Source organism: Streptomyces sp. NPDC086777 (genome assembly GCF_040702065.1).
GTDB lineage: Bacteria > Actinomycetota > Actinomycetes > Streptomycetales > Streptomycetaceae > Streptomyces.
The window spans coordinates 1-113550 of the sequence record NZ_JBFBJI010000002.1 but is presented as its reverse complement, the minus strand read 5'-3'; the positions used below and the strand labels follow the sequence as shown (position 1 = coordinate 113550).

The window sequence follows — 113550 nt, the reverse complement described above, 5'->3', positions numbered from 1 at the left end:
CGGCGGGGCTCATGCCGGCCCGGCCCGCGATGTCGCGGGTGGTGGTGGCGTGGTAGCCGCGCTCGGCGAAGGCCTCGACGGCGGCGACCAGCAGGCGCCGGGCCGCGTCAGGGGTGACCTCTTCCCACGGCTCGACCTCGCCGCCGGTCGTCTCCTCCGCCGTACTCATCGCTCGCTCGCCCCTCTCGGTACCGGAGCTCCACCATACCGCCCCGGCTGAGCGAGCGCTTAGTGTGCCCGCTCAGAGCTTTCCCCGGGCGGCAGCGGGCCTGAAGCTCCTCTCCGGGTCGCCCCGGTCCCCCTCAGAGCTTCTCGAAGGGGTCGTGCTCGGCGAGCAGCTTCTCCAGCCTGGCCTGGTCGACGCGGCTGACGATCTGCCCGGCCTCCTGGCGGTCACGGACGACCTTCGCGAGGGTGAAGGCGGAGGTGACGAGGTAGAGCACGGCGATGCCGAGGAAGCCGCGCACCCAGGCGTCGGCCTGGAGCCGGAAGATGCCGATGGCGGTGGCCGTGATGGCGAGGGCGAAGGAGGCGACGGCCTGACCGTAGAAGGCGGCCGTGCTCTGGTGTCTGACCGGTGTGTCACTCATGGTCAGAGCATCGCCGGACGTGGCCCGCGCCACATCCGTCCGGATACTCCCCGGACACTCCGCAGATACTCAGACCGGATACTCAGACCGGGCGCCCGGGCCCACGCCGAGGCCGGACGCCCCGGGACGCGCTCAGAACGCCGAGACGCCCGTCAGTGCCCGCCCGATGAGCAGCTTCTGGATCTGGCTGGTGCCCTCGTAGAGGGTCATCACGCGGGCGTCACGCAGGAGCTTGCCCGCCGGGTACTCGTCGATGTAGCCGTAGCCGCCGAAGACCTGGAGGGCGTTGTTGGCGGCGCGCACGGCGGCCTCGGAGGCGAAGAGCTTGGCCTTGGAGGACTCGGTGGCGAACGGCAGCCCCCGGTCGATCAGATCGGCGACCCGCCAGGTCAGCAGACGGGCCGCGTCCACGTCGACGGCGATGTCGCTGATGAGTTCCTGGACGAGCTGGTGCCCGGCGATCGGCGTGCCGAACTGCTCGCGCTCCCCCGCGTACCGCACGGCCGCGTCGAGCGCGGCCTGCGCTATCCCGACGCAGCCGGCGGCGACCGACATCCGCCCCTTGGCGAGCGCCGACATGGCGACCGAGAAGCCCTTGCCCTCGGGACCGAGCATCGCCGAGGCGGGAACCCGGACGTCCTCCAGGACGAGTTCGGCGGTGGCCTGGCCGCGCAGGCCGAGCTTGCCGTGCAGGGGACGGCGGGTGAGGCCGGGGGTGTCGGCCGGCACCAGGAAGGCGGAGACACCCTTGTGCCCCGGGGCGTCGGTGGAGCGGGCGAAGAGGAGGACGACGTCGGCCCAGGTCCCGTTGGTGATGAACGTCTTGGTGCCGCTGACGACGTAGTGGTCGCCGTCGCGAACGGCACGGGTGGTGAGGTTGCCTGCGTCGGAGCCGGTGCCGGGTTCGGTGAGGCCGAAGCAGCCGACGTACGAGCCGGAGGTGAGCCCGGGCAGCCAGCGCCGCTTCTGCTCCTCGGTGCCCCAGGAGGCGACGGTCTTGGCGACCAGCCCCAGGGAGACGGACACGATCCCGCGGACCGAGGAGTCCCCGCGGCCGAGTTCCTCCGTCACCAGGCAGTACGCGAGGTGGTCGCCGCCCGAGCCGCCGTACTCCTCGTCGACGGTCAGGCCCAGGAAGCCGACCTCGCCGAGTCGCTTCACGATGCCCCGGTCGACCTCCTCGGCGCGGTCCCAGGCGATCACGTTCGGGGCGATCTCGCGGTCGACGAAGTCCCGGGCGAGCTGCCGTACGGCGGTCTGCTCCTCGCTGAGCCCCAGGTTCACCATGCGATCACCCTTTAAATTAGCACTGCTAGTTTCTTTTCCCGGCCCTACTATGTGCGCCATGGCCCGACCGCGCAAGCCCCTGCTCAGCACCGACCGGATCGTCCGGGCGGCCCGGGAACTCGTGGACACGGAGGGTCTGGCGGCCGTCTCCACCCGGCGGCTCGCGGCCGAACTGGGGGTGAGCGGGCCCTCGCTCTACAACCACTTCCGCACCAAGGACGAGATCCTGGAGGCGGTCGCCGACTCGGTCAGCGCGCAGGTCGACCTGTCGATGTTCGACGACGTCGGGCACCCTGCCGGGCGGGACTGGCGGACCGCGCTGCACGACTGGGCGGTGTCCTACCGGGCCGCGCTCCGCGACCACCCGAACATCGTCCCGGTGCTGGCCCGGGGCCCCGGCCGGCGCCCGGCAGGGCTGCGGCTCGCCGACGCGGTCTACGGCGCGATGGTGGGCGCGGGGTGGCCGCCGGCGCAGGCGACGTCGATCGGGGCGCTGATGCGCTACTTCATCATGGGGTCGGCGCTGGGGTCGTTCGCCGGGGGGTTCGTGGACGACGCGAGCGCGTACGATCCGGCCGACTACCCGCATCTGGGGCAGGCGCATCTCCTCTCGGAGCGCCAGGAGAAGATCGACGAGCGGGCGTTCGAGACCGGGTTGCGGGCGCTGCTGGACGGATTGCAGGAGCAATTTTCCAGGGTGGGGCAGACGATGTGAGGTGCGGGGTGCGGCGGCCGGACGTCGGGTGCGGGTGAGTGGGGGCCGGTCGCGCAGTTCCTCCCCCAGCCTTCGGCCGGGGGGACCCCCAGCGCCCCTTGCGGGGCGCTGCGCAGCCGTGTCTTTCAACCTTGCCCGGCTGCCACCCACCCGTCCGAAATCCGCCAGCCCCGACCCGCTCCCACTCCCTACCCTCGACCCTATGAAGAAGCCCGACCACCGCCTCCTCCCCGTCGCCGCAGCCGCCGTCACCGTGGTGCTGTGGGCGTCGGCCTTCGTGTCGATCCGCAGTGCGGGCGGCTCCTACTCCCCCGGCGCACTCGCCCTCGGCAGGCTGCTGTCCGGGTCGCTCGTGCTCGGGCTGCTGTGCGTCGTACGGCGCGAAGGGCTGCCGCCCAGGTCCGCCTGGCGCGGGATCGCGATCTCCGGGCTCCTCTGGTTCGGTTTCTACAGCGTCGTGCTGAACTGGGGCGAGCAGCAGGTGGACGCCGGCACCGCCGCCCTCGTCGTGAACATCGGCCCGATCCTGATAGCCCTGCTCGGCGCCCGGCTGCTCGGCGACCCGATGCCGCCGCGGCTGCTCGCGGGGATGGCCGTGTCGTTCGCGGGCGCGGTGACCGTCGGCCTGTCCATGTCGGGCGAGGGCGGCTCCTCGGTGCTCGGTGTGGTGCTGTGCCTGCTGGCGGCCGTCGCGTACGCCGGCGGGGTGGTCGCGCAGAAACCGGCGCTCGGACGGGCGAGCGCACTCCAGGTGACGACGTTCGGGTGCCTGATCGGCGCCGCCCTGTGCCTGCCGTTCTCCGGGCAGCTCGCCCGCGAGGCGGCCGACGCCCCGCTCTCCGCGACCCTCAACATGCTGTACCTGGGCGTGTTCCCGCTCGCCCTGGCCTTCACCACCTGGGCGTACGCGCTCGCCCGTACGACGGCCAGCCGGATGGGCGCGACCACCTACGCGGTGCCGGCGCTGGTCGTCCTGATGTCGTGGCTGGCGCTCGGGGAGGTGCCGGGTGCGCTGACGCTCGCGGGCGGCGTGCTGTGCCTGGCCGGTGTCGCGGTGTCCCGGTCGCGGGCGCGGACCTCCCGGGTCGTGGCCGCCGCGCAGGAGTCCCGGTCCGAGGAGACCCGGAGGCCTGCGTGACGGCACCCGCCCGCGGCCCGACCGCTCAGAACACCACCAGCGCCCGGCCGCCCTTGCCCGCCAGCATGTTCTCGAAGGCGACCGGGATGTCCTCCAGCGCGATCCGCTCCGTCACCAGCATGGACAGGTCCAGGCGCCCCGCCCGGACGTGTTCGGCGAGCAGCGGCAGGTCGCGGGCCGGGTCCGAGTTGCCGTAGACACAGCCGGAGAGGGTGCGGCCCCAGTGGAAGAGCTCCAGGGCGTTGAAGGTGACCTGTTCGGTCCTGGCGCCGATGCCGACCACCGTCGTACGGCCGCCCCGGCGGGTGGACTCCCAGGCCGCGCGGATGCTGACCGCGCGGCCGACGCACTCCACGGCGACGTCGACGCCCTGCTTGCCGGTGAGGGCGCGGATCGCGCGGGGCGTGGTGTCGGAGGCGACGACGTAGTCCGTGGCGCCGGCGGCGCGCGCGAGCGCTTCCTTCTCCGCCGAGACGTCCACCGCGACGATCCGGGAGGCGCCCGCGATCCGGGCCGCCTGCACGGTGGCCAGACCCACCCCGCCGACGCCGAACACCGCCACCGTCTCGCCCGCGCGGACCCGTGCCGAATGGTGGACGGCCCCGTAACCGGTGAGGACCGCGCAGCCGAGGAGGGCCGCGTCGGTGAGCGGGATGCCGGCGGGGAGCGGGAGGACGCAGGACTCGGCGACCACGGTCTCCTCGGCGAAGGCCGCCACGTTCAGGCCGGGGTACAGGTCGGTGCCGTCCGCGGTACGGGCGTACACGTCGGCGGAGCCGTTCAGGGCGTTGGCGCAGAGCCAGACCTCGCCGAGCGCACAGGCGTGGCAGTTGCCGCAGGAGGGCGCCCAGTTGAGGACCACCGGGTCGCCCGGGGCGAGGCGGGTGACGCCCTCGCCGACGGCCACCACCGTGCCCGCGCCCTCGTGGCCGAGGACCGCGGGGACCGGTACCCGCATGGTGCCGTCGGAGAGGGAGAGGTCGGAGTGGCAGACACCGGCGGCGGCGAGCCGGACCCGGACCTGGCCGGGGCCGGGGTCCGGGAGTTCGATCCCGGTGACCGACAGCGGGGCGCCCACGGCGGGCAGTACGGCGGCTCGGACCGTGAATGTCATCGCAGCGGCCTCCTCAGAACTGCAGGGACTTGGTCTGGAGGTACTCGGCGAGACCGTGCGCGCCCAGCTCGCGGCCGACGCCCGACTGCTTGTAACCGCCGAACGGGGCAAGGGGGTTGAAGCGTCCGCCGTTGATGTCAACCTGCCCGGTGTCCATGCGCCGGGCGAAGGCCACCGCCTCCGCCTCGTCCCCGGCCCAGACGGCGCCCGCGAGCCCGTAGACCGTCCCGTTGGCGATGCGCAGGGCGTCGTCCTCATCGGCGTAGCGCAGGATCGACAGAACCGGGCCGAAGATCTCCTCCTGCGCGATCGTCATCTCGGGGGTGACGTCGGCGAAGACGGTCGGGCTGACGAAGTAGCCGCGCTCGTGCGGGGATTCGGGACCGCCGGCGACCAGCCGGGCGCCCTCCGCGACACCCTTCTCGATGTAACCCCGCACCCGGGCCCGCTGCCTGGCGCTGACGACCGGTCCGATCCGGTCGCCGTACTTGGCCGCCGCCGCGGCCGCGAGTTCCACGGCCTCCTCGTACCGGTCGGCGTGCACCAGCATCCGGGTCCAGGCGCTGCATGTCTGGCCGGAGTTGGACATCACGTTGGCCACGCCGACGTTGACGGCCCTGGCGAGGTCGGCGCTCGGGAGGATGACGTTCGCGGACTTGCCGCCCAGTTCGAGGGCGACCTTCTTCACGGCGGCGCCTGCCAGCGCGCCGATCTGCCTGCCGACGGCGGTGGAGCCGGTGAAGGAGACCAGGTCGACGCCCGGGTGCTCGGCGAGGGCCTGCCCGGCGACCGGGCCGAGGCCGGTGACCAGGTTGAACACGCCTGCCGGGAAGCCGGCCTCGTGCACGGTCTCCGCGAACAGCTGGGCGGTGAGCGGGGTGTTCTCGGCGGGCTTCAGCACGACCGAGCAGCCCGCGGCGAGCGCCGGGGCGACCTTGGCGACGATCTGGTGCAGGGGGTAGTTCCAGGGTGTGATCGCGCCGACCACGCCCACCGGCTCCTGGTAGACGGTGGAGTTGCCGACCTTCTCCTCGAAGGGGTGGGTGGCTGCCAGTTCGGCGTACGAGCCGGCGACCGCGATCGGCACGCCCGCGTGGACCGCCTGGGAGAACGGGAGCGGTGCGCCCAGTTCGGCGGTGACCGTCTCGGCGATCTCGTCCTTCCGGGCCGCGAGCGCGTCGCGCAGCGCGCCGAGCCGGGCGGCCCGGTCGGCGGGCGGGGTCGCGGCCCAGACCGGGAGGGCGGCACGGGCGGCGCGTACGGCGGTGTCGACGTCCAGCGCGCCGGCCGCCGGGACCCGGCCGACGACCTGCTCGTCGACCGGGTTCACGACCTCGATCACGTCCCGGCTCTCGGCGGCGCGCCAGGCGCCGTCGATGTACAGGCCGTCGTGTGCCTTCATGCTGCTTCCTCCCGGCGGGGCTGCGTCGTCCGAGTCACAAACTAGCGGCGATAGTTTTAGCGCGCCAGACGTGCCCCGGACCCGCTTCGGGACCATCAGAAGTCGACCTGGGCCCGTTCGTCCACCCTGCCCACGCTCTCCTGCGCGAAGGCCTTCTCGTAGGCCCGCCGGATCTCCTCGATCTTCCGGTCGCTGTTCTTCGCCGACGCCTGCGGATACAGCAGGACCAGCACGTACGAGCGCTCCCTCTCGATCGTCCCGCGCGCGTCCCGCCACTGGCCGCGCCCGCTCTGCACGGTGAGCCCGGCGGGGAAGTCCGGGGTGACCTCCTTGTCGACGAACGCCGTGAACTGCCGGTCGGTGACGGCGGGTCCGCCGTCCGGGCGGGCGGTGCCGAAGAGCAGCCGGGTCTCGATGTACGGCTTGCCACGCGCCAGTAGGGCGGAGGGGTGGCCGGCGGCCAGTGCCGTGTACGCGGCCGGAGCGCCGGCGAGCAGGATCCCGGCCACCGCGAGGGCCGACCGGTTGCGGAGGGAACGAGTGCTCATGCCCCCTTCCTAGAGGGACCGCCCCGCCCGGGTCCGTGCTTCCGGCCGGAGTTCACTCGTCCAGGTCGAACCGCGGCCCCACCCGGTCACTTCGTCGCGGTCAGGTGCGCGAAGACCACCACGTTGCTGGTGTAGCCGGTCCGCCGGCTGAAGAGGCCACCACAGGTGATCACCCGGAGTTCGGGACGCCGGGTCGGGCCGTACACCTCCTTGTCGGGGAAGCCGGCCTTGTCGTAGACCTTCACCCGGTCCACGGTGTAGACGGCGGTGTGCCCGTCCACGCGCCCGGCCTCGATCCGTTTGCCGGGCTTGACCTGGGCGAGCGCCGCGAAGACGGCGGGCCCCGTCCTGGTGTCACGGTGGCCGACGGCGATCGCGAGGCCGGACTCGCCCGGCGTGGCGCCCCCCTGGAACCAGCCGATCAGCTTCGGGTCGTCGACCGGTGGGGTCTCCAGCTGCCGGCCCCGGTCGAGCCGGACCCCGATGACCGGCGCGTCGACACCCAGGAAGGGGATGCGCATCGACGTCGGCCGGGACCGGGGCAGCGGGCGGGGCGGGGGTCCGGCCGCGTCCGGGCCGGCCGCCGCCAGGGCGTCCGACCCGTCCGACGCGGCCGACCCGTCGTGCCCCCACCACCGGACCACTGTCACCAGGAGGACGGCCAGCAGGGCCGTCCTGGCGAGGCGGTAGGCGCGGGTCCGGTACCAGGGCCTGCGTCGGCGCCTACGCGGCGCCATGCGGACGGCGGCGGATCAGCCGGACGTACACCACACCGCTGGCCGCGACCAGCGTGACGGCCGTGGCCGCGGCCACGGGCGAGAACGCGGCGGTCGTGTCGGCGATGCCGCCGCCGCCCGCGTGCACACCGCCCTGCGGGCCGTTGTGGTCACCGCCCTGTCCCCAGGACGAGTCGTTCCGCTGGTTGTCCTGGATCTGCCCGTTCGGACCGTCCTGACCGCCCTGGCCGCCCTGGCCGTTCGGGCCGTTCGGGCCGCCCTGGTCGTTGGGGCCGTTGGGGCCGTTCTGGCCGTTCTGGTCCTGCGGACCGTCCTGCCTGCCGTCGTGGCAGTTGACCCGGAAGACCTTCTCCTTCCGGGCGCCGTCCACGGTCCACGCGAGCCGGTACTGCCCGTCCGCCAGCCCCAGCGGGTCGGTGTGGCCGGCGCCCCCGGCGAGCTGGATGGTGCCGGCGACGGTGGCGGCGGTGGGCAGCGGCGGCTGTGGCGTGATGGTGTAGGCGATCTGGGCGAGGATGTCGAAGTTGACGGCGTCGAGGTAGAACTTGCAGACCAGCGGGTCGTCCTTCGAGACGCCGAAGGGCACGCCCACACGGTGGAGCCTGATGTCGCCGTTCTCTCCCTGGGCCACCGCGTTCGGCGCCGCCACCCACGACGCACCCGCCGCGGCGAGGGCGGAGAGGAGGACGGTGGCGGCCGCGCGGGAGCCGGCGGCGCGTGGAAGTGTGAGCGTTGGCATGCAAGCTCCTCCGAGTTAGATGATTTTCATACAAATCGGCCTTTCGTCTGGACTGTCACTCATGCACTCCACGACCCGCGGCATCCACGTCCGACGCGCCGTCAGATATCGCTCGTGCGGCGCAATGCCGGGCGCTTCCGCCGCGCCGAGGCCACCCGGCCGGCGCCCCCGCCCCGTCCCGCCGACCCCGGCGAGCGCACCGCCACCCCCGCCGAGACCAGCAACAACGCGCCCAGCATCACGAACGGCGCGGCCACCCCGGCCACTCCCGCCAGCAGCCCCGCCCCGGCCGGCGCGGCCACCTGGCCCAGCCGGTTGCCGGTCAGCCGCAGGGCGAGCGCCGTGGAGCGGGCCCCCTCGGGTGCGGCCTGGACGACCGTCGTCATCGACAGCGGCTGCCCGACCCCCAGGCAGAAGCCGAGTACGGCGAGCATCAGGGCCAGCACCCACACCGGCACCGGCACCGCGATCGCCGCGCACAGCACCGCCGCCAGGAAGCAGGTCACCGTCAGCAGCACCGGCCGCCCGAGCAGCCGCAGCAACGGTGTGAGAACGAGCCGGCAGGCGATCGTCGCCCCCGCCCGCACACTGAGCAGCACGCCGATCACGGCCGGGGAGATGTCCCGGTGTTCGCCGACCACGGGGAGGTACGCGGTCAGGATGTCGGTCGCGGACAGCACCGAGAGGCTGATCAGCATGCCGGCGGGAACCCCCCGGGCGCCCAGGATGCGGCCCACCGGCACCCGCTCCCCCTCCGCCGCACGGGACTTGACCGCCGTACGGTCCTCGATGCGCCACAGCGACGTGAACGCGACCGCCGCGCCCGCGCCCGCCACCACCAGGGCGAGCGCACTCGTACCCGCCATGTCCGGCCCGCCGATGACCGCGCCCGCGGCGATCGGCCCGACCAGCTGACCCAGCGACGCGCCGATGGTGAAGTGGCCGAAGTTCCGGTCCTGTTCGTGCGGCGCCGACTGCCGGGCCACCAGCGACTGCGCGCCGATCACGAAGCAGAGGTGGCCGAGGCCCATCACCCCGCTCCACAGGGCCATCGTCCAGAGCGAGCCGGCGACTCCGCTGAGCACGCAGCCGCCGGATATCAGCACGACGCCGACGGGCAGCAGGGGCGCGCAGCGGCCGTGGTCGGTGCGGCGGCCCAGCGGTACGGCGGCGAAGAGCGGGAGCAGGGCGTAGACACCCGCGAGGACGCCGACGGCGCGTTCGTCGGCGCCGAGGGCGAGCGCCAGGTAGGAGACGGCGGGTCGGGCCATCGACACGGCGCCCTGGGCGAAGCCGAAGGCGATGACGAGACGGAGCAGCCAGCGGCGGTTCGTGCCGGGCGCCATGGTGAAACCTCCCAGTGGTATGTCACATACTCCCCCGCGGTGCCATGTGACACAGCACTGTGAGTGCCAGGTCACACGGTCCCGAACAGGATCCCGGCCCCGAGCACCACCGCCGACGTCAGCGCGGCCCACTTCACGACGAACCGCGTGTGGTCGCCGAACTCGACCTTGGCCATGCCGACCAGGACGTAGGCGGCGGGCACCAGCGGGCTGGACATGTGCAGCGGCTGGCCGACGATCGAGGCGCGGGCGATCTCCACCGCGGAGACGCCGTGCGCCTGGCCGGCCTCGGCGAGCACCGGGAGGATGCCGAAGTAGAAGCCGTCGTTGGACATGAAGTACGTGAGCGGGATACTCAGCACGCCCGTGACGAGGGCCATGTGCGGGCCCATGCCGTCGGGGATGTTGCCGACCAGCCAGTCCGCCATGTGGTCGACCATGCCGGTCCCCTGGAGGACACCGGTGAAGACGGCGGCGGCGAAGACCATGCCGGAGACGTTGAGGACGTTCTCGGCGTGCGCGCCGATCCGGGCCTTCTGGTCGGGCATCCGGGGGTAGTTGACGGTCAGGGCCAGGGCCGCGCCGAGCAGGAACAGCACCGGGATCGGCAGCCACTCCATGATCATGGCGGTGAGCAGGGCGACCGTGAGCAGCGCGTTGAACCAGTACAGCCCGGGCCGCAGGGTCTCCCGGTGCGGGTCGAGACCCCGGAAGCCGTCGTCCCCGGGCTCGCCGGGGAGCTCCGCGCCCGCGCCCGAGCCCTGGTCGCCGCCTGCGGAAGGAGCCCCGCCCGCGCCCACGAGAACCGGCTGCGGCTCCTCGACCAGCACCTCGTCCAGCGTCAGTACGCCGAGCCGTCTGCGTTCGCGGCGGCCGAGGACGTAGGCGAGCGCGAGGACGGACAGCAGGCCCGTGGCCAGCGCGGGGATCATCGGCACGAAGATGTCGCTCGCGTCCAGCTTGAGCGCGGTGGCTGCGCGGGCGGTGGGACCGCCCCAGGGCAGCGTGTTCATCACGCCGTTGGCCGTCGCGGCGACACCGGTCATCACGACCATGCTCATCTTCAGGCGCTTGTACAGCGGGTACATCGCCGAGACGGTGATCATGAAGGTGGTGGAGCCGTCACCGTCGAGCGAGACGATCGCGGCGAGTACGGCCGTGCCGACGACGATCCGCAGCGGGTCGGCCCTGCAGAACCTCAGGATCCCCTTGACGACCGGGTCGAAGAGGCCGACGTCGATCATCACGCCGAAGTAGACGATCGCGAACATCAGCATCGCCGCGGTGGGCGCGAGGCCGGTGACGCCGTCGATGACGTAGTCGCCGAGGTGGGCGCCCTTGCCGACGGCCACGCAGAACAGCGCGGGGATCAGCACGAGCGCCGCGATCGGCGACATCTTCTTCAGCATGATCAGGACCAGGAAGGTCGCGATCATGGCGAAGCCGAGGATGGTCAGCATGGGTGGATCACCTAACGTTCGCCCTTGAACTCCCACCAGGGCCGGCGGTGCGGACGACGTTAGGTCGCGTCAAACGTCGTTAACAAGACGTTGACGCGCGAGCAATAAGCGCGAAAGTCCAGGTCACGGGGTTGCGGTCGGCTCGGCGGTCACTTCGGCGGTCACTTCGGCCGTCACTTCGGCGCTGACGTCGACGGGGATGCCGTTGAGCACGGCGTTGCCGGACAACGGGTCGAGCAGGCTGCCGTCGAGGAGCTGGTTGACGTTGACGCCGGGGGCGGTGGCGGCGTGGCTGAGGCGGGTGCCGGGGCGGTCGTGGCCCCAGCCGTGCGGGAGGCTGACGACGCCGGGGCGAACGCCGTCGGTGACCTCGGCGGGGGTGACCACCTCGCCGCCGGCGCCCCTGACCCGGACGTCGGCGCCGTCGCGGACACCGAGGCGTCGGGCGTCCTCGGGGTGGATGTGCAGGGTGCAGCGGTTGGTGCCGCCGGTGAGGGCGGGCACGTTGTGCATCCAGCTGTTGTTGGAGCGCAGGTGGCGGCGGCCGACGAGGACGAGCGCCGCGGGGCTGGCGTCCAGGGCCGCGCGCAGCCGGGGCAGGTCGTCGGCGATCGGCCGCGGCAGCAGTTCGACCTTGCCGCTCCGGGTCTTCAGCGGCTGCGGGAGGCGGGGCTGGAGCGGCCCGAGGTCGATGCCGTGCGGGTGGGCGAGCAGCTGCTCCAGGGTGAGGCCGTCGGGGCGGGCGCCGAAGCCGTCCCCGTAGGGGCCGAGGCGCAGCATCAGGTCGAGCCGGCGCTCGGGGCCGGTGTCCCCGGTGAGCAGCGCGGCGAGTTCCTGCGGGTCCCGGCCGTGCACGGGCGAGTGGGGGTCCCCGACCGCCTTCCCGAGGGTCTGACCGATGACCATGTCGTCCACGGCGGAGGGTTCGGCGCCGTGCCTGCCGCCGGCCGCGAGGACCAGGCGGGCCAGGATCTCGGTCTCGGCCATCCGGCCGGGCTCCAGCGGGACGGCGGGGCGGCAGTAGCGGACCTGGTTGCGCACGGCGAGGGTGTTGAAGGCGAAGTCGTGGTGCGGGCTCTGCGAGGGCGGCGGCGGGGGCAGTACGACGTCGGCGTGGCGGGCGGTCTCGTTGAGGTAGGGGTCGACGCTGACCATGAAGTCGAGGGAGTCCAGGGCCTTGTCGAGACGGTCGCCGTCCGGGGCGGAGAGGACGGGGTTGGTGGCGATGGCGATCAGGGCCCGGATCGGTGCGCCCTCGGCCGTCGCGGTGTCGATCTCCTCGGCGAGCGCGGAGAGCGGCAACTCACCCTTCGCCTCCGGGTGTTGGCTGACCCGGGAGTGCCAGCGGCCGAGCGCGAAGCCCCGGCCGGGGCCGGCCGGGCGCGGGGTCCGGTCGGTGGCGGCCTGCGGGAAGAGCGCGCCGCCGGGCCGGTCGAGGTTGCCGGTGAGGATGTTGAGGACGTCGACGAGCCAGCTGGCGAGGGTGCCGTGCGGGACGGTGCAGCTGCCGATCCGGCCGTATACGGCGGCGGTGCGGGCGGCGGCGAGCTCGCGGGCGAGGACGCGGATGGTGCCGGCGTCGACGTCGGTCGCGTGGGCGACCGCGTCCGGGGTGAAGTCGCCCAACTCGGCGCGGAGTTCGTCGAGGCCCTCGATGTGCGGGGCGAGGTGTCCCGGATCCACCAGGTCCTCCTCGAAGAGGACTTGGGCCATCGCGGCGAGCAACAGGGCGTCGGTGCCGGGCCGGACGGCGATGTGCCGGTCGGCGAGCTTGGCGGTGCGGGTGCGGCGCGGGTCGATGACGGTGAGGGTGCCGCCGCGGGCCCTGAGCGCCTTGAGCTTGCCGGGGAAGTCGGGGGCGGTGCACAGACTCCCGTTGGACTCCAGGGGGTTGGCGCCGATGAGCAGGAGGTGGTCGGTGTGGTCGAGGTCGGGCACCGGTATCGCGTTGGCGTCGCCGAAGAGCAGTCCGCTGGAGACGTGCTTGGGCATCTGGTCGACCGTGGACGCGGTGAAGACGCTGCGGGTGCCGAGGGCACCGACGAGGAGCTGCGGGTAGAGCCCGCCGGCCACGGTGTGGACGTTCGGGTTGCCGAGGACGATGCCGACGGAGTCCGGTCCGTGGCGCTCGACGATGCCCCGCACCCCGGCGGCGACCGCGTCGAAGGCCTCCGTCCAGGTGGCCTCGCGCAGCTCGCCGTCCCTGCGCACGAGGGGGGTGCGCAGCCGGTCGGGGTCGCCGTCGACGGCGCCGAAGGAGGCGCCTTTCGGGCAGATGAACCCGTTGCTGAAGACGTCCTCGCGGTCACCGCGGGCGCCGGTGACGCGGGTGCCTTCGATGGTGAGGGTCAGGCCGCAGGTGGCCTCGCACAGAGGGCAGATGCGAAGGGCGGTGCGGGGCATGGGGGCCTCCGGGGGGGGTGCGGCGATGGAGGGGGTGGCCGGACTCGGGGTGAGCATACCGGGCGGTATGTGGGGAGGGGAGTCCTGTTGTCGTCTGAGAGCGGGCCGGTGGTCGCTGGTCGCGCCGTTCCCCGCGCCCCTTCGGGGGCGCTCCGTCGGGCGCTTTCCGGAAACCGTCAGTCCAGCGCCCGTGCCAGGTACGCCCGGAGCAGTTCCCGTGTCTCCGCGATGATCTTCTCGTCGCCTTCCGGGGCCATCCGGAAGGACAGGTGGACCAGGGCGTCGGCCGTCTCCACCGCCACCAGGAAGGTGCGGCGCAGCGGCTCGTCGGGGGCGCGGCCGATATACGCCGCCAGCAGCTCGGTCAGCCGGTCGGCCACCCGGTGGTTGGGCTCCGCGTCGCGGGTGCCGACCGGGATCTGGTTGCCGAAGTCGACGAGGGAGAAGCCGGGGGCGGTGCGCTTCATGGCCAGGTACTCGTCGAGCACCGCGTCCATCGCGGTCCGCCAGTCCCCCATCGGGGCGTCCTTCAGCCGCTCGGTGACGCGCTCGGAGTAGTGCTCCAGGTTGCGCTGGGCGAGGGCGTCGGCCATCTGCCGCTTGTTGCCGAAGAAGCGGTAGACCGATCCGATGGGCACCCCCGCGCGCATCGCGACGGCCCGGGTGCTCAGTTCGTCGTAACCGACCTCGTCGAGGAGGTCGGCACAGGCGTCGAGGATCCGGGTCAGCCGTTCGGCGCTGCGGCGCTGTACGGGCGCTTTGCGAAGCGGTGTCGCTGGGGGCACGGGCTTCATGATGCCTTTCCGCCGGGAGCAGGTGAACCTCGCCCCCCAGTACGCGAACGGATGGCCCATGCACTCATCCGGCGTCCGTGCTGCTCGTGCCGGTGACCGAGGGCGTGGCGGGCGTGGCACCCGAGGCCGACGGCGAGGCGGTCTCCGCGCCCGACGCCGTGACGTCCGCGGTGCTCTCCACCGGTTTGCCGTGCACGGCCCAGACCGTGCCGTCGTCCGCGTAGAGCCGGGCGGTGACGTGGTGGGTGCCGTGCGGGACGAGGCCGGCGGGCAGGTGGTACGAGGGGGTGCGCAGCCGGGTCACCAGGCCGCCGTCCACGAAGAGGTAGGCGAGCCCGCGGCCGGCCACCGCCTTCGCCGCGGTGCCCACCCGGGAGAACCGGAAGCGGTGCACGTCGAGCCGTACGTCCCAGCCGCCGGACGCGTCCGGGGTGACCACCGTGCCCACCTCGGGCGCCTGCTTCCTGTCCACCTCGCGGTAGTGGCGTCCGCTCTCGTCCGTGTCGTCGAGGATCTTGCCCACCGGTGCCGGGGACTCCGCCCCGCGCTGCCCGTGCGCGTTGCCGGTCCCGCACCCGGCCGCGGCGACCAGGAGCAGCAGGCAGACCGCGAGCGCACCCGGCAGTCCACGCGTCCACGACATGCCCGGGAGCGTAGAACAGCGCGCCGCGGACCGGATCCCCCTGAAGTCGGGTTCTCGCCATCCACCGCCGGGATGATCCCGGCCCTCTTGCACCCGCCTCCGCGCAATCCTACGGTGATGCATAGGAATCGATGGCACGCAGGTTCAGGGAGCGATCATGGGCGATGGGGGCACCTCCCGCGCGAGCGCGTTCGAGCAGGAGCGCGGGGAAGCGCGGAAGACCGCTGAGGGGCTGGCGTACCTCTCCGGGTTCGGCAACGAGCACTCCTCGGAGGCGGTGCCCGGCGCCCTGCCCGAGGGCCGCAACTCCCCGCAGCGCGCCCCTCTCGGCCTGTACGCGGAGCAGCTCAGCGGTACGGCCTTCACCGAGCCGCGGGCCCACAACCGCCGCTCCTGGCTGTACCGGATCCGCCCCTCGGCCGCGCACCCGGCGTTCACCCGGGCCGCCGGCGACGGCGGGCTGCGCACCGCTCCCTTCACGGAGACGGCCCCGGACCCGAACCGGCTGCGCTGGAACCCGCTCCCGCAGCCCTCGCCCGGCACGGACTTCCTCGCCGGCCTGTGGACCCTGGGCGGGAACGGCGACGCGACCCAGCGGACCGGCATGGCCGTGCACCTCTACCACGCCGACGCCTCCATGGAGCGGGTCTTCTCCGACGCCGACGGCGAGCTGCTGATCGTCCCGGAGCGCGGCGGGCTGCTGCTGCACACGGAGTTCGGCCTGCTGCATGTGGAGCCGGGACATGTGGCGTTGATCCCCCGCGGCGTCCGCTTCCGTGTGGAGCTGCTGGACGGCACGGCCCGGGGTTATGTGTGCGAGAACTACGGCTCGCCGTTCCGCCTCCCCGACCTCGGCCCGATCGGTGCCAACGGCCTGGCCAACGCCCGGGATTTCCTGGCCCCCGTCGCCGCCTACGAGGATGTCGAGGGCCCGGTGGAGGTGGTCAACAAGTTCTGCGGCAACCTGTGGACCGCCACATATGACCACTCCCCACTGGACGTGGTCGCCTGGCACGGCACCCATGTGCCCTACGCCTACGATCTGCGCCGTTTCAATGTGATCGGCAGCGTCTCCTACGACCACCCCGACCCGTCGATCTTCACCGTGCTGACGTCCCCGTCCGACACCCCGGGCCTCGCCGGCGTCGACTTCGTCGTCTTCGCGCCGCGCTGGCTGGTGGGCGAGAACACCTTCCGGCCGCCGTACTTCCACCGGAACGTGATGAGCGAGTACATGGGTCTGATCGAGGGCGCCTACGACGCGAAGGCGGAGGGCTTCGTGCCGGGCGGCGGGTCGCTGCACAACATGATGTCGGCGCACGGCCCGGACCGGGAGACGTTCGACCGGGCGAGCGCGGCCGAGCTGAAGCCCCAGAAGGTGGACGACGGCCTGGCGTTCATGTTCGAGACCCGCTGGCCGGTGACGCTCACCCCGCAGGCGGCGACCGCCGGACACCTCCAGCAGCGCTACGACGACGTGTGGCAGGGCCTGGAACGGCACTTCCGCCCCTTGCACTGAAGATCCCCCACCGGTACGGATGGCCCGTGACCTCCTTCGCCCCGGACTCGATCGTCCTCAACCGCAAGCTGCCGCTCTGGTACCAGGTGTCGCAGTCGCTGCGTGCCTCGATACTCGGCCGCTCGCCCCGGGACCCGCTCCGGCTGCCCACCGAGGAACAGCTCGCGGAGCACTACGGCGTGAGCGTGCTGACCATGCGGCAGGCGCTGAAGGAGCTGGAGGAAGAGGGCCTGATCAGCCGGCACCGCCGCCGCGGCACCTTCATCGAGCCGGACGCCCGGCGCGGCACCCCGGTACGGCTGCTCGGTTCGGTGGACGCGATCGTGGCCCAGCAGTCGGGGATGACGGCGGAGCTGCTGGAGCACGGCACGGTGCCCGTCACCGGCGAACTCACCGAGTACTTCCCGGACCTCGCCGAGGTCGCGGCCTATCACCGGCTCCGCAGCGACGAGCAGACCGGTGAGCCCACCAACCACGCCCGCAACCACGTCCGCCCCGAACTGGCCGAGCGCATCGACCCGGAGGACCTGGCCCGGCAGCCGATGACCAAGGTGCTCCGGGACGTCGTCGGCGCCGACATCAGCCGGATCACGGACACGGTGGCGGCCCGGCTGGCCGACCCGGAGACCGCCCGGCTGCTCCAGGTCCCCCTGCTCAGCCCGATCCTGCACTACACGGGCGTCACCTACGACACCGCCGGCCGGGTCCTGGACCTGGCGGTCATCCACTACCGCGGCGACCGGTTCTCCTTCACGGTCACGCTCGACGCCACCTGAAGTCGTCGTACGATGCCGGGCGTGACGCACGACGACGCTCCGCTGCTGGCGGACCTCATGCCGTGGTCCGTCGCACCACTACGGCTCGGCCGGGGGTGGCCGACGGCCCCCGACCCGGCGACCCTGAAGACCCGGTGGGACGCCCTGCTCAAGGCCGAGGGCCCCGACCGCGCGACCCTGTTCGAGCCGACGCGCGCCCGCACGGTCCACTCCGCGGTCGCCCAGCTCCCCGGCCAGCCCAGCGGCACCGACCCGCTCGCCGACGCGTCGGGCCCCTGCCCGGCCCCGGTCCGCGTCCTGGCCGCCCCGTTCGACGAGCAGTGGCTGATCCCGGACCACCGCCTGATCGACACGGCCCGCCCCGAGTTGTGGCGGGTCGCGGACGGCCACCAGGTCTTCGCCGTCGAGTCGCCGGAGGGCATGCCCCTGCTGGCGACCTCCCTCCTTCCCACCCTGCGCGGGGGCCGCATCCGCCCGCTGTACCGCCGGCCGGGCGGCACGGAACCGAACCTGGCGCCGGGGCTGCCGGCGTTCCTGGCCGACCGGCTGGGCCGCGGCGTCACCCCGCCGGACGTCCTCGCCTGGGCCCTGACCGCGATCCGCCCGGACCGCACCGTCCCGCTCACCGACGACCCCGGCCTCTGGGCGCGGGGCGTGGAACTCGGCCACCGGGCCCTGTGGCTGCTGCGCCGCGACGGCGACCGCCCGAAACTCCCGGGCGGCCGCCGCCCGTACGTCCGGGCTCCGCTGCCCGGCCGTCCCCTGACGATCCTCTACGACAGGGAGGAGGAAGCCCTCCACCTCGACGACGGCCGCGTCTCCCCGGTGCCGCCGGAGGCATGGGACTTCAGGACGGGCGAGGCGCGGGTCCTGGAGGCTTGGTTCACCGCCCGCACCCAGCAGGGGGAACCGGGGACCCTGTCCGCGATCGCCCCCACGACGTGGCCGCAACGGCTGACCTCGGAACTGCTGGAACTGATCACCGTCCTGTCCCTGCTGGCGGACGTCCGCGCCCAGCAGGCCGCCCTGGACATCAGGACGCGGATCACGGCGACCGACCTCACGACAGCGGGCGTCCTGCCGCCCTCGGAGACGTCCCGCAAACCGGCTTCGATCCTGGAGCACACGGAAGAAGGCCCGGCAGGTCAGCTGACGCTGCTGTGACCACCCTGCCCGGGGGCGCAGGGAACCGCGCGACAGACCTCCGCCCACCCGCGGCCTACGACGGCGCGAACCCGTCCAGAACCCTCTCCAACGCCCGCCTGAAAACGGCCTCCAGATCGATCGGCCCCGCATCCTCCGCGAACGCCGCCGCCATCCGCGGATACGCCCCCGAGGCGATCTGCCCGCCGAGATAGGCGATGCGCGCCGCGTTCTCCCGCTCCTCGGACCAGGGCAGGTTCCGCACCCGTTCGGCCGTGTCGATCTCGTTCCGCACATAGGTCGTGACCACACCGTTCACCATGGCGATCAGCTCGAACTTGGTGCCGTTCGACACGTCCAGCTGATCCAGGCAGGCCAGACAGTGCTCCAGATAGCGCAGGGCGTGCGGGCTGAACCCGTAGACCGGTGACATCAGACGTGGCAACCAGGGATGCCGGTGCATCAGCTCCCGCGTCTGTCGGGCGACCCGCATCATGTCGGCCCGCCAGTCCCCCGTCGGCTCCCACAGCTGGTGTTCCGCGCTGACCGCGTCAACCATCAGCTCGTACAGGTCCTCCTTGCGGGGGACGTAGTTGTACAGGGACATGGTCCCGCACCCCACACCGGCCGCCACATGGCGCATCGAGACGGCGTCCAGCCCTTCCGCGTCGGCGATCCGCACCGCGACGGCGGCGATGTCGGCGCGGGTGAACGTCGGCTTCGGCCCCCGCCCGGCGCGCTCCGGACGGGCCCAGATCACCTCGGGTTCGGCCCCTCGGACTGCCATCGATCATCACCTCGCCCACCATGCTAGTTACGTACACCGTACGTAGTGCGCTATGGTCGCCCCATGACTACTACGTACGCCGTACTTAGTGAAGGTCTGGAGAAACGCTTCGGCGCCGTGTCCGCGCTGCACGGTCTCGATCTGGCCGTGCGCGAGGGCACGGTCTGCGGACTGCTCGGGCCGAACGGGGCGGGCAAGACGACGGTCGTACGGCTGCTGGCCACGCTCCTCCGGCCCGACGCCGGCTCCGCCCGCGTCGCGGGGCACGACGTGGTCCGGGACCCGGCGGCGGTGCGCCGCAGCATCGGCGTCACCGGCCAGTACGCCTCGGTCGACGGCGATCTCACCGGCCGTGAGAACCTCCGCCTGTTCGCCCGGCTGCTCCGGGTGCCGAGGCCGGACGACCGAGCGGCCGAGCTCCTTGCCCGCTTCGGCCTCACCGAGGCCGCCGACCGCAGGGCGGCCACCTACTCCGGCGGTATGCGCCGCCGCCTCGACCTCGCCGCGAGTCTGGTCCGCCGGCCGGCCGTGCTCTTCCTCGACGAGCCCACCACCGGCCTCGACCCGGCCGGCCGCAACGGCATCTGGTCAGCGGTGCGCGAGCTGACGGCCGAGGGCACGACGGTGCTGCTCACCACCCAGTACCTGGAGGAGGCCGATCAACTCGCCGACGACATCGTGCTGATCGACCGCGGCCGGGTGGCCCGGACCGGCTCTCCCGCCGAGCTGAAGGCGCTGATCGGCTGGTACGTGCAGGCGGTGGTCGCCGACCGGGACGCGCTCGCCAAGGCGGCCGCGGTGCTCGACCGGCTCACCGGCAGGGAGCCGCAGTTCGACCACGACCGGCACACCGTCGGCGCCGTCACCACGGACCCGACCCTCACCCTCCCCCGCCTGGTGCGCGAACTCGACGCGGCGGGCGTCCCGTTGCTCGACGCGAGCCTCAGACCACCGACCCTCGACGACGTTTTCCTCCGACTGACGGGAAGTCCCGCATGAGTGCGCTCGTGCACGACGGTGCCGCGATGACGGGCCGGCAGCTCCGCCGGGTCCGCAACAGCCCCGGCCTCGCGGTCCTCACCCAGCTGATGCCGGTCAACATGCTGCTGTTCTTCGGCTACGTCTTCGGCAGCGCGCTGGCGATGCCGGGCGCCGAGTACCGCTCCTTCCTCGTCCCGGGGCTGCTGGTCGCGACCGCGGCCGGCGGGGTCATGACCGGGATGTTCCAGGCCGCCCAGGACACCCACCGAGGGGTGGCGGACCGCTTCAGGGCCATGCCGGTGAGCCGGGCCGCCGTACCGCTGGGGCAGGCGGTGGCCGACCTCGTCGTCACCACGGCGGGAACCGTGCCCCTGCTCCTGGTCGGTCTCGCCGTGGGCTGGCGCGTGACGGGATCGCCGGCCGCGGCGGCCGGCGCGGTGGGCCTCCTGCTCCTGTTCCGGTTCGCCTGCACGGCCGTCGGCATCTACCTCGGCCTGCTCACCCGCAGCGAGGAGGCGGCCGGTCAGCTCGGCGCGTCCACGTTCGTGCTGCCGCTGCTGTCCGACGCCTACATTCCCACCGGCAATCTCCCGGGCTGGCTGCGCACACTCGCCGAGTGGAACCCGATCAGCGCGGTGACCACCGCCCTGCGCGACCTCTTCGGCAACGCTCCCGTACCCGACGGCGCGGCCTGGCCGGTGGCACACCCCGTCGCGGGGTCGCTCGCCTGGAGCCTGGTCCTCGTCGGCGTCTTCCTGCCGCTCGCCGTCCGCCGGTACGGGCGCTGCTGACAGAGCCGCCGGTCACCGGCCATGATCCAGCGCATGGACCGTCTCCCGCTCCCCCTCGAAGGCATCACCGTGGTCGCCGTCGAGCAGGCCGTCGCCGCCCCGTTCGCCACCCGGCAGCTCGCGGACCTCGGCGCGCGCGTCATCAAGATCGAACGCCCCGACGGCGGTGACTTCGCCCGCGGCTACGACACCGCCGCGGGCGGACTCGCCTCGCACTTCGTGTGGTGCAACCGGGGCAAGGAGTCCATCGCGCTGGATCTGAAGGACCCACGCGGCCTGGACGTCGCCCGACGGCTCGTCGCCGGCGCGGACGTCTTCGTGCAGAACCTGGCCCACGGAGCCGCGTCCCGGCTCGGCCTCGACGCGGCCACGCTGTGCGCGGCGCACCCCCGGCTGGTCGCCGTCGACATCTCCGGGTACGGGGCGTCGGGGCCGTACGCCGGCAAACGCGCGTACGACATGCTCGTGCAGTGCGAGGCGGGACTGGTGTCGGTCACCGGGACGCCGGAGCAGCCCGTGAAGGCGGGGATCCCGGCGGCCGACATCGCGGCGGCCATGTACGCCTTCTCGGGCGTCCTCGCGGCGCTGGTACGACGCGGAACCACCGGGCGGGGCGGGCCGGTGGAGGTGTCGATGCTGGAGGCGCTGGCCGAGTGGCTGGGGCATCCGCTGCACCACACCATGCACGGCGGGACGCCGCCCGAGCGCACCGGTCTGGCGCACGCCGTGATCGCGCCCTACGACGCCTATCCGACAGCGGACGGCGGGCGGGTGCTGCTGTCCGTGCAGAACGACCGGGAGTGGCGGCGGCTTGCCGAACAGGTGATCGGGCGGCCGGAGTTGGGTGCGGATCCGGCGTTCGCGACGAACGCGGCGCGGGTGGCGAACCGGGAACGGACCGACGAACTGGTCGGGACCGCGCTGACGGCGCTCGGCGCCGACGAGGCGCTGGCACGGCTGGAGGCGGCGGGCATCGCGTGCGCGCGGCTGCGGGACCTGCCGGAGCTGGCCGGGCACCCGCAACTGGCGGCCCGGGACCGGTGGCGGGAAGTGGGGTCGCCGGTCGGGCCGCTGCGCGCGTTGCTGCCGCCCATCACGCTGCCGGGCGGGGACGAGGCGCGGATGGGGGACGTGCCCGCGCTCGGCCAGCACACCGGGGCGCTGCTGCGTGCCGTGGGGATGACGGACGCGGAGATCGCAGCGCTGCGCCGGGACGGTGTGGCGGCCTGGGCGCGGACCTGACGGTCAGGCGGTCAGTGCTTGCTGCCGCCGAACAGCGAGCGGCGCAGTCGACGCAGTGGCGCGAAGAGGGAGACACGGCTGACCCGCGCACCCCGGTCACTGCGCCGCGCGGGCTCACGCGAGGTCAGCTCACGCATCAGCGACGTCGCCTCGACCGCCTGCTGCTGCGGTATGGCGGGACCCGCCAGCACCGACAGATGGCGGTCGAGGCGCGAACTGGTCGCACCGCTCCCGCAGGTGATCGCAGGAACCCTCGCCCTGCTGCGTGTTATCTGATCCATGTCACTCCCCACCCGTACGAGTCCACCCGGCCCGGGCAGGGTAACCCTATCGCCCCGATGGGGCACTCGTGTATCGCGGTCACAGGATTCACCTTCCCCGCAAGGGTGTTGACGACCCCTCTTGAACTACTCTTTGACTACTCTCCGAATCCAACCGATTTCAGGGCGAGTTGGACAACCGGCTGGCTGGTGGGCTGCACTGAGCCGCCGGCGGGCTCGACGGTCACGGCGAGTGACGTCGCCGATCTGCTCAGACCCGTGGCGACCAGGGGCGTGTCGGCCTCGAAGAGGCCGAGGGAGCGCGGTTGCACGCGGGGGCGCATGAGCCAGAGCTGGTGCACGCGGCCGTTGGACGGGGTGCCGTATCCGCTGAGCGTGACGACGGCCTGCCCCTCCGATGCGGAGGCCACCGCTCCGATACTTCGGCCCCGGGCGTCCTTGTAGCTGGTCGCGCGGGCGTCGGTCGCGGCCAGAACGTGGGCGATCTCACGCGACTGGGCCCGCTCGGCGTCGAGCCGGTTCTGCGTCCGGTCGGCCTGCACCGCGAACAGCGAGGCGACGACCAGCGCGGCGGCCGCGGTGGCGGTGGCGAACGGCACGAACAGGGGGCGCGGACGGCGGCGCGGCGGCGGAGGCTGGGCGCCCCAGACGTGCGGCGGCAGATTGGGGACGCGTTCCCGGCCGGGGGCCGGCTCCTGCGGGGTGGCACGGACGGCGGCCAGCACCCGGTCGCGCATCGCGAGGGGCGGCGGGGCCGCGGCCGAGAAGGCGAGCCGTACCGCGTCCTCGGTCAGCTCCCGGACCTCGTCGGCGCACCGGTCGCAGTCCTTCAGGTGCTTCTCGAAGCGGCGCCGCTCGCCGGACTCCAGGGCGTCCAGCGCATAGGGCGCGGCAAGCGAGTGCAGGTCCTCGCGGTGCAGCAGGCGGCCGACCAGGCTCACGCCACACCTCCCAGGCAGTCGCGCAGCCGGGTGAGTCCGTCGCGCATCCGAGTCTTGACCGTGCCCAGCGGCAGCTTCAGCCGCTCGGCGACCTCACGGTACGTATAGCCGTCGTAGTAGGCGAGGGTGACGGACTGGCGCTGCAGGGCGGTGAGCCGGTCCAGGCAGCGGCGTACCCATTCGCGTTCCAGGCCGGCCTCGACCGTCTCGGCGACCTGGTCGAAGGCCGGCTCGCCGGCCCGCAGCGCCTCGCGCTGTTCGCGTTCGCCGGCCGCACGGGCGCTGCGCACGCGGTCGACGGCGCGGCGGTGGGCGAGGGTGAGGATCCAGGACAGGGCGCTGCCCCGGCCGGGGTCGAACTTGGCCGCGGAGCGCCAGAGTTCGAGGAGCACCTCCTGGGACACCTCCTCGGACTGGGCGGGGTCGCGGACCACCCGGCGCACGAGACCGAACACCGGTCCGGACACCAGTCCGTAGAGGTCCTCGAACGCCTTCTGGTCGCCACCGGCGACGAGTACCAGCAGTTCGTCCGCCTCCACCCCGTCCCCCCTTCTGTGGCCGCACCCGGCCCGTCCTCCCACACCAGGCATTCGCAACTGACGCACCTCCGGCAGAAGTACGTATGCGGAAGGCAAAAACGCGGGTCGAGCAGGAAGAAAAGAATTTTTTCTTCCGACCAATCCAAACGGCCCTCCAGCTCCGTATACCCGTCCGTCAAGCAAGTTGGGACCGAGGGACGGACGGCATGACACCTCTAAACTCCAGGAGCGGCGCGGGGCGCAAGGGCCTTGTCACGCTCATCTGTGGGGCACTGGCAACCGGCGGGATCACAGCCGCCAGCGTCGCCGCGCTGGAACCGGGGGCGGCCTCCGCCTCCTCCCACCGGGAGGCCCCGCTCATCTCGGGCACCCCGCAGTACGACAACACCGACCTGTACGCGTTCGTGAGCCCGGACAAGCCCGACACCACCACGATCGTGTCGGACTACATCCCCTTCGAGGAGCCGGCAGGCGGCCCGAACTTCTACCAGTTCGCGGACGACGCCCAGTACGACATCCACGTCGACAACAACGGTGACGCGCTGGACGACCTGATCTTCCGGTACACCTTCCGCACCCAGATCAAGAACAAGAAGACGTTCCTCTACAACACGGGTGTGGTCGACAACCTGAACGACCCCGACCTGAACGTCACGCAGTCGTACAACCTCGACCTGATCAAGTTGAAGAACGGCAGGCAGCAGCACACGACGCGGCTCGCCAGCGACATCCCGGCGGCTCCGTCGGACGTCGGCAAGGCCTCGATGCCGGACTACGCGAAGCTGCGCTCCCAGGCCGTCTACAAGACGGTCGGCGGCGGCGCGACCTTCGCCGGCCAGGCCGACGACCCGTTCTTCGCCGACCTGCGCGTCTTCGACCTGCTGTACGGCGGAAACCTGAGCGAGGTCGGCAACGACACCCTCAAGGGCTACAACGTCAACACGATCGCCCTGCAGGTGCCGAACTCCCTGATCCGGCAGTCGGCTTCGCGCCCGAGCGTCGGCATCTACGCGACGACCCAGCGCAGGAACGCGCAGGGCTACTACACGCAGGTCTCGCGCCTCGGCAACCCGCTGGTCAACGAGGTCGTCAACCCGCAGAAGGACAAGGACAAGTTCAACGCGTCCCAGCCCAAGGACGACGCGCAGTTCCTGAAGAACGTCACCAACCCGGAACTGCCGAAGCTGATCCAGCAGATCTACAACATCAAGGCGCCGTCCGAGCCCCGCAACGACCTCGTCAGCGTGTTCCTCACGGGCGTCAAGGGCCTCAACACGCTGCAGCCGCAGGCGAAGGCGTCGGAGATGCTCCGCCTGAACACGTCCATCAAGCCCACCGCCAAGCCCAAGCGGCTCGGTGTGCTGGACGGTGACAACGCGGGCTTCCCGAACGGACGCCGCCTCACCGACGACGTGATCGACGAGGCGCTCCAGGTCATGGAGGGCGAACTGGTCGGTTCCAAGAACGACCTGGGCGACGCGGTCGACAAGAACGACAAGAACTTCGAGAAGTACTTCCCGTACGTGGCCGAGCCGACGTCGGGCTCGCGCGGCAAGATCGCCAAGGCGGCGGCCGGCAGCAGCACGAAGAGCGCGCTGGGCGACGCCCTGACCGGTTCCGGTGACGACAACATGACGTTGATCGCGGGGTCGGCGGCGGCCGGTGCGGCGGGCGTACTGCTGATCGGCACCGGGTTCGGCTGGTGGCGGCGGCGGATGCGGCGGCCGTACTAGTCGCCGTTCCGGCAAGGGCAGTGGGGTGGCTGCCGGTCGGCGGTGGCCGGTCGCGCAGTTCCTCCCCCAGCCTTCGGCCGGGGGCGCCCCCAGCGCCCCTACGGGGCGCTCAACGCGCCCCCCATCTACTGGCGCGGCCCGCACCCACCCAATCCCCCACGGCGCGGGCCGCGCCGCCCCGCGCGAACAGTTACTAGGAGAGGGCATGGCCCCGGGTACGAACGACAAGCAGCCCGCCGAGACGAAGGACGACGAGCGTGTCACCGCCCTGCGCCGGTTCGCCGCCGCTGGGCGGAACTGGCGGCGGGCCCAACTCGCCGGCTCCGCACTGCTGATGGCGATCGCGCTGACCGGCGGGGCGATCGCCTTCGGGTCCTCCCGGGACGGCGGGACGGCTCCGGTGGCCACGACGAGCGCGGTGGACCCGGCCCTGCTGGCCGGCGGGGACCTCGCCACGACCATCGCCTCCCTCCAGGCCCATCTCCGCGCCCAGCCGAAGGACTCCGACAGCTGGGCCACCCTCGGCCTCGCCTATGTCGAGCAGGCCCGCACCAAGGGCGACCCGTCCCGCTACCCGCAGGCCGAGAAGGCCCTGAAGCGGGCGCTGCAGATCACCCCGGACAACGACCAGGCGCTGGCCGGCGAGGCCGCGCTGGCCGCCGCCCGGCACGAGTTCGCGCCGGCCCTCGGCTACGCGGACCAGGCCCTGAAGCAGAACCCGTACAGCGCCGGCGCCCTGGCCTCCCGCATCGACGCCCTGGTCGAACTCGGCCGCTACGACGAGGCCGGCAAGGCGGCCGACCTCGCCGACCGACGTAAGCCGGGCGTCCCGGTGTTCACCCGGTTCGCGTACGTGCGGGAGCTGCGCGGTGACGTGAAGGGCGCCCAGCGGGTGCTGGAGCAGGCCCTGTCCACGGCCACGTCGAAGGGCGACATCTCCTACGTGGCCGCCCAGCTCGGCCTGCTCGCCTGGAACCAGGGCGATTACCGCAGTGCCGAGGACTACTACGCCCGCGCCCTGACGGCCGACGACACCTACATCCCGGCGGTGGAGGGCCGGGCGCGTGTCCAGGCCGCGCTCGGCGACCGGGCCGACGCGATCAAGGGCATGGAACTGGTCGTCTCCCGCTATCCACTTCCCCAGCAGCTCGTCGAGCTCGGCGAGCTGTACGAGGACCGGAACGCCAAGGGCGACAGGACGAAGGCCGCGGACCAGTACGCGCTCGTCGAGGCCTGGATCGCGCTCGCCCGCGCCAACGGCGTCAACGCCGACCTCGACACCGCCCTCGCCGCCGCCGACCACGGCAACAAGGCCGAGGCGCTGAAGGCCGCCCGGGCCGAGTGGGCCCGCCGCCACACCGTGCACACGGCGGACGCGCTGGCCTGGGCCCTGTACGTCAACGGACAGCGGAAGGAAGCGCTGCCGTACGCCCGGCAGGCCACCGCCACCGGCTACCACAACGCCTCCTTCGGCTACCACCTCGGCATGATCGAGCTGGCCGACGGCGACAAGGCGGCCGGCCGGGCCGCCCTCACCAAGGCCCTCAAGCTCAACCCGGGCTTCTCCCCGCTGGGCGCCCGTACGGCCCGCAAGGCGTTGGAGGCCACGAAGTGAACCTCCGCCGGATCGCCGCCGTCCTCACCCTGGCCTGCGCCGCGACCCTGTGGTCCGCCACGGGTGCGAGCGCGCACCCGCTCGGCAACTTCACCGTCAACAAGTACGACGGTCTCGTCGCCGCCCCCGGTCAGCTCCGGGTCGACCACGTCGAGGACCTCGCCGAGATCCCGGCGACCCAGGCCAAGCCCGACCTGAAGCGGCTCGGCACGGCGAAGTGGGCCGAGCAGCGCTGCACGACCGCGGCCGACGGCAGCAGGCTCACCGTCGACGGCCGCAGCACCCCGCTGACCGTGCGGACCAGTCACGCCGAACTCCGCCCCGGCCAGGCGGGCCTGAACACGCTTCGCGTGGAGTGCCGCTTCACCGCGCCCCTCCCCCAGGGCGCCACGGCCACCCTGACCTTCCACAGCGCGGGCGCCGACACCGGGCCCGGCTGGCGGGAGATCACGGCGCGCGGCGACCGGATGACCCTGACGAGGACGGACGTACCGAAGACGTCCGTCTCCCACGAACTCACCAGCTACCCCAAGGACCTGCTCTCCTCTCCGGCCGACATCACCACCGCCGCCGTCCACGTGCGGCCCGGCGGCCCGGCCCTCGCCCAGGAGCGTCAGGACACCCCGGGCGCCGAGATCCTCCCCCGCGGCATCGACCACTGGACCCAGGCCCTGACCGACCTGGTCGCCCGCAACCACCTCACCGTCGGCTTCGCGGTGCTCGCGCTCTTCATCTCGATCGCCCTCGGCGCGATGCACGCCCTCGCGCCGGGCCACGGCAAGACCCTGATGGCGGCGACCGCGGCGGCCCGCGGCGGCCGCGCCCGCCTCCGCGACGTCCTCCCCCTCGCCGCGTCGGTCACGGTCACCCACACCCTGGGCGTGGTCGCCCTCGGTGTCCTGGTGACGGCCGGCTCGGCGGCCACCCCGTCGGTGATCGCCTGGCTGGGCATCGCGAGCGGCCTCATGGTCCTGGCGGCGGGCGCCAACCTGACCCGCAGGGCCTGGCGGAACAGGGCCCACGAGCAGGCGCACGCCCACGGCCGTCATCACCACGACCACGCCCACGAGGCGGCCGAGAAGCGGGAGCCGGCCCTGGTCGGCACCCACGAGCACGCCCGCGCCCACACGCACGACCACGGGCACACGCACGACCACGGGCACACGCACGACCACGGGCACGACCACCCCCATGACCATGCTCATGCCCACGGTCATGGCCATGGCCACGGCGCTCAGCCCCATACCCCAGCCCGTCCGGCGATTGAGGACGAGGCTGTTCAGGCCGAGGGGGGGTCCGGGGCCGCAGCCCCCGATCACGGCCACACCAACGTGCCGCACAGTCACGGCGGGTTCACCCACACCCACTCCACGGCCCCCACCCTCCGCGGCACCCTCCTCCTCGGCTTCGCCGGCGGTCTCGTCCCCAGCCCCTCCGCCGTGGTCGTGCTGGTCGGCGCCGCCGCCCTCGGCCAGGCCTGGTTCGGGCTGCTTCTCGTGGTCGCCTACGGCGTCGGTCTCGCGCTGACGCTGACCGCCGCCGGGTTCGCGGTCGTCAGGCTGGGTACGGGAATGACTCGGGTGATGGACAAACGCTCTCGCTGGACCACCCACCCGACGGCGGCGCTGGTCCGCAGGACCATTCCGCTCGTCTCGGCACTCGTGGTCGTGGCCCTGGGCGCCGGACTGGTGCTCAAGGGGGCCGCATCCGCACTGCTCTGAGTTACGTTTGTGATGAATTCGCGCGAGCTGCCGTGGGGGGCACCCGTGACCGAAGAGCCGGGCCGTGAGCGAGTGATCGCGGGCCGCTACCGACTGCTGGCCCCGCTGGGCGAGGGCGGCATGGGCACCGTGTGGCGGGCCCGTGACGAAGTGCTGGGCCGTGACGTCGCCGTCAAGGAGGTACGGGCGCCTGCCGGGCTGCCCGGCTCGGACGTCGAGCGGATGTACGCCCGGCTGGAGCGCGAGGCCTGGGCCGCGGCCCGGGTCGCGAACCGCAACGTGGTGACGGTGTACGACGTGGCGATGGAGGGCGGACGGCCCTGGATCGTCATGGAGTTGATCCCCGGCGTGTCCCTCGCCGACGTGCTGGAGGCGGAGGGGCCGATGTCCCCGCAGCGGGCGGCCGGCGTCGGCGCCGAGGTGCTGTCCGCGCTGCGGGCCGCGCACGCCGCCGGGGTGCTGCACCGGGACGTCAAGCCCGGCAACGTGCTGCTGTCGAACGACGGCCGGGTGGTGCTCACCGACTTCGGGATCGCCACCGTCGAGGGCAGCTCGGCGCTGACCATGACCGGCGAGGTGATCGGCTCACCGGAGTTCCTCGCCCCTGAGCGGGCGCTGGGGCGGGCGTTCGGTCCCGAGTCCGACCTGTGGTCGCTGGGCGTCCTGCTGTACGCGGCGGTCGAGGGCGCCTCGCCGTTCCGGCAGGACACCCCGCTGAGCACGCTGCGGGCGGTGGTGGACGAGGAGTTGCCGCCGCCGTACCGGGCCGGGCCGCTCACCCCCGTCATCGAAGGGCTGCTCCGCAAGGACCCGGCCGCGCGGATCCCCGCCGAACAGGCCGAGCGGGACCTACGGCTGGTCGCGGCCGGGGGCACCCCGGGCACGGCCCCCACCGTCCCGGTCCCGGCGCCGTACGAGGCCCCGACCCTCGTCGCCCGGCAGACCCGGCCGTTCTCCCCCACACCGCCGATGCCCACCCCGGCGGACGACCGCCCGCCCGCCACCGACCCGGGCCGCGACCGCAGGGCCGGCACCGTGCTGGTCATCGGCCTGGTACTGGTCGTCCTCGCGCTCGGCGGACTGACGTACGCCCTCCTCGACCACGGCATCGGCAACGGCGACGACGGCGGCGCCAAGGCCGGGGCGAGTCAGTCGGCCAGCAACCTCAGCTCCCCGGCGCCCACCCACAGCAGCGGCGCCGCGTCGAAGTCCCCGTCGGCGGCCGCGAGCAGCACCGCGCCCGAGCAGAGTGTGAAGGTCAGCGTGGCCGGGTCCCGCACGGACTACTCGGGGGCATGTCCGCCCTCGACGGCGCAGGCGCCCACGTTCGCGGCGACGTTCACGGTGGGGAGCGTGCCCGCGGACGTGCAGTACCGGTGGGTGCTGAAGAACGGGAAGCTCGACGACCAGGGCTGGAAGACGCTGTCCTTCCCGGACGGCGGCGGGAGGACCCGGCAGACGCAGGTGACCGTGACGACCTGGTCCGACAGCGGGACGCTGAGCGACGCGATCGCCGTCGAGGTACGCAGCCCGGTGGAGACGACGTCCAACTCGGTGCCGTTCTCGGTCACCTGCACCAAAACGACGGAGACCCCGACCGGCGGGGCCTCCGCCTCACCTTCGCCCTCTGGTTCGTACTAGGACTCGGAACTTCGGGCTCAGGACGCGTTGCTGGTCAGTACCGGCAGGTAGCCGCCGGACTGGCCGGACGCGGTGGGGTGGTACGACTCGGTGATGTCCAGCCAGTTGACGCTGTGCAGCCAGGAGCTGCTGGAGCAGATCTCGTGGCTGGAGAACGCGCTGCGGACGTCGCCGAAGGTGAACCCGTGGTCGGCGGCGCGCTTGGCGATCGCGGTGTCGATGTAGTCGGCGGCGTTGTTGATGGCGGTGCGCTTGGTCGAGGAGAGGCCGAGGCAGGTCGTGCCCAGCAGGTAGAAGCGGGGGTAGCCGAGGACGACGACCTTGGCGTCGGGGGCCTTGGCGCTGATCGCGTCGTACACGCTGTCGAGCTTGCCGGGGAGGGTGGAGTCGACGTACGCCTCGGCGGTGTTGATGCGGGACAGGCAGGTGCTGTCGGAGCTGAGCACACAGGTCGTCATGACGTCGGCGAAGCCGGCGTCGTTGCCGCCGATGGTGATCGAGACCAGGGCGGTCGAGGAGCTGAGCGTGCCGAGCTGGCCGGAGAGCACGTCGTCGGTGGTGGCGCCCGAGCAGGCGAGGAACGAGAACGAGGACGGGCTGTGGGCGGCGTTCCACAGGTAGGGATAGGCGTTGGTGCTGCGGTCGCAGCTGCCACTCGAGCTGATGTAGCTGCCGGCGCCGACGCCGGATGCGTACGAGTCACCGAGCGCCACATAGCCCCCGGTCGCGGCCTGCGCTTCCGTCACGGCCGCCCCGGTGAGGGCGAGGCCGGTGGCGAGGAGGAGTGAAGTCACGTATGCCGTAATTCGGGAACGTCTCATGGAACCTCCCTTTAGCAGGATCTCTGCCATAACTGTCGTAGCAACTACGCGTGTTGACGGGAAGTGTCCATGCCAAGACTGTTCCGGATCCCGACCGGTCCCGAGCGGACCGATCCTGCGCGTTCCAGGCGCGCTTGATTGCGCGGCCATGACAAAGTCATGACGGGGCGTCAATCCGCATCGTCCGGCGCTCTCGACGCCGGCTCGAGTCGTGATCGATCACCGGAACACGCCGAAACCGAGCGACTTGTTCCCCGGAGACATCAGGTGTCTCCGGGGAACGGTCATGTCCGGAGACCCGCTTGACGCTCCGCGTTCGGCTGCGCGACATTGAAGCCCGGCATCCGACGCCTTGGGGGGCAAAGTCGGTCATGCAGACCATACGACTCAAGACATCGACAACAGCGGACGAACGGGCCAGGCCAGGACCGGGGAGGGACCTGGAACCCCTGCTCGCGGGGGTCGCGACGGCCGTCGCCGGGACGGGTGCGCTGCTGGCGCTCACCGACTCGGGCGCGTCGCTGCGCGGACCCCTGGCGCTGTTCTTCCTGATCGCCGCGCCTGCCGCGGCGATCGGCGCGGCACTGCGCGGACTCGATCCGCCGGCCCGCGTGCTCACCGCGTCGGCGGGTGCCGTCGCCCTGGACATGCTGGTCGCCCAGGGCATGCTCGCCACTCACCACTGGTCCTGGCGCGGCGGCATCGTCGCCGTGGCCGCGATCAGCCTTCTGCTGCTTCTGCTGGTACTCCTGCGACCGGTGGAACGCATTGTCGAACGGATGGCCCGGCGAGCCGGGAAAATCCGTTCGAGTTGAAGGGCAGGGTCGGCCAAAGTTTCGTAACGGCCAAACCAATAAAAACGTGAGGACCAGTTCCGGGACTTGCCATACTGGTTCAATCGTCAATACCGTCATACATCTCACCCGCATCGGATCATCAACTAGCGGCTCCAGGGGAGGGCTCGAGGACCGCAATGTTTCCGGGGCGGGGCGCGGTAGGGGGGTGCCGTGCTCGGTGACCGCAATGACCACTTTCGTTTCTCGTGTGACCACTGCCGTTTCCGAGTCGTGCCGCGCAACCGGCTGCCGTTTTACGGCAGACCGGGCAGCTTTGCCAGCTCACCTGCGGGTTCGGAGATACTTTTTCCGTGCCACGGGTGAGAAGAACCCCCCTTTCGAACCGGACACCAATGCGGGCCGCCCATGGGGCGGGCGGTCCACCGGACGAGAGGGACAAGACTCGTGAGTTCTGTTCTGCGTCAGCCGACTTCGGGCCAAGATCCGCTCATGGCCACCGAATACCGGCCGATCTCCTCCCACCTGGCGATCACACCGCCGGTGAGTGTGGTGATTCCCGCCATGAATGAGGCGGAGAATCTCCCCTACGTCTTCAAGACCCTTCCCGCCTGGATACACGAAGTCGTCCTGGTGGACGGTAATTCCACCGACAACACCGTGGAAGTGGCGCGGGAGTTGTGGCCCGACGTGAAAGTCGTCGAACAGAGTGGCAAGGGCAAGGGAGATGCCCTCATCACCGGGTTCGAGGCGTGCACCGGCGACATCATCGTCATGGTGGACGCCGACGGCTCGGCCGACGGCCACGAGATCGTGTCGTACGTCTCCGCCCTGGTCTCGGGCGCCGACTTCGCCAAGGGCTCGCGCTTCGCCAACGGCGGCGGCACGGACGACATGACCTTCATCCGCAAGCTCGGCAACTGGGCGCTGTGCACGGTCGTCAACCGCAAGTTCGGCGCCCGCTACACGGACCTCTGCTACGGGTACAACGCGTTCTGGCGGCACTGCCTCGACAAGATCGACCTCGACTGCACCGGCTTCGAGATCGAGACCCTGATCAACATCCGGGTCGTCAAGGCAGGCCTGAAGGTGCAGGAGATCCCGAGCTACGAGTACCTGCGCATCCACGGCACCAGCAACCTGCGTGCCGTCCGCGACGGACTGCGCGTGCTCAAGGTGATCCTCAAGGAGCGCTCCAACCGGCGTGACCTGCGCCGCCAGGTGCGGCACTCCCCCATGCTCAGCACGGGCCGGGGAGAGTCGTCTTGAGCGATCCCGACATCTCCGTCGTGATCTGCGTGTACACGGAGGACCGCTGGGAGGACATCCTCGCGGCGGTCTCCTCGGTGCGCGCCCAGTCGTATCCGGCGCTGGAGACCCTGCTGGTCGTCGACCACAACCCCGCGCTCCTGGAACGGCTCACGAAGGAGTACAAAGAGGCCACCGCGGTACGGGTGCTCGCCAACGCGGGCCCCCGCGGCCTGTCCGCGGGCCGCAACACGGGCATCGCCGCCTCCTACGGCGAGGTCATCGCCTTTCTCGACGACGACGCCGTGGCCGAGCGGGACTGGCTGCGCCGCTTCGCCGAGGGGTACGCCGACCCCAGGGTGATGGCGGTCGGCGGCCGGACCCTGCCGATCTGGGCCTCGGGCCGCCGGCCCGACTGGTTCCCGGAGGAGTTCGACTGGGTCGTCGGCTGCACCTACCGGGGGCTGCCGGCGGGCCGCGTCCGGGTCCGGAACGTCCTCGGCGGAAACGCTTCTTTCCGGCGCACGGCCTTCGACGCGGCGGGCGGCTTCGCCACCGGCATCGGCCGCGACGGCGACAAGCGCCCGCTGGGCTGCGAGGAGACCGAGCTGTGCATCCGGCTCACCCGGGCCCGCCCGGACGCCGTGCTGCTCATCGACGACCGCGCGGTGATCCACCACCGGGTCCCCGAGGTCCGCGAGCACTTCGGGTACTTCCGCACCCGCGCCTACGCCGAGGGCCTCTCCAAGGCCCTGGTCGCCCGCAGTGTGGGCGCCGCCAAGGGCCTGGAGTCCGAACGCCGGTACACCACGCGGGTGTTGCCCGCGGGGGTGGCCCGGGGCCTGCGGGACGCGCTGCTGGCCCGGCCGGGCGGCGCGGGCCGGGCAGGTGCGATCGTCGCCGGGGTGCTGACGGCGGCGGGCGGCTACCTGGTGGGGAGCGTGCGGGCCCGGCGGGGCGGGGCCACCTTCGCCGTCGCCGGGATCGAGGAGGGCTCCCATGGCTGAGGCACCGGTCCCCATCCTCATGTACCACTCGGTCGCCACCGCGCCCAACGACGCCACCCGCGCGCTGTCGGTGGCGCCGGAGGCCTTCGCCGAGCAGATGGCACTCGTCGGCGACCTGGGCCTCACGCCCGTCGGCACGGCGGATCTGGCGGCCGGCTGGCGCTCCCGCGGCCCGCTCCCCGACCGTCCCGTCCTCATCACCTTCGACGACGGCTACGAGGGCGTGCACCGGCACGCCCTGCCCGTGCTCGCCAAGCACGGCTTCGTGTCCACGCTGTTCGTCTCAACGGGCTGGATCAGGGGGGCGTACGACACCGGCGGCGGCCTGGACGCCATGCTCGACTGGGACCAGGTCCGCGAACTCGCGGGCGCCGGCTGCGAGATCGGCGGGCACAGCCACACCCACCCGCAGCTCGACCAGTTGGACGACGACCGGCTGCGCACCGAACTGGTGAGCTGCCGGGAGATCGTCACGGACGAACTCGGCGCGGTACCGGCCTCGTTCGCCTACCCGTACGGCTACTCCAGCCACCGGGTCCGGCAGGCCGTGCGGGCGGCCGGGTACGCCCAGGCGCTCGCCGTCGGCAACGGTCTCGCCCGCCGCCGCCAGGGTCCGTTCGCACTGCAGCGCGTCACCGTGCGCCGCAGTACGGACGCCGCGGAGTTCGTACGGCTGCTCGAAGGCCGGTCGATCGCCCGCAACTTCGCCGGGGACCGTGCCCTCACCAAGGGGTACGCCGTTCTCCGCAGAGCACGCCAGGTCCGCCGGAAGGCCATCCGTTCCCGTGTCTGACACGACCACCACGACAGAGGCCAACACACCCGACACAGCGGCGCCCGAGCAGTCGGGGCGCCGCCTTCGCCTGCCCGGACGGGGCGGTTCGTCCGGCGGCAGTCCACTCTTCCGGAACGCCTACGCGCTGATGCTGAACACCGGCATCTCGGCCGTCCTCGGCCTCGGCTTCTGGCTGGCCGCGGCCCGCTACTACTCCGAGTCGGCGGTCGGCCAGGGCTCCGCCGCCATCGCCGCCATGAAGCTCCTCGCGGGGCTCACCGCGGTGACCCTGACCGGCGCCCTGGCCCGCTTCATCCCGGTCGCCGGACGCCAGACCGGCAAGCTCATCTTCCGTACCTACGCGGGCAGTTCGCTGATCGTGGCGCTGGCGGCCGGGGTCTTCCTGATGACGCTGGGCGTCTGGGGGCCGTCGTACCGCTTCCTGCACGGGCCGCTGCCCGGGCTCGGGTTCGTGCTGGCCGTGATCGCCTGGAACCTGCTCACGCTCCAGGACGGCGTGCTGACCGGACTGCGCAACGCGCCCTGGGTACCGGTGGGCAACACCGTGTTCTCGGCGGTCAAGCTGGCGCTGCTCGTCGCGTTCGCGGCGGCGGTCCCGATGGCCGGTGTCTTCGTCTCCTGGGTCGCCGCGATCGCCACCTCGTTCGTACCGCTGGGCTGGCTGGTGTTCCGGCGCCTGGTGCCCCGGCACGTCAGGGCGACCGCGGACCACGCGAGGCCGCCCACGCTCAAGGAGATCGGCAGGTTCCTGGCCGGTGACTACACCGGCTCGCTGTTCTCCCTCGCCGTGGTCTACCTGGTGCCGGTCATCATCGCCTCGCAGGTCAGTTCCGAGGACAACGCGTACTTCTACATCACCACCACCATCGGCGGCACCACCAACCTGCTCGCCATCAACATGGGCGCCTCGCTCACCGTCGAGGGCTCGCACGACCCGGCACGGCTGGCCGGCAACGCGCGGGCGGCGCTGAAGCGGATGGCCCGGATCATGATCCCCATCTGCGCGCTGCTGTTCTTCGGGGCGCCCTGGATCCTCGGCGTGTTCGGGCCCGGCTACGCGGACGCGGCGACCCCGCTGCTGCGCTGGTTCGCGGTCGGCGCGCTGCTCCGGGTCGTGATGGAGACGTACTTCGCGGTGCTGCGCGCGCAGAGCCGTACCGCGGGCCTGGCCTGGCTGCAGGGGCTGCTGTGCGTGCTGGTCCTCGGCCTGACCCTGCTGCTGCTGCCCCGGCTGGGGCTGACCGGCGCGGGCGTGGCCGAGATCTCCAGCCTCGCGGTGATCGTGACCATCGCGGCGCCCCGGCTGTGGCGGACGCTGCGGGCCGCCCCGGCCGAGATCCCCGCGGACGCCGCACCGGACGGGGACCTCGCCGACCTGGGGGCGCGCGAGGTGCCGGCCGCCACCGCCCCGCGCAGGCGGGGTCCGGCCTGGGCGCTGGACACCGACACCCTGGCCCTCGGCATCCATGTGGACTTCGACCATGTGGAGCGGCGGCCCGACGTCCGGCCGGGGCCGGGGACTCCGCCCACGGGTACGCCGGTCGTCCGGCCGGACGACCGGCCGACGTGGGCACTGCGACCGCCGCGGAACCTGGGGCTGCCGGTGGAGGAGCGGGAGCCGCACTCGGAGTCCTCGCTGGGGCCCGCCGAGGCCTCGCTGCTCAGGGAGGCGGAGGTCGACGCGCCGTTCGGGAAGGCCGCCGTACCCGGCGAGCCGGCGGCGCCGGACGGGCCGGCCGAGGTTCCGGAGGAGTCCGGGCCCGCGTCGGCGCGCTCGCTGCGGGAGCGGCTGACGCCCACCCGCCCGGGCGTCGTCCTCGGCTGCCTGCTGGCCGCCGCCCTGCTGCTCTACTGGGTGCCGGCGACCCGGCTCGACGACGCCGACCTGGACCGGATGGGCGGGCTCGGGCTGGTCTCGGTGCTGCCGCTGCCGACGCTGGTCGGGGCGGCCCTGCTGGTCACGGTCTTCGCCGCGCTGCTGTGGCTGCGCCGGGAGCACAGGGCGCTGCTCCTGGTCACGCTGCTGGCGACGGTCGTGTCGCTGCACGCGCTGCCCGCCGTGATCGAGACGGAGCCGCGGTTCCCGACCGCCTGGCAGCACCTCGGGTTCATCGACTACATCGACCGCACCGGCTCGGCCGTACCGGACCTGGACGCCCGGTGGAGCTGGCCGGGGTTCTTCGCGGCGGCCGCGTTCCTCGGCCGGGCCTGCGGGGTCACGGACTTCACCGAGGTCATCCGTTGGTGGCCGACGTTCATCCAGCTCGCCTACCTGGCCCCGATGTTCCTGCTCGTGCGGTCGCTGCGGGCGAGCTGGCGGGCGAAGTGGACCGGCATCTGGATCTTCGTGCTGTGCGGCTGGGTCGGCCAGGACTACTTCTCCCCGCAGGGTTTCACGTACCTGCTCTACCTGATGTTCGTGGCGATCCTGCTCGTCTGGTTCCGTGCCCCGCACGTCGTCTGGGCGAGGTTCCGCCCGGGCGAGGCGGAGGTCGAGCCGGCGAACCGCCGTCAGCAGGCCGTGCTGCTCATGGTGCTGGTCGGCCTGTACGCGGCGACGGTACCGGCGCACCAGCTCACCCCGTTCGTGATGCTGGGCGTGCTGGCGGCCCTGGTGCTGGTCGGCCGGTCCGAACTGCGGGGCCTGCCCCTGCTGTTCGGGGTGGTCGCGGCCGTCTGGCTGGGCTTCATGGCCGAGCCCTACTGGTCGGGGCACTTCAACGAGCTGTTCGGCGGGGTCGGCGGGGTCGGCAGCAATGTCTCCACCTCGGTCTCCGGCCGTATCCAGGGCGGCAGTTCGACCCACAAGCTGGTGCTGTACGTCCGGGTCCTGCTGGCCGGGAGCATGATGGTGTTCGCGGTCTGGGGCTGGTGGCGCCGGCGCTTCCACCGGTACCGCGAGCGTTCCCTGCTGGTCCTGACCTCCGTGCCGTTCCTGGGCTTCGGCATGCAGTCGTACGGCGGCGAGATGGCGTTGCGCGTCTTCATGTTCGCCGTGCCGGGCGCGGCCCTGCTGGCCGGGCTCGCCCTGTTCCCGCGCACCGGGGCCACGGCGAAGGAGCGCGAGAAGGACAGGATCAGCCTGGCGCCGGTGGCCGCGCTGCTGGCCGGGCTGCTGCTCATGGGCGGCTTCCTGGTGGCCCGCTGGGGCAACGAGTCCTTCGAGCGGGTCCGGCCCGGCGAGGTCGCCGCCATGGACTACGTGTACGCCCACGACAGGCCGACGGTACGGCTGCTGTGGCTGAGCAACGACACCGTCAACGACGTGACCCCGGCGATCCCCTGGGGCGCGAGGGACATGGAGCGGGTCGACTACCTGCCGACACTCGCCCCGGCCGACCCGGTGCTGGTGTCGAGCCTGGTCAAGGCGCTGAGGGACGCGGGTCCGAACTCGTATCTGATGGTCAACACGAGTCAGGTCGTCTATCTCCGGATGGACGCCGGCTACTCGGCGACCTGGGAGAGCCGGCTGATCCAGAACCTGGACGACCGGCAGGACCTGACGAAGGTCCTGGTCAACGACGACGTGACCATGTACGCACTGCGGACGCGGCCCGCCGGCGCGGTGGCGAAGCCGGATCCGGGGCCGATCGGGCCGCGGATCACCTGGACGCCGTGGTCGGTGATCGGCGGACTGGCCGCTCTCGCGCTGGTCCTGCTGCTGACGGCACGCGAGGTGGTCCGGGTCGCGGTCCGGCCCGGGGTGCGTCAACTGCGGTGGCTGCAGGGCAGCTTCTGGTTCTCGCTGCCGCTGCTGGCGGTGCTGCTGGCCTCGTTGGCGCAGCGGTTCCTGACGCTCAAGTAGCAGGCCGGCCGAAGTGGCTCACCGGGTTCACCTGGTGAGCCACTTCACCTCGTAGGCCTTCATGCCGAACCGCTTCCCGTCCACCTGTGCGGTGATCGCCCGGTCGACGGTGTTGACCACCAGGACCGTCCTGTCGCCGGCGAGGACGCGTACCTCGGGCACGTCGTCCCTGGCGACGGAGACCGTCTCGTACCTCGTCCCCGGCGGGAACGCCTTCCCGAAGCGTGACACCAGGTCGTACATGGGCAGTGCCCGCCCGCCGCCCCCGCTGTCGGTCGTGGACCACAGGCAGCCTGCGCAGTCTCCGCCCTTCCCGTCCTCCGGGTTCCAGTAGAAGCCGGAGTCGGCGCCGCCCCTGACCAGGGCGATCATGCCGGTGGCCTGGACGGCGACCCGGTGGTCCTCGGTCCAGCCGTCGCGTCGGTCCCGGCCGTCGGCGGGCTCGACGTAGTACTCGGCCCACCACAGCGGCAGGTCGTGCGTGCGTCTGCGCACCCACTCACTGACGTAGGTCAGCTTCTCCGTGGCGGCGAACTCGTCCGGCAGCATGTCGTCGTCGTTCGTGTAGCTGGACCCGTCGACGACCACGAAGTCGGCGCCGGCCTTGTGGGTGTTCCAGTAGTCGAAGGCGTCGACGACCCGCTGGTCCATGACGCCCCAGTCACCCTTGAGGGTGGCCGAGGCGTTCTCGGTCTGGCGCGGGTCGAAGCTGTCCATGACGAGGTAGGGGCCGCCGACCATGATGTCCTTGTCGACGGCCTTCAACGCCTTGTAGACGAGGTTGTAGAGCTCGGTGTAGCCCTCGTAGTCCCAGCGGTTCTTCGCGTTGTTCCAGAACCCCTTGAACTCGTTCCAGACGATGAAGTGCCGTACGTCCGGGTAGCGCCTGGCGACGGTCGCGGCGAGGTCGGCGTAGTCCTGGTAGTGGTCGGGGGTGGGCGCGGTCTCCAGGGCGGCCTGACTCCAGTCGGTGTTGTCCACCCCGGCCCTGCCGCCCTTCATCCAGTCCGGGGAGCAGCACAGGGTGATCACCGGGGTGGCGCCCGACCTGCGCATGAAGTCGACGCGCCGGTCCAGTGCGCCGAAATCGTAACGCCCCTTCACCGGCTCGGGGTTGTCGGCGCCCCAGCCCATGACGGCCTGGTCCTGGGGCATCCCGGCGTCCTGGGACAGCCGGTCCTCGACCCGCTCGGTGGCGGTCGTGCTGCCCTCGTCGGCGCTGTACTGGGTGTGCGTGAACCCCCAGCCCACGGACGGCCCGGTGGTGACCGGCGGGGTGGCGGGGGTGCCGTGCACCTTGTCGCCGTCGCGGGTCGTGCCCGCGGTGTCGGCGCCGCCCCCGGGAAGTGTGCTGACCAGTGTCGCGATCAGGGCGAGCGCGGCCACACCCACCCCGAGCAGGGCGGTGAGCCGCCACCGCCGAGTCACCGAATTCCACCCATGACGTCCCATCAAGGACAACTGTAACGGCGGAAATCGCCCCGGGGGCGGGTATCGGGGATCGGCCGCCGCGGCCACGGGGCGGGCGCGTCCGGGGGCCGCGTACGTGACCTCCCCGGGATACTCCGGAAGCTCGGTGCACACCCGACACTCTTCTCCCACTTCGGAAAACGGGTGCGCTGCGGGCCCCGGTGACGGATCATGGCGACATGTCTGCCAAGCCGCACGAGACGCTGCCGATCCGGCTCAACGTCGACGACTCCGACTCCCCGTCCGACGTCGTCGACGCGCTGTTCCTCGGCCGCTTCGCGACGGGCGAGCAGCCTTACTCGCACGCGGCCAACATCGACCGGGTGCGGTCCGGGGCGACCCTGCTGCCGAAGGAGGCGCGGGTACTGCGGGTGGCGCGTGACGACGACCGCAGCGCGACGCTCGCGGAGGGCGAGGGCTGGACCCTGCTCGTCTCCCGCTGGAACCGCGGCGCCGACGTCACCGTCACCGCCACCACCGCCGAACTGGCCGCCGAGGTCCTCAACGAGGCGACGGACGGCGCGGCCGACGAGCCGGAACCGCAGCCGGAGAACGTGACGATGGGCTTCTGGTACGTCTCCCCGCGCCGTGGCCCGCACCGCACCACCCGGCAGATCTCCGCGGGCACCTGGGACGAGGTCCGCGCCAACTACACGGCGCCGGTCGCGGACGCGATGGACCGCCTGATGAAGACGACACCGGAGGACATCGCGGGCCGCCTCCTGCTGCTGCACGGTCCGCCGGGCACCGGCAAGACCTCCGCGCTGCGCACCCTCGCCCGGTCCTGGCGGGACTGGTGCCAGGTGGACTGCGTCCTCGACCCGGAGCGGCTCTTCTCCGACGTGGGCTATCTGATGGACATCGCGATCGGCGAGGAGGACGGCGCCGGCAAGGGCCGCTGGCGGCTCCTGCTCCTCGAGGACTGCGACGAACTGATCCGCGGCGAGGCCAAGCACACGGCCGGGCAGGCGCTGTCCCGCCTGCTGAACCTCACCGACGGCCTGCTCGGGCAGGGCCGCAACGTCCTGGTCGGCGTCACCACCAACGAGGACCTTGAGCGGCTGCACCCCGCGGTGGTCCGGCCCGGCCGCTGCCTGGCCCGGATCGAGGTGGGCGCGCTGACCCACCGCGAGGCGGCGAACTGGCTCGGTACGGAGGAGGGGGTGGGCCGGGACGGGGCGACCCTGGCGGAGCTGTACGCACTGCGCCGGGGCACGGCGCCGACGTCGGTGCCGGGGGCGCGGGAGGGCGTGGACGCGGGCCTGTACCTCTAGCCGGTGCTTTGATGGAGGTATGCCCCTCTTCGTCGGAACGTCGGGCTGGCAGTACCGGGACTGGCGGGGCGTCCTGTACCCGGCCGGTGTGCCCGTGCGCTCGTGGCTGGAGGAGTACGCGAGGCAGTTCACGACGGTCGAGCTGAACAACGCGTTCTACCGGCTCCCGACCCGGGAGAACTTCGAGTCCTGGCGGGAGCGGGTCCCGCCGGACTTCGTAGTCGCGGTCAAGGCGAGCCGCTACCTCACGCACATCAAGCGTCTCAAGGAGCCGGAGGAGCCGGTCGAGCGGCTGGTGACCCACGCGGCGGGCCTCGGCGACCGGCTGGGCCCGGTCCTCCTCCAGCTCCCGCCGACGCTCAGGGCGGACCCGCCGCTGCTGGACGCCTGCCTGGCCTGTTTCCCCCGCGGGGTCCGCGTCGCGGTCGAGCCCCGGCACGACTCCTGGTGGACGCCGGAGACCCGCGAGGTCCTGGAGTCCCGGGGCGCGGCCTTGTGCTGGGCCGACGTCCAGGCCCACGCCATGACCCCGCTCTGGCGCACCGCCGACTGGGCCTACGTCCGCTTCCACGAGGGCCGGGCCACCCCCTGGCCCCGCTACGGCCGCCGCTCCCTGGAGACGTGGGTCGACCGCATCGCCACGGCGTACCCCAGGAAGGCCGACGTCCACACGTACTTCAACAACGACCCGGGCGGGGCGGCGGTGCGGGACGCGGTGGCGTTCGGGAGAACGGCGGAACGAGCGGGCTTGACGGTGACAAGAACACCGGACCTGAGCACCAGCAGGTGACACCATGCTCCCCCTTGCCCACCGACCACGTCCCGGCACCGCCGGATACCGACGTCGTGGCGGGACACCGCTGCGGCGGAAGACTCAGGAGCCTCGACAGAGAAGTGAGCGGCAACCGATCCGAAACCCTCCGAACTCCTCCCCCCACCCCACAGCCACCCCACCACCTCGCCCCGGCCCACGACCACCGCACCGACCAGCTCGCACCCTCCCACCCACTCGCGCCCTCACCCCGGCCCACGACGGCCACCCCGGCCCACGACCACCGCACCGACCGGCTCGCACCCTCCCACCCACTCGCGCCCTCACCCCGGCCCACGACGGCCACCCCGGCCCACGACCACCGCACCGACCAGCTCGCACCCTCCCACCCACTCGCGCCCTCACCCCGGCCCACGACGGCCACCCCGGCCCACGACCACCGCACCGACCAGCTCGCACCCTCCCACCCACTCGCGCCCTCACCCCGGCCCACGACGGCCACCCCGGCCCACGACCACCGCACCGACCAGCTCGCACCCTCCCACCCACTCGCGCCCTCACCCCGGCCCACGGTCGTCGAGGCGGTCGGCTCGGGATGGTCCGGCGGCTCGCTCGTCCTCCGTCGGCTTTCTTCGTTCCGCCGCGACGGCGATCAACCACGACGGCGTGTGCCGGCGGTGCCGGGCTCTCCTCAGCCCCCGCCGTACGCCGCCCGCAGCGCATCCCGTACCGCGGCCAGTGCCTCCTCCTCGGCCAGGCCCAGCCGCCGCGCCCGCTCGGCGTAGGCCTGGGCGGCCAGCGACGCCTCGCGCTCGGCGGCCGACCCCGCCGCGGCGACGAACGTACCGTTGCGCCCCCGCGTCTCGATCACCCCGTCGGTCTCCAGGGCCCGGTACGCCTTGGCGACCGTGTTCACCGCCAGCCCCAGGGACTCGGCCAGCCCCCGCACCGTCGGCAGCCGGTACCCCACCGGCAGCACCCCGCCCCGCGCCTGCTCGGAGATCTGAGCCCGCACCTGCTCGTACGGCGGCGCGCTGTCATCGATGTGGATCTTCAAGGTCACGGCCCGATTCTCCCGTACCCGCCGGAAATTGAGAGGCATCCCGGACACGCCCCGCATAGCGTGCGCCCCATGACAGTGATCGTGCGTGACCTGCGCACCGACGTCCGGTCCGACGCCGAGGGCTTCGCACGGGTCCGGCAGCTCGCCCTCCCCTTCATCCTGTTCACCCCGGAGTCCCTGGTCCACGACCTCACCCACACCCACCCCGACGCCCGCTTCCGCCAGCTGGTCGCGGAGAAGGACGGCGAGATCGTCGGCACCGCCCAGGTCGGCCTCGCCCACGAGAGCACGGAGCCGGGCCAGGGCTTCGCCAACGTGTACGTGCATCCGGAGCGCACCGGCCGGGGCGCCGGCACCCTCCTGGCCCGCACGGCGGAGGCGCACCTGTCGGCCGTCGGCGCGAGCACCTCGTACGCCTGGGTCCTGGACGCCCCGGCCAACCGCGCCTTCGCCGAGCGCCACGGCTACCGCGCGAGCCGCTCCGCCCACTTCCTCCGGCTCGACCTCGCGCACGGCGCGCTCCCCCCGCTGCGGACCCCTCCGCCCGGCGTGGAACTGCGCACCGGCGCCGACTTCGCCGACGACCCGCGCCCGCTCTTCGCCCTCGACGCGGAGACGACGCGGGACGAACCGAGCGACATCGACACGGAGTTCGCCGACTACCGGGCCTGGCTGGACGGGACCTGGCGGCACCCGCTGTTCAGCCGCGAGCTGACCTCGGTCGTCCTGGTCGACGGCCGCCCCGCCGCCTTCAGCGCGGCCCGCACCGACGGCGGCACCCGGTACGGCACCGTCATGACCGGCACGGCCCGCGCCTTCCGCGGCCGGGGACTTGCCAAGCTCGCCAAGAACGACTCGCTGCACCGCGCCCGTGCCGCCGGCTGCACGCAGGCGTTCACGGGCAACGACAGCGGCAACGGCCCGATGCTCGCGATCAACAAGTGGTTCGGGTACGACATCTGCGCGACGGAGGTCAGGTATGTCCGCGAACTCGGCTGAGCCGACCGGCACGGTGGACGTCGTGCTGGTCAAGGCGGGCCGCACGAAGATCCGTTACCCCGCCGAGCTGCTGCACGACGACGGTACCCGGATCGCGGTGCGCGCCCCCTGGGCCGGTGACACGCCACGCGACTTCGGCTTCGTCCGCTTCGAACAGGGCGATGTCTTCACCGAGTTCTACTGGCGGGACCGCTGGTACGCGGTGAAGGAGGTGCGCGCCGCCGACGGCACGCTGAAGGGCTGGTACTGCGACGTCACCCGGCCGGCGACGCTCAGCGGCGGCCGGCTGGTCGTCGAGGACCTCGACCTGGACCTGTGGCGCTCCGCCGACGGTACGGACGTACGCCGCCTGGACGAGGACGAGTTCGCCGAGAGCGGGCTGGCGGCGCGGGACCCGGAGGCCGCGGCGGCGGCCGTGGTCGCCCTGGACACCCTGGAGGGCCTGGCCCACGGGCCGGATTTCGCCGCCCTGCTGTCCTGAGGCCCCCGACACCCTCCGGCACCCTCACACCGTCGCCACCACCGCGTACCGTTCGTCGTCCACCTCCTTCCCCCACAGCACCGCCGCCGCGGACAGCGGCTCCACGCGCACGTCCGCGGCGAGCGGGGCGAGGAGGGCGGTGAGCAGGGCGGCGGGTACGCCGACCGGGGTCACGGTCCCCCACACCCCCTCCACCAGCACGAACCGTCCCCCGGGCCGCAGCAGGCTCCGCCAGTGCCGCAGTACCCGCGCGGGGTCGGGCAGCGCCCACAGCACATGCCGTACGAGAACGACGTCGAAGAGCCGCTCGCCCACCGGCGGTGCCGTCGCGTCGCCGAGCAGGAACACCGCGTCACGCCCGGCCAGCTTGGCGCGGGCCCGCTCCACCATCGCCGGGGAGCTGTCGACCCCGGTGACGCGGTGGCCCTGCTCGGCGGCGAGGAGGGAAAGGCTGCCGGTGCCGCAGCCGAGGTCGAGGAGGTCGGCGGGGCGTTCGGGCAGCCACGCCCGCAGCCGTGCCGCCCAGGCCGCACGGACCTCGGGCACACCGAGGCCGTGATCCGGCTCCTCGTCGAACCGGGCCGCCTCGGCGTCCCAGTCGACACCCACCGCAACCGTCCGATCACTTTCATTCCTCATGCCCTCAGCGTGACACCCACCACTGACACTCGATCCGTGTGACAGCGACCACTGACAGACCGGCACGGATGAGTAACTCTCACCGAAAGCGTCTATCTCCGTGACAACGCGGAACTCGGTAGGCGCTGAAGGAGGCAGCCATGCGCCGCACTACTGTGCAGAAGCCCCTGAAGAGGACGGACAGCCGCCGGATCCGCGAGGAAGCCGACGCACGCCCGGCCGGACGCCCGGAGGTGCGGAAGGACATCGCACGCACCTGGTGGCCGGACGGCTGACCGTGCGCACCACCGCGCCCTTCAGTTCAGCCGCTTGCGGTAGTGGATGCGGTCGTACGGCCCGTCCACCCGCCGCTCGACGACTTCGTACCCGTACTTCGGGTAGATCTTCTGGTTCTCCCACATCGACGCGTTCGTGTAGAGCCTGACCTCGGGCAGGCCGAGCGCACGCGCGCGTGCGTCCACGAACTCCAGCAGCCGCCGTCCCACCCCCGTGCCGCGCGCGTCGGGGTGGACGGCGATGCTGTCGAGGAACAGGTGGTCCTCGTGGGCATCGACGACGACGAGCCCGACCACCGGCTCCCCGACGACGAACACCCGGCCCGCGGCCACATTCGCCGTATGGTCCGCCTCCATGGGCTGCGGCACCACCCCGATCCGCGCGATGTAGTGGTGGTACGCCATGTCGGTCACGGCCTTCACGGCCCGTACGTCGGCGGGCCGGGCGGGCCGGATCTCGTCGTTCGTCATGGCGTGAACGCTAGCTACCTCAGCGCAGTCCGAACACTCCCTTAAGGCGACCATAAGGATCTCCGTCGCCCGCTCCCAGCAGGCGATTCCACGGTTTCTTGGGGCTAGCTTTCTGATCGCCCCCACGGGATTCCGGCCCGGCCGAGCCCACCCCGAGGACCGCTCCGAGGAGTCCGCGCATGCCCGCAACACGCCGTCAGCTCGTCGTCGCCGTCGCGCTCGGCGTGAGTGCGGTCACGTTCGCCGCCGCGCCCGCGTCCGCGCACGGCACGATGGGCGACCCGGTCAGCCGGGTCGCCCAGTGTTACGCGGAGAACCCGGAGAACCCGAAGTCCGACGCGTGCAGGGCTGCGGTCGCGGTCGGCGGCACGCAGGCCCTCTACGACTGGAACGGCATCCGCCTCGGCGACGCCGACGGCCGGCACCGGGCGCTGATCCCGGACGGGAAGCTGTGCAGCGCGGGCAACGAGGAGTTCAAGGGCCTCGACCTGGCCCGGGCCGACTGGCCGGCGACGAACGTGAGCAGCGGGTCGTACACCTTCAGGTACCGGGTGACCGCGCCGCACAAGGGCACCTTCAAGGTGTACCTGACCAAGGCCGGTTACGACCCGGCCAAGCCGCCGGCCTGGGCGGACCTGGACCTCGACCACCCGGTGGCGACGGCCGTCGACCCGGTCGCGGCCGGCGGTTCCTACACGTTCTCCGGTGCCCTCCCCGAGCGCACCGGCCGCCAGCTGCTGTACGCGGTCTGGCAGCGCTCGGACAGCCCGGAGGCCTTCTACTCCTGCTCGGACGTGGACTTCGGGGGCGGTGACAACGCTCACACCGGTACGGCCGCGAGCGCCTCCCCGGCCCCGGCCGCTTCCGTCCCCACCGACGAGCAGATCGCGGCCGGTGCCGGCAGGTCGACGGTCGAGCACGGCGGTCACGGCGACGACGGCGCGAGCACCTCGGCGGCGCCGGTCACGGAGGCCGACGCGCCCGAGCCCGCGGGAGGCACGGAGACGACGCTCGCCGCGACCGGCGGCGACGGCTCCACGCCGTACCTGGCGATCGGCGGGGCGGCTGCCCTGGCACTGGGCTCCGGCGCGCTCTTCCTGTCGGTGCGGCGGCGGGCGCCGCGGCGCTGATCCCTCATGACTCCGGGGCCTGACCGGCGGCTCAGGCCGGACAGGCCCCGGCGGCGTTCAGTTGGGCGGTGGCTCAGCTGAACGCCGACGCGCAACTGGTGGCGGTGGCGTGGGCCGGGTCGAGCGCGTTGGCCACCTCGTGGAAGGCGATCCGGTCGAAGAGCCCGATCGCCACGTGCTCGGAGAGGTCGAGCGAACACAGGTCCTGGAGCAGGACGTTGTGGACGTCCGAGCCGGTCAGGAACTGGCTCTGCCAGGGGGTGGCCACCTCGTCGTACTTGGTGGAGATCACCGTGTAGTGCACTCCGGGGACGGTGTCGCCGCCCGCGTTGAGCTTGGTGAGGAACGCGGAGCCGGGGATCTGGTCGGCGAGGCCGGGGGTGGTGGCCTTGATCAGGTCCGAGGCGCCGGGGAAGTACGGCAGCAGGTTGGTGAGGCCGCTGAGGGTGGCGCCGTGGTTGTCGGGGGCGAGGCCGACGAGGGCGTTCACCTTGGCGGCGCCGCCGAGGAACCTCAGGTAGTAGCGGGGCATCATGCCGCCCTGGGAGTGGCCTACGAGGTCGGCCTTGGCGGCACCGGTCGCGGCGAGCACTTTGTCTACGAAGGCGGAGAGTTGCTCTGCCGACTTGTCGATGGGACCGAGGCCGTAGAAGACGGGGACGCCGGACAGCTGGCCGTAGTCGAGGGAGAAGACGCAGTAGCCGCGGTCCTCCAGGTACGGGGCGAGGGAGAGCCAGTTGTCGACGGAGTTGCCGAGGGTGCCGTGGACCAGGATCACCGGGCGGGGGTGGGCGGCGGAGGGGCGGCAGGAGTAGTCGTTCCAGCCGGTGGTGGGGGCACTGGAGGCGTGGGCGGTGGCGGCGGGAACGGTGGCGACGGCGGCGGCGAGGAGCAGCGCGGTCAGGGGTCTGAGCACTCGTTTCCAGGGCAGCATCGGGTGATCTCCTTGCGGCTCAAGGGAGGTGCGACGGCCTTACGCCCTGTGATCCGGATCACGAAGGATGCTGTTCACTCATCAAGTTACGGACGAGTAGTGCAAGCGTGAAGTTACGCGTCAGTAAAACTTCCGAGTAACCGGTCGCGAACCACTCGCCTGATGAGGTGTCACCAGCCGGGCCTGAGGGGACCATAGGGCGCGATACGGCCCAAACGGCCCTACAACACGCGCACTCCGCTCCCCCAGCACGTCACCCCTGCCCCGGGGCCGCGGTCAGTTCGCCAGGGCGGCCGGCCGTACGGCCTCCGGCCCGAAGCGGCGGCGGGCACGGTCCGCGGCAGCTTCGGCGGCGTGGGCGCGGGCGTCGCCGGGGTCCAGGGAGAGCTGCCGGTAGGCACTGTCGGCCGGCCGCAGCCCGTCGGCACGGATCGCGAAGGCGCGGACCCGTGCGCGCTGCAGCCCGAGGGAGGCCAGCAGTCCCAGGGCCGCCGCGGCGAGGACCGGTGAGTGGTCGGTGGGTTCCGGCAGCGGGCGCGTACGGGTGGTGGAGCTGCGGTCGGCGTACCGCACGGTGAGGGTGAGCCGGTCGGCCACCTGACCCTCGCCACGCAGTCGTTGGCCGATCCGGTCGGCCAGTCCGACGACCGCCCGGTGGTGGCGGGCAGGGTCGAGGGAGTCCCGCTCCAGTACGAGGTCGGCGGCCAGGTGCGCCGCCGGCTCCGAGGGGACGACCGGCCGGGGGTCGTGGCCGCGGGCGCGCTCCGCCAGCAGCCGCGCGGGGCCCGCGCCGAGAAGGCGCTGGAGGGTTCCCGCGGGCAGGTCGACGACCTGCCCGATGGTGTGCAGGCCGTATCGGCCGAGTGTCTCCGCCGTGACACGGCCGACCCCCGGGAGCGCGGTGACCGGCCGGGGATACAGCCAGTCGGCCGCGTCGGCGGCGGGAACCCAGGTGGTCTCGCCCGGCGCGGACGCGTCGGCCGCCATCGCCGCGAGCATGCGGTTGCCCGCGAGCCCGGCGCTGCCGTCGATGCCGTACAGGCCCTTCAGCCTCATCAACGCCATCTGGACCGTGTCGTAGGGGGACAGGTCGAAGTACCGGAGCGCCGACGTCAGGTCGAGCTGGACGGCGTGGGGCGGGACGGCCTGGACGTGTGGCGTGATACCAGACACCAGTTCGATTATGTTGGCGTACTGCTCCTCCGTCAGCATGGCGTGCAGGTGGAGGTGGGCGATGTGCCGCTGCCGTGTACTCGTTCCGCTCATCCCGCGCTCCCGGGGCTTCGGTGGCCGAACTTCTTCAGGTCGGCCGAGCGGGTACCGGCCGGCTGGAGGTCGGCGTACGGGTGCAGCCGGGCGCCCGCGGTGCCGTCGGCCAGGGTGCGCCGCGGCTGGGCGGGGGTCGGGTGCGGGCGGTCGGCGCCGAGCAGGGCGAGCGCGGCCTGCGGGCCGTTGTCGCGGCGGGCGGCGGCGATCTCGTCCAGGTCCCAGGCCATGGCGCCCACGACGGTACGACGGGTGCCGCGCACCTGCACCGTGCCGCGCACCAGCAGCAGCCCGCTGTGGAACACGGTGTACGCGCACGCCGGGTGCGAGTCCTCGAAGAACGCCAGGTCGACCAGCCCGGACCCGTCCTCCAGCGTGACGAAGATGATCCGCTTGCCGCTCGCGATCGGCGGGGTCTGCGTCGAAGCCCGTACCCCGGCGACGAGCACCTGCTGACCGGCGCGCATCCCGGCCAGGTGCGCCGCGTCGGTCGCGCCGATCTCACGCAGCAACCGGTGGTGGTGCTCCATCAGGTGCCGGGAGACGTCGATGCCGAGGGTGCTCAGCTCGGCGCTCAGGGCCTCACGGCCGGTCATCTCCGGCAGCCCGCTCGGCTCCGCCCCGCCGACCGCGTCCGCGGTGATGGGCAGCTGGCCCTCGTGCGCGGACCGGTTGCGGGACTGGCGATGGAGTTCGGCGATCTGGAGCAGCAGGTCGCGGCGGGTGAGGCGGCCGTCGTGCAGAGAGCTCAGCGCGCCGATCTCGGCGAGGCGTTCGGCGACCGGTCTGCCGGGGTGGGCCCGCTGCCAGAAGTCGGACAGCGATCCGTACGGCTGCCCCGCCTCGATCCGCGCGCACTCCGCCTCGCTGATGCCGTGCACCGCGGACAGCGCGAGGCGTACGCCCCACCGGTCTCCGTCGGTCTTCTCCACGGTGTGCCTGATCCGGGAGTGGTTGATGTCGACGGGCAGGACGGGCACCCCGCCCCGGCGGGCGTCGGCGACCAGGACCCGCTTGGGCCACATCCCGGGATCGTGTTCGAGCAGGCCCGCCAGCAGGAACGCCGGATGGTGCGCCTTGAGCCAGGCGCTCTGCAGGGCGGGTACGGCGAAGGCGACCGCGTGGGCGCGGCAGAAACCGTACGCGCCGAAGGCCTCGACGGTCTTCCACACCTCCTCCCGCACGGCCGCGCTGTAGCCACGCGCACCGGCCCGCTCGTGGAACCAGTCCCTGATCCTGGGCAGCTGCTCCTTGTCGCCCAGCGCCCGCCGGGTGATCTCCCCGAAGGCCCGGTCGCAGCCGGTCAGCACCCGCAGGGTCTCGATGATCTGCTCGTGCCAGATGGTCACGCCGTAGGTGTCGGCGAGCACCGGCTCCAGATCCGGGTGGGCGTAGTCGGGTACGCCGCCGTGGCGGGCGGCGATGTACCGCTCGGGCATGCCACCGGCGACCGGGCCGGGGCGGAAGAGGCTGATGTCGGCGATGACGTCCTGGACGTCGCGCGGCTGGAGCCGGGACAGCAGGTCCTGCTGGCCGGGCGACTCCAGCTGGAACAGGCCGAGGGTCTGACTGGCCTGGATGAGCTTGAAGGCGAAGACGTCGTCGAGCGGCACCTGCCCGGGGTCGTCCAGGTCGATGTGGTTGCCGGTGGTCCGTTCGATCTCCGTGACCGCATGAGCCATCGCGGACTGCATCCGGACGCCCAGGACGTCGAGTTTGATGTTGCCCAGCGCCTCGATCTCCTCCTTCGCGGCCATGGCCATGGGGTAGTCGCCCTGCGGGGTGGGCTGCACCGGCAGCCGGTCCAGGAGGCCGGCGTCGCTGACGACCACACCGCAGGGGTGCATGGCCATGCCGTGGACCAGGGAGTCGAGGCCCTCGGCGAGTTCCCACAGGGGGCCGTAGCGGGGTGCCTCGGCGGCCAGTTGCCGTAGTTCGGGCAGTTCGGCGAGGGCGCTGGTGATGTCGCAGGCGCGCAGGTGCGGGAAGCTCTTGGCGATCCGGTCCACGTCGGCGGGCGGGATGCCGAGGGCGAGGCCGGTGTCCCTGAGCGCCCGGCGCGCCCGGTAGGTCTCGGGCATCGCGGTGACCGCCACCCGCTCCTTGCCGAAGCGTTCGAAGATCGTGTCGTAGCACTCCAGGCGGCGGGCGGACTCCACGTCGATGTCGATGTCGGGCAGCGACTCCCGGCGCCTGCTGAGAAAGCGTTCGAACAACAGGCTGTGGTCGAGCGGGTTGGCGGTGGCGATGTCCAGGGCGTGGCAGACCAGGGAGCCGGCCCCGGAGCCGCGGGCCGCGACCCGGATGCCCCTGGCCCGGATGTCGGCGACGACCTGTCCGACGGCGAGGAAGTACGCGTCGTAGTTCCAGTGGGAGATGACGGCGAGCTCCTCGTCCAGCCGGTCGAGCGCCGCACGGTCGCGGTCGAGGCCGCGCCGGGCCAGGCCGGCTTCGGACTTCTGCCGCAGCAGCCGGGCCGCGCCGCCGGCCGCGGGCTCGGCGCCGAAGAGCGCCGGTTCGGGGAGGTGCGGGGTGCCGAGGCCGAGGTCCGCCTTCGGGTCGACGGTGCACGCGGCCGCGGTGGCGGCGGTGTCCGCCGTCAGCCGGTGGGCCCGGCGGGGGTCCGCTCCGGCGCAGTCAGTGATCATGCGGGCGACGGCCGCCATCCCCCTCTCGTCCCTGAGCCAGCGCTGTCCGCTGTCCAGGCGGCGCCGGTCGATCGGTCTGAGCAGCCGGGCGGCGTCCAGGACGTCGGCGAGGCGGTGCTGGTCGGGGTCGGCGTAGCGGACGGCGTTGGAGAGCACGGCGGTCGTACCGGTGCGGTCGGCCAGTGCCAGGGTGCGGGCGGCCAGACGCAGGGATCCCGGGCCCGTGCCGGAACGTTTCTGCGCGACGGCTTCCAATCGAACATCCCTCCCGAAGATCTCCTGCCAGGGCGCCAGCAGCCGCACCGCGACGTCCTCCCGGCCCACCGACAGCGCCCGCACCGGCTCCGAGAGCGGCCCGAGCAGCACGGTCAGGCCGGGGCCGCCGTACTCGCGCAGCGCCTCCCACGGCACCACCGGCGGGGTGCCGGACACGGCGCCGACATGGGCGGCCGACGTGATCCGGCACAGCCGGGCCCAGCCCGCCCGGTCCTGGGCGAGCAGCACGAACCGCAGCGGCGGCTCGACCACGTGCGCGCCGCCGCGCGCCGGGGTACGGCGGCGCGGGGAGGGCGGCGGGGGCGCCAGGGCCTGCACCGCCAGGTCGATACCGAAGACCGGCCGGACCCCTTCCTTCGCACACGCCTGCGCGAATCGAACAGCCCCGGTGACCGTGTCCCGGTCGGTGAGCGCGAGCGCGGACATGCCCCGCTCCGCCGCCCGCCGGACCAGCTGCTCGGGATGGGAGGCGCCGTAGCGGACGGAGTAACCGGACGCGACGTGCAGATGGGCGAAGCCCGTCATGCCGCACCTCCATCACTCCACCCCTTTTCAGCCATACGCCCGATATGTTCACCGCACGTCCGTTCGATTACTCTAACCCCATCAGCCCCGGTCAGCGACTCTTAATCGAACATGGGGACGATTCTTTGGGAGAGCAGGCCGGGCGGGCGACGACCGGAACAGGCACCGCCCCGTCAGCTCCCCGGCACGCCGGCGCAGTTGGAAAATGCGGCCGCCACGTCACACCCCTGGCGAGTGTTCGACACCCCGAGAGGAGCCACGTCCTCGCAGTACGCGTCCAAGGGATCACTTTCCGTGGTGGTCCGTGAGGGTGGCCCGGCCACCCTTGGGTGCGGCCGGCGGCGGAGCACGACGAAGGCCCTGCCCCCTCGCAGGGGGCAGGGCCTCGCAGGGGGCAGGGCCTCGCAGGGGGCAGGGCCTCGCAGGGACACCGCGTGTGTCGGCCGGTCGAGGTGCCGGTGGGTGCCGACGGTCCGGACGCGGGAACCGTCAGCCGGTCCGGACGCCGGAAACCGTCAGCCGATCCGGGCCCCCGTCGCCGACAGCGCCTCCGTCACCGGCTGGAAGAACGTCTCGCCACCGGAGGTGCAGTCGCCGCTGCCGCCCGAGGTCAGGCCGATCGCGTTGCTGCCCGAGAAGAGCGAGCCGCCGCTGTCGCCGGGCTCGGCGCACACGTCGGTCTGGATGAGGCCGCTCACGGTGCCCTCGGAGTAGTTCACGGTGGCGTTGAGGCCGGTGACCGTGCCGTCGTGGACCTGGGTGGTGGAGCCGCTGCGGGTCACCTTCATGCCGACGGTGGCCTCGGCCGCGCCGGTGATCTGCTGGACGGAACCGTCGTAGAGGTCGACCGCGCTCGGGTGGTCCACGGCCGAGGTGTACTTGACCAGGCCGAAGTCGTCGCCCGGGAAGCTGGACCGGGCGTTCTGACCGATCACGTTCCCGGAGGAGTCCGACCAGGTGGAGATGGCCTGGGTGCAGTGCCCGGCCGTCAGGAAGTACGGCTGACCGTCCTTGACCACGTTGAAGCCGAGCGAGCAGCGCCCGCCCGAGCCGCTGATCGCGTCGCCGCCGGCGATGAAGGGCTTGTACTCCCCCTTCGAGTGCCGGAGTTCGGCCTTCCCGCCGAGCCCGTCGACGACCTTGGTGAGCTTGGTCAGCTCGGCCCCGGTGACCGTCCGGTCGGCGGTGACGACGACCCTGTTGCCGACCGGGTCGGTCGCCCACGAGGTGCCGGGGATGGTCGCGTCCTGCTTCAGGGTGGTGCGCGCGCCGTCGAGTTCGGCGAGGGAGTTGGCGACGAGTCTCGCCCTGGCCCCGGCCGCCTCGACGGCCCTGGCGGCGGTGTCGTCGAGCACGTTGACGACGAGGTTCCTCGCCCCGGCGTCGTAGTAGGTGCCCGCCGTGTCGGTGCCGAGGTCGGCGGCGAGCGTGGAAGCGAGCTTTCCGGCCGCCGGGGCGGACAGGGTCTGCGGTGTCGGGGCCCGGGTGGGCTCACTGGCGTTCGCACTCTGGAAGGTCACTCCGGCGGCGACGAGCGCGGCGACACCCGCGCCGGCGAGCGCCGCCCGGTGCCCGGGTATGCGTCGGTGCTTCAACTCATGTCCTCCTGTGGGGGGTCGGCCCGCAAGGTGGTGGGGACCTCGGGGGCCGGAAGGCTGGTTGACGGCCGCCCACTATTCCGAGCCCCACAGGGAGCACACAAGGTCGACTCCAGGTCTCGTGCGCGCGGATGTTGTGCGCCCCCTGTGCACGGATCGTGCACGGCCGCCCGCACCCCGGGAGGAGCCGCCCGCACCCCGGGAGGAGCCGCCCGCACCCCGGGAGGATTCGCACTGCAAACACCGCACGCGGGCGGCGGGCGGCGGGCGGCGACGTCCGCCCGCGCCTCTCTCCGGCTACCCCTGGCCGGAATTCGCCCCCGCCGCCCCGTCGGCCCCGCCCGCACCATCGGCCCCGGTCGCCGGGGGCAGTTGCTGCTGTGCCCGCTCCAGGAACCTCAGCAGCTCCACCGGGAACGGCAGCACCAGCGTCGAGTTCTTCTCGGCGGCGACCGCCACCACCGTCTGCAGCAGCCGCAGCTGGAGCGCGGCGGGCTGCTCCGACATCTCCTTCGCCGCCTCCGCGAGCTTCTTGGACGCCTGCAGTTCGGCGTCGGCATTGATGACCCGGGCCCGGCGCTCCCGGTCGGCCTCGGCCTGCCGGGCCATGGACCGCTTCATGGTCTCGGGCAGCGAGACGTCCTTGATCTCAACGCGGTCGATGGTGACGCCCCACTCCACGGCCGGGCTGTCGATCATCAGCTCCAGGCCCTGGTTGAGCTTCTCCCGGTTGGACAGCAGGTCGTCCAGCTCGCTCTTGCCGATGATGGACCGCAGCGAGGTCTGCGCCATCTGCGAGACGGCGAACCGGTAGTCCTCGACCCGGACCACCGCCTCGGCGGGCCCGGTCACCTTGAAGTAGACGACGGCGTCGACGCGTACGGTCACGTTGTCCCGGGTGATGCCCTCCTGCGCGGGCACCGGCATCGTGACGATCTGCATGTTGACCTTCTGGAGCCGGTCCACGAACGGGACGATCATGGTGAACCCGGGCTCGCGCACCTCCGGTCGCAGCCGGCCGAGGCGGAACACCACGCCTCGCTCGTACTGCCTGACGACTCGTGCCGCGGCCAGTGCGTAGACCGCTCCGACGGACACGAGAGCGGCTCCGGCCGCCACCAGCGCCTCGACCATGCCGGCCCCCAGGGGGTGACTCCAATGGTCCTTCGACGGTAACTCCGGCACCCCGTCAAAAGGGAGCCCCCGCACGCCGGTTGCGTACGGGGGCCCACCGGGAGATGCGATCCGGGAGGATCGTCAGCCGACGCTCACGCCGTAGTAGCTCAGCGCCTCGGTGACCGGCTGGAAGAAGGTCGTACCGCCGGAGGTGCAGTCGCCGCTGCCGCCGGAGGTCAGACCGTAGGCGACGGAACCGCCGTAGAGCGGGCCGCCGCTGTCGCCGCCCTCGGCGCAGACCGTGGTCTGGATCATGCCGTACACGATGTCACCGCTGCCGTAGTTGACGGTGGCGTTGAGCGCGGTGACCCGGCCGCTGTGGGTGCCGGTGGTCGAACCGCGGCGGTACACCGTCGTCCCGACGCTGGGCGTGGCCGCGCTGGAGATGGTCTGGCTGCCGACCGCGCTCGGGTGCGCGATCGAGCTGTTGGTGTACCGCACGAGCGCGAAGTCGTTCGTCGGGAAGCTGTAGCCGACGTTCGTGCCCAGGACCGTGGTGTGCCCGGAGTTGCTGTACCAGGTCGAGGCCACCTCACCGCAGTGCCCGGCGGTCAGGAAGTAGTACGTGCTCCCGCTGTGCACGTTGAAGCCGAGCGAGCAGCGGTAGGAGCCGCCGTAGATGGCGTCGCCGCCGGTGATCAGCTTCTTGAAGGTGCCGGGGGTGTGCTTGATGGTGAGCGCGCCGGAGTTGACGCCCGCCTGCCGCTTGATCTTGGCGATCTCGGCGTTGGAGACCGTGGAGTCGACGGTGACGACGACACGGTTGGTCTTGCTGTCGACGGCCCAGGCGGTGCCGGGGACGTCCGCCTTCAGGACGGAGCCGTTCACGGCCTTCAGTTCGGTGGTGCTGAAGGTGTGGACGTCACTCGCGCTCGCGGTGGGGACGGCGAGCGCCGCCGCGGCCAGGAAACCGGTGCCCACGGCGATCAGCCGGGTCCGTCTCGTGATACCGCTGCGGGGGGTCGTGCGCTTGATCCTCACTTTTCGTTCCCTCCCAGGGGAAGTCGGGGGCCCGCGTGGGGTCGGGGCCCGTGAGGCGCAGCCAGTGGGTGGCGCCCGGTTTTCGGACACGCAATGCCCCTGACAAGCGCTGTGGGGGAGTATTCGGGCGAACGACCGGTACCCGCAAGGGTGCCTTTCGGCCGTGCGACCGTGTTCGAACCGTGCCGACTTTGTGTGATCTCGTTGCGGTCCGGGCGAGTTGACGCCCTGTCCGCGTCCGTCGAACGTCCGTCGAATGGCCGCCGAATGTCCGTCGGATGTCCGTCGGATGCCTCAGGCGAGCTTCCGCTCCCCCGCCTAGGCGGCGAGGTCAAGCGTGTTGCCCGGCGGCGGGAAAGGGCAGATGAAGTGGTCCGCGAAGGCGCACTGCCGCAGCTGCGCCCGGTTGAAGTCGACGGCGGTGGAGCCGTCGGCGGCCGGGGCGGCCGAATAGAGGAACCTGAACCGGAAGCTGCCGGCTCCGCCGGTGGTGCCGGCGAACACCGCCCACACCCGGCCGTCGGGCTGCTCGGCGACCTGGAGCGTCAGCTCCCGTCTTCCGGGGACGGCGGGGAGCCGGCCGTCCGGACGGTCCTCGATCTGGGGTCCCCCAGGCCGTCCCGGGCGCTGGGGGAGGCTGCCGACCAGCGCGAGCGGCCCGTACGGCGCCGACACCGTCTCCGCACGGTGTTCGTGCCGGCGCTTCCAGTCCCCGGCCGCGTCCGCGTTCATACGCTCGGTCCCTCCGTCGCCTTCGTCGTCGCGCCTGTCGTGGCTCTCCTGTGCGCAAGGTATGTCACGGCGCGGCGAGTTGCCCGGCGGCCCGGGCGAGGCCGAGGTGCTCGCGCAGGGTGCTGCCCGGGTAGAAGGTGCGGAACAGACCGCGGTGCTGAAGGAGCGCCACGGTGCCGTTGACCAGGCGCTCCAGGTCGCGGCGCGGCTCGGCGGGGACCAGGTGGAAGCCGTCGGTGGCGCCCTCGCCGTGCCAGCCTGCGACCAGCTCCGCCAGATCCACCGGACCGCCCCGGTACAGCGGCCCCTGCACGGTCTGCCGGGGTCCGCCGCCACCGTGCCCCGGCTCGGCCGCGCGCTCCCCGTCCCCCAGATCCACCAGGAGGCTCACCAGCACCCGAAGGGCCTCCGGTTCCCGCCCGAACTCCTTCGCCTGCTGCCGCAGTTCCTCCCGTACGGCGGCGGCCTGCGCGGAGCTCGCGGCCCGTACGAGGGCGACGTCGGCGTACCGGGCGGCGGCCTGCCGGGCGGCGGGCTCGGTGGCGTCGGCCACCCGGACCGGCTGCTCCGGCGCGGGCCCCGGGGTCTCGGTCCACCGGCCGGCCCGGCCCCGGCTGACCCGGTCGAGGTGGGCGGCGCCGGCCTCGGGGGCGGCCGTCACCGGCACCAGCCCGATCCGCCGGGTGGCCGCGGCCACCCGTGCCAGCACGCCGACCGCATCGGGCTCCGGCCACCCGAACCGGTCGTCGAGCGTCACGAAGTCCAGTCCGCCGCTCTCGGCCAGCCGCACCAGCTCGACGGAGCGCTCCGCGTCGAACACGCCGACCTGGTCGACGGCGGCGGCCAGATGCAGCAGCCCCCGGCCGTACGAGCCGGTCATCACCACGAACCTCCCTGTAAGACAGCCTGTGAGACAGCCGGGCACCGGCCGTGACGCTCGCTCATGACCCGGCTCCGGTGAGCTCGGCCAGGAAGGTGAGGGCCGCGCGCGCGGTGGCGTCGTTCTGCCGGAACGCGGGCCCTCCGGTGCGCGGCCGGGTGAACGCGCCGGGCGTACGGCCGTTCGTGAACGGCCCGAGCGCGAACCGCCGGGGATGCGGCCGCCCGGCCCCGTCGAGGATCCGCCCGTCGGCGGGGTCCACCCTGAGCAGCCCGTCGGCCGTCTCGGCGGCCTCGTCGGCGGGCAGCCCGCGCAGCAGGGTGTCCCGGGCGCGCCCCACGGTGGGTTCGGGCAGTCGCGCCTCGACGAGGGCCCGCGCCTCCACCGCGAAGCCGGGAACCGTGTCGGCGGACGCCCGGAACACCCCGTCCTCGGCCGTCACCGTCATCCCGGCGCCGACGAACCGCAGCACACCCGCCCGGGACAGCGCGAGCAACTGCCGCAGCCGGGGGCCGGGCGGCCCGGAGGCGAGGTAGCTGAAGAACCCGTGCCACCAGGACCCGATGTCGCCGAGGCGGACCAACTGCCCGTAGACCGAGAGCAGCCCGAGGAACACCGCCAGGTCGGCGCTGTACGCGGGATCGTGCCGGCGGTCCAGGTCCGCCTCGATGTAGCCGCGCAGCCCGTCCTGGAACTCCTCGTGCGACCCGTACCGCACCCCGTCCAGCGGGTGGTCCAGCGCCGCGAGGTCGAGCCGGTCGGCCGGGTCGGGAACGGCGGCCGCCACCAGCGCCCGTACGTCCGCCTCGCCCTCGGCCGCGGCGTACTTCTCCTCGAAGTCCCGCCAGGCGACGGCCGTCCGCTCGGGGTGGACGGTGAACAGCCGGTGGTAGTGGGCGAAGCCCAGCTCCTTCGCCACCAGCGGCCACACGTCCCGCCGGAAGTCGAAGCCCCCGGTCCTGGCGAGCAGCGCGTCGATCTCGGCGGGGCCGAGGAAGCGGGGCAGCGGCGGGCGTTCGCCGGTCCAGTCGTACCCGATCTTCGAGTGGTACGGCACGCCGCGCCGCGACCCGACGTACAGCACCGGCTCCTGTCCTGACGGCACGTAGGTGTCGCCGTCGTAGTGGCCGCCCCGCCCCTCGGTGAGCAGGACCATCAGGTCGACGAAGGCGAGCCCGAACCCCCGCACGAGCACCGGTTCGCCGGGCGGCAGCGCGGACAGGTCGCTGTCGGCGGTGAAGTCGGGCGGCAGGTGGACCAGGCCGTGCGCGTCGGCGTAGGCGGCCAGCGCGGCCTGGTCCGGGTCGAGTTCGGCGTCCAGGTGGCCGAGGGCGAGGACGACGAGGTCGGCGAGGAGCGGACGCGGCCGGCCCTCCAGCCAGACCTGCTGGCGGCCCTCGCGCGGCCCGCTGATCCGCAGGGCCCGGCGCGGGTGGTGGTGGACGGTGATGCCGTCCGGGAGGTCGGCGACGGCCCGGTCGTGGACGTGGCGCAGGTAGCGGCCCTGGATCTGCCGGTCCGCGAAGGTGCGGCCGTCCAGTCCCGCCCACTCGTGCAGGGTGGGGCCCTCCCGCACCGGGCCGGCCATCCGCACCGTCTCGTCCGTGAACATGGTGACGTCCTCGGCGTGCGAGTTCATCCACAGCAGCGGCGACTGGGCGGCCCGCCAGATCCGCCCGGCGCCCGGCGGATGCGGGTCGACCAGGTGGATGTCGAGACCCGAACCGGCGTACAGCTCGGGCGCGTTGGCGGCGATCCGCTCCAGGAGTCCGGTCCCGCGCGGCCCGGCTCCCACGATCACCAGCTGGGGCCTCATCGGGCAGCCCCGGGCCCGGGTATGCCGGAGGCGGTGACGGTGGCGGTGGTGGTTCTGGCAAGGGTCTCGGAAGACATGCGAAGGCTCCGTGGCGGATCAATCGAACACGGTGGACGCGCACACAGGGGTGCGGGTGCCTTCACACGGAGCGCCGGAGTACGGCGCTCTTACGGCCGAGCCCCTCAGCAGGGCCGTCCGTCGACTCTACGGTGCCGTTTCCCCTAACTGTCAAGGGTGTCCAGAGTGTGAGCGGCGCGTCTCAGCTCGGTTGACGGAAAACCGGAGACCTGTTCCACTTGGCCCATGCATCCGCAGCAGTGGCTGGTCACCCGCTCCCACATCGACTTCGGTCGAGTGTGGTCCTGTTCCTGTTGAGCTGACCCCCTGTGCGCCCCGCGGTCGGCGGGGACTCCTCGCCTTCCCCCCTCGCCTTCACACGCACCCCTCCCCTCGAGAACAGCCGTCGCGTCAACGCGCCCCGAAGGGGCGCGGGGAACTGCGCGAGCAACCACATCCGACAAGCACTCGCCACACGACCCGCGCCCCCAGGGCGACTAGCGCGCAGCCATCGCCCTCCTCCTGGGTACGGACCTCACCCCGATCACCCGGTCCATCAACGCCCCCAGCACATCCCGCACCGACCCCCGCTCCCGCGCGTCGCACTCCAGCACCGGCACGTCGGCCCCGAGCCCCAGCGCCTCCCGCACCTCCTCCAGGTCGAACCGTTCGGCGCCGTCGAAGCGGTTCACGGCGAGGACGAATGGCGCCCCATGGGCCTCGAAGTAGTCGACGGCGGGAAAGCAGTCCTCGATCCGGCGGGTGTCCGCGAGGACCACCGTGCCGAGCGCGCCCTCCACCAGGTCGTCCCACAGGAACGAGAACCGGTCCTGCCCGGGCGTCCCGAACAGGTACAGCGCGACGGCCGGATCCAGCGTGATCCGGCCGAAGTCGAGCGCCACGGTCGTCGTGGTCTTGGACTCGACCCCGGCGAGCGAGTCGACGCCGACCGACACCTGGGTGATCGCCGCCTCCGTGTCCAGCGGCTCGATCTCCGAGATCGCCCCGATGAACGTCGTCTTGCCGACCCCCAGTCCCCCGCTCACCACGATCTTCACGGCGAGCGGCACGACCTTCTCAGAGCGCCCGGACATGATCCCTGATCCTTTCCAGCAGCTGGAGCGGCAGCTCCGCGGGTTGCCGGCAGGCGAGCTGCCCGGCGACGACGAGATCGGAGATCAGCACCTTGGCGACTCCGAGGGGTACGCCGACCCGGTGCGCCACCTCGGCGACCGTGGTCGGCTGCGCGCACACCGCCACGATGTGCCGGCGTTCGAAGGTGAGCGACTCGTCCGCCACGCCCACGGCCATGACCAGCGTCTCCAGCCGCAGATCGGTCTGGAGTGGCTCGGCCCGCCCGCCGGTGATGATGAACGGCCGTACGAAGGCCGTGTCCTCGACGGGTTCGGCAGGCTCCCGCGCACTCATCGTGGCAACGCCTGCCGCAGATCGGCGATGAGCGTCGGGGTCAGCAGGTCGCCGGCCCGTTCCGCGAGCACCGCCATCTCGTAGCCGACGAGGCCCAGCTCGCCGCTGGAGTCGGCGAGGACGCCCAGACAGCTGCCGTCCCGGATCGCGGAGACCAGCAGGAAGCCGCGCCCCATCTCGATCATGATGAGCTTGACCCCGTCGAAGCCGTACCGCTTGGACGCGCTGCGCGCGAGTGACGAGAGTCCCGAGACGATCGCCGCGAGATGGTCGGCCTCGGTGCGCCCGAGCCCGTCCGAGACGGCGATCAGCAGCCCGTCGGAGGAGACGGCGACCGCGTCCCGTACCCCGTCGGTGGACTTGACGAAGTTCGCGAGCAGCCAGTTGAAGGTCCGCGAGTCGTTGGCGGTGTCGACGGTGGTCACTCGCCGTCCTCCTCGCCGCGCGCCCCGGCCGCCTGTCCCGGCCCCTGTTCCTTCTCTTTCTCCCTCTGCTTCTCCTTCTCCAGCTGCTTCTCCTTCTCGACGCTGATCCCGCCCCGCATGTGTGCGCTGCGCAGGGTGGCGAGCATTCCGGAGACCTCTTCGGGACTGCGGTCGGGGGTGCGCTCGGCGGGCGCCGGGCGGCCGGTCCGGTCCGTCTCGCTGACGGCCTCCCCGATCGCGCTGCGCTGCGGGCGCTTCACGAGCCCGTTGCGGGTCCGGGCGGCCGAGGCTCCCTTCTTCTGAGGCTGTTCGGGCCGGGCCTCGGCGGCCACGGAGACGAGCGGCGTCTCGTCGGGCTCCTTGCGCGGGGCCGGTACGGCGGCGGCCGGCTGCTGCTTCGGGGCCGCCGCGGGCTCGGTGAGCAGGCTGTCCGGGACGAGCACCCGGGCCACCACCCCGGCGGCCGGCGCCTCCCCCAGCCGTACCTCGATACCGCACTTGCGGGCGAGCGCGCCGACCACGAAGTGGCCGAGGAACCGGGTGGGTTCGGCCATGAAGCTGGCGGTGCCGGAGAGCCGTACGTTGGCCTCGGCGATCGCCTGGGCGTCCATGCCGAGGCCGTGGTCGACGATGGCGACCAGGTAGCCGGCGCTGGTGCGACGGCCCTCGATCTCGACGTCCGAGTCCGGCGGGGAGAAGCTGAGCGCGTTCTCGATCAGCTCGGCGAGGAGGTGGGCGATCTCGGTGACGACCGCGCCGGTGAGGTGGGCCGGCTCCACCCGGCGCAGGGTGACCCGGCGGTACTCCTCGACCTCGGCGAGGGAGGCGCGCAGGACGTCCGTGACGGACAGCGGGGTGGACCAGGGGCGGGGGCTGGACTCCCCGGCGAGGACGAGCAGGCTCTCGGCGTTGCGGCGCATGCGGGTGGCCAGGTGGTCCAGTTCGAAGAGGTTGGCGAGGGTCGCGGGGTCGGCGTCCTCGTGTTCCAGCCGGTTGATGAAGCTGATCTGACGGCGCACCAGGTTCTGGTTGCGGCGGCCGAGGCTGACCAGCGAGTCGGTGGCGTTGCGGCGCAGCACGGCCTGCTCGGTGGCGAGGTCCCAGGCGGCGCGCTGCACCCGGTCGAAGGCCTCGGCGACCTCCTTGACCTCGGCGCCGGCCCGGCCGGGGACGGCGAGCGGGGCGGGCGGTTCGGGGTGCTCGCCGTAGGAGCCGTCCTGGACGGCGGCGACGGCCTTCGGCAACCGCTCACCGGCGACCTCGCGGGCCTGCTGGGCGAGTTCGGCGAGCGGTGCGGAGACGGATCGTACGCAGTCCAGGGCGAGCGCGCCGAGCGCGGCGACGGTGCCGAGGGCGAGCAGCAGGAAGAGCAGCAGGTCGCGCTGGGCGGCGCTCTCCAGGGCCGAGGCCCGGTTCTCGACGTCGGTGCCGAGCGAGACCTGGACGTCCCGCAGCCCGTTGATGGTGGCGGTCATCGCGTCCCACCACCGCATCGGCGGGACGGCATTCCACTTGAGCCTGCCCCCGCCCTCGACGGCGGTGCCCTCGTAGGCCAGCGCGCGTTCGGCGTCCGGGGTGGACATGGCCGCGTCCAGGCGGCGCTGCTGGGCGTCGGTGGCCGAGCGCGGGAAGGCGTCGAGGGCGGCGAGGCGGCCGGCCCTGATCTCCATGAACCTGCTGTAGTCGTCGCCCCGGAACTGCCCGGCGCGCACCGAGCCGAGCACGATGGCGCGCTCCTCGCCGGTGAACTCCTTGGCGTTGCCGAGGATCTGCAGCGTCTGGTAGGCGTCGCGCAGGGTGGCGTCGTGGACGTCGCTCAGGCCGAGGTCGAGCCGGTCCAGGACGGTGATGGTGGTGGTGAAGTAGTCGAAGGTGTCCTTCACCACGCCGGTGCGGTCGTCCGCGTGCTTGCGGATGCCGGCGAGGCCGTCGAGCCGTCCCAGGGACTCGCGCACCGAGTCGGCGGCGCTGTCGGCACGGCCGCGGAGCGCGTGGTCGAGCCGGGCGCGGGCGGCGTCGGTGGCCTTGCGCTGCGCGGGCAGCTTGCCCGCGAACTCCTTCACGCCGCCGACGTATCCGGTGGTGAGACCGCGTTCCTTCTGGAGTTCGTGGATCAGGCCCTGCAGCGTGATCTCCAGCCGGGCGTCGGCGGCGGTGGCCGAGGCGTTGCGGTAGGCGGAGATCTGCTCGGCGGCCGCGACGCCCAGCAGCGTCAGCAGGACGGCGAGGGCCAGGACCAGGATCCTCAGGAGCCTGGTGCGAATGGTGGCTGCTTGCACGGAAGTGCCTTAATCATGAGGCGAGTTGATGGATGTGCGGAACCGGGGGGAGAAATGGTTCTGCGCTCCGGCCAACGAACCTCTGCGGGCAGCGGTCACCCGATCATGTTTTTGTTTTACGTCACGGAAACAGGATCAAGGCGAATCCCGAGGCGGGGATCCCGGCGCCACTCTCCCGTATACGGTGACGGACGCTCACCCCGGTTGACGCCGCCCGCCGCCGCACCCGGGCCCGGCGAGGGGTCCTGAACGTGCGTCAGACCACCCTGAAGCAGGACGAAGAGGGCCGGAAGGCGCGGCGAGGAGACTCCGGACCGTCTCCGCCCGTTCACCCGGACGCACCGCCCATCACCCGGACGCCGGGAACAATCATATTTCACTCTCAGTCAGCAGACGTATGAGCCATCGCCCTTGGGGTACCTGGGCTCTCGACGTTTTGGCTCTGCACCAGTACCGTCACAAACCCCCCGTGCGGCGTCTATCCACTTGGCGCGACATCCGCATCATGGACGACCATAGGGATGCGGAAGCAAGAAAGACCGCTGTGAGAGGAGGCGTCCATGGGATCGGTACGCAAGGCGAGTGCCTGGCTCGGCCTCGTCGACGACAACGATGACGAGCGTTACTACGACGACGACTACTCCGAAGGGACCGAGCAGCCCGGGGATGCCTGGGTCACCGACCCCCGGGTCAAGGTGGCCACGGACACCGCCGAGGAGAAGGGCCGCCGGATCGGCACGGTCACCCCGGACAGCTTCCGGGACGCCCGCGCGATCGGCGAGCTGTTCCGCGAGGGCGTGCCGGTCATCGTGAACCTCACGGCCATGGAGCCGGGCGACGCCAAGCGCGTGGTCGACTTCGCGGCCGGGCTGACCTTCGGCCTGCGCGGCACGATCGAGCGGGTCGCCAACCGGGTCTTCCTGCTGACCCCCGCGAACACCGAGATCGTCAGCGGTGAGCCGGCCAGGCGCCGCGAGGACGGCTTCTTCAACCAGAGCTGAGGCAGGGCCCTCACCGGCCCTGCCCCCGCCGTGGGGTTCACCGGAAGGCGTCGAGCCCGGTGAGCGCCTTGCCCAGCACCAGCTGGTGCATCTCGACGGTGCCCTCGTAGGTGAGCACCGATTCGAGGTTGGTCGCGTGCCGCATCACGGGGTACTCCAGCGAGATCCCGTTCGCCCCGAGGATCGTCCGCGCGGTACGGCAGATCTCGATGGCCTCGCGTACGTTGTTGAGCTTGCCGAAGCTGACCTGCTCGGGACGCAGGCGGCCGGCATCCATCCGCCGCCCCAGGTGATGGGCGAGCAGGATTCCCTTGTGCAGTTCGACCGCCATGTCGGCGAGTTTGGCCTGGGTGAGCTGGAAGCCGCCGATGGGCCGACCGAACTGCTCGCGCGACTTCGCGTAGTCGACGGCGGTCTCGAAGCAGGTGCGGGCGGCGCCCATGGCGCCCCACACGATCCCGTACCGGGCGTGCGAGAGACAGCTGAGCGGCCCCTTGAGACCGGTGACCCCGGGCAGCACGGCATCGGCGGGCAGCCGCACGTCGTCCAGCACCAGCTCACTGGTGACACTGGCCCGCAGCGACCACTTGTGCCTGATCTCGGGCGCCGAGAACCCCGGCGTGTCCGTGGGCACGACGAACCCCCGGATGCCGTTCTCCGTCTGCGCCCACACGACGGCGACGCCCGCCACCGACCCGTTGGTGATCCACATCTTCCGCCCGTTCAGCAGCCAGTCGCCGCCGGCGTCGCGCCGGGCGTACGTGCGCATGGCGGCCGGGTCGGACCCGTGGTCCGGCTCGGTGAGCCCGAAGCACCCGATGACGTCACCGGCGGCCATGGCCGGCAGCCACCGCTGCTTCTGCTCCTCACTCCCGAACCGGTGAACGGCGTACATGGCGAGTGACCCCTGCACGGACACGAGCGACCGGATACCCGAGTCGGCGGCCTCCAGCTCCAGGCAGGCGAGCCCGTACTGCACGGCGGACGCCCCGGCGCACCCGTACCCGCTGAGCGACATCCCGAGGGCCCCGATCGACCCGAGCTCCTTGGCGAGCTCCCTGATGCCGGGCAGCTCCCCGCTCTCGTACCACTCGGCGACGAACGGCAGCACCCGATCCGCCGCCCAGCTCCGCACGGTCTCCCGTACGGCGAGGTCCTCCGGCTCCAGAAGATCGTCGATCCCGAGCGGGTCACCGGCATCGAACGGAGGCAACTTCACGGACGCGGACATTCAGAACCCTCCCGAAACTAGCAGTGCTAGTCGCAGTCTTCCTGTTCCCCCGCCTGCGCACCACCCGTGCGGGCAGAGCGCGGGCGAGACAAGCCCCGCCCCACGGCCGCCGGCGACGAACCACCCCCACGGATCGCCCGGCCCCTCCCCCGACCCGCACCGGCGGGGCGGGGGCGAGGCGGGGCTACGCGGAGACGCGGGAGCGTTCCGCTTCCCTGGGGGCGGGGAGGTCCACCGGCGCCGCGACGTCCTCGCACTGCATCGCACGCGGCAGGCGCAGCGCCATCACCGCCCCCAGCAACAGCAACCCCGCACTCACCAGCAACGTCACATGCAGCCCGTGCACGTAGGAGTCCCGCGCCGCCCGCCGCAACGCCGTCCCGGCCGGCCCGCCCAGCCGCCCGGCGACCTCGTACGCCTCGCCCAGCGAACGCCCCGCGGACGCGGACGCCGCCGCGGGCACCCCCGGCACACCGGCCAGCCCCGGCGCGTACGCCGCGTTCATCACGCTGCCGAGGAGCGCGATCCCGATCCCGGCGCCCAGCTGGTACGACGTCTCACCGATCGCCGCCGCCCCGCCGGCCTGCGCGGCCGGCGCCTCGCTCAGCATCGACTCGTACGCACCGAAGAGCGTCGTCTCCAGACCGAAGCCGAGCAGCAGGAAGCCGAAGAGCAGCAGCCCCGCATTGTCGGTCCCGCCCATCGACGTCAGCGTCAGCACCGCCGCCGCGGTCAGGCAGAAGCCGAAGCACACCATCCGGCGCGGCCCGAACCGCCGTAGCAGCCGCGCCCCCGCCAGCCCCGCCGCCATCGCGGCGAGCGTCAGCGGCAGCAGCCGCAGCCCCGTCTGCAACGGCGACAGGCCCAGCACCAGTTGCAGATACTGCGCGGCGATCAGCTCAAGACCCACCAGCGCCAGCATCGCCAGCACGATGCAGCCCACCGCCGTGCAGAACGCGGGCCGCGCGAACATCCTCAGGTCGACCAGCGGGAACGCGCGCCGCCGCTGCCGTCGTACGAACAGCACCAGCAGCAGGGCGCCGAGCACGAGCGGCACCACCGTCAGCGGGCTGCCCGCCGGCTCGCCGCCGCCGAGACGCTTCACCGCGAACACCACGCCGAACAGGCCCGCCGCCGCCATCAGCGCACCGAGCACGTCCCAGGGGCCGTCGCGCTCGCCGCGGGACTCGGGGAGGAGGAGACGCCCCACCGGAAGGCTGACCAGCATCAGCGGGATGTTGACCAGGAAGACGGAGCCCCAACAGAAGTGTTCGAGGAGGAAGCCGCCGAGGAGGGGGCCGACGGCCGCACCGACCGCCGCCACCGCGCTCCAGATGCCGATGGCGAGGGCTCGCTCGCGCCGGTCGGGGAAGACCGCCCGGAGGATGGAGAGGGTCGCGGGCATGATCATCGCGCCGCCGACCCCGAGCAGTGCCCGGGCCCCGATCAACCCCGCCGCGCTGGGCGCGAGGGCGGCCGCCGCGGAGGCGATGCCGAACAGGGTGTAGCCGAGGAGCAGGACGCGCCGCCGGCCCACCCGGTCACCCAGCGTGCCGAACAGGATCAGCAGCGAGGCGCAGACCAGCGGGTAGACGTCGACGATCCAGAGCAGTTCGATGGCGCCGGGCTTGAGGTCCTCGGTCACGGCGGGCATCGCGACGTGCAGCACGGTCGCGTCGAGGGCGACCAGCAGCAGGCTGACGCAGAGGACGACGAGGACGACCCAGCGGTTGGCACCGGTACCGGCCCTGGGCACCGCACGACGGCGCGGTCGTACGGCGGCCCTGGTCGTCCCGGACATGTACGTACCTCCCAGATGGTCACTCGCGTGCGGCGGACCGGCGGGGTGGGGACGCCCCGTCGTACGGCCGGAGAGGAGCGGAGATCCCCGGCCCGCGCATACGAACGCGAGTGACACGTCAGCGTACGCGAGTCCGCAGCGGGGGCACGTGGCGGACCTCTCACCCGCTCCGGAGAACTCATGTGGCGTACGCCACTGCCTCGCCCCGCACGTCGCCCGCGCGAAACCGCGGTTCCGCGGCCCGTCGATAATCGAGCCCGTGACCGATCTTGAAACGCCCGTGGCGGCACCGCGCGCCCCCGCCCTGCGCCGGGCGGCGCCGGCCCTGTTCGGGTACGCGGCGGTGCGCGCCCTCGGCCTGGCCGTGCTGGCCGGGTGGAGCGCGGCACGCGGCAAGAACGCGTACACCTTGCTGACGGCTCGCTGGGACTCGCTGTGGTACGTGCGGGTCGCCGAACTGGGCTACGGCTACCAGGTGCGGCTCCCGAACGGAGACGTCCACTCCAACCTGGCCTTCTTCCCGCTGCTGCCCTGGCTGGAGCGCCTGCTGCACGCGCTCGCCCCCCTGTCGTACGCCGACGCGGGCTTCACGGTGAGCCTGCTCGCCTCGCTCGCGGCGGCCTGGGGGATCTTCGCGGTCACGGACGTCGTGTACGGCCGGCGGGTGGGGGTCTGCGCGGTGCTGGTGTGGGCCGTCCTGCCCGTCGGGATCGTGCAGTCGATGGCGTACAGCGAGTCGCTGTTCACGGCGCTGGCCGCCTGGTCGCTGTACACCGTGCTGACCGGCCGCTGGGTGACCGCCGGGGTGCTGGCCGCGCTGGCGGGACTGACCCGGCCGGTGGGGCTCGCCGTGGTGGCGGCGGTGTGGACGGCGGGGGTGGTCTCGTTCGTGCGGGACCGAGGCAGGGGCGCGCGGGACGGCGGTAGGGATCGGCCGGACGGCGCGCAGCTTGCCGAACGCGCCCCCGAGACGTCCAGCGCCGCCCGAGCCCGGCGCGCTCCGCAGGCAACCGGCGCACCACACACGACACGCGCCCCCCGTGTCACCACCCCCGACACCCCCGCGTGGCGCCGCGCCCTCGGCATGCTCCTCGCCCCCGTCGGCGCCGCCGGCTACGTCCTGTGGGTCGGTCACCGCACCGGCCGGGGCCCGCTCGGCTACCTGGACGTCCAGGCGGGCTGGCGCAACGGCTTCGACGGTGGCCAGGCGTTCGCGCGCTTCGTGGCCGACAAGTTCACGTCATTTCCGTCCGCACTGGCCGGAGCGGGTTTGATCGTCGGCGTCGGCCTGCTGCTGTGGCTCTACGTGACCGGCGTCCGCCGGCGGCAACCGCTCCCCCTGCTGGTCTACACGGGTGTCGTCCTCGCGCTCGCGCTGTGCGCGTCGAGCTACTTCGGGTCCAAGCCGCGGCTGCTGATGCCCGCCTTCCCGGTGCTGCTGCCCCTGGCCCAGGCTCTCGCCCGGCTGCGCACGAGCAGATCGGCGCTGGTCACGGCAGGTGTGGCGGTGGCCTCGGCGGTCTATGGCGCGTTCTGGCTGAACGGTTCCGGACCTCCATGATCGTCTCGATGGTCCCGATGAGCAGCGGGAGAAATCCACCCCATGCTTTGGTTAACGAATTCATAAGTGCCATAAAACGGCGACCCGACATGATCAAAGGAATTGAAGGGCAGACCCGCCGAGGATTACGGAATCCTTAGAATTCGGAGACCTCCTGAGAGGTTTCCCACATCACATCGTCATCACAAAGCCGCTGTTTCGTCCGGGAACAGAGCTCACTCGCTGTAACGTCGATTGGGTGCGTACCGAACGAAACCTCACCCGTCTGGACCGGGTGTTCGCCAGGCTGGACCGTGAGTCGGAACGGCCGGCCCACATTGATGTGCCGAAGATGAGCCGGCACCGGGTCGTGTTGTTCACCGCGACCCTCGCCTTCTACCTGGCGATCGTGTGGGCCGTCGTGATCACGTCCTGGCTGGTCCGGCTCGACTGGCAGGTCATGTTCTTCAGGCCCTACCAGCAGTGGTCGGAGATCCACTGGTTCGTCGACTACTACGTGGTCCTCGGCCAGCGCGGTCCGACCGCCGTGATGGTGGCGGCCTGGCTGGGCTGGCGCTCCTGGCGGCAGCACACGCTGCGCCCGATGCTGACCCTCGGCGCCTCGCTGCTGCTGCTCAACATCACGGTCGGCGCCGCCAAGCTCGGCATGGGGCGCCTCGGACCGCACTACGCGACCGTCATCGGCTCGAACGAGATGGGCCTGGGCGGCGATATATTCCCCAGCGGACACACCGCCAACGCGGTGGTGACCTGGGGAATTCTTGCATATCTGGCCTCCACCCCGAGAGCCCGCCGCTGGCTCTCCGCCGGCTCGGCGGTCACCTCCCTCGGCGTCGGCATGTCCACCGTCTACCTCGGTACGCACTGGCTGAGCGACGTGTTGCTGGGCTGGGCGGCGGGGCTGCTGATCCTGCTGGCGCTGCCGTGGTGCGAGCCGTTCATCGCCCGCGCCGAGACCTGGCTCTTCGACCTGCGCGACCGCTGGCGCGCCCGCCGCGGCAGCACGATGCCCGCACCGGTCCCGGTGCCCGTGGTCCTCAAGCCGCGCCCGGCGCCCGTCGAGCAGGCGGCGCCGGAACGCGAGCCGGTCTCCCTGTCCCGCCCGCCCAGGGCCCCGATCCATCTGGCGCCCGGCCCGCACACGGCCCGCTCGGAGCGCACCCCGGTGACCCCGGCAGGCAGCCGGCGCCCGCAGCACCCCGAGCGGCCGCCGCGCGGCACCGCGGCCCAGGCGGCCCGCCCGCTGACGGGCGGCTGACGGCCGTACGGAGGCAACAGCGGGGTCAGGTACGCACAGCCGACCCCGGCACCGCGAAGGCCCCGGTTTCCGCACTGCGGAAACCGGGGCCTTCGCCGTCGTACGGTCAGCCCTTCCAGGCGCGTGCCACGACGCCGTCCCGTACCTCGAAGTTGAGCCGCCCCACCCGGTACTCCATGGTGATGATCGCGCCCGGCGGCAGCGAGCGCACGGTGGTCCATCCATGCTGCCGGGCGAGCCGTTCCGCGTCGCCCGCGTCGCGGCCTACGTACCCTTGCGGGCTGTCCTGGGGCTCCGTCGGCGGAGCGGTGTCCGGTGCCATGCCGCCCACGCTAGGCCGCTTCCGGCGGCGACGGAAGCCGAAGTCCCGCGTCCGCCCCCGGTCACACTTCTGTCACAGAACCACGACACGCGTTTCGGTCGAACTCCGTCACACGTATGAGCGGTTCCATGCGTCTTCCTGGCGCATTCGAGCGCAATTCCCCGACGCCGGTAGGGTCTTCCGAAAAGCCGCCGGAAAGAACCCGGGGCGGGGATCCGGGACGCACCGGCACCCGCATTCCATTTCGATTCCGAGGGTCCGCGCCGAAGCTGACACCGCATAAGAGATTCACCGGTCCGGCACAGAACCCCCGTACCACGCGGGTAGGCCCGGGGGTGCGGCAACGTGAACTCGGAGCGTGCCGTCCGCACATGAATCGCCCTCACATACGGGCGCGCACCCCATTCGGAGCATGTACATGTCCCCACGAAACGCACCGCGCCCCGCCCGGTCGGACCGGGCGGGGCGCGGTGGTGCGGGGCAGGGGTACGCGTCAGAGCGCGAGGTGCTGCCCCGGCATGATCAGGTTCGGGTCGTCGCCGATGACGGCCCGGTTGGCGGCGTAGAGGCGCTGCCAGCTGGTGCCGTGCCGCTCGGCGATCCGGCTCAGGGTGTCGCCCTCGCGGACGGTGTAGCCGCCCTTGGCCGGGGTGCGGCCGGTGCCGGTCGTCGGGTGCTGCGGCGCCTTCGCCGCGGGGGCCGACTTCCGGGTGGTCGGCGTCGCCGACGACTTCGTCGGCCTGGTCGCCGACTCCGTGCTGCTCTTCGTGGTCACCGAGGCGCTCTCGGGCGCCGAGCCGGTCGCCCCGGCCCGCCCCGAGCAGACCGGCCACGCGCCCCAGCCCTGGGCGTGCTGGACCTTGGTGGCGACGGCGATCTGCGCTTGCCTGGAGGCCTGGTCGGCCGTCGACGCGTAGGCGGAGCCGCCGTACGCGCGCCAGGTGGAGGCGGAGAACTGGAGTCCGCCGAAGTAGCCGTTGCCGGTGTTGATGTGCCAGTTGCCGCCGCTCTCGCACTGGGCGATGCGGTCCCACACTCCGTTGTCCGCCGCCGCGGCGTTGCCGGTGGCGGCCAGCAGGCCCAGCGGGGCGAGCAGCGCCGCTCCGGCCAGGGCGGCCGTCGTACGGCCCTTGCGGGAGCCGTTCTTGTTCGCGGCGGTCTCACGGGTGGTATCGGCACACTCGGACATGTATTTCCCTCTCCACGTACCCGGGCTCCCCCAGGCGGGACGCGGTCCCCGCGCGATGGACGCGGTTCCTCGCGCTCGCCCCGCCCGCCACGGCCGGTACTGCGGTGGTGCTCTGCCTGATGCCGGCCGGCGGACGTACCCGAGCGGTGCTCGCTGCACACGGCGGAGGAATCTAGAGATCGGGAACGCCCGAAATCAACCAACTCCCCGTCGAGCCAGGCCAGTTCGACGTTACCGCCGGTAGCGGCGATTTCCGGCCACCCACTACATTCCAGGATTTCGTGATTTGTCGACCGCGGGTTCAACGGATCTGTGATTCACTTCACCGCGTCAAACTCCTTTGGCATGCGAAGAGTTGACGGGGAGTGCCGGATTCCGCACGACGGGTGACCCTGTGCAGTGGTTGGTTCGATCCCGTTCCCCCCAATGCGTGACCCCCACCACAGATCACCCGTTGTCTTCTTCATGAGCCCGCGACCCCGGGGGCTCACGGACCCGGAGCCACCCGGGCCTTCACGTACCGCATCCCGAGGGAGCCACCGTGCCGCGCATGCTCGACGTCAGCGACGAGGTACGCGCCGAGATCGGCGACGAAGAAGCCGACCGGCTGCTCGCCGGAGACAACGCCCCCGGCAGCTACGACTGCACGTCCTGCCGCACCCCGGGCGACTCCGAACAGGAGCGCACCAGCACCGTCCTGTTCATCGGCGACGAGACCGCCGTCCTCGCCTTCGCCCACGCCACCTGCCTGCCCTCGCAGGTCGTCCAGGTCACCGAGGAGCAGCTGCAGGGCGCGGTCCGCTCCATCAACGGCGACAGCGCGCCCGGCGGCGGGACGCAGAGGTCCGTGCCCGAGCAGGCGGTGCTCGGGGTGACCAGCGGACTCGTGCTGATCGCCGGGGAGTTGCACCCCGCGCTGGTCGTGGAGCCGACCTCGCCGATCGTGCGGCCCGGCACGGACGGGGTGGGCGACGACTTCCTGCCGCTCCTCATCGAGCAGGGCTTCATGCCGGTGCCGCAGCTGACCGCGGTGCCGCCGGTGCTGCACGGGTGGTCGGTGCTGCTGGCGGTGGGTCAGCTGCACGCGGTGCTGCAGCCAGGACCGACGGGCGGGCAGCCGGTGGCGTGGTGGCAGGCGCATCAGCCGCTGCAGGTGACCGACGGATGGCGGGCGGCCGCCAACAAGCACCAGCAGGTGCTGATGTTCGCGGCGCCGGTGGGGTCGATCGGGCGGCAGCCCCGGGAGGATCTGCTGCGCGACGCGATCGACAAGGCGGCGGCGAACGGGAAGCTGGTGGCGGCGGCCCTGCCGCTGGCAGGGGTCTGAGGGCACCCCATGGGGTGGGGACTACTGCGTACGGGCGACTACGGGTGTTCGTGGCCGGTCGCGCAGTTCCCCGCGCCCCTAAAGGGGCGTCACCGGGCCGCATCTCTTCACGAATCCGGTCGTTTGGACATACGTGCACGCATACGACCTTCCCCCCCACCGGCCGTCCTTCTCCGCCGTTCCCGCTGCCCGGATGCATCAGGAGGCCCAGGGCGGGATCTCCGCCACGCCGATCTACGACTCGCTCTACACGGAGTGGGTCAAGGCCTTCCGTACGCTGCCGGGTGATCGCAGCGGGGAGGAGTCCCTGGGGTTCGTCGCCTTCGGGACCGCCCCGTTCAGTACCGGCACCCACGGTCTGGGGTCGTACGGAGGGAGCTCGTACAGCGCGTACAGCGCGGGTGCCTACAGCGCCCGCAGCGGTGGCGGGCAGCCGCAGCCACCGCAGTGGCAGCGGATCGGGACGCTCGGACGGGCCCAGGAGAACGGCATGGCACCCGTGCCGGTGGCGCTTCCGCCGGCACCGCGCCGGGGGATGTGACGTACGGGAGAGGGGCGGTCACCGGGTCCGGTGGCCGCCCCTCTCCTGTGCGTCCCTACTTCTTCTTGGTGCCGCGCTTCTCGCGCACCCGTACGGAGATATGGATCGGCGTGCCCTCGAAGCCGAACTCCTCACGCAGCCGGCGTTCGATGAAGCGGCGGTAGCCCGCCTCGATGAAGCCGGAGGCGAACAGCACGAACCGCGGCGGCTTGGTGCCGGCCTGGGTGCCGAACAGGATGCGCGGCTGCTTGCCGCCCCGGACCGGGTGCGGGTGGGCCGAGACCAGCTCGCCGAGGAAGGCGTTGAGACGGCCGGTGGGAACGCGGGTCTCCCAGCCGGCGAGGGCGGTCTCGATGGCGGGGACCAGCTTCTCCATGTGCCGGCCGGTGCGGGCCGAGACGTTGACGCGGGGTGCCCAGGCGACCTGGCCGAGCTCGGTCTCGATCTCGCGCTCCAGGTAGTAGCGGCGCTCCTCGTCGAGGGTGTCCCACTTGTTGAAGGCGAGGACGACCGCGCGGCCCGCCTCGACGGCCATGGTGACGATCCGCTGGTCCTGCACCGAGATGTTCTCGGAGGCGTCCAGCAGGATGACCGCGAGCTCGGCCTTCTCGACGGCGGCCGCGGTGCGCAGCGAGGCGTAGTAGTCGGCGCCCTGCTGCAGGTGGACGCGCTTGCGGATGCCGGCGGTGTCGACGAACTTCCAGGTGATGCCACCGAGTTCGATCAGCTCGTCGACGGGGTCGCGGGTGGTGCCGGCGATCTCGTTGACGACGACGCGCTCCTCGCCCGCCACCTTGTTGAGGAGGGAGGACTTGCCGACGTTGGGGCGGCCGATGAGGGCGATCCGGCGGGGGCCGCCGGGGCCGGGGCCGCCGAAGGTCTGCTCGGGCGCCTCGGGCAGCGCCTCCAGGACGGCGTCCAGCATGTCGCCGGTGCCGCGGCCGTGCAGGGCGGAGACCGGGTGCGGCTCGCCGAGGCCGAGCGACCAGAGATAGGCCGCGTCGGCCTCGCCGCTGGGGCCGTCGACCTTGTTGGCGGCCAGCACGACGGGCTTGCCGGCCTTGCGCAGCAGCCGTACGACCGCCTCGTCGGTGTCGGTCGCGCCGACCTTGGCGTCGACGACGAAGACGACCGCGTCGGCCGCCTCGATCGCGTACTCGGCCTGGGCGGCCACGGAGGCGTCGATGCCGAGGACGTCCTGCTCCCAGCCGCCGGTGTCGACGACCTTGAAGCGGCGGCCGGCCCACTCGGCCTCGTAGGTCACGCGGTCCCGGGTGACACCGGGCTTGTCCTCGACGACGGCCTCGCGGCGGCCGATGATGCGGTTGACCAGGGTCGACTTGCCGACGTTGGGGCGGCCCACGACGGCCAGGACGGGCAGCGGGCCGTGCCCGGCCGCCTCGATGGCGCCCTCGACGTCCTCGATGTCGAAGCCCTCTTCGGCGGCGAGCTCCATGAACTCCGCGTACTCGGTGTCACCGAGTGCCCCGTGGTCGTACTCGTGCTCAGCCGAGTCGCCGGGCTGGATGTGGTCGTTCATGAAGTCCGTACCTCGTCGTTCATCGTGGTGATCGGTGGATCAGCCCGAAAAGGGGCTGATCCACTACTAAGTGTCGCTTAGCGTCCGGTGAGACGCCTGGCGTTTTCCAGGTGGCCGGCGAGCTGCTTCTGGATGCGCTCGGTGGCCTCGTCCAGGGCCTTGCGGGTGCGGCGGCCGGTGCCGTCGCCCGCCTCGAAGGGGTCGCCGAAGACGACGTCGACCCGGGAACGCAGCGGGGGCAGCCCCTTGACCAGTCGCCCCTGCCGCTCGGAGCTTCCCAGTACGGCCACCGGGACGATCGGCGCCCCGGAGCGCACCGCGAAGTAGGCGAGGCCCGCGCGCAGGGCGGCGAAGTCGCCGTCGCCGCGGCTGCCCTCGGGGAATATGCCGAGCACTCCCCCGGCCTCCAGGACGCCGAGCGCCCGGGTGACCGCCGTGCGGTCGGTGGACCGGCGGTCCACCTTCAGCTGCCCGATCCGGGTCAGGAACGGGTCGAGCGGGCCGACGAACGCCTCCTTCTTGATGAGGAAGTGCGTCGGCCGGGGCGCCACGCCCATGACCATCGGGCCGTCGATGTTGTGGGAGTGGTTCACGGCGAGGATCGCCGGGCCCTGCGCGGGCACCTTCCAGGAGCCGAGCACCCGCGGCTTCCACAGCCCGTACATCAGGCCGACCCCGATGCGGCGCCCGGCCTCGGCGCCGCGCTGCGACGGAAGGCTCACTTCCCGGCCCGCTTCTCCTCGACGAGGGTGACGACGCACTCGATGACCTGCGCCAGCGTCAGCTCGGTGGTGTCCACCTCGACCGCGTCGGCGGCCTTGGCGAGCGGTGAGGTCTTGCGGGACGAGTCGGCCGCGTCCCGCTTGACCAGGGCCTCGCGGGTGGCGGCGACGTCGGCGCCCTTCAGCTCGCCGCTGCGGCGGGCCGCGCGGGCCTCCGGGGAGGCGGTGAGGAAGACCTTGAGGTCGGCGTCGGGCAGCACGGTCGTGCCGATGTCCCGGCCCTCGACGACGATGCCGTGCGCGGCGGCCCGGGCCAGCGTCCGCTGCAGCTCGCTGATCCTGGTCCGCACCTCGGGTACCGCGCTGACCGCGCTGACCTTGGAGGTGACCTCCTCGGTGCGGATCGGGCCGGAGACGTCCACGCCGTCGACGGTGATCGTCGGCTTGACCGGGTCGGTGCCGGAGACGATCTCGGGCTTGCCGGCCACCGCGGCGATCGCGGTCGGGTCGGTGAGGTCGATGCCGCTGTTCACCATCCACCAGGTGATCGCCCGGTACTGGGCGCCGGTGTCCAGGTAGCTCAGGCCGAGCTGCTCGGCCACGGCCTTGGACGTGCTCGACTTGCCGGTGCCCGAGGGGCCGTCGATCGCGACAATCACGGGCTTTACGGCGCCGTTTTCCACGGGTGGAGACCTTCCGGGTGCAGGGTGGTGGGTGATGTTCGGGCGGCGGTGCGCCCCGCACAAGGTTACCGGCCCCCGGGGCCGTCGTTTCCAGCGCTACTGGCGCAGCGCCCAGCCCCGGTCCCGCAGCGCCGACGTGAGCATCGGCACCGCCTTCGGCTCCACCCAGAGCTGGACGTGACCGGCCTGCTGGCCGGTCGCGTGCTCGATGCGCACGTCCTCGATGTTGACCCCGGCCGCCCCGGCGTCCGCGAAGATCCGGGCCAGTTGTCCCGGCTGGTCGTCGATGAGCACCGCCACGACCTCGTACACACGCGGCGCCGAGCCGTGCTTGCCGGGTACCCGCACCTGGCCGGCGTTGCCGCGGCGCAGCACGTCCTCGATGCCGGCCCCGCCCGCGCGCCGCTTGTCCGCGTCCGAGGACTGCAGGGCGCGCAGGGCGCCGACCGTCTCGTCGAGGTCGGCGGAGACGTCGGCGAGCAGGTCGGCGACCGGCCCGGGGTTCGCGGAGAGGATGTCGATCCACATCCCGGGGTCGGAGGCGGCGATCCGGGTGACGTCCCGGATGCCCTGCCCGCACAGCCGTACGGCCGACTCGTCGGCGTGCTCCAGGCGGGCGGCGACCATGCTGGAGACCAGGTGGGGCATGTGGGAGACGAGGGCGACGGCGCGGTCGTGGGCGTCGGCGTCCATGACGACCGGCAGAGCCCGGCAGAGCGAGACCAGTTCCAGGGCGAGGTTCAGCACCTCGGTGTCGGTGTCCCGGGTCGGGGTGAGCACCCAGGGCCGGCCCTCGAACAGGTCGGCGGTGGCCGCCAGCGGTCCGGACTTCTCCCGGCCCGACATGGGGTGCGTCCCGATATACGACGACAGGTCCAGGCCCTTCGCCTCCAGCTCCCGGCGCGGGCCGCCCTTGACGCTGGCCACGTCGGCGTAGCCGCGGGCCAGACCCCTGGTCATCGCATCCGCGAGGACGGCGGCGACGTGGGCGGGCGGGGCGGCGACGATCGCCAGGTCGACCGGGCCGCCGGGGGCCTCGTCGGTGCCGGCGCCGAGCGCGGCCGCGGTGCGGGCCTGCTCCGGGTCGTGGTCGGCGAGGTGGACGACGACGCCCCGCTGGGCGAGGGCGAGCGCGGCGGACGTACCGATGAGACCGGTACCGATGACGAGCGCGGTCCTCACTGGGCGATGTCCTTGCGCAGGGCGGCCGCGGCACCGAGGTAGACGTGGTTGATGTCGGCACGGGGCCGGTCGGACTCGATGTGCGCCAGGATCCGTACGACGCGGGGCATGGCGCCCGCGATGTCCAGCTCCTGGGCGCAGATCAGCGGCACGTCGACGATGCCCAGCTTGCGCGCGGCGGCCGCCGGGAAGTCGCTGTGCAGGTCGGGCGTGGCCGTGAACCAGATGCTGATCAGGTCGTCGGCGGACAGGCCGTTCCGCTCCAGGATGGCCGTGAGCAGCGCTCCGACCTGCTCGTCCATGTGGCCGGCCTCGTCCCGCTCCAGCTGGACGGCCCCCCGGACCGCTCGTACCGCCACGGCGCTGCTCCTGTTCTGACGTCGCCCTCTTGCTCCGTCCAGCCTAGTCAGACCGCCACCGCTCCCGTACGCCGCGCCCGCCCGCTGAGACGTCCCTAGTCCTTCCGGGCGGCCGGAGCGGACTTCGCGAGGGTCTCCAGAAGTCCGCCGAGCGAACTGCCGCCCTGGCCGTGGCTCATCGCGTCGATCAGCGTGGTCAGCCTCCCGGCGGCCGCGGCGTCGTCACCGAGGAGGCTGCCGAGTATGTTTTCGAGGTCATTGCCTGCCATGGCCCTAATGTCACGCATATGACCCAATTCCGCTACTCGGGGTGAAATCCCCCCGTGCGCCTCCTTACGCCGGGCCCGTCGGTCCGCTCTGATGTCAGGCAGACCCACCCTGGGAGAGGTCCGCCATGAAACGCCCCGGTCCGTTGCTGACCCTGCTCGCGGGTCTGCTGCTCGGCCTGCTCACGCTGGCGCTCGACGCGACGGCGGGGACCAGGAACGCCTCGTCGTCGCACCAGGAGAAGCCACCGAGTCCGCCGTCGGCGACCAGCGCGGCGTCCCCGGCCCCGTCGCCGCTCGCCGACGGCCGCCAGGCCGCCTGACGTCCGGCCGTGACCCGAGGGAGCCGACCATGACCGTCGACCCGAACGCCGCCGTCCCGAGCCGACCGCCGCAGGAGCCGAACCGCCACGGCCCGCACCCCGTCCGCTACCTGGTCCCCGTCCTGGTGGCCGGCGCGGTCGCGGTCGCCCTCGGCCTCTACGGCGGGCTCCACCACCCGGCCGGGCGCGTCTTCGGCCTCGGCGCCTTCAGCAGCACGTTCGCCGGGAAGACGTGGCTGGCCTCGATCGCGCTCTTCTTCGCGCTCGTCCAGCTGGTCTCCGCGCTGATGCTGTACGGCAGGCTGCCGGGACCGCGCTGGTCCTCGGGTCTGCACCGCTGGTCGGGGCGGATCGCCTTCCTGGTCGCCGTCCCGGTGGCGGTGCACTGCCTGTACGCGTTGGGCTATCAGACGTACGAAACGCGCGTTTTGTGGCACTCCCTCCTGGGTTGCTTCTTCTTCGGTGTTTTCAGTGCCAAGATGCTCCTGCTCCGCTGGGAGCGACTCCCTGGCTGGCTGCTGCCGATCGTCGGTGGGCTGGTGTTCGCCGCGCTCACGCTCGTCTGGCTGACGTCCGCATTCTGGTTCTTCCGTACGTTCGGGGTGACGACATGACCGACGGCTCCACTCGGCGCACCATGCTCACGACGGGTACCGCGGCACTCGCCGCGACCTGCGTGGGCTGCGGCAACAACAACGGCAACGGCTCCTCCAGCTCGTCGGAGACGCCCGCCTCCTCCGGGACACCGGCCTCCTCCCCGGCGTCGCCCACCACCGGGTCGTCCGCGGCCGCGTCCGCCTCCGGGTCGGCGAGCGCGGCCGCCGGGAAGGCGCTGGCGCAGACGAGTGACATTCCCGAGGGCGGCGGCACGATCTTCAAGGACCAGAAGATCGTGGTGACCCAGCCGGCGAAGGGCCAGTTCAAGGCCTTCTCGGCGATCTGCACGCACGAGGGCTGCACCGTGAGCCAGGTGGCGGACGGCACCATCGACTGCCCCTGCCACGGCAGCAAGTACCACATCGCCGACGGTTCGGTCGCCCACGGTCCGGCGACGCGGCCGCTGCCGGCCGAGTCGATCACGGTGAGCGGAAATTCGATCACCCTGGGCTGACCGGTCGCATACGCTCCGGGCATGCAGCCCGAGGACCTGGTACGCGACCACACGATCTACGCCTGTGTCATGGGGTCGCGGGCCTTCGGTCTGGCCACCGAGGACAGCGACACCGACCGCCGGGGGGTGTTCCTCGCCCCCACTCCCCTGTTCTGGGGCTTCGAGAAGCCGCCCAGGCATGTCGAGGGGCCGGGCGAGGAACGGTTCTCCTGGGAGCTGGAGCGGTTCTGCGAGCTGGCGCTGCGGGCCAATCCGAACATCCTGGAGTGCCTGCACTCGCCCCTGGTCGAGCACGTCGACGACACCGGCCGTGACCTGCTCGCGCTGCGCGGCGCCTTCCTCTCCCGGCGGGCCTACGACTCCTTCACCCGCTACGCCCTCGCCCAGCGCCGCAAGCTCGAAGCCGGCATCCGCGCGCACGGCGCCCCGCGCTGGAAGCACGCGATGCACCTGCTGCGGCTGCTGACGAGCGCCCGCGACCTGCTGCGCACCGGCGAGCTGACGATCGACGTCGGCGACCGGCGTGCGGAGTTCCTGGCGGTGAAGCGGGGCGAGGTCTCCTGGGCGGAGGTGGAGTCCCGGATGACCCGGCTCGCCGCGGAGACCGAGCGGGCCCTGCATTCCACCCCGCTCCCGGCGGAGCCGGACCACGCGCGCGTGGCCGGCTTCCTCTTCCGGGTCCGCCGGGACTCAGCCCTCCAGACGCACGCGGACCACCAGGTCGTGCAGGGCGTCGTGCGCGGTGGGCGCGTCGGGCAGCGCTGAGCCGTTCTGCGCCTCGTCGAGCAGGACGTGCAGCCGCTCGACGTCGGCCTCCACGCGCGCGTGCCCGACAGCGGCCCTGCCGTGCTCCTGTTCGGCCTTGGCGGCGATGAGGTCGGGCAGGTGGGCGGGTGCCTCGGGGACCTCGCCGAGGAGCGTGGGCAGGTGGGCCTGGACCTCGCCGCTGCGCATCAGGTGGATGCCGGTGAGCAGCACCCGGAAGGTGTAGAGCAGCGGCTTGAGTTCACCGGTCTTCTCGAACAGCCGCCACTGGGTGACCGCGAACCCCCGGTAGTGGTGGGCGTGGTGGCCGGTCAGCACGCCCGGGGCGAGAGCGGCCAGCTCGCGGTGCGTGTCGCCGGTGTGCACGACGAGCGGGGACAGGAGCTGCTCCAGCACGTAGCCGTTGCGGCGCAGCATCAGCCGCGTGAACTTGCGCAGGTCGTGGGTGACGAGATCCATCTCGACGCCGTAGTGCACCCAGGTCTTCGAGCGGGTCTCCTCCGGTTCACGCAGCCCGACCAGGTCGGCGGCGGGCAAGAGGTGGACGCCTCGCAGGTCCAGGTCGGAGTCCCGGGACGGGAAGCCGTACAGGTGCGCGCCGGAGACGGTCGCGAACAGCAGGGGGTCGGGCTGTTCGGCGACGACGGGCGCCAGGTCGAGGTCCGGATCAAGGTCGTCGATCATGCGCTCAAGCGTCCCAGAGCGCACCCAGGGTCAGCAGGTCGCCCCCGTACTCGATCCGGTCGGCCCACTCCGTCGGCCAGGCCTCCGCGCCCAGCCGGGCGCCCGCGAAGGCCCCGGTCAGGCAGGCGATCGAGTCGGAGTCGCCGGAGGAACAGGCGGCCCGGCGCAGCGCGAGCAGCGGCTCGCCGGGGAAGAGCAGGAAGCAGAGCAGCCCGGTCGCCAGGGCCTCCTCGGCGATCCAGCCGGCGCCGGTGGCCAGGCACGGGTCGGCCTCCGGCGAGGCGGTCCGCACGGCCTCCTGGAGCCGGTCGAGGATCTCCAGGCACTCGTCCCAGCCGCGCGCGACGAAGTCCTCGGGTGTCGCGTCCTGGCTGCGCGTCCACAGGTCGCCGAGCCAGGTGTGGTGGTAGCGGCCGCGGTTCTCGCGGGCGTACGACCGCAACTGCCCGACGAGTCCGTCCGGTTCGGCCCCCTGCGCGAGCAGGTGCACGGCGTGCGCGGTGAGGTCGGAGGCGGCCAGGGCGGTGGGGTGGCCGTGGGTGAGCCCGGCCTGCAACTGGGCGGCCCCGGCGCGCTGTTCGTCGCTCAGCCCGGGCGCGAGCCCGACGGGGGCGACCCGCATGTTGGCGCCGCAGCCCTTGGAGTCGATCTGACTGGCGTCCTGCCAGGCCCGGCCCTCGTCCTTCAGGAGGTTGCAGGCGCGCAAGCAGGTCCGTCCGGGCGCCCGGTTGTTCTCGGGCGACTGGTACCAGTTCACGAACTCCTCGCGCAGCGGCCGTTCCAGCCGCTCGGGCGCGAGCACTCCGCGGTCCATGGCGGTGCGCATCGCATGCCCCACGGCGAGGGTCATCTGGGTGTCGTCCGAGACGACGGCCGGCCGCAACAGCCCCATCTCCCGCCACGGCCCGAACTTGGCGAGGATCGAGGGCACATCGTTGAACTCGGTGGGGAAGCCGAGCGCGTCACCGAGGGCGAGGCCGATCAGGGAGCCGGTGGCGGCGCGTTTGTCGCCGATGTTCGTGGTCATGCGGGGCGTCCTTCCCGGGACGGGCGGAGCAGGGGCGGATGCAGCGCGGTGGCGGTGCCCGCGCGGTGGAGGGCGGCCGGTTTGCCGCGGCCGCCGGTCAGCCGGGCGGCGCCCGGGACGGGTTCGACGAAGCCGGGGGTGGCGAGCACCTTGCGGCGGAAGTTGGGGCGGTCCAGCGCGACGCCCCACACGGTCTCGTAGACGTGCTGCAGCTCGCCGAGGGTGAACTCGGGCGGGCAGAAGGCGGTGGCGAGGCAGCTGTACTCCAGCTTGGCGCCGACCCGTTCGTGGGCGTCGGCCAGGATCCGCTCGTGGTCGAAGGCGAGCGGCCGGCCCGGGTCGTACGGCAGCCAGCGCGCCTGGGCCGCGTCGCCGCCGCCGTGCGGTTCGGGGGCGTCGGGCAGCAGCGCGGTGAAGGCGACGGAGACGACCCGCATCCTCGGGTCGCGGTCCGGCTCGCTGTAGGTCCGCAGCTGCTCCAGGTGCAGTCCGGACACGTCCGACAGTCCGGTCTCCTCGGCGAGTTCCCGCCGGGCCGCCGTCTCGGCCGACTCCCGCGGCAGCAGGAAGCCGCCGGGGAGCGCCCACTGTCCGGCGTACGGCTCCTGCCCGCGCTCGACGAGCAGCACGTGCAGGGCGCCGGCGCGGAGGGTGAGGACGGCGAGGTCGACGGTGACGGCGAAGGGTTCGAAGGCGTACTTGTCGTAGCCCTGCATGCGCCCGTCCACCCCCCTCGATGATCGGAATCACTAATAGTCGGCACGACTATAAAGAGCCTTCGGGGTGCCGGGCAACCCCCGGGGTGCCCCCTACCCCACCGCGCGAGCCCTCAGTGGCCGCCGGAGCCCCGTGCGCGGACATGGCGGCGGCCGGTCCCGGAGCACCCGGAACCGGCCGCCGCAGAGCCGCGCAGGCCCCTTCACGGGGGTTTCGCGGGCCCAGGAGAGCTCTAGAGGTCGACTTCCTTCATGAGCATCCCGACCTCGGTGTTGGACAGCCGGCGCAGCCAGCCCGACTTCTGGTCGCCGAGGGTGATCGGCCCGAAGGCGACCCGCACCAGCTTGTCGACCGGGAACCCGGCCTCCGCCAGCATGCGCCGCACGATGTGCTTGCGGCCCTCGTGCAGGGTGACCTCGACGAGGTAGTTCTTGCCGGTCTGCTCGACGACCCGGAAGTGGTCGGCGCGGGCGTACCCGTCCTCCAGCTGGATGCCGTCCTTGAGCTTCTTGCCCAGGTCGCGCGGGATCGGGCCGACGATGTGCGCGAGGTAGGTCTTCTTCACGCCGTACTTGGGGTGGGTCAGCCGGTGCGCCAGCTCGCCGTGGTTGGTGAGCAGGATGACACCCTCGGTCTCGGTGTCCAGGCGTCCCACGTGGAAGAGCCGGGTCTCCCGGTTGGTGACGTAGTCGCCGAGGCACTGCCGCCCGTCCGGGTCCTCCATGGTGGAGACGACACCGGCCGGCTTGTTCAGCGAGAAGAACTGGTAGGACTGCGTGGCGACGGTCAGTCCGTCGACGCGTACCTCGTCCTTCTCCGGGTCGACGCGCTTGCCCTGCTCCAGGACGATCTCGCCGTTGACCTCGACCCTGGCCTGCTCGATCAGCTCCTCACAGGCACGCCGGGAGCCGTAGCCGGCGCGGGCGAGGACCTTCTGCAGCCGCTCGCCCTCCTGCTCGGCGCCCGGGAAGGTCTTGGGGAGCTTCACGTCCTTCTTGCCCGCGTACCGCTCGCGGTTGCGCTCCTCGGCGCGGGCGTCGTACTCACGGGAGCTCGCCGGAGCCGTACGGCCGCGCCCGGTGCCCTGGCCCTGCCTGGGGCCGCCCTTGGCTCCGCCGCGCGCCGAGGCGCCCCGGCCGGACTTCGGTCCGTCCTGGGTGGCGCCGGGGCCCACGTCGTAGCGCCGCTCCTCCGGGCGCGGCTTCTTCGGCCGGCCGGCGCCCTGCTTGTCGTCGCGGGCGTTCCCGGCGCCGCGGTAGTTACCGCGTCCACCGCTGCTCCCGCCGCGGCCGCCGCTGTTGCCACCACGGCTCCCGCCGTTGTTTCCGCTGCTGTTCCTGCCGCTGCTGCTTCGCATCAAAGTTCCGTCTTGTCGTCTGCGTCCTCGGAATCCGGAGCGTCCGGATCGAACGACGGCACGCCTTCCTGGGTCTCGGCCTCGATCGCCTCGGCCTCCGGGAGGAAGGGCGCGAGCTCCGGGAGCTCGTCCAGGCCGCGCAGGCCCATCCGCTCCAGGAAGTAGTTCGTCGTCCTGTACAGGATCGCACCTGTTTCGGGTTCCGCGCCCGCCTCCTCGACCAGACCGCGCTGGAGCAGGGTGCGCATCACACCGTCGCAGTTGACCCCGCGGACGACCGAGACCCGGCTGCGGCTCACCGGCTGGCGGTACGCGACGACCGCGAGGGTCTCCAGGGCGGCCTGGGTCAGCCGGGCCGTCTGGCCCTCCAGGACCAGCCGCTCGACGGCCGGCGCGTACTCGGCGCGCGTGTAGAAGCGCCAGCCGCCCGCGACGAACCGCAGCTCGAAGCCGCGGCCCTGCGCGGTGTACTCGTCGGCCAGCGCCCGCAGCGCCTTCGTGATCGTCTGCCTCGGCCGCTCCAGGAGCCTCGACAGGTGCTCGACGGTGGCCGGCTCGTCCACGACCATCAGGACGGCCTCCAGAGCCGACTTCAGGTCGAGTTCGGCGACGGGCCGCAGCCCCGCCGGCAGCTCCGCGGTCTCCTCACTCACGCCTTCTCCTCCTTGGGCGGCTCGGGCGGCCGGTCGAACTCGTCGGTCACCGTCGGCTGGGTCCCCGCCTCCCCGCCGGTCCACCGCACGATCAGATCCCCGAGGGCGGTCTCCTGGTCGAGGGCGACGGCCTTCTCCCGGTACAGCTCCAGGAGTGCCAGGAAACGGGCCACGACGGTGAGCGTGCTGTCGGTGTCCTCGACGAGCACCCGGAAGCTGGCCTCCCCCAGCTCCCGCAGCCGCGCCACCACGATCCCCGCCTGCTCCTGCACGCTGACCAGCGGGGCGTGGATGTGGTCGACGTACACCTGCGGCTTGGGCTTGGGCTGCATCGCCTTGACCGCGAGCCTGGCGAACCCCTCGGCCCCGATGCTGATGACGACCTCGGGCAGGAGCTCGGCGAGATGCGGCTCCAGGCCGACCGTACGGGGCCAGCGGCGGGCCTCGTCGTCCAGGCGCCGGTTGAAGATGTCGGCGATCTGTTTGTACGCCCGGTACTGCAGCAGCCGCGCGAACAGCAGGTCCCGCGCCTCCAGCAGCGCCAGGTCGGCCTCGTCCTCGACCTCGGCGGCCGGCAGCAGCCGGGCGGCCTTCAGGTCGAGCAGCGTGGCGGCGACGACCAGGAACTCGGTCGTCTGGTCCAGGTCCCAGTCCGGCCCCATGGCCCGGATGTGCGCCATGAACTCGTCGGTCACCTTGGACAGCGCGACCTCGGTGACGTCCAGCTTGTGCTTGGAGATCAGCTGGAGGAGCAGATCGAAAGGGCCCTCGAAGTTGGCGAGCCGCACCTTGAAGACGCCGTCGCGCTGTTCCTCGGGTTCTGGAGGTCCGGGTTCCTCCTGCGGCTCGCCAGCGTTGTGGGCAGGCGTTCCGCTGGGCGATGGGGGTCCCCCCGCTCGAGCGAAGTCGAGAGTGGGGGAGGGTGGGCACAACGCCCCACCGGCCTCAGCCGGACCCACAACCTCAGCCGACGACCCGCCGTCCACGAACGGCACCGCTTCCGGCGCCGGAGGCGCGACCTCCGGTCCCCTCCCCAGCGCACGCCTGCGGCCGGCGCCGGGGCCGGTGGCGGGAACGTCGTTCGAGGTCATAGCCGTCGCAGGCTACCGCTTACCGCCCACTCGGCCGACTACCGACCCCGCAGCCGTCGTACGAGGATGCTCGCGTCCCCGCGGGACTCCAGATCCGCCAGGACCACGGCGACCGCCTCGCGGACGATCCGGCCCCGGTCCACGGCCAGCCCGTGCTCGCCCCGGAGCACGAGACGGGCGTGCTCCAGGTCCATCAGCTCCTCGGCGGAGACGTACACGGTGATCTTCTCGTCGTGCCGCTCCCGCCCGCTGGGCCGACGGGCGGGCGCCCTGCCCCCGCGCTTGCGCGGCTGGGCGTCGGTGCCAGAACCTTCCTGCGGTCCCGGCCGGCGCGGCCCGGCGGCCGCGATCGTGGTCGACGCCGCGTGGTTGCGGGACTCCCCGGCGTCGGCCGGCTCGGCGTCCGCCGCCACGTGCTCCGCGCCCTCCCCGTCGCCGCCCTGCACGGGCACCGACTGGGGTGCGTCCTCGGCTGCCGCTGCCGCCGTCTCGTCGCTCTCCCCCGCGGGAGCCGGCACCCGGGCCTCGCCGTTGACCGGGCGCCTGGGTGTGGACGGCTGCAACGCCATCCCCCCGGTCGTACGGAACAGTTCGTCGGCGCCGGGCAGACTCACTCGGCGTGACACCGGGCGAGCACCTCCCTGGCGAGCTGGCGATAGGCGGCGGCACCGACGGAGTTGGAGGCGTACGTGGTGATCGGCTCACCGGCGACCGTGGTCTCCGGGAAGCGGACCGTGCGGCCGATGACCGTGTGGTAGACGTGGTCGTCGAACGCCTCGACCACACGGGCCAGCACCTCACGGCTGTGGACCGTGCGCGAGTCGTACATCGTGGCGAGGATGCCGTCGAGCTCCAGCTCCGGGTTGAGCCGCTCCTGGACCTTCTCGATGGTCTCGGTCAGCAGGGCGACACCGCGCAGGGCGAAGAACTCGCACTCCAGGGGCACGATCACCTTGTGAGCGGCCGTCAGCGCGTTGACCGTGAGCAGGCCGAGCGAGGGCTGACAGTCGATCACGATGTAGTCGTAGTCGGGCAGCAGCGGCTTCAGGGCGCGCTGCAGCGTGGACTCGCGGGCCACCTCGGAGACCAGCTGGACCTCGGCGGCCGACAGGTCGATGTTCGAGGGCAGCAGGTCCATGTTGGGGACCGCGGTCTTCAGGAGGACCTCGTCGGCCGCCATGCCCCGCTCCATGAGCAGGTTGTAGACGGTGAGGTCGAGCTCCATCGGGTTGACGCCGAGACCCACCGACAGCGCGCCCTGCGGGTCGAAGTCCACGAGCAGCACCCGGCGGCCGTACTCCGCCAGCGCGGCACCCAGGTTGATGGTCGACGTGGTCTTGCCGACGCCGCCCTTCTGGTTGCACATCGCGATGATCGTCGCGGGGCCGTGACTGGTCACCGGGCCCGGGATCGGGAAGTACGGGAGCGGGCGCCCGGTCGGGCCGACGCGCTCGCGGCGCTGGCGGGCCGCGTCGGGCGCGAGCGTGGCCGCGTACTCCGGATCGGGCTCGTACTCGGCGTCGGGGTCGTAGAAGTGCCCCTCGGGCAGTTCGTCGTAGTCGGCGAATTGGTTGTGGGGCGCGCCACTTCCGTCGCCGGCCATGGCGTTCACGTGATGGCCATCCATGCTCTGGTGTGCTGTCCGCGTGGTCAGCGGACTCCGGGCTGCTGCGAAGGTACGCACCGCGACGGAGCCGACAGCCTCGAACCCCGCGGAACCCTGGTCCCGTACCGGCATTCCTGGTTGACCACCCCCGGGAGAAAATGTCGACTCATTCACAAGTCGTCTTACCTCCTTGGTGACCAGGAAACTTCTAGACAGGTCAGCGTGGCACTATGCCGACGGTTGGCGACTCTATGGCGTGTCGGGCGTTCGCAGCAACACAATCCGCCGGACCCGGCAGGATGTGTCGGCAATGAAACATCCCGCTGTCAAGGGCGTACGGCCGTCGCACAGCAGGTTTCACCGGTGTGCGAATCGGTCGAAGGGTTACGTTCGAGGCGAGTTGACCGCAAGTCGCAAAGTGACCATACACACATCCGGCCGGACCTTGTCGGGCAAGGTCCGGCCGGATGTGCGCGATTGACGCGGCTTGTTGACGTATCGCCTTTACGAAAAGGTGACTTGCCGGTCCGGGCCGGCTCAGCCGATGAGCGTGTCGAGGTCCACGTGCTCCAGGCCGTGCGCCTCGGCGACCTCCTTGTAGACGACCTTGCCGTCATGCGTGTTGAGGCCCTTGGCGAGCGCGGCGTCGCGGCGCAGCGCCTCGGCCCAGCCGTTGTCCGCGAGCGAGACGATGTACGGCAGCGTGGCGTTGGTGAGCGCGTAGGTGGAGGTGTTGGGCACCGCGCCGGGCATGTTGGCGACGCAGTAGAAGACCGACTCGTGGACCTTGAAGGTCGGCTCGGCGTGCGTGGTGGGACGGGAGTCCTCGAAGCAGCCGCCCTGGTCGATCGCGATGTCGACAAGGACACTTCCCGGCTTCATGCGGGAGACCAGCTCGTTGGTGACGAGCTTCGGGGCCTTGGCGCCCGGGATGAGCACCGCGCCGACCACGAGGTCGGCCTCCAGGCAGGCCTTCTCCAGCTCGAAGGCGTTGGACATGACGGCCTTGACCTTGGTGCCGAAGATCCGGTCGGCCTCGCGCAGCTTGTTGATGTCGCGGTCGAGCAGGGTCACGTCGAAGCCCATGCCGATGGCGATCTGCACGGCGTTCCAGCCGGAGACGCCGCCGCCGATGACGACGGCCTTCGCGGGCAGCACGCCCGGGACGCCGCCGGGCAGGACGCCGCGGCCGCCCGCGGCGCGCATCAGGTGGTAGGCGCCGACCTGCGGGGCGAGCCGGCCCGCGACCTCGGACATGGGCGCGAGCAGCGGGAGCGCGCGGCTGGGCAGCTCGACGGTCTCGTAGGCGATCGCCGTGGTGCCGGACTCCAGGAGGGCGTCCGTGCACTCCTTGGAGGCGGCCAGGTGCAGGTAGGTGAAGAGGGTCTGGTCCTTGCGGAGACGGTGGTACTCCTCCGCGATCGGCTCCTTGACCTTCAGCAGCAGGTCGGCGGTGGCCCACACCTCGTCGGCGGTGTCCAGGATCGTGGCGCCGGCGGCGGTGTACTCGTCGTCCGGGATCGACGAGCCGAGGCCCGCACCGCGCTCGACGACGACCTGGTGGCCGTGGCGCACCAGCTCGTGCACACCGGCCGGGGTGATGGCCACCCGGAACTCGTTGTTCTTGACCTCGCGGGGGATGCCGACCTTCACGTCGATCACGGTCCTTGGCTCAGAGGATGTGGGGGCATAGATGCACATACCCGGCACGCGGCGGCATACCAGGAGACACCGCGGAAGAACCGGCGGCAGAGCCAGTTTAATGAAGGCGTTCCGGCTGTCTAGCCTTTCATTGCATCAATCTTCGCCGGAAGCACTACGGATTTCGTAGGCGTTAGCGCCGTGTTCCGGGTCGGAGTCCAGGTCCGGAGGCCCGAAGAGGTCCGGCGGCTCCTCCCCCAGCATGCGCTCGGCGGCCGAGCGGTGCAGGCTCGCGGCGGTGGAGTCGCCGAGCCGCTCCAGCGTGTCGGCGAGCCGCAGCTGGAGCGCGGCCTGCAGCCGGATGTCCTCGGCGCGGCGCGCCCACTCCACCGCCTCCTGGCAGGTGCGCAGCGACTCCTCGGGCCGTCCCGCGTACTCCTGGACCCGGGCCAGCTCGCTCAACGCCCTTGCCTGCGCGGGCACGTCACCGTTCTTGCGGTGGCCGGAAACGGCCGCCCGCCACGCCCGGAGCGCCTCGCCGTAGCGGCCCGCGTAGGTGTGCGCACCGGCGATACGGCCGTAGAGCCGGGCCGCCTCGGCACGCTCGCCGCGGGCCAGGCGCTCGGCGAGGGCGCGGCCGAACCAGTCGGCGGCCCGGTCGTAGTCCCCCCGCTCCAGATAGGTGCCACCTACGGATTCCATTGCGCGACCGGTCGCGTACGGGTCATTTGCTCTGCGTCCGGCGTCCAGAGCTGACCGATATCGCACCAGTGCGTCCGCAGTCCGCCCGGTCTGCGCGTCCAGGTCGCCGAGGTTCAGCAGCGCGGCGGCCTGCTCGCGGGGCAGGTCCCGGCGCCGGGCGACGTCGAGGACCAACCCGTGGATGCCGTACAGGTCGGGGGCGGCGGCCTGGGTGCCGAGGTGCGCCACCATGGCCTTGACCAGCTGCGCCATCAGACGGCGGGCCAGTGTGTCGAGCTCGCCGTCGGCGACCGCCGCGCGGGCGGCGGCCAGCAGGGCCGGGCGCCGGACGCGCAGCCAGTCGGCGGCCGCCCGGGGGGTGGGGAAGCGCAGCTCGGGTGGGAGCGCCTGGAGCTTCTCGCGGGCCTGCGGGTTGTCGGTCTCGGTGATCGCCCGGCAGGACTGCAGCAGCCGTACCGTGCGCTCCAGCATCCGGGCGCGGGCCAGCTGGAGTTCGCCGGCCCGCTCCTGGCTCTCGGCCAGCACCAGGAGGAGCGGGTGCAGGCAGCCGGGGACCTCGTACTGGGGCAGCGCGGAGCCGACCGGGTGCAGCAGGCCGTGCCGGGCCAGCTCGTCCAGGGTGCTGCGGGCGGTGTCGACCGAGCAGCCGGCCAGGGCGGAGGCGGTGTGCGGGTCGGCCAGACCGGCCGGGGCCAGGCACAGCAGGCGCAGTATCCGCGCGGACCGGTCCGGCAGCTGGTCGTGCACGAACCGGAGGACCCGGGCCAGCGCGGTGCCCTCGTCCGGCTCCGCGTGCAGCCGTTTGGCGAGGTCGGAGACGGCCGCCTGGGGGCGGGCGGCGAGCCAGCCGCCGGCCAGGACGAGCGCGGCGGGCTGCGCCTGGCAGGCCTCGACCAGCGACTCGGCGGACCGGGGGTCGACGGTGATGCGGACCGCGCCGGTGTACCGGCTGAGCAGTTCCACGGCCGACTTGGTGTCGAGACCGCCCAGGGTGCAGGGGCGGACGTCCGAGATCCCGGTGAGCGGGCCGCCGGAGACGGCGACGGCCAGGCAGTCCGGGCTGTCGGGGAGCAGGACGTCGACCTCTTCGGCGCCGGGCGCGTCGTCGAGGAGCAGCAGCATCCGGCGCCCCGTGAGGGCGGTGCGCAGGGCGTGGGTGAGGTCGTCGGCGGCGGCGCCGGGCGGGGTGGGCAGCCGCAGGGCGGTGAGGAGGTCGCGGGCGGTGCGCTCGACGGGGACCGCGGTGCCGTCGGGATCGGTGAGGCGGGCGCGCAGCACCCCGTCGGGGTAGCCGGCGGCGACCTGCCGGACGAGTTCCGTGGCGAGGGCGGTGCGTCCGGATCCGGGTCGGCCGGCGATCAGCAGGACCCGGGCACGGGGAGCCTTGCGGCCGGCGATGGTGTCCAGGCCCGCGCGCTCGATGTCGGCGCGCAGTTCCTTCAACTCCCTTGTGCGGCCCAGGAACCGGTCGTCCGTGGCCGCGGGCGCCGACCGCCGCACGCCGCCTGTGTCCACCGCCTGATCCGTCACGGGCCACACTCCCGTCCCACCGCACACGCAGGCCCGCCGGGGCTCCGGTTCGGGCGTTTCGGCTCAATCGCGTCGAGCCTAGTTCACGTGCGCGGACGTTCCCGGCAGAGCGTGGCGGGCGCATCGCCCGATCGGATCAGGCGATGGTCACACCGGCGCTCCCGGAGGGTGGGCTCAGGACTCGAAGGGGCGGGCCGGCCAGGGCGCGTCCGCCGGGCGCAGCGCGTCGAGGCCGTCGCCGGTGCGGGCGGCGACCAGCGACAGCACACCCGTCACCAGGCAGTTGTTGTGCAGGTCGCCGGCGAGGACCAGGCGGACCAGCTCGTCGACCGGCACGCGCGCGTACTCCAGGTCGATCTCCTCGTGCTCGGTCTCGAACCGCTCCCCCTCGGCCTCGGCCAGGTCCCGGGCGAGGAAGATCCGCACCGCCTCGTCGCAGCCGCCGGGGGTGGTGTACAGGTCGGTCAGCACCCGCCAGTCCTCCGCCTTGACGTGCGCCTCCTCGTACAGCTCGCGCTGGGCGGCGTGCAGCGGGTTCTCGCCGGGGATGTCGAGCAGGCCGGCCGGGATCTCCCAGAGCTTCTGCCGTACCGGGTGCCGGTACTGGCGGATGAGCAGGACCCGGTCCTCCCCGTCGAGGGCCAGGACGGCGACCGAGCCGGGGTGGACCTGGTAGTCGCGCCGTACCACCGAACCGTCGGGCATGACCACCTCGTCCGTGCGGACCGAGGTCTTGTTGCCCACGAAGGGGGTCTCCGTCGCCCGGATCTCCCACTCCTCGGGGGTGTCCTTGATCGTCATGCCGTGCCGCCTTCCACGTGCAGAGGAGAAAACCGGGGTGCGCACCTTTGAAGGTATGCACCCCGGCCACCGTACAACCGGTGTGTTACTTCGCATTCTCCTGCTCGACGGCGCCCTGCTGACGGGCGACCGCGGCCTTCACCAGGCCCGCGAAGAGCGGGTGCGGGCGGGTCGGACGCGAGCGCAGCTCCGGGTGGGCCTGGGTGGCGACCAGGTAGGGGTGGACGTCGCGCGGGTACTCGACGTACTCGACGAGCTTGCCGTCCGGGGAGGTGCCGGAGAACTGCAGGGCGGCCTTCTTCTCCAGCTCCGCGCGGTAGGCGTTGTTCACCTCGTAGCGGTGCCGGTGGCGCTCCTCGACGTACTCCTTGCCGTCGTACACCTCGCGCACGATCGAGCCTTCGGCCAGCTTGGCCGGGTACATGCCGAGGCGCATGGTGCCGCCCATGTCGCCCTCGCCGGCCACGATGTCGAGCTGCTCGGCCATGGTGGAGATGACCGGGTGGCCGGTGGCGGAGTCGAACTCGGTGGAGTTGGCGTCCGGGATGCCGGCCAGGTTGCGGGCGGCCTCGATCACGATGCACTGCAGGCCCAGGCAGAGGCCGAGCAGCGGGATCCGGTTCTCGCGGGCGTAGCGGATGGCGCCGACCTTGCCGAGCACGCCGCGGTCGCCGAAGCCGCCGGGGATGCAGATGCCGTCGACGTCGGCGAGCTGCGCGGCGGCGCCCGCCTGGGTCTTGCAGTCGTCCGACGTCACCCACTTGATCTTCACGCGGGCCTTGTTGGCGAAGCCGCCGGCGCGCAGCGCCTCGGTGACCGAGAGGTAGGCGTCGGGCAGGTCGATGTACTTGCCGACCAGCGCGAGGGTGATCTCGTGGTCGGGGTTGTGGACGCGGTCGAGCAGGTCGTCCCAGGTCCGCCAGTCCACGTCCCGGAACGGCAGGTCCAGCTTGCGGACGACGTAGGCGTCCAGGCCCTCGCCGTGCACGGTCTTCGGGATGTCGTAGATCGAGCGGGCGTCCGGGCAGGCGACGACCGCGGCCTCGTCGACGTCGCACATCAGCGAGATCTTGCGCTTGATGGCGGTGGGCACCTCGCGGTCGCAGCGCAGCACGATCGCGTCGGGCTGGATGCCGATGTTCCGCAGGGCGGCCACGGAGTGCTGGGTGGGTTTGGTCTTCAGCTCACCGGACGGGCCGATGTACGGCAGGAGCGAGATGTGCACCACGAAGACGTTGTCCCGGCCGACCTCGTGCCGGACCTGGCGGACGGTCTCCAGGAACGGCAGGGACTCGATGTCGCCGACCGTGCCGCCGACCTCGGTGATGACCACGTCGACCTCGTCGGTGGCCATGCGGCGGATGCGGTGCTTGATCTCGTTGGTGATGTGCGGGATGACCTGGACCGTGTCGCCCAGGTACTCGCCACGCCGCTCCTTGGCGATCACCGTCGAGTAGACCTGACCCGTGGTGACGTTGGCGGAGCCGTCCAGGTCGCGGTCAAGGAAACGCTCGTAGTGGCCGATGTCCAGGTCGGTCTCGGCACCGTCGTTGGTGACGAACACCTCACCGTGCTGGAAGGGGTTCATCGTGCCCGGGTCGACGTTCAGGTACGGGTCGAGCTTCTGCATCACGACGCGCAGGCCCCGGGCCTTGAGCAGCATGCCCAGGCTGGAGGCCGTCAGGCCCTTGCCGAGCGAGGAGGCGACACCCCCGGTGACGAAGATGTGCTTGGTCGTCGTAGATTTCGGCGGCATGGCCAAGAGGGGGCTCCCGTGGTCGCGGTCTGTCATGCGGTACGGCTGCCGTCCGGGCGTTTCCGGGGGTGGTGCCGTCGCTGCGGTTCGGGGGATTCACGCCCACCGGTCCACGGGCTACCAGGGTATCAGCGCCGCGGAGAGATGGCTTCCGGCCACGCTCCGTACACACGTCGGCACGGACACGGGACCTCCCTTACCGGCTTTTCACCCAGGGCTCACCCGTTCGGCCCACACGGGTTGCCCGGAGCGGCACGCAGATCATCTACGTGCGTCGTATCCTGCTCGGACACTCGCTGCCGAGCCCGGCCGGAAAACACGGCACACCCCCGCCCGTACTCCCGGAACAACGAGAGCTTGGCAGTTCGTTGAGCTATGACTGTCGTTTTGCCTCAGGGCACGGCGGGCTGCTTTGCTTCACCGCTCAACGACGCACAACAACAACCCCCCTTGACCGCACTAGCGACAGCCCCCTCTTTGCCTGGGGGGGTGACGTGGCCGTTCGACTGGAGTTGCACGTGGCCGGGCGCATCGAAGACTACGCACTCATCGGAGACATGCAGACCGCTGCCCTGGTCTGCCGGGACGGCACAGTCGACTGGCTGTGCCTGCCCCGCTTCGACTCGCATGCCATCTTCGCCGGTCTGCTCGGCACCGAGGAACACGGTTTCTGGCGGCTCGGCCCGGCGCACGCGGCCGACTCCCAGCCGCCGACCGCGGCGCGCCGCACCTACCGCGGCGACTCGCTGATCCTGGAGTCCGAGTGGGACACCCCGCGCGGCACCGTCCGGGTCACCGACTTCATGCCCCCGCGTGACGGCGCGCCCCAGCTGATCCGCATCGTCGAGGGCGTCACCGGCCGGGTGCCGATGCGCTCGGTGCTGCGCATGCGGTTCTCCTACGGCCGGGTCGTCCCCTGGGTGCACAAGCACGACGGCCGTACGGTGGCCGTCGCGGGCCCCGACTCGGTGTGGTTCGACACCTCGGCGGAGACCTACGGCAAGGCGCTGACCACGTACGCGGACTTCACGGTGGCCCCGGGCGACCGGATCGCGTTCACGATCTCCTGGGAGCCCTCGCACAAGCAGCCGCCCGCGCTGCCGGAGCCGGAGCAGTCGCTGCAGGCGACGGAAGACTTCTGGCGGGAGTGGGTCGAGCACTGCACGTACCACGGCCCGTACCGCGAGGCCGTGATCCGCTCGCTGATCACCCTGAAGGCCCTCACCTACGCGCCCACCGGCGGCATCGTCGCCGCGCCGACCACCTCCCTGCCGGAGGACATCGGCGGCGTCCGCAACTGGGACTACCGCTACACCTGGCTCCGCGACGCGGCCATCACCCTGTCCTCGCTGCTGCGCACCGGCTACCGCGAGGAGGCCCGTGCCTGGCGCGAGTGGCTGCTGCGCGCGGTCGCCGGCGACCCCGAGAACCTGCAGATCATGTACGGCATCGCGGGCGAGCGCGAGCTCGGCGAGGCCGAGCTGGACTGGCTGCCCGGCTACGAGCACTCCGCCCCGGTCCGGGTCGGCAACGGCGCCGCGCACCAGCTCCAGCTGGACGTGTACGGCGAGGTCACCGAGGCCCTGCACCTGGCCCACATGACCGGTCTCGCCCGCAACGACTACGCCTCCCTCCTCCAGCTCAAGCTCATCCGCTACCTGGAGGACCACTGGGACGAGCCGGACGAGGGCATCTGGGAGGTGCGCGGGCCGCGCCGGCACTTCGTGCACTCCAAGGTGATGGCCTGGGTCGCCGTGGACCGCACCATCAAGCTGATCGAGTCCGGGGACGCGGACGGCCCGCTGGAGCGCTGGAAGGAACTGCGCGACGACATCCACCGGGACGTCTGCGAGCGGGGCTACGACAAGGAGCGCAACACCTTCACGCAGTCGTACGGCTCCCAGGAGCTGGACGCCTCGCTGCTGCTGATCCCCCAGATGGGGTTCCTGCCCCCGGACGACAAGCGGGTCATCGGCACCATCGAGGCGATCCAGCGGGAGCTGTCCACCTCGGACGGCTTCATCCTGCGCTACCCGACCTCGGGCGGCGAGGAGGGCGTCGACGGCCTGCCCGGCGACGAGGGGGCCTTCCTGGCCTGCTCGTTCTGGATGGCCGACGACCTCGCGATGATCGGCCGGGTCGACGAGGCCCGCAAGCTGTTCGAGAAGCTGCTCGCGCTGCGCAACGACCTCGGGCTGCTCGCGGAGGAGTGGGACCCGCGGCTGAAGCGGCAGGTGGGTAACTTCCCGCAGGCGTTCAGTCACGTGCCGCTGATCGACACGGCGCTGCGCCTCACGGCTTCGGGGGCGTACGGGGGATAGCCGCCGGGCGGGACGGGCGAACGGCGTCGGCCGGGGCGGTCCCCGTTGCGGCGAAAGGCGCCCGTTCCGGCAGACAGTGCCCGTTCCGGCGGAAGGTGCCGTGGAGGCGTCCTCCCAGGTAGCGTCCGCTCCATGGACAGCGGTAGGGGCAGCGGGCCCGACGACCAGGGCGCCGGGATCACCGTGCAGCGGGCGCTGGAGCTGCCCGCGCTGCGCAGCGGGCTGCCGGAGATCCTGGCGGGCGCCGACCGGCTGAACCGCACCGTGCGCTGGGTGCACGCGGGCGAGGTGCCGAACATCGCCTCGCTGCTGAAGGGCGGCGAACTTCTGCTGACCACCGGCTACGGCCTGGGCACCCGCCCCGCCGAGCAGCGGGCGTTCGTGCGCACGCTCGCCGAGCGGGGCATCGCCGCCCTGGTGGTGGAGCTGGGCGCGCGGTTCTCCCGGCTGCCGGCCACGCTCGTCGACACCGCGAGGGCGACCGGGCTGCCGCTGGTCGTGCTGCACCGCGAGGTGCCGTTCGTGACGGTGACGGAGGAGATCCACACCGAGATCGTCAACCACCACTACACGCTCCTCCAGCGCGCCGAGGAGGTGCACCGCCGCTGCACCGAGGCCCTGCTGGGCGGCGGCGGGGTCCCCCAGGTGCTGGCCATCCTGGCCGACTTCGGCGGCAATCCGGTGTTCCTGGAGGCCGCCGACGGCCGGCTCCTGTACGCCGCCGGTTCCGGGCCCGCGGGAGCCGATCCGCTCCAGGTGTGGGAGGGGCTGCGCGGCCAGCACAAGGACGCGCCGCCGACCGGGGTGGTGCTGGTGGACGTGCCCGGCGGTGGGCCGGGCGCGGGCTCGGTCCGGGCCCGGCTGGTGCTGCCCCCCGTTCGCGGGCCGCTCGCGCCGGTGCACCGCATCGCCGCCGAACGCGCCGCCGGCATCCTCGCCGTCGTCCTGATGCAGGCCCGCCAGGAGGAGGAGCTGGCGGCGCGCGGGCGCGGCGACTTCCTGACCGACCTCGCCGAGGGCCGCATCAGCGCCGAGGACGCCCCGGCGCAGGCCCGGGTCCTCGGCTTCAAGCCCGGCGGCAGCCCGCTGCTGCCGGTGGTCATGCGGGTCGGCGACTCCCTGTCCCCCGGGTCGCCCGGCGGCGGCTGGGCGGTGCTGGCCCGCGCGGTGGGTGAGGAGCTGGCCGCCGTGGGCGTGCCCGTCCTGCTCGGCGTACGGCCGGTCGAGGGCCGCGTACCGCTGCTCCTCGGCCTGCGCTCGGAGGCGGAGCGGCCGACGGTCGCGGACCGGGTCGCGGCGGCGCTCAGGGCGGGCGTGGAACGCGCCGGGATGCAGCGCCCGGGAGCCGCTCCCCCGGTCGTCGTGGTGGGCGCGGCCGGCGGCTGGGCGGCGGCGTCGGCCGGCCTGCGGCACGCGGCCGAGACGGCGACGGCCGCCGAGGGCCTCGCCGACCGGCCCTGGTTCGACGCCCGCCGCCTCGACATCGACCTCCTGCTGTGGCGGCTGCGCGACCACCCCGACCTGGCGGCGTTCGTCGACCGCGCGATCGGCCCGCTGCGCGACCACGACCACCGCTCCAGGCCGCCGCTGCTGCCCACCCTGGAGACCTACCTGGCGCACGCGGGCCGCAAGGCGGAGACGGCCCGTGAACTCCACCTCAACCGGCAGACCCTCTACAACCGCCTCGCCCGCATCGGGGAGTTGCTGGGCACGGACCTCGACGACCCGCAGGTCGTCATGGCGTTGAGCCTGGCACTGCGGGCCCGCCGGCACGTCCCCTAGGGCCGCACGGTCTCAGCGCGGCACGTCTCCACGCGGCACGGTCTCCACGCGGCACGGTCCCAAGCCCGCGCGGCCTCACGGCAGGGGCCGGGGCTGCGTCAACTCGTCGTAGACGCTGAGCACTTGGGCCACGGTCTCGTCCTCCGTGGGCCAGCTCGCCGCCTGCCGGGCACCCCGCTCGCGCAGCTCCGCGCAGCGCTCGGGGTCGTCGAGGAGGCGTACGACGGCGGCGGCGAGGGCCCGCGCGTCGCCGTACGCGACCAGTTCGGCCGCGTCCCCCACCAGGTCGGGGACACCGCCGACGGCGGTCGCGACGAGCGGCACCTGCGCGTGCAGGGCCTCCTGGGCGAGGACGGAACGGGACTCCCAACTGCTCGGCAGCAGCGCCAGATCGGCGGCGGCGAGCAGTTCGGAGACGTCGTCGCGGCGCCCGAGCAGCCGTACGGGCAGCTCCTCGTCCTCGATCCGCCGCTGCAGCGCGGGGCGCAGCGGGCCCTCGCCGGCGATCACGACGAGCGGTACGGGATCGAGCCGGCACCAGGCACGCGCCGCGTCCAGCAGGTGGTCGTAGCCGCGGTGCCGGTCGAGGGAGCCGACGGCGATGAGCAACGGCCTTCCCATGGCGCCGAGTTCGGCACGGACCTTGGGCCGCAGCAGCTCCGCTTCGTCCTGGTCCACGGGCTGCCGCGGGACGGGCAGCGCCACGGCGGCGAGCCGGGCGTCCCGGGCACCGGTACGGCGGGCCCGGTCCACCAGGTCGGAGGTGGTGCCGAGCACCACGGCGGCCGCCCGCACCACCCGCCGCTCCAGCATCCGCAGCAGGTGCCCGCGGGCGCCCTCGGCGTGGGCGCGGTTGTGCCAGGTGACGACGAGCGGAGTGCTGCGGCCGCTCAGCGCCAGCGCCGCGCGAAAGGAGGCGTGCAGGCCGTGGGCGTGCACCAGGTCGGCGTCCGTGCAGGCCGCGCGGAGCGCCGCCACGGACCCCGGGTCACTGCTGCGTGGCACGTGCACGTGGTCGGCTCCGACGCCCGAGAAGCCGTAGGCGCGATCAGCCTCGGCGGGGGCGCACACCGTGACCCGCACGCCCCGCGCGACGAGACCCGCCGCCAGCGAACGCACGTGCGCACTGCTGCCGGCGTTGCCGCCGCCGAGCACCTGCACGGTGCGCAGCGCCGACTGACCGTGCGGTGCGTTGCTGCTCACGGGGCTCACGCGGCCGGGGCTCCTGGTTCGGCGTGGGGCGGTCACGAGGGAACGTACAGAAGGTATCGGGGCCGAGGGCACCGCCGCGCGCGCCTCCCCCGGACACCGCGTCCCCTCAAGGATGCCAGCACACAAGGGTGTTCCGGGTATTCCGAGAAGGCACATACCGAGGCGGGCCGGGGCAATGCGCCGAACCGTGTCACCCGGGAGGGTGACGAAAACGCCGCCGCGGAGGAAGCGGCCGACAGCTTCCGGCCTGCCGAGAGAGCGGCGGCGAACGCCGCGGGGGCGGGTGGCGCGCCGCCCCCGCCCCTCGGTCGGCGCTGCGTCAGCGGTCCGCCCGCGCCGCCGCCAGCAGTTCCTCGGCGTGCGCCCGCGCCGTCTCCGAGTCCTCCTGGCCCGCCAGCATGCGGGACAGCTCGCGTACCCGCTCCTCGCCCTCCAGGACCTTCACGCCGGACCTGGTGACCGAGCCGTCGTTGGTCTTCTCGACCAGCAACTGGCGGTCGGCGAAGGCGGCGACCTGGGGAAGGTGGGTGACGACGACCACCTGCGCCGACTTGGCGAGCTTGGCCAGCCGCCGCCCGATCTCCACCGCCGCCTTGCCGCCCACGCCGGCGTCGACCTCGTCGAAGAGGTACGTCGGGACCGGGTCGGTGCCCGCGAAGACGACCTCCACGGCGAGCATCACGCGGGACAGCTCACCGCCGGACGCGCCCTTGGCGATGGGGCGGGGCGGGGCGCCGGGGTGCGGGGCGAGGAGCAGCTCGACCTCGTCGGCGCCCGACGGGCCGTAGGCCACCGCCCGGCCACCGACCTCCACGCCCTCCGGGTCCTCGGTCTGCCGGATCGCGAAGGACACGCGCGCGTGCGGCATCGCGAGGGAGCCCAGCTCGGCGGTGACGGCGGCCGCGAACCGCTCGGCGGCCTCGGTGCGCGCGTCCGTCAAGGCCTGGGCCAGACCGCCCAGTTCCGTCCGCAGGGCGTCCCGCTCGGCGGTCAGCTCGTCGATCCGCTCGTCGTCGCCGTCGAGCTCGGTGAGCCGCACGGCGCCCCGCTCGGCCCACGCCAGCACCGCGTCGATGCCGTCACCGTGCCCGGCGTACTTGCGGGTGAGCGCGGTGAGCGCGGCGCGCCGCTCCTCCACGGCCGCGAGCCGCAGCGGATCGGCGTCCAGGTCGTCGGCGTACCCGGCCAGCTCGCCCGCCACATCGCCCAGCAGGATCCCGACCTCGCCGATCCGGTCGGTGAGCGCGGCGAGCGCCGGGTCGTGCGACCGTACGGCCTCCAGGGCCCGGTGGGCGCCCGCGACGAGGGTGGTCGCGTCGATGCCCTCGGGGTCCTCGGGGTTGCCCGCGAGCGCGGAGTGCGCGGCCGTCGCGGCGGACGACAGCGCCTCGGCGTGCCCGAGCCGCTCGGCCTCCTCGGCGAGCTCCACGTCCTCGCCCGCCCGCGGCTCCACACCGGCGATCTCGTCCAGCCCGTAGCGGAGCATGTCGGCCTCCTGGGCCCGCTCACGCGCGCGCGTGACGATCTCCTCCAGCTCGACCGCCACGGCCCGCAGCCGCCGGTAGGCCTCGCCGTACTTGGTGAGCGGCACGGTGACACCGTCGCCCGCGTACCGGTCCAGGGCCTGCCGCTGCCGGGACAGCTTCAGCAGCCCCTGCTGGTCGGTCTGCCCGTGCACGGCCACCAGGTCGTCGGCGAGGTCGGCGAGCAGCCCCACGGGCACGCTCCGCCCGCCCAGGTGCGCCCGCGAGCGTCCCTCGGCGGAAACGGTACGGCTGATCAGCAGCGCACCCTCGTCCAGCTCGGCGCCGGCCTCCTCGGCCCGTACGGCCGCCGAGGCTCCCTCGGGCACGGTGACCCGCCCCTCGACGACCGCCTTCTCGGACCCGATCCGCACGAGCGCGGGATCGGCCCGCCCACCGAGCAGCAGCCCCAGGCTGGTGACCACCATGGTCTTGCCCGCACCCGTCTCACCGGTGACGGCGGTGAACCCCGGCGACAACTCGACGACGGCGTCGTCGATGACCCCGAGTGACCGTATCCGCATTTCTTCCAGCACGGAGAAGACCTTACGAGGTAGGGCAGGAGAAGCGCGAGGCACCCTGTCACCCGGGCGGGTGGAGGTACGTCACGAAGGGGGCACGGTGCCGTACAGACGCACGGCGAGTGGAGAACCGTAGGGGCGCGGAGAGCTGCGCGACCAGCCCCCACGCACCCGAACCCGCCGACGTACCGAAGCCGGCCCCCACCAACCGCTACTGCGGCGCTCCCCGCCATCCGGAGACCGGCAACGCGAACTTCGCCACCAGCCGGTCCGTGAACGACGCGTGGTGCAGCCGTGCCAGCCGCACCGGCACGGCGCCCCGCCGCACCTCGACCCGCGCTCCCGGCGGCAGCTCCACCGTCCGCCGCCCGTCGCACCACAGCACCCCCGGCTGGATGTGCGGCAGCACCTCCACCGCCAGCACCGAGTCCGGCGACGTCACCAACGGCTTCGCGAACAGCGCGTGCGCGGAGATCGGCACCATGAGCAGCGCCTCGACCTCCGGCCACACCACCGGCCCCCCGGCGGAGAACGCGTAGGCGGTGGACCCGGTCGGCGTCGACAGGACGATCCCGTCGCAGCCGAACCCCGTCACCGGCCGCCCGTCGATCTCCAGCACCACTTCGAGGAGCTTCTCGGCGCCCGCCTTCTGCACGGCCGCCTCGTTCAGCGCCCAGTCGGTGTGCACGATGTCCCCGTTGCGGTGCACGACGACGTCGACGGTCATCCGCTCCTCGACCTCGTAGGCCCGGCTCACCACCCGGTCGACGACCTTGTCGAGGTCGTCCCGTTCGGCCTCCGCGAGGAAGCCGACGCTGCCGAGGTTGACGCCGAGCATCGGCACCCCGGAGGCCCGCGCGAACTCGGCGCCGCGCAGCAGCGTCCCGTCACCGCCGAGCACGATCAGCAGTTCGCAGCCGTCAAGGCTGTGCGGCGAGGCCTCCTCGACGAGTTCGACCTCGTCGGGCAGCGGCAGGTCGCGGGCCTCGAAGTCCAGGACCCGTACGCCGACCCCGGCCGCCAGCAGCCCCTTCACCACGAGCTCGGCGCTGCGGATCGCCGCAGGCCGCCCGGTGTGGGCCAGCAGGAAAACAGTACGAGCTCGGTTCTGTGTCAACGCGGCCCCTCCGCCACTGCACGGTCAACGTCGGCCGGATCCAACTCGGCTGCGCCGGCCCGCAGCCACAGAAAGTACTCGACGTTGCCGGACGGCCCGGGCAGCGGACTGGCGGTGACACCGTTCACCCCGAGCCCCAGCTCCCACGCCTTCTCGGCAACCCCCCGTACGGCCTCCGCCCGCAGCTGCGGACTCCGTACGACTCCCCCGCTGCCCAGTCGCTCCTTGCCCACCTCGAACTGCGGCTTGACCATCATCACCAGGTCGGCGTCCGGCCTCACGCACCGCGCCAGGGCAGGCAGCACCAGCCCGAGCGGGATGAAGGACAGATCACCCACGACAAGATCCACAGGCTCCCCATCGATCGCTTCAAGCGTCAACTCGCGTACGTTCGTACGGTCCTTGACGGTGACGCGTTCATCGCTCTGCAGAGACCATGCGAGTTGGCCGTATCCGACGTCGACGGCGACGACGTGCGCGGCGCCCGCGCGCAGCAGCACATCGGTGAAGCCCCCGGTCGAGGCCCCGGCGTCCAGCGCCCGCCGTCCCTCGACCACCAGGCCCTGCGGGACGAACGCCGCCAGCGCCCCGGCGAGCTTGTGCCCGCCCCGCGACACGTACTCGGGATCGCTGTCGTCGGACTGGACGACGATCGCGGCGGCGGTCTCCACCTGGGTGGCCGGCTTGGTCGCGAGGGTCTTGCCGACGGTGACCCGCCCGGCGGCGATCAGCTGGCTGGCGTGCTCGCGCGAGCGCGCCAGTTTCCGGCGGACCAGCTCCGCGTCCAGACGGCGACGTGCGACTCCTGCCACGGTGGGTTCAGCTCCTGCTCTGGTGGTACGGACTAGAAGGTGTGGCCCGAAGGGCCTCGTTGAGGGGTGGTGGTCGGGTGACGGCCGGGCGCGGGCGCCCGGTTGGCGCCCGGCGGCGCGGGCGCCGGGGGTCCCGGGGGTCCGGGGCGGGTGTCGAGCGCGGTCAGCGCGTCGCGCAGCCCCCCGTGTACATCCTCGTACACCTCCAGGTGCCCGTCCGTGGCGAGGTGGTCGGCGTCGGCGAGCCGGTCGAGCTGTGCGTCGACCTCGGCGTTGCCGGTGGGGGTGCGGGGAACGTCCAGCGGGGCGGGCGCGGCGGGGTCGTACTCGGGTTCGACGGCGGCCGCTTCCCCGGCCTCCCTCTCCGGGGCCGCCACCAGGCCTTCGGGCGCAGAGTCGGTCATGCCCCGACGCTACATGGAAGCGCTGGGGTACCGTCGATCGCGATGGCCACGATCGAGGAGTGCCGCGCCGCACTCGACAAGCTCTCGCACAGCATGGGCGGCGCCGAGGGCGACGTCCGCGCGGCCGCCGCCATGGACCGCACGGTCAGCTGCCACATCACCGACCTGGACGTCACCTTCGCCGGCCGGCTCACCGGCGGCCGGATCGAGGTCGAGGAGACCTATCCCGGCCCGCCGCGGGCGAAGGCACAGATCGGACTCGCCATGGCAGGCGACGACCTGCTGGCCCTGGTCGACGGCGAGCTGAACTTCGCCGGCGCCTGGGGTTCGGGCCGGGTGAAGCTGGACGCGAACCTGCTGGACCTGTTCCGGCTCAGGAAGCTGCTGTGACCCGCGCCCTGCGGGCCGCCGGCACCACCAGCGGGGTCCCCGTCTCCGGGTCGTCGATGATCTGGCAGCGCAGCCCGAAGACCTCCTCGACCAGCTCCGCGGTGACGATGTCGTTCGGGGCGCCCTCGGCGACGACCCGGCCGCCCTTGAGCGCGACGAGGTGGGTGGCGTACCGGGCCGCGTGGTTGAGGTCGTGGAGCACGGCGACCAGCGTGCGCCCCTGCTCCTCGTGGAGTTCGGCACACAGGTCGAGGACGTCGATCTGGTGCTGGATGTCCAGATAGGTCGTCGGCTCGTCGAGGAGCAGCAGCGGGGTCTGCTGGGCGAGCGCCATGGCGATCCAGACGCGCTGGCGCTGGCCCCCGGAGAGTTCGTCGACGTACCGGTCGGCGAGCTCGGCGACGCCGGTCTGCGCCATCGACTCCTGGACGACCCGTTCGTCCTCCGCGGACCACTGGCGCAGGATGCCCTGGTGCGGGTAGCGGCCGCGGCCGACCAGGTCGACGACGGTGATGCCGTCGGGCGCGACGGACGACTGCGGGAGCAGGCCGAGCGTGCGGGCGACCTTCTTCGCGGGCATCGATTGGATGACCTGGCCGTCGAGCAGCACCCGGCCCCGACTGGGCCTGAGCATCCGGGACAGCGCGCGCAGCAGCGTCGACTTGCCGCAGGCGTTGGGACCGACGATCACCGTGAAGGAGTTGTCGGGGATCTCCACCGACAGCTGCTCGGCGATGACGCGCTGGTCATAGGCGAGGGTGACGTTCTCGGCGGACAGGCGGTTCACGGTGCTCCTCTTGTGGTCCGGCTCACTGTCTGACGCGGCGTTCGGCTGGGGGGTCGTGCTCATATCCGGCCCGCCCGGCGCTCGGTGACGAGGAGCCACAGCAGGTAGACCCCGCCGAGGACGCCGGTGACCACGCCCACGGGCAGCTGGTCGGCGCCGAAGGCGCGCTGCGAGGCCCAGTCGGCGGTGACCAGCAGGGTGGCGCCCATGCAGAGGGAGGGGACCAGGTTGGGGCCGGGCGAGCGGGTGAGGCGGCGGGCCAGCTGGGGGGCGGTGAGGGCGACGAAGCTGACGGGACCCGCCGCGGCGGTGGCGGCCGCGGTCAGCAGGACGGCGGCCGCCATCAGCAGCAGCCGCACCCGTTCGACCCGTACCCCGAGGGCGTTCGACACGTCGTCGCCCATCTCCATCATCCGCAGGCCCCGCGCGTTGGCGAGGACCAGCGGGACGAGGACCGCGCACAGGGCGAGCAGCGGCCAGACCTGGCTCCAGTCACGGCCGTCGAGGGAACCGGTCATCCAGACGACCGCGCGGGTCGCGTCGACCAGATCGGCCTTGGTGAGCAGGTAGCCGTTGACCGCGGTGACGATCGCGGAGACGCCGATGCCGACCAGCACCAGCCGGTAGCCGTGCACGCCCTGCCGCCAGGCCAGGAGGTAGATGGCAAGGCCGGTCACCAGACCGCCGAGCAGCGCGCCGACGGTGACCTGGGCGGCGGTCCCGGACAGCAGCACGATGACCACGAGCGCGCCGGAGGTGGCGCCCTGGGAGAGGCCGAGCACGTCCGGGCTGCCCAGCGGGTTGCGGGAGATCGACTGGAACAGCGCCCCGCCGAGCCCGAGCGAGGCACCGACCAGCAGACCGACCAGCACCCGCGGCAGCCGCAGCTCGTTGACGATGAAGTCCTGCCCGGCGGTGCCGTTCCCGGCCAGCGTCCTCAGCACGTCGCGGAAGGAGATCGGGAAGTCCCCGGTACCGATCAGCACGACACTCGCGGCGCACGCGGCCAGCAGCAGCGCGAGCACCACGACCAGCGCGCGCACGTCGGTCCGCAGGGAGAGTCCGCCGGGGGTGCGCAGCGTACGCGTACGCCTGGGCTGCGCCGCGGCCTTCACACCGGTTTTCACAGCGGTCCTCACAGCTGGGCCGTCCTCCGCCGTCGTACGAGAAGAATGAAGACCGGCCCGCCGATGATCGCGGTGACGATGCCGACCTGGAGTTCCGAGGGACGCGCCACGACGCGGCCGACAACATCGGCGCCGAGCAGCAGCACCGGCGACAGGACCGCCGCGTAGGGCAGGATCCAGCGCAGGTCGGGGCCGGTGAAGGAGCGCACGACGTGCGGGACCATCAGGCCGACGAAGGCGATCGGGCCGCAGGCGGCGGTGGCCGCGCCGCACAGCACGGTGGCGGCGAGCATGGCGAGGGCCCGGGTGCGGCCCAGGTTGGCGCCGAGGGCGCGGGCGGTGTCGTCGCCCATCGCCACCGCGTTCAGCGGCCGGGCCAGGCCGAGGGCGAGCAGGGTGCCGGCCGCCAGGAACGGCAGGACCTGCACGATCGTCGAGTTGTCGGCCGAGGCCAGCGAACCCACCGTCCAGAAGCGCAGCTTGTTGAGCGCCGCGTCGTCCGTGATCATCACGGCCTGGAGATAGCCGTAGAGCGCGGCGCTGATCGCGGTACCGGCGAGGGCCAGCCGGACCGGGGTGGCGCCCCGGCTGCCGCCCAGGAACCACACCAGGGCGCCCACCACCGCCGCCCCGAGGAAGGCGAACCACACATAGCCGCTGAGGGTGCTGACGCCGAAGTAGGTGATGGCGGTGACCACCGCGGCGGACGCGCCCGCGTTGATACCGAGCAGTCCGGGGTCGGCGAGCGGATTGCGGGTGAGCGCCTGGAGCACCGCCCCGGACAGACCGAGGGCGGCCCCGGCCAGCAGGCCGAGGACGGTCCGCGACAGCCGCGTACCGACGACGACGTCGCCGTACGTCCCCGTGTCGTGGAACAGGCCGTGCCAGACCTGGTCCAACGGCAGCTGTTTCGCCCCGATCGCGATGCTCGCCAGGGTGACCAGCAGCAGGATCACGACGGAGACGAGGAGCCCGAGGGCCCGCATCGCCCGACGGCTCGGGGGCGCGGGAGCGGTCTCCGCGCGCTGTTCGGGAGGACTGTCGACCAACACGAGATTAGGTTAGCCTACCCTCGCATAGCGCTTCGCGGCCGCGTCCCCCACGGGTCCCGGTGCCGGCCCGGACCGGACCGCGTCCCCTACGCCGGCTCAGAGCCCCAGCCGCGCCAGCGACTTGCCTCCGTCCAGCTCGCAGGAGCCCTCCCCGGCCGCCGTCCAGGCCGCCGCGCACAGCGCCCGCAGTCCGTCGAGCGCCCCGCCGTCGCCCGCCAGCTCCAGCAGGCCGTCCCCCGCCGTCGCCGTCCAGCCACCGCACCGGAAGCCGTCGCCGTCCGCCGTGACCTCCGGCTGCCCGGTGAGCAGCCCGCGCAGGTCGGCGTCGACGAAGGTCGGCCGGTGCTGCGGCGGCGCGGCCAGCAGCTGACGCCCGTCGGTGACGCCGGTCAGCACGAGCAACGAGTCGACCCCGCCGTTGAACGCGCCCTCGATGTCGGTGTCCAGCCGGTCCCCGACCACCAACGGCCGCTCCGCCCCCGTCCGCAGGATCGTCTCCCGGTGCATCGGCGGCAGCGGCTTGCCCGCCACCTGCGGCTCGGCGCCCGTCGCGATCCGCACCACCTCGACCGCCGCGCCGTTGCCCGGCGCGATCCCGCGCCCGCTCGGGATCGTCAGATCGGTGTTGGACGCGAACCACGGCACCCCGCGCGCGACCGCGTACGACGCCTCGGCGAACCGCCCCCAGGGCAGGTCGAGGCCGCCGTACCCCTGCACCACGGCGGCCGGATCGTCGTCGGCGGACTCCACCGGTTCAAGACCCCGCTCCCGCAGCGCGACCCGCAGCCCCTCCCCGCCGATCACCAGCACCCGCGCTCCGGCCGGCACCTGCTCACTGATCAGCCGCGCGACCGCCTGCGCCGACGTGATGACCTCGCCGGCCCCCGTCGGAACACCCAGCTCGGTAAGGTGCTCCGCCACCGCGTCCGGCGTCCGCAGCGCGTTGTTGGTGACGTACGCCAGACGCATGCCGCCCGCACGGGCGACCTCCAGCGACTCCACGGCGTGCGCGATCGCACTGCCGCCCGCGTACACCACCCCGTCCAGATCGAGCAGCGCCGTGTCATACGCCGTGCTCAGGGCCCGTCCACTGCCCTCGGGACCAGTCCTGACGCCCTGGCTCATCCCCATCGCTCCTCGTCACTCCTCGTCACTCTTCGTCCGCCCGCCTTTCACCGTCGATCATCCCGTACACCACTGACACACGTACGATGCCGGGATGAACACTGCAGGTCACTCGGAAGCAACGGAGCGCCGAGGCCTGGAACTCACCCCGTTCCGAGGCCTTCGCTACGACCCCGACCGGGTCGGCAGCCTCGCCGCCGTCACCTCCCCGCCGTACGACGTCGTCGTGCGCCCCGACGGCGTACACCACCTCCAGTCCGCCGACCCGCACAACATCGTCCGCCTCATCCTCCCCCAGGCCGGTACCCCCAGTGCCGGTACCGAACAGGCGGCCGACACCCTCCACCGCTGGCAGGACGAGGGCATCCTCACCGCGGATCCCGAACCGGGCCTGTACGTCTACGAGCAGCACGACGGAAACGGCCTCCTGCTCCAGCGCGGTGTCATCGGCGCCCTGCGGGTCTCGGAGCCGTCCGAGGGCGTGGTCCTGCCGCACGAGGAGGTCATGTCCCCGGTCGTCGCCGACCGCGCGGCCCTGATGCGGGCCACCTCGGCCAACCTGGAACCGCTCCTGCTGACCTACCGGGGCAACGGCACGACCGCCGAGATCATCGAAACCGTCGCCGACCGCCCCCCGCTCCTCGCCACCACCACCGAGGACGGCTTCAGCCACCGCCTCTGGTCGATCACCGACCCCGCCGAGCTGGCCCGCGTCCAGTCCGACCTGGCCCACCACCAGGCCCTGATCGCCGACGGCCACCACCGCTGGGCCACCTACCTGCGTCTACGCGCGGAGCATCCCTCGCCCAGCCCCTGGGACTACGGCCTGGTCCTCCTCGTCGACACCGCCCGCTACCCGCTGCGCGTCCGCGCCATCCACCGCCTGCTGCACGGCCTGCCGGTCGCGGAGGCGCTGGAGCACGTCAAGGGCCTGTTCCGGGTACGACGCCTCGACGTCCCCCTGCCCGCGGCCCAGGCGGCACTGGCGGACGCGGCCTGCGCCGGCAACGCGTTCCTGCTGGCCGGCGACGGCGCGTTCCATCTCATCGACCGCCCGGAGCCGGACCTCCTGGCCCGTACGGTCCCGGACGACCGCCCGGCGGCCTGGCGCACCCTGGACGCGACCGTCCTGCACGCGACGCTCCTCGACCACGTCTGGCGCATCCCCGAGGACTCGCCCGCGCACATCGCGTACATCCACGACACGGCGGCGACGGTCGCCAAGGCCGAACGCGACGGCGGTACGGCCGTCCTCATGCACCCGGTGCGCGAGGAGGTCGTCCGCGACCTGGCCCGCCAGGGCGTGACGATGCCCCGCAAGTCGACGTCCTTCGGCCCGAAGCCGGCCACGGGGCTGGTACTGCGGGCGCTCGACGTCTGACGGAGAGAGGGCAGACCCCGACCGGGGCCTGCCCTCTCTCCGTGACTCGATCACTCGGTCACTCTCGGCGCGCGAACTCAGTCCTGCTCGGCGTCGGACTCGGCCTCGGCCTTGACGTGGGACCCGGCCTCGACGTCGGACGCGGATTCGACGTCGGACGCGGATGCGACGTCGGACCCGGACTCGGATTCGACGTCAGGCCCGGTCGGGGCCGAGGTCTCCTCCGGGGCCTCGTCGGCCTCCTCCTCGTCCAGCGCGTCGACGAACTCGACCCCGTCCAGCTCGGCAAGCCGGTCGGAGGCGTCCGTGCTGCCGTCCCGGTCGGCCTCGACGGCCTTGGCGAACCACTCCCGCGCCTCGTCGGCACGCCCGGCGGCAAGCAGGGCGTCGGCGTAGGCGTACCGCAGCCGCGCGGTCCACGGCTGCACGGAGTTGGAGGCCAGCTCAGGGCTCTGCAGCGTCACGATCGCCGCGTCCAGCTGCCCCATGTCACGCCGGGCACCGGCGGCGACGAGCCGCATCTCGACCTGGCCGGCCTTGTCGAGCTTGTGCACCTCGGGGGCACCGGCCATGTCCAGCGCCTTCTCCGGCCGCCCGAGCCCACGCTCGCAGTCGGCCATCACCGGCCACAGGTCGACGGTGCCGGTCATGCGCCGGGCGGCCCGGAACTCGGCGAGCGCCTCGGCGTACTTCTGGTTCGCGTAAGCGGCGAACCCGGCGGCCTCGCGCACGGCGGCGACACGGGAGGCGAGCCGCAGGGCCACCCTGGAGTAGCCGTAGGCGCCCTCGGGGTCCTCGTCGATGAGCCGCGCGACCATCACCAGGTTCCTGGCGACGTCGTCCGCGAGTGTCTTGGGCAGGCTCTGCAGCTCCTGCCGTACGTCCTTGTCGATCTCCTCACCGGTGACGTCCTCCGGGATGGGCAGCCGCTTGATCGGCTCGCGGTCCCGGTCCCGCTCGTCACGGAAGCGGCCGCCACCACGGCTGTCGTCCCGACGGTCGTCGCGACGGTCGTCACGGCCCCGGTAGCCGCCGCGGCTGTCGTCGCGCCGGGCGTAGCCGCCGCCACCGCGGCTGTCGTCACGACGGGGGCCACCGCGCCGGTCGTCACGACGGTCGTCACGGCCTCGGAAGCCGCCGCGGCTGTCGTCGCGCCGGGCGTAGCCGCCACCACCGCGGCTGTCATCACGACGGTCGTCACGACGGCCGAAGCCACCGCGGTCGTCACGGTCGTCACGTCGGAATGCGGGACGGTCACCGCGGTCGTCACGCCGGTCGTCACGTCGGTCGTCACGTCGGAACGCGGGACGGTCACCACGGTCGTCACGGCGGTCGTCACGACGGAATGCGGGACGGTCACCACGGTCGTCACGACGGAATGCGGGACGGTCACCGCGGTCGTCACGGCGGTCGTCACGCCGGAACGCGGGACGGTCACCACGGTCGTCACGCCGGAACGCGGGACGGTCACCACGGTCGTCACGGCGGTCGTCGGGGCGGAATGCGGGACGATCCCCGCGGTCGTCACGACGAGGACCACGGTCGCGGTCGTCACGACGCCCGTAACCGCCCCGGTCACCACCACGATCGTCGCGCTGGAACCCCGGACGGGACCCACGGTTGTCATCACGCCGGCCATAACCGCCGCCGCCGCCCCGGTTGTCGTCGCGACGGTCGTCACGTCGGAAAGCGGGACGGTCACCACGGTCGTCACGGCGGTCGTCGCGGCGGAACGCGGGACGATCCCCGCGGTCGTCACGACGAGGACCACGGTCGCGGTCGTCACGACGCCCGTAACCGCCCCGGTCACCACCACGATCGTCGCGCTGGAACCCCGGACGGGACCCACGGTTGTCATCACGCCGGCCATAACCGCCGCCACCGCGGTTGTCGTCGCGACGGTCATCACGCCGGTCATCACGCCGGGCGTAACCGCCGCGGTCGTCACGACGCTCGTCACCGCGACGGTCGTCCCGACGGCCGTACCCGGCACCGCGGTTGTCGTCACGGCGCCCGTAGCCACCGCCCCGGTTGTCGTCGCGACGGTCATCACGCCGGGGGGAACCACCGCGGTCACCACGGTCGTTGCGGTCTCCGCGGTACCCGCCACGCTCGCCGCGGTCACCACGGTCACCACTGTCCCGTCGCCGCTGGTCGCGCTCCGGTCGATCGTCGGGAGAGTTGGTGGACATGGTGACTCCTGTCTTCGGTACCGCAAGCATTGTAAAAACAAAAGGACCCCTGGTCCCAGCTGAACGCTGGGACCAGGGGTCCTCCAAAGATTGTTCGGCGGTGTCCTACTCTCCCACAGGGTCCCCCCTGCAGTACCATCGGCGCTGTGAGGCTTAGCTTCCGGGTTCGGAATGTAACCGGGCGTTTCCCTCACGCTATGACCACCGAAACCCTAATGGTTTCGAGCGAACAAGCACACTCTTCAATTGTGTGTTCAGCTCTAGCCGGCAACGGTCGTTGCCTCAGAACTAACACAGTGGACGCGAGCAACTGAGGACAAGCCCTCGGCCTATTAGTACCGGTCACCTCCACCAGTTACCTGGCT

The 113550-nt window shown here is 72.3% G+C and carries 103 protein-coding genes, 1 rRNA gene and 1 pseudogene (1 of these 105 only partly in view); 36 read left to right on the top strand and 69 right to left on the bottom strand.

The features are described from left to right. The 3 genes from AB0472_RS03090 to AB0472_RS03080 form a co-directional block, all read right to left on the bottom strand. Window positions 1-169 carry the 5' portion of a TetR/AcrR family transcriptional regulator gene (locus AB0472_RS03090; protein ID WP_366352892.1) on the bottom strand. The gene continues 455 nt to the left of window position 1, outside the view, so the window shows 169 of its 624 coding nt (coding positions 1-169); it begins with the start codon at window positions 167-169; the stop codon falls past the left edge of the window. Between the two features lie 133 nt (window positions 170-302). Next, window positions 303-590 (bottom strand): YiaA/YiaB family inner membrane protein, encoded by a 288-nt coding sequence (locus AB0472_RS03085; protein WP_366352890.1) that lies wholly within the window; start codon window positions 588-590, stop codon window positions 303-305. Window positions 591-722: 132 nt separating this feature from the next. Next, window positions 723-1874, bottom strand: coding sequence for an acyl-CoA dehydrogenase family protein (locus tag AB0472_RS03080; RefSeq protein WP_366353448.1), 1152 nt, complete (start codon window positions 1872-1874; stop codon window positions 723-725). A 61-nt stretch (window positions 1875-1935) separates the two neighbouring features. On the opposite strand from AB0472_RS03080, the gene AB0472_RS03075 reads away from it, so the two are divergent. Next, on the top strand, window positions 1936-2592 hold the full coding sequence (locus tag AB0472_RS03075) for a TetR/AcrR family transcriptional regulator (protein ID WP_366352888.1): 657 nt from the start codon (window positions 1936-1938) through the stop codon (window positions 2590-2592). 202 nt (window positions 2593-2794) lie between these two features. Then, entirely contained in the window at window positions 2795-3730 is a 936-nt protein-coding gene (locus tag AB0472_RS03070) for a DMT family transporter (protein ID WP_366352886.1), read from the top strand. Window positions 3731-3755: 25 nt separating this feature from the next. Here AB0472_RS03070 and AB0472_RS03065 read toward each other — a convergent pair whose 3' ends face one another. The 10 genes from AB0472_RS03065 to AB0472_RS03020 all read right to left on the bottom strand — a co-directional run bounded on the left by AB0472_RS03065 (window position 3756) and on the right by AB0472_RS03020 (window position 14916). Next, entirely contained in the window at window positions 3756-4844 is a 1089-nt protein-coding gene (locus tag AB0472_RS03065; RefSeq protein WP_366352884.1) for a Zn-dependent alcohol dehydrogenase, read from the bottom strand. Between the two features lie 13 nt (window positions 4845-4857). Then, window positions 4858-6246, bottom strand: a complete 1389-nt coding sequence (locus AB0472_RS03060) for an aldehyde dehydrogenase family protein (protein ID WP_366352882.1) — start codon at window positions 6244-6246, stop codon at window positions 4858-4860. Between the two features lie 95 nt (window positions 6247-6341). Beyond that, window positions 6342-6794, bottom strand: coding sequence for a DUF3574 domain-containing protein (locus AB0472_RS03055; RefSeq protein WP_366352880.1), 453 nt, complete (start codon window positions 6792-6794; stop codon window positions 6342-6344). Between the two features lie 86 nt (window positions 6795-6880). Next, the gene (locus AB0472_RS03050) at window positions 6881-7531 is read right to left on the bottom strand and encodes a class F sortase (RefSeq protein WP_366352878.1); all 651 of its coding nucleotides are present in this window, start codon (window positions 7529-7531) and stop codon (window positions 6881-6883) included. Continuing rightward, window positions 7518-8270 (bottom strand): hypothetical protein, encoded by a 753-nt coding sequence (locus AB0472_RS03045; protein ID WP_366352876.1) that lies wholly within the window; start codon window positions 8268-8270, stop codon window positions 7518-7520. The genes AB0472_RS03050 and AB0472_RS03045 overlap by 14 nt, the downstream gene beginning before the upstream one ends. Before the next feature lie 101 nt (window positions 8271-8371). Further along, window positions 8372-9616, bottom strand: coding sequence for an MFS transporter (locus AB0472_RS03040; protein WP_366352874.1), 1245 nt, complete (start codon window positions 9614-9616; stop codon window positions 8372-8374). 71 nt (window positions 9617-9687) lie between these two features. Continuing rightward, window positions 9688-11112 (bottom strand): citrate:proton symporter, encoded by a 1425-nt coding sequence (locus tag AB0472_RS03035; RefSeq protein WP_366352872.1) that lies wholly within the window; start codon window positions 11110-11112, stop codon window positions 9688-9690. Between the two features lie 87 nt (window positions 11113-11199). Next, window positions 11200-13479 (bottom strand): molybdopterin oxidoreductase family protein, encoded by a 2280-nt coding sequence (locus AB0472_RS03030; RefSeq protein WP_366352870.1) that lies wholly within the window; start codon window positions 13477-13479, stop codon window positions 11200-11202. Between the two features lie 176 nt (window positions 13480-13655). After that, entirely contained in the window at window positions 13656-14273 is a 618-nt protein-coding gene (locus AB0472_RS03025) for a TetR/AcrR family transcriptional regulator (protein ID WP_366352868.1), read from the bottom strand. Between the two features lie 64 nt (window positions 14274-14337). Then, complete coding sequence (locus AB0472_RS03020; protein WP_366352866.1) at window positions 14338-14916, bottom strand: hypothetical protein; 579 nt, start codon at window positions 14914-14916, stop codon at window positions 14338-14340. Between the two features lie 157 nt (window positions 14917-15073). On the opposite strand from AB0472_RS03020, the gene hmgA reads away from it, so the two are divergent. The 3 genes from hmgA to AB0472_RS03005 are packed head-to-tail and all read left to right on the top strand — an operon-like array spanning window position 15074 to window position 18375. Then, window positions 15074-16435: a homogentisate 1,2-dioxygenase gene (gene hmgA / locus AB0472_RS03015; RefSeq protein WP_366352864.1), complete on the top strand. Its 1362-nt coding sequence runs from the start codon at window positions 15074-15076 to the stop codon at window positions 16433-16435. Window positions 16436-16461: 26 nt separating this feature from the next. After that, a complete protein-coding gene (locus AB0472_RS03010) occupies window positions 16462-17211 on the top strand; it encodes a GntR family transcriptional regulator (RefSeq protein ID WP_366352862.1) in 750 nt (249 codons plus the stop codon). A 12-nt stretch (window positions 17212-17223) separates the two neighbouring features. Next, the gene (locus AB0472_RS03005) at window positions 17224-18375 is read left to right on the top strand and encodes a type ISP restriction/modification enzyme (protein WP_366352860.1); all 1152 of its coding nucleotides are present in this window, start codon (window positions 17224-17226) and stop codon (window positions 18373-18375) included. A 55-nt stretch (window positions 18376-18430) separates the two neighbouring features. Here the strand turns inward: AB0472_RS03005 and AB0472_RS03000 are convergent, their stop codons facing one another. Continuing rightward, on the bottom strand, window positions 18431-19141 hold the full coding sequence (locus tag AB0472_RS03000) for a TetR/AcrR family transcriptional regulator (RefSeq protein WP_366352859.1): 711 nt from the start codon (window positions 19139-19141) through the stop codon (window positions 18431-18433). Between the two features lie 63 nt (window positions 19142-19204). Here AB0472_RS03000 and AB0472_RS02995 point away from each other — a divergent pair, with 63 nt between their 5' ends. Genes AB0472_RS02995 through AB0472_RS02985 form a run of 3 tightly spaced genes read left to right on the top strand, consistent with a single transcriptional unit; the run spans window position 19205 to window position 22155 of the window. Beyond that, window positions 19205-20140 carry an ATP-binding cassette domain-containing protein gene (locus AB0472_RS02995; protein ID WP_366352857.1) on the top strand — a complete coding sequence of 312 codons (936 nt, stop codon included), beginning with the start codon at window positions 19205-19207 and terminating at the stop codon, window positions 20138-20140. Next, the gene (locus AB0472_RS02990) at window positions 20137-20913 is read left to right on the top strand and encodes an ABC transporter permease (RefSeq protein ID WP_366352855.1); all 777 of its coding nucleotides are present in this window, start codon (window positions 20137-20139) and stop codon (window positions 20911-20913) included. The genes AB0472_RS02995 and AB0472_RS02990 overlap by 4 nt, the downstream gene beginning before the upstream one ends. Window positions 20914-20946: 33 nt before the next feature. After that, window positions 20947-22155: a CaiB/BaiF CoA-transferase family protein gene (locus AB0472_RS02985; protein WP_366352853.1), complete on the top strand. Its 1209-nt coding sequence runs from the start codon at window positions 20947-20949 to the stop codon at window positions 22153-22155. A gap of 11 nt (window positions 22156-22166) precedes the next feature. Here AB0472_RS02985 and AB0472_RS02980 read toward each other — a convergent pair whose 3' ends face one another. The 3 genes from AB0472_RS02980 to AB0472_RS02970 form a co-directional block, all read right to left on the bottom strand. Beyond that, window positions 22167-22436: a hypothetical protein gene (locus AB0472_RS02980; RefSeq protein WP_366352851.1), complete on the bottom strand. Its 270-nt coding sequence runs from the start codon at window positions 22434-22436 to the stop codon at window positions 22167-22169. A 137-nt stretch (window positions 22437-22573) separates the two neighbouring features. Further along, window positions 22574-23377 (bottom strand): anti-sigma factor, encoded by an 804-nt coding sequence (locus AB0472_RS02975; RefSeq protein WP_366352850.1) that lies wholly within the window; start codon window positions 23375-23377, stop codon window positions 22574-22576. After that, window positions 23374-23916 carry a sigma-70 family RNA polymerase sigma factor gene (locus AB0472_RS02970; RefSeq protein WP_362594403.1) on the bottom strand — a complete coding sequence of 181 codons (543 nt, stop codon included), beginning with the start codon at window positions 23914-23916 and terminating at the stop codon, window positions 23374-23376. The genes AB0472_RS02975 and AB0472_RS02970 overlap by 4 nt, the downstream gene beginning before the upstream one ends. A gap of 206 nt (window positions 23917-24122) precedes the next feature. On the opposite strand from AB0472_RS02970, the gene AB0472_RS02965 reads away from it, so the two are divergent. Genes AB0472_RS02965 through AB0472_RS02950 form a run of 4 tightly spaced genes read left to right on the top strand, consistent with a single transcriptional unit; the run spans window position 24123 to window position 30626 of the window. Further along, window positions 24123-25649, top strand: coding sequence for a DUF4331 domain-containing protein (locus AB0472_RS02965; RefSeq protein WP_366352849.1), 1527 nt, complete (start codon window positions 24123-24125; stop codon window positions 25647-25649). A 25-nt stretch (window positions 25650-25674) separates the two neighbouring features. After that, window positions 25675-27264 carry a tetratricopeptide repeat protein gene (locus tag AB0472_RS02960; protein WP_366352847.1) on the top strand — a complete coding sequence of 530 codons (1590 nt, stop codon included), beginning with the start codon at window positions 25675-25677 and terminating at the stop codon, window positions 27262-27264. Then, the gene (locus AB0472_RS02955; RefSeq protein WP_366352845.1) at window positions 27261-28985 is read left to right on the top strand and encodes a sulfite exporter TauE/SafE family protein; all 1725 of its coding nucleotides are present in this window, start codon (window positions 27261-27263) and stop codon (window positions 28983-28985) included. The genes AB0472_RS02960 and AB0472_RS02955 overlap by 4 nt, the downstream gene beginning before the upstream one ends. 45 nt (window positions 28986-29030) lie before the next feature. Then, entirely contained in the window at window positions 29031-30626 is a 1596-nt protein-coding gene (locus AB0472_RS02950) for a protein kinase (RefSeq protein ID WP_366352844.1), read from the top strand. A 17-nt stretch (window positions 30627-30643) separates the two neighbouring features. Here the strand turns inward: AB0472_RS02950 and AB0472_RS02945 are convergent, their stop codons facing one another. Next, window positions 30644-31447, bottom strand: coding sequence for an SGNH/GDSL hydrolase family protein (locus tag AB0472_RS02945; protein WP_366352843.1), 804 nt, complete (start codon window positions 31445-31447; stop codon window positions 30644-30646). Between the two features lie 371 nt (window positions 31448-31818). Between AB0472_RS02945 and AB0472_RS02940 the strand changes: the two genes are divergently transcribed. From AB0472_RS02940 to AB0472_RS02920, 5 genes are all read left to right on the top strand, one after another. Then, complete coding sequence (locus tag AB0472_RS02940) at window positions 31819-32262, top strand: hypothetical protein (protein ID WP_366352842.1); 444 nt, start codon at window positions 31819-31821, stop codon at window positions 32260-32262. A gap of 471 nt (window positions 32263-32733) precedes the next feature. Beyond that, window positions 32734-33510 carry a glycosyltransferase family 2 protein gene (locus tag AB0472_RS02935; protein WP_366352840.1) on the top strand — a complete coding sequence of 259 codons (777 nt, stop codon included), beginning with the start codon at window positions 32734-32736 and terminating at the stop codon, window positions 33508-33510. Next, entirely contained in the window at window positions 33507-34496 is a 990-nt protein-coding gene (locus tag AB0472_RS02930) for a glycosyltransferase family 2 protein (RefSeq protein WP_366352838.1), read from the top strand. The genes AB0472_RS02935 and AB0472_RS02930 overlap by 4 nt, the downstream gene beginning before the upstream one ends. Next, the gene (locus AB0472_RS02925; RefSeq protein WP_366352836.1) at window positions 34489-35289 is read left to right on the top strand and encodes a polysaccharide deacetylase family protein; all 801 of its coding nucleotides are present in this window, start codon (window positions 34489-34491) and stop codon (window positions 35287-35289) included. The genes AB0472_RS02930 and AB0472_RS02925 overlap by 8 nt, the downstream gene beginning before the upstream one ends. After that, the gene (locus AB0472_RS02920; protein WP_366352834.1) at window positions 35282-39097 is read left to right on the top strand and encodes a lipopolysaccharide biosynthesis protein; all 3816 of its coding nucleotides are present in this window, start codon (window positions 35282-35284) and stop codon (window positions 39095-39097) included. The genes AB0472_RS02925 and AB0472_RS02920 overlap by 8 nt, the downstream gene beginning before the upstream one ends. Window positions 39098-39124: 27 nt before the next feature. Here AB0472_RS02920 and AB0472_RS02915 read toward each other — a convergent pair whose 3' ends face one another. Then, a complete protein-coding gene (locus AB0472_RS02915) occupies window positions 39125-40549 on the bottom strand; it encodes a xylan 1,4-beta-xylosidase (RefSeq protein WP_366352833.1) in 1425 nt (474 codons plus the stop codon). A 179-nt stretch (window positions 40550-40728) separates the two neighbouring features. Here AB0472_RS02915 and AB0472_RS02910 point away from each other — a divergent pair, with 179 nt between their 5' ends. Further along, window positions 40729-41841 carry a DUF5925 domain-containing protein gene (locus AB0472_RS02910; protein WP_366352831.1) on the top strand — a complete coding sequence of 371 codons (1113 nt, stop codon included), beginning with the start codon at window positions 40729-40731 and terminating at the stop codon, window positions 41839-41841. Window positions 41842-41860: 19 nt separating this feature from the next. After that, the gene (locus AB0472_RS02905) at window positions 41861-42631 is read left to right on the top strand and encodes a DUF72 domain-containing protein (protein WP_366352830.1); all 771 of its coding nucleotides are present in this window, start codon (window positions 41861-41863) and stop codon (window positions 42629-42631) included. A gap of 673 nt (window positions 42632-43304) precedes the next feature. Here the strand turns inward: AB0472_RS02905 and AB0472_RS02900 are convergent. Continuing rightward, entirely contained in the window at window positions 43305-43676 is a 372-nt protein-coding gene (locus AB0472_RS02900) for a GntR family transcriptional regulator (protein WP_366352828.1), read from the bottom strand. 69 nt (window positions 43677-43745) lie between these two features. Between AB0472_RS02900 and AB0472_RS02895 the strand changes: the two genes are divergently transcribed. Next, the gene (locus AB0472_RS02895) at window positions 43746-44675 is read left to right on the top strand and encodes a GNAT family N-acetyltransferase (RefSeq protein WP_366352826.1); all 930 of its coding nucleotides are present in this window, start codon (window positions 43746-43748) and stop codon (window positions 44673-44675) included. Next, entirely contained in the window at window positions 44656-45156 is a 501-nt protein-coding gene (locus tag AB0472_RS02890; protein WP_366352825.1) for a DUF402 domain-containing protein, read from the top strand. Before AB0472_RS02895 ends, AB0472_RS02890 begins: the two co-directional genes overlap by 20 nt. Window positions 45157-45180: 24 nt before the next feature. Here AB0472_RS02890 and AB0472_RS02885 read toward each other — a convergent pair whose 3' ends face one another. Continuing rightward, entirely contained in the window at window positions 45181-45795 is a 615-nt protein-coding gene (locus tag AB0472_RS02885) for a class I SAM-dependent methyltransferase (protein WP_366352824.1), read from the bottom strand. Window positions 45796-45935: 140 nt separating this feature from the next. On the opposite strand from AB0472_RS02885, the gene AB0472_RS02880 reads away from it, so the two are divergent. Continuing rightward, window positions 45936-46070 carry a hypothetical protein gene (locus AB0472_RS02880; protein WP_366352822.1) on the top strand — a complete coding sequence of 45 codons (135 nt, stop codon included), beginning with the start codon at window positions 45936-45938 and terminating at the stop codon, window positions 46068-46070. A gap of 21 nt (window positions 46071-46091) precedes the next feature. Here the strand turns inward: AB0472_RS02880 and AB0472_RS02875 are convergent, their stop codons facing one another. Beyond that, entirely contained in the window at window positions 46092-46541 is a 450-nt protein-coding gene (locus AB0472_RS02875) for an N-acetyltransferase (RefSeq protein ID WP_366352820.1), read from the bottom strand. A 179-nt stretch (window positions 46542-46720) separates the two neighbouring features. Here AB0472_RS02875 and AB0472_RS02870 point away from each other — a divergent pair, with 179 nt between their 5' ends. Further along, window positions 46721-47671: a lytic polysaccharide monooxygenase gene (locus AB0472_RS02870; RefSeq protein ID WP_366352819.1), complete on the top strand. Its 951-nt coding sequence runs from the start codon at window positions 46721-46723 to the stop codon at window positions 47669-47671. Window positions 47672-47744: 73 nt separating this feature from the next. Here the strand turns inward: AB0472_RS02870 and AB0472_RS02865 are convergent, their stop codons facing one another. The 13 genes from AB0472_RS02865 to AB0472_RS02805 form a co-directional block, all read right to left on the bottom strand. Then, window positions 47745-48605 (bottom strand): alpha/beta fold hydrolase, encoded by an 861-nt coding sequence (locus AB0472_RS02865; protein WP_366352817.1) that lies wholly within the window; start codon window positions 48603-48605, stop codon window positions 47745-47747. 276 nt (window positions 48606-48881) lie between these two features. Next, window positions 48882-49871 (bottom strand): ImpB/MucB/SamB family protein, encoded by a 990-nt coding sequence (locus AB0472_RS02860; RefSeq protein ID WP_366352815.1) that lies wholly within the window; start codon window positions 49869-49871, stop codon window positions 48882-48884. Continuing rightward, window positions 49868-53320, bottom strand: a complete 3453-nt coding sequence (dnaE, locus tag AB0472_RS02855; RefSeq protein ID WP_366352813.1) for a DNA polymerase III subunit alpha — start codon at window positions 53318-53320, stop codon at window positions 49868-49870. Before dnaE ends, AB0472_RS02860 begins: the two co-directional genes overlap by 4 nt. Before the next feature lie 515 nt (window positions 53321-53835). Continuing rightward, the gene (locus AB0472_RS02850; protein ID WP_366352812.1) at window positions 53836-54915 is read right to left on the bottom strand and encodes a S1 family peptidase; all 1080 of its coding nucleotides are present in this window, start codon (window positions 54913-54915) and stop codon (window positions 53836-53838) included. A 300-nt stretch (window positions 54916-55215) separates the two neighbouring features. Then, window positions 55216-56052 (bottom strand): slipin family protein, encoded by an 837-nt coding sequence (locus AB0472_RS02845; protein ID WP_366352810.1) that lies wholly within the window; start codon window positions 56050-56052, stop codon window positions 55216-55218. A 123-nt stretch (window positions 56053-56175) separates the two neighbouring features. Beyond that, a complete protein-coding gene (locus tag AB0472_RS02840) occupies window positions 56176-57075 on the bottom strand; it encodes a S1 family peptidase (RefSeq protein ID WP_366352808.1) in 900 nt (299 codons plus the stop codon). Window positions 57076-57393: 318 nt separating this feature from the next. Continuing rightward, window positions 57394-57807: a DUF1684 domain-containing protein gene (locus AB0472_RS02835; RefSeq protein ID WP_366352806.1), complete on the bottom strand. Its 414-nt coding sequence runs from the start codon at window positions 57805-57807 to the stop codon at window positions 57394-57396. Between the two features lie 64 nt (window positions 57808-57871). Continuing rightward, the gene (locus AB0472_RS02830; protein ID WP_366352805.1) at window positions 57872-58687 is read right to left on the bottom strand and encodes an LLM class flavin-dependent oxidoreductase; all 816 of its coding nucleotides are present in this window, start codon (window positions 58685-58687) and stop codon (window positions 57872-57874) included. Window positions 58688-58748: 61 nt separating this feature from the next. Continuing rightward, window positions 58749-60503: an FAD/NAD(P)-binding protein gene (locus tag AB0472_RS02825; RefSeq protein ID WP_366352803.1), complete on the bottom strand. Its 1755-nt coding sequence runs from the start codon at window positions 60501-60503 to the stop codon at window positions 58749-58751. A gap of 554 nt (window positions 60504-61057) precedes the next feature. Next, entirely contained in the window at window positions 61058-61654 is a 597-nt protein-coding gene (locus tag AB0472_RS02820) for an ATP/GTP-binding protein (RefSeq protein WP_366352801.1), read from the bottom strand. After that, complete coding sequence (locus AB0472_RS02815; RefSeq protein WP_366352800.1) at window positions 61638-61988, bottom strand: DUF742 domain-containing protein; 351 nt, start codon at window positions 61986-61988, stop codon at window positions 61638-61640. Before AB0472_RS02815 ends, AB0472_RS02820 begins: the two co-directional genes overlap by 17 nt. Beyond that, on the bottom strand, window positions 61985-62413 hold the full coding sequence (locus tag AB0472_RS02810; RefSeq protein WP_366352798.1) for a roadblock/LC7 domain-containing protein: 429 nt from the start codon (window positions 62411-62413) through the stop codon (window positions 61985-61987). Before AB0472_RS02810 ends, AB0472_RS02815 begins: the two co-directional genes overlap by 4 nt. Further along, window positions 62410-64692, bottom strand: coding sequence for a nitrate- and nitrite sensing domain-containing protein (locus tag AB0472_RS02805; RefSeq protein WP_366352797.1), 2283 nt, complete (start codon window positions 64690-64692; stop codon window positions 62410-62412). Before AB0472_RS02805 ends, AB0472_RS02810 begins: the two co-directional genes overlap by 4 nt. A 560-nt stretch (window positions 64693-65252) precedes the next feature. Here AB0472_RS02805 and AB0472_RS02800 point away from each other — a divergent pair. Next, window positions 65253-65693 (top strand): cell division protein SepF, encoded by a 441-nt coding sequence (locus AB0472_RS02800; protein ID WP_293991899.1) that lies wholly within the window; start codon window positions 65253-65255, stop codon window positions 65691-65693. A gap of 37 nt (window positions 65694-65730) precedes the next feature. Here the strand turns inward: AB0472_RS02800 and AB0472_RS02795 are convergent, their stop codons facing one another. Both AB0472_RS02795 and AB0472_RS02790 read right to left on the bottom strand, forming a co-directional pair. Further along, complete coding sequence (locus AB0472_RS02795; RefSeq protein WP_366352795.1) at window positions 65731-66924, bottom strand: acyl-CoA dehydrogenase family protein; 1194 nt, start codon at window positions 66922-66924, stop codon at window positions 65731-65733. 184 nt (window positions 66925-67108) lie between these two features. After that, on the bottom strand, window positions 67109-68725 hold the full coding sequence (locus AB0472_RS02790) for an MFS transporter (RefSeq protein WP_366352794.1): 1617 nt from the start codon (window positions 68723-68725) through the stop codon (window positions 67109-67111). A 259-nt stretch (window positions 68726-68984) separates the two neighbouring features. Between AB0472_RS02790 and AB0472_RS02785 the strand changes: the two genes are divergently transcribed. Continuing rightward, window positions 68985-70286: a mannosyltransferase family protein gene (locus AB0472_RS02785; protein WP_366352792.1), complete on the top strand. Its 1302-nt coding sequence runs from the start codon at window positions 68985-68987 to the stop codon at window positions 70284-70286. A 238-nt stretch (window positions 70287-70524) separates the two neighbouring features. Next, on the top strand, window positions 70525-71544 hold the full coding sequence (locus AB0472_RS02780) for a phosphatase PAP2 family protein (RefSeq protein ID WP_366352790.1): 1020 nt from the start codon (window positions 70525-70527) through the stop codon (window positions 71542-71544). A 106-nt stretch (window positions 71545-71650) separates the two neighbouring features. On the opposite strand, the gene AB0472_RS02775 is transcribed toward AB0472_RS02780, so the two are convergent. Next, window positions 71651-71866, bottom strand: a complete 216-nt coding sequence (locus AB0472_RS02775; protein ID WP_366352788.1) for an I78 family peptidase inhibitor — start codon at window positions 71864-71866, stop codon at window positions 71651-71653. Window positions 71867-72359: 493 nt separating this feature from the next. After that, window positions 72360-73055, bottom strand: coding sequence for a transglycosylase family protein (locus tag AB0472_RS02770; RefSeq protein ID WP_366352786.1), 696 nt, complete (start codon window positions 73053-73055; stop codon window positions 72360-72362). 541 nt (window positions 73056-73596) lie between these two features. Between AB0472_RS02770 and AB0472_RS02765 the strand changes: the two genes are divergently transcribed. Together AB0472_RS02765 and AB0472_RS02760 are read left to right on the top strand one after the other, a co-directional pair. Then, the gene (locus tag AB0472_RS02765) at window positions 73597-74382 is read left to right on the top strand and encodes a hypothetical protein (RefSeq protein WP_366352784.1); all 786 of its coding nucleotides are present in this window, start codon (window positions 73597-73599) and stop codon (window positions 74380-74382) included. A 133-nt stretch (window positions 74383-74515) separates the two neighbouring features. Beyond that, window positions 74516-74923, top strand: coding sequence for a hypothetical protein (locus AB0472_RS02760; RefSeq protein WP_366352783.1), 408 nt, complete (start codon window positions 74516-74518; stop codon window positions 74921-74923). 55 nt (window positions 74924-74978) lie between these two features. On the opposite strand, the gene der is transcribed toward AB0472_RS02760, so the two are convergent. The 6 genes from der to AB0472_RS02730 all read right to left on the bottom strand — a co-directional run bounded on the left by der (window position 74979) and on the right by AB0472_RS02730 (window position 79678). After that, entirely contained in the window at window positions 74979-76463 is a 1485-nt protein-coding gene (gene der / locus AB0472_RS02755) for a ribosome biogenesis GTPase Der (protein ID WP_366352782.1), read from the bottom strand. A 77-nt stretch (window positions 76464-76540) separates the two neighbouring features. Beyond that, window positions 76541-77128: a lysophospholipid acyltransferase family protein gene (locus AB0472_RS02750; RefSeq protein WP_366353446.1), complete on the bottom strand. Its 588-nt coding sequence runs from the start codon at window positions 77126-77128 to the stop codon at window positions 76541-76543. Window positions 77129-77181: 53 nt separating this feature from the next. Continuing rightward, window positions 77182-77868 carry a (d)CMP kinase gene (cmk, locus tag AB0472_RS02745; protein WP_366352780.1) on the bottom strand — a complete coding sequence of 229 codons (687 nt, stop codon included), beginning with the start codon at window positions 77866-77868 and terminating at the stop codon, window positions 77182-77184. 96 nt (window positions 77869-77964) lie between these two features. Continuing rightward, window positions 77965-79050, bottom strand: coding sequence for a prephenate dehydrogenase (locus AB0472_RS02740; protein ID WP_366352778.1), 1086 nt, complete (start codon window positions 79048-79050; stop codon window positions 77965-77967). Beyond that, window positions 79047-79409: a chorismate mutase gene (aroH, locus tag AB0472_RS02735; RefSeq protein ID WP_366352776.1), complete on the bottom strand. Its 363-nt coding sequence runs from the start codon at window positions 79407-79409 to the stop codon at window positions 79047-79049. Before aroH ends, AB0472_RS02740 begins: the two co-directional genes overlap by 4 nt. Before the next feature lie 95 nt (window positions 79410-79504). Continuing rightward, window positions 79505-79678 carry a hypothetical protein gene (locus AB0472_RS02730; protein WP_366352775.1) on the bottom strand — a complete coding sequence of 58 codons (174 nt, stop codon included), beginning with the start codon at window positions 79676-79678 and terminating at the stop codon, window positions 79505-79507. A 125-nt stretch (window positions 79679-79803) separates the two neighbouring features. On the opposite strand from AB0472_RS02730, the gene AB0472_RS02725 reads away from it, so the two are divergent. Genes AB0472_RS02725 through AB0472_RS02710 form a run of 4 tightly spaced genes read left to right on the top strand, consistent with a single transcriptional unit; the run spans window position 79804 to window position 81874 of the window. Continuing rightward, window positions 79804-79998, top strand: coding sequence for a hypothetical protein (locus AB0472_RS02725; protein WP_366352774.1), 195 nt, complete (start codon window positions 79804-79806; stop codon window positions 79996-79998). 29 nt (window positions 79999-80027) lie between these two features. Next, the gene (locus tag AB0472_RS02720; RefSeq protein WP_366352773.1) at window positions 80028-80612 is read left to right on the top strand and encodes a DUF6529 family protein; all 585 of its coding nucleotides are present in this window, start codon (window positions 80028-80030) and stop codon (window positions 80610-80612) included. Further along, window positions 80609-81109: a Rieske (2Fe-2S) protein gene (locus tag AB0472_RS02715; RefSeq protein WP_366352771.1), complete on the top strand. Its 501-nt coding sequence runs from the start codon at window positions 80609-80611 to the stop codon at window positions 81107-81109. The genes AB0472_RS02720 and AB0472_RS02715 overlap by 4 nt, the downstream gene beginning before the upstream one ends. 21 nt (window positions 81110-81130) lie before the next feature. Beyond that, window positions 81131-81874, top strand: coding sequence for a nucleotidyltransferase domain-containing protein (locus tag AB0472_RS02710; RefSeq protein WP_366352769.1), 744 nt, complete (start codon window positions 81131-81133; stop codon window positions 81872-81874). Here AB0472_RS02710 and AB0472_RS02705 read toward each other — a convergent pair. The 12 genes from AB0472_RS02705 to AB0472_RS02650 all read right to left on the bottom strand — a co-directional run bounded on the left by AB0472_RS02705 (window position 81800) and on the right by AB0472_RS02650 (window position 95439). Continuing rightward, on the bottom strand, window positions 81800-82558 hold the full coding sequence (locus AB0472_RS02705; protein WP_366352768.1) for a nucleotidyltransferase domain-containing protein: 759 nt from the start codon (window positions 82556-82558) through the stop codon (window positions 81800-81802). The two genes, AB0472_RS02710 and AB0472_RS02705, sit on opposite strands and share 75 nt — an antisense overlap. A gap of 4 nt (window positions 82559-82562) precedes the next feature. After that, window positions 82563-83585 (bottom strand): ADP-ribosylglycohydrolase family protein, encoded by a 1023-nt coding sequence (locus AB0472_RS02700; protein ID WP_366352766.1) that lies wholly within the window; start codon window positions 83583-83585, stop codon window positions 82563-82565. Continuing rightward, a complete protein-coding gene (locus tag AB0472_RS02695; protein WP_366353444.1) occupies window positions 83582-84301 on the bottom strand; it encodes an NUDIX domain-containing protein in 720 nt (239 codons plus the stop codon). The genes AB0472_RS02700 and AB0472_RS02695 overlap by 4 nt, the downstream gene beginning before the upstream one ends. A gap of 233 nt (window positions 84302-84534) precedes the next feature. Then, a complete protein-coding gene (locus AB0472_RS02690) occupies window positions 84535-85659 on the bottom strand; it encodes a pseudouridine synthase (protein WP_366352764.1) in 1125 nt (374 codons plus the stop codon). Beyond that, the gene (gene scpB, locus AB0472_RS02685) at window positions 85659-86312 is read right to left on the bottom strand and encodes an SMC-Scp complex subunit ScpB (RefSeq protein ID WP_366352762.1); all 654 of its coding nucleotides are present in this window, start codon (window positions 86310-86312) and stop codon (window positions 85659-85661) included. The genes AB0472_RS02690 and scpB overlap by 1 nt, the downstream gene beginning before the upstream one ends. Further along, entirely contained in the window at window positions 86309-87403 is a 1095-nt protein-coding gene (locus AB0472_RS02680; RefSeq protein ID WP_366352761.1) for a segregation/condensation protein A, read from the bottom strand. Before AB0472_RS02680 ends, scpB begins: the two co-directional genes overlap by 4 nt. 38 nt (window positions 87404-87441) lie before the next feature. Next, the gene (locus AB0472_RS02675) at window positions 87442-88029 is read right to left on the bottom strand and encodes a hypothetical protein (protein ID WP_366352759.1); all 588 of its coding nucleotides are present in this window, start codon (window positions 88027-88029) and stop codon (window positions 87442-87444) included. Next, window positions 88014-89141 (bottom strand): ParA family protein, encoded by a 1128-nt coding sequence (locus tag AB0472_RS02670; RefSeq protein ID WP_366352758.1) that lies wholly within the window; start codon window positions 89139-89141, stop codon window positions 88014-88016. The genes AB0472_RS02675 and AB0472_RS02670 overlap by 16 nt, the downstream gene beginning before the upstream one ends. Before the next feature lie 405 nt (window positions 89142-89546). Next, the gene (gene ald, locus AB0472_RS02665; protein WP_366352756.1) at window positions 89547-90671 is read right to left on the bottom strand and encodes an alanine dehydrogenase; all 1125 of its coding nucleotides are present in this window, start codon (window positions 90669-90671) and stop codon (window positions 89547-89549) included. Window positions 90672-90806: 135 nt separating this feature from the next. Beyond that, complete coding sequence (locus AB0472_RS02660; RefSeq protein ID WP_366352754.1) at window positions 90807-92882, bottom strand: tetratricopeptide repeat protein; 2076 nt, start codon at window positions 92880-92882, stop codon at window positions 90807-90809. Between the two features lie 174 nt (window positions 92883-93056). Further along, window positions 93057-93683, bottom strand: a complete 627-nt coding sequence (locus tag AB0472_RS02655) for an NUDIX hydrolase (RefSeq protein WP_366352752.1) — start codon at window positions 93681-93683, stop codon at window positions 93057-93059. An 85-nt stretch (window positions 93684-93768) separates the two neighbouring features. Next, a complete protein-coding gene (locus AB0472_RS02650) occupies window positions 93769-95439 on the bottom strand; it encodes a CTP synthase (RefSeq protein WP_366352751.1) in 1671 nt (556 codons plus the stop codon). Window positions 95440-95957: 518 nt separating this feature from the next. Between AB0472_RS02650 and AB0472_RS02645 the strand changes: the two genes are divergently transcribed. Together AB0472_RS02645 and AB0472_RS02640 are read left to right on the top strand one after the other, a co-directional pair. Continuing rightward, window positions 95958-97760, top strand: a complete 1803-nt coding sequence (locus AB0472_RS02645) for a glycoside hydrolase family 15 protein (RefSeq protein ID WP_366353442.1) — start codon at window positions 95958-95960, stop codon at window positions 97758-97760. A 132-nt stretch (window positions 97761-97892) separates the two neighbouring features. Continuing rightward, complete coding sequence (locus AB0472_RS02640; RefSeq protein ID WP_366352749.1) at window positions 97893-99542, top strand: PucR family transcriptional regulator; 1650 nt, start codon at window positions 97893-97895, stop codon at window positions 99540-99542. 75 nt (window positions 99543-99617) lie between these two features. On the opposite strand, the gene AB0472_RS02635 is transcribed toward AB0472_RS02640, so the two are convergent. From AB0472_RS02635 to AB0472_RS02615, 5 genes are all read right to left on the bottom strand, one after another. Beyond that, window positions 99618-100754, bottom strand: a complete 1137-nt coding sequence (locus AB0472_RS02635) for a glycosyltransferase family 4 protein (RefSeq protein WP_366352747.1) — start codon at window positions 100752-100754, stop codon at window positions 99618-99620. A gap of 319 nt (window positions 100755-101073) precedes the next feature. Next, entirely contained in the window at window positions 101074-102801 is a 1728-nt protein-coding gene (recN, locus tag AB0472_RS02630) for a DNA repair protein RecN (protein WP_366353440.1), read from the bottom strand. A gap of 208 nt (window positions 102802-103009) precedes the next feature. Beyond that, window positions 103010-103915: an NAD kinase gene (locus AB0472_RS02625; RefSeq protein WP_293991976.1), complete on the bottom strand. Its 906-nt coding sequence runs from the start codon at window positions 103913-103915 to the stop codon at window positions 103010-103012. After that, entirely contained in the window at window positions 103912-104727 is an 816-nt protein-coding gene (locus AB0472_RS02620) for a TlyA family RNA methyltransferase (RefSeq protein WP_366352745.1), read from the bottom strand. Before AB0472_RS02620 ends, AB0472_RS02625 begins: the two co-directional genes overlap by 4 nt. Window positions 104728-104759: 32 nt before the next feature. Next, on the bottom strand, window positions 104760-105131 hold the full coding sequence (locus AB0472_RS02615) for a hypothetical protein (protein ID WP_366352743.1): 372 nt from the start codon (window positions 105129-105131) through the stop codon (window positions 104760-104762). Between the two features lie 42 nt (window positions 105132-105173). On the opposite strand from AB0472_RS02615, the gene AB0472_RS02610 reads away from it, so the two are divergent. Then, entirely contained in the window at window positions 105174-105521 is a 348-nt protein-coding gene (locus AB0472_RS02610; protein ID WP_366352742.1) for a sterol-binding protein, read from the top strand. On the opposite strand, the gene AB0472_RS02605 is transcribed toward AB0472_RS02610, so the two are convergent. From AB0472_RS02605 to AB0472_RS02590, 4 genes are all read right to left on the bottom strand, one after another. Then, window positions 105505-106371, bottom strand: a complete 867-nt coding sequence (locus tag AB0472_RS02605; RefSeq protein ID WP_366352740.1) for an ABC transporter ATP-binding protein — start codon at window positions 106369-106371, stop codon at window positions 105505-105507. The two genes, AB0472_RS02610 and AB0472_RS02605, sit on opposite strands and share 17 nt — an antisense overlap. Next, on the bottom strand, window positions 106368-107435 hold the full coding sequence (locus tag AB0472_RS02600; RefSeq protein WP_366352738.1) for an iron chelate uptake ABC transporter family permease subunit: 1068 nt from the start codon (window positions 107433-107435) through the stop codon (window positions 106368-106370). Before AB0472_RS02600 ends, AB0472_RS02605 begins: the two co-directional genes overlap by 4 nt. A gap of 8 nt (window positions 107436-107443) precedes the next feature. Beyond that, entirely contained in the window at window positions 107444-108487 is a 1044-nt protein-coding gene (locus tag AB0472_RS02595) for an iron chelate uptake ABC transporter family permease subunit (protein ID WP_366352736.1), read from the bottom strand. Between the two features lie 96 nt (window positions 108488-108583). Next, complete coding sequence (locus AB0472_RS02590; protein WP_366352734.1) at window positions 108584-109612, bottom strand: HAD-IIA family hydrolase; 1029 nt, start codon at window positions 109610-109612, stop codon at window positions 108584-108586. 94 nt (window positions 109613-109706) lie between these two features. Between AB0472_RS02590 and AB0472_RS02585 the strand changes: the two genes are divergently transcribed. Beyond that, window positions 109707-110993, top strand: a complete 1287-nt coding sequence (locus tag AB0472_RS02585) for a DUF1015 domain-containing protein (protein ID WP_366352732.1) — start codon at window positions 109707-109709, stop codon at window positions 110991-110993. A 77-nt stretch (window positions 110994-111070) separates the two neighbouring features. Here AB0472_RS02585 and AB0472_RS02580 read toward each other — a convergent pair whose 3' ends face one another. The 3 genes and pseudogenes from AB0472_RS02580 to rrf all read right to left on the bottom strand — a co-directional run bounded on the left by AB0472_RS02580 (window position 111071) and on the right by rrf (window position 113394). Further along, window positions 111071-111919 (bottom strand): tetratricopeptide repeat protein, encoded by an 849-nt coding sequence (locus tag AB0472_RS02580; protein WP_366353438.1) that lies wholly within the window; start codon window positions 111917-111919, stop codon window positions 111071-111073. Window positions 111920-112405: 486 nt separating this feature from the next. Further along, window positions 112406-113125 (bottom strand): annotated as a pseudogene (locus AB0472_RS02575) (tetratricopeptide repeat protein); the annotation flags it as partial. A gap of 152 nt (window positions 113126-113277) precedes the next feature. Beyond that, window positions 113278-113394: ribosomal RNA gene (gene rrf / locus AB0472_RS02570) — 5S ribosomal RNA — on the bottom strand. Window positions 113395-113550 lie beyond the last annotated feature (156 nt).

What these genes read in the sequence shown, in the direction of transcription:
- AB0472_RS03085 (WP_366352890.1), bottom strand. Translation starts at nt 590, where the DNA reads ATGAGTGACACACCGGTCAGACACCAGAGCACGGCCGCCTTCTACGGT.
- AB0472_RS03075 (WP_366352888.1), top strand. Translation starts at nt 1,936, where the DNA reads ATGGCCCGACCGCGCAAGCCCCTGCTCAGCACCGACCGGATCGTCCGG.
- AB0472_RS03070 (WP_366352886.1), top strand. Translation starts at nt 2,795, where the DNA reads ATGAAGAAGCCCGACCACCGCCTCCTCCCCGTCGCCGCAGCCGCCGTC.
- AB0472_RS03065 (WP_366352884.1), bottom strand. Translation starts at nt 4,844, where the DNA reads ATGACATTCACGGTCCGAGCCGCCGTACTGCCCGCCGTGGGCGCCCCG.
- AB0472_RS03060 (WP_366352882.1), bottom strand. Translation starts at nt 6,246, where the DNA reads ATGAAGGCACACGACGGCCTGTACATCGACGGCGCCTGGCGCGCCGCC.
- AB0472_RS03055 (WP_366352880.1), bottom strand. Translation starts at nt 6,794, where the DNA reads ATGAGCACTCGTTCCCTCCGCAACCGGTCGGCCCTCGCGGTGGCCGGG.
- AB0472_RS03050 (WP_366352878.1), bottom strand. Translation starts at nt 7,531, where the DNA reads ATGGCGCCGCGTAGGCGCCGACGCAGGCCCTGGTACCGGACCCGCGCC.
- AB0472_RS03045 (WP_366352876.1), bottom strand. Translation starts at nt 8,270, where the DNA reads ATGCCAACGCTCACACTTCCACGCGCCGCCGGCTCCCGCGCGGCCGCC.
- AB0472_RS03040 (WP_366352874.1), bottom strand. Translation starts at nt 9,616, where the DNA reads ATGGCGCCCGGCACGAACCGCCGCTGGCTGCTCCGTCTCGTCATCGCC.
- AB0472_RS03030 (WP_366352870.1), bottom strand. Translation starts at nt 13,479, where the DNA reads ATGCCCCGCACCGCCCTTCGCATCTGCCCTCTGTGCGAGGCCACCTGC.
- AB0472_RS03025 (WP_366352868.1), bottom strand. Translation starts at nt 14,273, where the DNA reads ATGAAGCCCGTGCCCCCAGCGACACCGCTTCGCAAAGCGCCCGTACAG.
- AB0472_RS03020 (WP_366352866.1), bottom strand. Translation starts at nt 14,916, where the DNA reads ATGTCGTGGACGCGTGGACTGCCGGGTGCGCTCGCGGTCTGCCTGCTG.
- hmgA (WP_366352864.1), top strand. Translation starts at nt 15,074, where the DNA reads ATGGGCGATGGGGGCACCTCCCGCGCGAGCGCGTTCGAGCAGGAGCGC.
- AB0472_RS03005 (WP_366352860.1), top strand. Translation starts at nt 17,224, where the DNA reads ATGCCGGGCGTGACGCACGACGACGCTCCGCTGCTGGCGGACCTCATG.
- AB0472_RS03000 (WP_366352859.1), bottom strand. Translation starts at nt 19,141, where the DNA reads ATGGCAGTCCGAGGGGCCGAACCCGAGGTGATCTGGGCCCGTCCGGAG.
- AB0472_RS02995 (WP_366352857.1), top strand. Translation starts at nt 19,205, where the DNA reads ATGACTACTACGTACGCCGTACTTAGTGAAGGTCTGGAGAAACGCTTC.
- AB0472_RS02990 (WP_366352855.1), top strand. Translation starts at nt 20,137, where the DNA reads ATGAGTGCGCTCGTGCACGACGGTGCCGCGATGACGGGCCGGCAGCTC.
- AB0472_RS02985 (WP_366352853.1), top strand. Translation starts at nt 20,947, where the DNA reads ATGGACCGTCTCCCGCTCCCCCTCGAAGGCATCACCGTGGTCGCCGTC.
- AB0472_RS02980 (WP_366352851.1), bottom strand. Translation starts at nt 22,436, where the DNA reads ATGGATCAGATAACACGCAGCAGGGCGAGGGTTCCTGCGATCACCTGC.
- AB0472_RS02965 (WP_366352849.1), top strand. Translation starts at nt 24,123, where the DNA reads ATGACACCTCTAAACTCCAGGAGCGGCGCGGGGCGCAAGGGCCTTGTC.
- AB0472_RS02945 (WP_366352843.1), bottom strand. Translation starts at nt 31,447, where the DNA reads ATGAGACGTTCCCGAATTACGGCATACGTGACTTCACTCCTCCTCGCC.
- AB0472_RS02940 (WP_366352842.1), top strand. Translation starts at nt 31,819, where the DNA reads ATGCAGACCATACGACTCAAGACATCGACAACAGCGGACGAACGGGCC.
- AB0472_RS02935 (WP_366352840.1), top strand. Translation starts at nt 32,734, where the DNA reads ATGGCCACCGAATACCGGCCGATCTCCTCCCACCTGGCGATCACACCG.
- AB0472_RS02925 (WP_366352836.1), top strand. Translation starts at nt 34,489, where the DNA reads ATGGCTGAGGCACCGGTCCCCATCCTCATGTACCACTCGGTCGCCACC.
- AB0472_RS02915 (WP_366352833.1), bottom strand. Translation starts at nt 40,549, where the DNA reads ATGGGACGTCATGGGTGGAATTCGGTGACTCGGCGGTGGCGGCTCACC.
- AB0472_RS02905 (WP_366352830.1), top strand. Translation starts at nt 41,861, where the DNA reads ATGCCCCTCTTCGTCGGAACGTCGGGCTGGCAGTACCGGGACTGGCGG.
- AB0472_RS02895 (WP_366352826.1), top strand. Translation starts at nt 43,746, where the DNA reads ATGACAGTGATCGTGCGTGACCTGCGCACCGACGTCCGGTCCGACGCC.
- AB0472_RS02890 (WP_366352825.1), top strand. Translation starts at nt 44,656, where the DNA reads ATGTCCGCGAACTCGGCTGAGCCGACCGGCACGGTGGACGTCGTGCTG.
- AB0472_RS02885 (WP_366352824.1), bottom strand. Translation starts at nt 45,795, where the DNA reads ATGAGGAATGAAAGTGATCGGACGGTTGCGGTGGGTGTCGACTGGGAC.
- AB0472_RS02880 (WP_366352822.1), top strand. Translation starts at nt 45,936, where the DNA reads ATGCGCCGCACTACTGTGCAGAAGCCCCTGAAGAGGACGGACAGCCGC.
- AB0472_RS02875 (WP_366352820.1), bottom strand. Translation starts at nt 46,541, where the DNA reads ATGACGAACGACGAGATCCGGCCCGCCCGGCCCGCCGACGTACGGGCC.
- AB0472_RS02870 (WP_366352819.1), top strand. Translation starts at nt 46,721, where the DNA reads ATGCCCGCAACACGCCGTCAGCTCGTCGTCGCCGTCGCGCTCGGCGTG.
- AB0472_RS02865 (WP_366352817.1), bottom strand. Translation starts at nt 48,605, where the DNA reads ATGCTGCCCTGGAAACGAGTGCTCAGACCCCTGACCGCGCTGCTCCTC.
- AB0472_RS02860 (WP_366352815.1), bottom strand. Translation starts at nt 49,871, where the DNA reads ATGAGCGGAACGAGTACACGGCAGCGGCACATCGCCCACCTCCACCTG.
- dnaE (WP_366352813.1), bottom strand. Translation starts at nt 53,320, where the DNA reads ATGACGGGCTTCGCCCATCTGCACGTCGCGTCCGGTTACTCCGTCCGC.
- AB0472_RS02845 (WP_366352810.1), bottom strand. Translation starts at nt 56,052, where the DNA reads ATGGTCGAGGCGCTGGTGGCGGCCGGAGCCGCTCTCGTGTCCGTCGGA.
- AB0472_RS02835 (WP_366352806.1), bottom strand. Translation starts at nt 57,807, where the DNA reads ATGAACGCGGACGCGGCCGGGGACTGGAAGCGCCGGCACGAACACCGT.
- AB0472_RS02830 (WP_366352805.1), bottom strand. Translation starts at nt 58,687, where the DNA reads ATGACCGGCTCGTACGGCCGGGGGCTGCTGCATCTGGCCGCCGCCGTC.
- AB0472_RS02825 (WP_366352803.1), bottom strand. Translation starts at nt 60,503, where the DNA reads ATGAGGCCCCAGCTGGTGATCGTGGGAGCCGGGCCGCGCGGGACCGGA.
- AB0472_RS02820 (WP_366352801.1), bottom strand. Translation starts at nt 61,654, where the DNA reads ATGTCCGGGCGCTCTGAGAAGGTCGTGCCGCTCGCCGTGAAGATCGTG.
- AB0472_RS02815 (WP_366352800.1), bottom strand. Translation starts at nt 61,988, where the DNA reads ATGAGTGCGCGGGAGCCTGCCGAACCCGTCGAGGACACGGCCTTCGTA.
- AB0472_RS02800 (WP_293991899.1), top strand. Translation starts at nt 65,253, where the DNA reads ATGGGATCGGTACGCAAGGCGAGTGCCTGGCTCGGCCTCGTCGACGAC.
- AB0472_RS02795 (WP_366352795.1), bottom strand. Translation starts at nt 66,924, where the DNA reads ATGTCCGCGTCCGTGAAGTTGCCTCCGTTCGATGCCGGTGACCCGCTC.
- AB0472_RS02790 (WP_366352794.1), bottom strand. Translation starts at nt 68,725, where the DNA reads ATGTCCGGGACGACCAGGGCCGCCGTACGACCGCGCCGTCGTGCGGTG.
- AB0472_RS02775 (WP_366352788.1), bottom strand. Translation starts at nt 71,866, where the DNA reads ATGGCACCGGACACCGCTCCGCCGACGGAGCCCCAGGACAGCCCGCAA.
- AB0472_RS02770 (WP_366352786.1), bottom strand. Translation starts at nt 73,055, where the DNA reads ATGTCCGAGTGTGCCGATACCACCCGTGAGACCGCCGCGAACAAGAAC.
- der (WP_366352782.1), bottom strand. Translation starts at nt 76,463, where the DNA reads ATGAACGACCACATCCAGCCCGGCGACTCGGCTGAGCACGAGTACGAC.
- AB0472_RS02750 (WP_366353446.1), bottom strand. Translation starts at nt 77,128, where the DNA reads ATGTACGGGCTGTGGAAGCCGCGGGTGCTCGGCTCCTGGAAGGTGCCC.
- AB0472_RS02730 (WP_366352775.1), bottom strand. Translation starts at nt 79,678, where the DNA reads ATGGCAGGCAATGACCTCGAAAACATACTCGGCAGCCTCCTCGGTGAC.
- AB0472_RS02725 (WP_366352774.1), top strand. Translation starts at nt 79,804, where the DNA reads ATGAAACGCCCCGGTCCGTTGCTGACCCTGCTCGCGGGTCTGCTGCTC.
- AB0472_RS02720 (WP_366352773.1), top strand. Translation starts at nt 80,028, where the DNA reads ATGACCGTCGACCCGAACGCCGCCGTCCCGAGCCGACCGCCGCAGGAG.
- AB0472_RS02715 (WP_366352771.1), top strand. Translation starts at nt 80,609, where the DNA reads ATGACCGACGGCTCCACTCGGCGCACCATGCTCACGACGGGTACCGCG.
- AB0472_RS02710 (WP_366352769.1), top strand. Translation starts at nt 81,131, where the DNA reads ATGCAGCCCGAGGACCTGGTACGCGACCACACGATCTACGCCTGTGTC.
- AB0472_RS02705 (WP_366352768.1), bottom strand. Translation starts at nt 82,558, where the DNA reads ATGATCGACGACCTTGATCCGGACCTCGACCTGGCGCCCGTCGTCGCC.
- AB0472_RS02700 (WP_366352766.1), bottom strand. Translation starts at nt 83,585, where the DNA reads ATGACCACGAACATCGGCGACAAACGCGCCGCCACCGGCTCCCTGATC.
- AB0472_RS02695 (WP_366353444.1), bottom strand. Translation starts at nt 84,301, where the DNA reads ATGCAGGGCTACGACAAGTACGCCTTCGAACCCTTCGCCGTCACCGTC.
- AB0472_RS02690 (WP_366352764.1), bottom strand. Translation starts at nt 85,659, where the DNA reads ATGCGAAGCAGCAGCGGCAGGAACAGCAGCGGAAACAACGGCGGGAGC.
- AB0472_RS02680 (WP_366352761.1), bottom strand. Translation starts at nt 87,403, where the DNA reads ATGACCTCGAACGACGTTCCCGCCACCGGCCCCGGCGCCGGCCGCAGG.
- AB0472_RS02670 (WP_366352758.1), bottom strand. Translation starts at nt 89,141, where the DNA reads ATGCCGGTACGGGACCAGGGTTCCGCGGGGTTCGAGGCTGTCGGCTCC.
- AB0472_RS02655 (WP_366352752.1), bottom strand. Translation starts at nt 93,683, where the DNA reads ATGACGATCAAGGACACCCCCGAGGAGTGGGAGATCCGGGCGACGGAG.
- AB0472_RS02650 (WP_366352751.1), bottom strand. Translation starts at nt 95,439, where the DNA reads ATGCCGCCGAAATCTACGACGACCAAGCACATCTTCGTCACCGGGGGT.
- AB0472_RS02640 (WP_366352749.1), top strand. Translation starts at nt 97,893, where the DNA reads ATGGACAGCGGTAGGGGCAGCGGGCCCGACGACCAGGGCGCCGGGATC.
- recN (WP_366353440.1), bottom strand. Translation starts at nt 102,801, where the DNA reads ATGCGGATACGGTCACTCGGGGTCATCGACGACGCCGTCGTCGAGTTG.
- AB0472_RS02615 (WP_366352743.1), bottom strand. Translation starts at nt 105,131, where the DNA reads ATGACCGACTCTGCGCCCGAAGGCCTGGTGGCGGCCCCGGAGAGGGAG.
- AB0472_RS02610 (WP_366352742.1), top strand. Translation starts at nt 105,174, where the DNA reads ATGGCCACGATCGAGGAGTGCCGCGCCGCACTCGACAAGCTCTCGCAC.
- AB0472_RS02605 (WP_366352740.1), bottom strand. Translation starts at nt 106,371, where the DNA reads ATGAGCACGACCCCCCAGCCGAACGCCGCGTCAGACAGTGAGCCGGAC.
- AB0472_RS02590 (WP_366352734.1), bottom strand. Translation starts at nt 109,612, where the DNA reads ATGAGCCAGGGCGTCAGGACTGGTCCCGAGGGCAGTGGACGGGCCCTG.
- AB0472_RS02585 (WP_366352732.1), top strand. Translation starts at nt 109,707, where the DNA reads ATGAACACTGCAGGTCACTCGGAAGCAACGGAGCGCCGAGGCCTGGAA.